Annotated in this window: 110 protein-coding genes (1 of these 110 cut by a window edge); 47 read left to right on the forward strand and 63 right to left on the reverse strand. The window is 56.7% G+C overall.

Annotated features, from left to right (window positions below; genetic code table 11):
* A partial coding sequence (locus tag AC2D8V_RS00005; RefSeq protein ID WP_484731452.1) for a calcium-binding protein occupies positions 1–1,531 on the forward strand: 1,531 nt, incomplete at its 5' end.
* Between the two features lie 5 nt (positions 1,532–1,536).
* Here AC2D8V_RS00005 and AC2D8V_RS00010 read toward each other — a convergent pair.
* From AC2D8V_RS00010 to AC2D8V_RS00020, 3 genes are read right to left on the reverse strand one after another with little or no spacing between them, the layout of a single operon-like run.
* Complete coding sequence (locus AC2D8V_RS00010; RefSeq protein ID WP_484731453.1) at positions 1,537–2,439, reverse strand: glycosyltransferase; 903 nt, start codon at positions 2,437–2,439, stop codon at positions 1,537–1,539.
* A 36-nt stretch (positions 2,440–2,475) separates the two neighbouring features.
* Positions 2,476–3,132, reverse strand: a complete 657-nt coding sequence (locus AC2D8V_RS00015; protein ID WP_484731454.1) for an ABC transporter ATP-binding protein — start codon at positions 3,130–3,132, stop codon at positions 2,476–2,478.
* 7 nt (positions 3,133–3,139) lie between these two features.
* Positions 3,140–4,312: a KpsE/RkpR family capsule polysaccharide export protein gene (locus AC2D8V_RS00020; RefSeq protein WP_484731455.1), complete on the reverse strand. Its 1,173-nt coding sequence runs from the start codon at positions 4,310–4,312 to the stop codon at positions 3,140–3,142.
* Positions 4,313–4,505: 193 nt separating this feature from the next.
* On the opposite strand from AC2D8V_RS00020, the gene AC2D8V_RS00025 reads away from it, so the two are divergent.
* On the forward strand, positions 4,506–5,267 hold the full coding sequence (locus tag AC2D8V_RS00025; protein ID WP_484731456.1) for an ABC transporter permease: 762 nt from the start codon (positions 4,506–4,508) through the stop codon (positions 5,265–5,267).
* 271 nt (positions 5,268–5,538) lie between these two features.
* Positions 5,539–6,441: a rhamnan synthesis F family protein gene (locus AC2D8V_RS00030; RefSeq protein ID WP_484731457.1), complete on the forward strand. Its 903-nt coding sequence runs from the start codon at positions 5,539–5,541 to the stop codon at positions 6,439–6,441.
* On the opposite strand, the gene AC2D8V_RS00035 is transcribed toward AC2D8V_RS00030, so the two are convergent.
* The 24 genes from AC2D8V_RS00035 to AC2D8V_RS00150 all read right to left on the reverse strand — a co-directional run bounded on the left by AC2D8V_RS00035 (position 6,442) and on the right by AC2D8V_RS00150 (position 31,598).
* Positions 6,442–8,904, reverse strand: coding sequence for a glycosyltransferase (locus AC2D8V_RS00035; RefSeq protein WP_484731458.1), 2,463 nt, complete (start codon positions 8,902–8,904; stop codon positions 6,442–6,444). It abuts the gene before it with no gap.
* 16 nt (positions 8,905–8,920) lie between these two features.
* Positions 8,921–9,787: an HAD family hydrolase gene (locus AC2D8V_RS00040; RefSeq protein WP_484731459.1), complete on the reverse strand. Its 867-nt coding sequence runs from the start codon at positions 9,785–9,787 to the stop codon at positions 8,921–8,923.
* Between the two features lie 99 nt (positions 9,788–9,886).
* A complete protein-coding gene (locus AC2D8V_RS00045; protein ID WP_484731460.1) occupies positions 9,887–10,663 on the reverse strand; it encodes a sulfotransferase family protein in 777 nt (258 codons plus the stop codon).
* The gene (locus AC2D8V_RS00050) at positions 10,660–11,520 is read right to left on the reverse strand and encodes a class I SAM-dependent methyltransferase (RefSeq protein ID WP_484731461.1); all 861 of its coding nucleotides are present in this window, start codon (positions 11,518–11,520) and stop codon (positions 10,660–10,662) included. Before AC2D8V_RS00050 ends, AC2D8V_RS00045 begins: the two co-directional genes overlap by 4 nt.
* Positions 11,521–11,602: 82 nt before the next feature.
* A complete protein-coding gene (locus tag AC2D8V_RS00055) occupies positions 11,603–12,463 on the reverse strand; it encodes an FkbM family methyltransferase (protein WP_484731462.1) in 861 nt (286 codons plus the stop codon).
* A gap of 130 nt (positions 12,464–12,593) precedes the next feature.
* The gene (locus tag AC2D8V_RS00060; RefSeq protein WP_484731463.1) at positions 12,594–13,469 is read right to left on the reverse strand and encodes an ABC transporter permease; all 876 of its coding nucleotides are present in this window, start codon (positions 13,467–13,469) and stop codon (positions 12,594–12,596) included.
* Positions 13,466–14,536, reverse strand: coding sequence for an ABC transporter permease (locus AC2D8V_RS00065; RefSeq protein WP_484731464.1), 1,071 nt, complete (start codon positions 14,534–14,536; stop codon positions 13,466–13,468). Before AC2D8V_RS00065 ends, AC2D8V_RS00060 begins: the two co-directional genes overlap by 4 nt.
* Positions 14,533–16,032, reverse strand: coding sequence for an ABC transporter ATP-binding protein (locus AC2D8V_RS00070; protein ID WP_484731465.1), 1,500 nt, complete (start codon positions 16,030–16,032; stop codon positions 14,533–14,535). Before AC2D8V_RS00070 ends, AC2D8V_RS00065 begins: the two co-directional genes overlap by 4 nt.
* Positions 16,029–17,123 carry a BMP family ABC transporter substrate-binding protein gene (locus AC2D8V_RS00075; RefSeq protein ID WP_484731466.1) on the reverse strand — a complete coding sequence of 365 codons (1,095 nt, stop codon included), beginning with the start codon at positions 17,121–17,123 and terminating at the stop codon, positions 16,029–16,031. Before AC2D8V_RS00075 ends, AC2D8V_RS00070 begins: the two co-directional genes overlap by 4 nt.
* Positions 17,124–18,509 (reverse strand): amidohydrolase, encoded by a 1,386-nt coding sequence (locus AC2D8V_RS00080; protein ID WP_484731467.1) that lies wholly within the window; start codon positions 18,507–18,509, stop codon positions 17,124–17,126.
* Complete coding sequence (locus AC2D8V_RS00085) at positions 18,506–19,123, reverse strand: glutathione S-transferase family protein (RefSeq protein ID WP_484731468.1); 618 nt, start codon at positions 19,121–19,123, stop codon at positions 18,506–18,508. Before AC2D8V_RS00085 ends, AC2D8V_RS00080 begins: the two co-directional genes overlap by 4 nt.
* A complete protein-coding gene (locus AC2D8V_RS00090) occupies positions 19,120–19,956 on the reverse strand; it encodes an aromatic ring-hydroxylating dioxygenase subunit alpha (RefSeq protein WP_484731469.1) in 837 nt (278 codons plus the stop codon). The genes AC2D8V_RS00085 and AC2D8V_RS00090 overlap by 4 nt, the downstream gene beginning before the upstream one ends.
* Positions 19,953–20,549 (reverse strand): Rieske 2Fe-2S domain-containing protein, encoded by a 597-nt coding sequence (locus tag AC2D8V_RS00095; protein ID WP_484731470.1) that lies wholly within the window; start codon positions 20,547–20,549, stop codon positions 19,953–19,955. Before AC2D8V_RS00095 ends, AC2D8V_RS00090 begins: the two co-directional genes overlap by 4 nt.
* A gap of 111 nt (positions 20,550–20,660) precedes the next feature.
* The gene (locus tag AC2D8V_RS00100; RefSeq protein ID WP_484731471.1) at positions 20,661–20,942 is read right to left on the reverse strand and encodes a hypothetical protein; all 282 of its coding nucleotides are present in this window, start codon (positions 20,940–20,942) and stop codon (positions 20,661–20,663) included.
* Between the two features lie 32 nt (positions 20,943–20,974).
* Positions 20,975–23,389 (reverse strand): DNA topoisomerase (ATP-hydrolyzing) subunit B, encoded by a 2,415-nt coding sequence (gene gyrB / locus AC2D8V_RS00105; RefSeq protein ID WP_484731472.1) that lies wholly within the window; start codon positions 23,387–23,389, stop codon positions 20,975–20,977.
* 78 nt (positions 23,390–23,467) lie between these two features.
* A complete protein-coding gene (locus AC2D8V_RS00110) occupies positions 23,468–24,088 on the reverse strand; it encodes a LysE family translocator (protein WP_484731473.1) in 621 nt (206 codons plus the stop codon).
* Positions 24,085–25,185, reverse strand: a complete 1,101-nt coding sequence (recF, locus tag AC2D8V_RS00115) for a DNA replication/repair protein RecF (protein ID WP_484731474.1) — start codon at positions 25,183–25,185, stop codon at positions 24,085–24,087. Before recF ends, AC2D8V_RS00110 begins: the two co-directional genes overlap by 4 nt.
* A gap of 48 nt (positions 25,186–25,233) precedes the next feature.
* A complete protein-coding gene (gene dnaN / locus AC2D8V_RS00120; RefSeq protein WP_484731475.1) occupies positions 25,234–26,352 on the reverse strand; it encodes a DNA polymerase III subunit beta in 1,119 nt (372 codons plus the stop codon).
* 140 nt (positions 26,353–26,492) lie between these two features.
* Positions 26,493–27,860, reverse strand: a complete 1,368-nt coding sequence (dnaA, locus tag AC2D8V_RS00125; protein ID WP_484731476.1) for a chromosomal replication initiator protein DnaA — start codon at positions 27,858–27,860, stop codon at positions 26,493–26,495.
* Positions 27,861–28,360: 500 nt separating this feature from the next.
* The gene (gene rpsT, locus AC2D8V_RS00130) at positions 28,361–28,624 is read right to left on the reverse strand and encodes a 30S ribosomal protein S20 (protein ID WP_484731477.1); all 264 of its coding nucleotides are present in this window, start codon (positions 28,622–28,624) and stop codon (positions 28,361–28,363) included.
* A 196-nt stretch (positions 28,625–28,820) separates the two neighbouring features.
* On the reverse strand, positions 28,821–29,225 hold the full coding sequence (locus tag AC2D8V_RS00135; protein ID WP_484731478.1) for an META domain-containing protein: 405 nt from the start codon (positions 29,223–29,225) through the stop codon (positions 28,821–28,823).
* 21 nt (positions 29,226–29,246) lie between these two features.
* Positions 29,247–30,023, reverse strand: coding sequence for an enoyl-CoA hydratase (locus AC2D8V_RS00140; RefSeq protein WP_484731479.1), 777 nt, complete (start codon positions 30,021–30,023; stop codon positions 29,247–29,249).
* A 65-nt stretch (positions 30,024–30,088) separates the two neighbouring features.
* The gene (gene mutM, locus AC2D8V_RS00145) at positions 30,089–30,967 is read right to left on the reverse strand and encodes a bifunctional DNA-formamidopyrimidine glycosylase/DNA-(apurinic or apyrimidinic site) lyase (RefSeq protein ID WP_484731480.1); all 879 of its coding nucleotides are present in this window, start codon (positions 30,965–30,967) and stop codon (positions 30,089–30,091) included.
* Positions 30,960–31,598, reverse strand: coding sequence for a hypothetical protein (locus tag AC2D8V_RS00150; RefSeq protein WP_484731481.1), 639 nt, complete (start codon positions 31,596–31,598; stop codon positions 30,960–30,962). Before AC2D8V_RS00150 ends, mutM begins: the two co-directional genes overlap by 8 nt.
* An 85-nt stretch (positions 31,599–31,683) precedes the next feature.
* Here AC2D8V_RS00150 and ubiE point away from each other — a divergent pair, with 85 nt between their 5' ends.
* Both ubiE and ubiB read left to right on the forward strand, forming a co-directional pair.
* Entirely contained in the window at positions 31,684–32,436 is a 753-nt protein-coding gene (ubiE, locus tag AC2D8V_RS00155; RefSeq protein ID WP_484731482.1) for a bifunctional demethylmenaquinone methyltransferase/2-methoxy-6-polyprenyl-1,4-benzoquinol methylase UbiE, read from the forward strand.
* Positions 32,437–32,477: 41 nt separating this feature from the next.
* Positions 32,478–34,025, forward strand: coding sequence for a 2-polyprenylphenol 6-hydroxylase (gene ubiB, locus AC2D8V_RS00160; RefSeq protein ID WP_484731483.1), 1,548 nt, complete (start codon positions 32,478–32,480; stop codon positions 34,023–34,025).
* A 6-nt stretch (positions 34,026–34,031) separates the two neighbouring features.
* On the opposite strand, the gene AC2D8V_RS00165 is transcribed toward ubiB, so the two are convergent.
* Positions 34,032–35,210 (reverse strand): acetyl-CoA C-acyltransferase family protein, encoded by a 1,179-nt coding sequence (locus tag AC2D8V_RS00165; RefSeq protein WP_484731484.1) that lies wholly within the window; start codon positions 35,208–35,210, stop codon positions 34,032–34,034.
* Positions 35,211–35,333: 123 nt separating this feature from the next.
* Here AC2D8V_RS00165 and AC2D8V_RS00170 point away from each other — a divergent pair, with 123 nt between their 5' ends.
* The 4 genes from AC2D8V_RS00170 to AC2D8V_RS00185 all read left to right on the forward strand — a co-directional run bounded on the left by AC2D8V_RS00170 (position 35,334) and on the right by AC2D8V_RS00185 (position 38,621).
* Positions 35,334–35,897, forward strand: coding sequence for a helix-turn-helix domain-containing protein (locus AC2D8V_RS00170; protein WP_484732636.1), 564 nt, complete (start codon positions 35,334–35,336; stop codon positions 35,895–35,897).
* A gap of 102 nt (positions 35,898–35,999) precedes the next feature.
* Positions 36,000–37,187, forward strand: a complete 1,188-nt coding sequence (locus AC2D8V_RS00175) for a glycine C-acetyltransferase (RefSeq protein ID WP_484731485.1) — start codon at positions 36,000–36,002, stop codon at positions 37,185–37,187.
* Positions 37,184–38,230, forward strand: a complete 1,047-nt coding sequence (gene tdh / locus AC2D8V_RS00180) for an L-threonine 3-dehydrogenase (RefSeq protein ID WP_484731486.1) — start codon at positions 37,184–37,186, stop codon at positions 38,228–38,230. Before AC2D8V_RS00175 ends, tdh begins: the two co-directional genes overlap by 4 nt.
* A 4-nt stretch (positions 38,231–38,234) precedes the next feature.
* Positions 38,235–38,621 carry a hypothetical protein gene (locus tag AC2D8V_RS00185; RefSeq protein WP_484731487.1) on the forward strand — a complete coding sequence of 129 codons (387 nt, stop codon included), beginning with the start codon at positions 38,235–38,237 and terminating at the stop codon, positions 38,619–38,621.
* On the opposite strand, the gene AC2D8V_RS00190 is transcribed toward AC2D8V_RS00185, so the two are convergent.
* The 3 genes from AC2D8V_RS00190 to AC2D8V_RS00200 all read right to left on the reverse strand — a co-directional run bounded on the left by AC2D8V_RS00190 (position 38,589) and on the right by AC2D8V_RS00200 (position 42,235).
* Positions 38,589–39,317, reverse strand: coding sequence for a metallophosphoesterase family protein (locus AC2D8V_RS00190; protein ID WP_484731488.1), 729 nt, complete (start codon positions 39,315–39,317; stop codon positions 38,589–38,591). The genes AC2D8V_RS00185 and AC2D8V_RS00190 overlap by 33 nt on opposite strands.
* Before the next feature lie 106 nt (positions 39,318–39,423).
* On the reverse strand, positions 39,424–41,019 hold the full coding sequence (gene serA, locus AC2D8V_RS00195; protein WP_484731489.1) for a phosphoglycerate dehydrogenase: 1,596 nt from the start codon (positions 41,017–41,019) through the stop codon (positions 39,424–39,426).
* Between the two features lie 61 nt (positions 41,020–41,080).
* Positions 41,081–42,235 carry a phosphoserine transaminase gene (locus tag AC2D8V_RS00200; RefSeq protein ID WP_484731490.1) on the reverse strand — a complete coding sequence of 385 codons (1,155 nt, stop codon included), beginning with the start codon at positions 42,233–42,235 and terminating at the stop codon, positions 41,081–41,083.
* Positions 42,236–42,389: 154 nt separating this feature from the next.
* Here AC2D8V_RS00200 and serB point away from each other — a divergent pair, with 154 nt between their 5' ends.
* Entirely contained in the window at positions 42,390–43,268 is an 879-nt protein-coding gene (gene serB / locus AC2D8V_RS00205) for a phosphoserine phosphatase SerB (RefSeq protein WP_484731491.1), read from the forward strand.
* A 53-nt stretch (positions 43,269–43,321) separates the two neighbouring features.
* Entirely contained in the window at positions 43,322–43,636 is a 315-nt protein-coding gene (locus tag AC2D8V_RS00210; protein WP_484731492.1) for a YciI family protein, read from the forward strand.
* A 3-nt stretch (positions 43,637–43,639) separates the two neighbouring features.
* Here AC2D8V_RS00210 and AC2D8V_RS00215 read toward each other — a convergent pair whose 3' ends face one another.
* Positions 43,640–44,620 carry an asparaginase gene (locus AC2D8V_RS00215; protein ID WP_484731493.1) on the reverse strand — a complete coding sequence of 327 codons (981 nt, stop codon included), beginning with the start codon at positions 44,618–44,620 and terminating at the stop codon, positions 43,640–43,642.
* A gap of 173 nt (positions 44,621–44,793) precedes the next feature.
* On the opposite strand from AC2D8V_RS00215, the gene AC2D8V_RS00220 reads away from it, so the two are divergent.
* The 3 genes from AC2D8V_RS00220 to AC2D8V_RS00230 all read left to right on the forward strand — a co-directional run bounded on the left by AC2D8V_RS00220 (position 44,794) and on the right by AC2D8V_RS00230 (position 47,360).
* Positions 44,794–45,324: an invasion associated locus B family protein gene (locus tag AC2D8V_RS00220; RefSeq protein ID WP_484731494.1), complete on the forward strand. Its 531-nt coding sequence runs from the start codon at positions 44,794–44,796 to the stop codon at positions 45,322–45,324.
* A 108-nt stretch (positions 45,325–45,432) separates the two neighbouring features.
* On the forward strand, positions 45,433–46,617 hold the full coding sequence (rlmN, locus tag AC2D8V_RS00225) for a dual-specificity RNA methyltransferase RlmN (protein WP_484731495.1): 1,185 nt from the start codon (positions 45,433–45,435) through the stop codon (positions 46,615–46,617).
* Positions 46,617–47,360 carry a DsbA family protein gene (locus AC2D8V_RS00230; RefSeq protein ID WP_484731496.1) on the forward strand — a complete coding sequence of 248 codons (744 nt, stop codon included), beginning with the start codon at positions 46,617–46,619 and terminating at the stop codon, positions 47,358–47,360. The genes rlmN and AC2D8V_RS00230 overlap by 1 nt, the downstream gene beginning before the upstream one ends.
* Here the strand turns inward: AC2D8V_RS00230 and AC2D8V_RS00235 are convergent, their stop codons facing one another.
* On the reverse strand, positions 47,361–48,197 hold the full coding sequence (locus AC2D8V_RS00235; RefSeq protein WP_484731497.1) for an LOG family protein: 837 nt from the start codon (positions 48,195–48,197) through the stop codon (positions 47,361–47,363). It lies immediately after the preceding gene.
* Between the two features lie 169 nt (positions 48,198–48,366).
* Here AC2D8V_RS00235 and dapD point away from each other — a divergent pair, with 169 nt between their 5' ends.
* The 3 genes from dapD to AC2D8V_RS00250 all read left to right on the forward strand — a co-directional run bounded on the left by dapD (position 48,367) and on the right by AC2D8V_RS00250 (position 50,572).
* Entirely contained in the window at positions 48,367–49,194 is an 828-nt protein-coding gene (gene dapD / locus AC2D8V_RS00240; protein WP_484731498.1) for a 2,3,4,5-tetrahydropyridine-2,6-dicarboxylate N-succinyltransferase, read from the forward strand.
* A gap of 104 nt (positions 49,195–49,298) precedes the next feature.
* Positions 49,299–50,210: a hypothetical protein gene (locus tag AC2D8V_RS00245; protein WP_484731499.1), complete on the forward strand. Its 912-nt coding sequence runs from the start codon at positions 49,299–49,301 to the stop codon at positions 50,208–50,210.
* Positions 50,211–50,218: 8 nt separating this feature from the next.
* Positions 50,219–50,572: a hypothetical protein gene (locus tag AC2D8V_RS00250; protein ID WP_484731500.1), complete on the forward strand. Its 354-nt coding sequence runs from the start codon at positions 50,219–50,221 to the stop codon at positions 50,570–50,572.
* Between the two features lie 7 nt (positions 50,573–50,579).
* Here the strand turns inward: AC2D8V_RS00250 and AC2D8V_RS00255 are convergent, their stop codons facing one another.
* Positions 50,580–51,674, reverse strand: a complete 1,095-nt coding sequence (locus AC2D8V_RS00255) for a Hint domain-containing protein (RefSeq protein WP_484731501.1) — start codon at positions 51,672–51,674, stop codon at positions 50,580–50,582.
* A 188-nt stretch (positions 51,675–51,862) separates the two neighbouring features.
* On the opposite strand from AC2D8V_RS00255, the gene dapE reads away from it, so the two are divergent.
* The 3 genes from dapE to rnr are packed head-to-tail and all read left to right on the forward strand — an operon-like array spanning position 51,863 to position 55,865.
* Entirely contained in the window at positions 51,863–53,008 is a 1,146-nt protein-coding gene (gene dapE / locus AC2D8V_RS00260) for a succinyl-diaminopimelate desuccinylase (protein ID WP_484731502.1), read from the forward strand.
* A complete protein-coding gene (locus AC2D8V_RS00265; protein ID WP_484731503.1) occupies positions 53,005–53,604 on the forward strand; it encodes a TIGR04282 family arsenosugar biosynthesis glycosyltransferase in 600 nt (199 codons plus the stop codon). Before dapE ends, AC2D8V_RS00265 begins: the two co-directional genes overlap by 4 nt.
* Before the next feature lie 5 nt (positions 53,605–53,609).
* Entirely contained in the window at positions 53,610–55,865 is a 2,256-nt protein-coding gene (gene rnr / locus AC2D8V_RS00270) for a ribonuclease R (protein WP_484731504.1), read from the forward strand.
* Here rnr and AC2D8V_RS00275 read toward each other — a convergent pair.
* Positions 55,862–56,566 (reverse strand): glutathione S-transferase family protein, encoded by a 705-nt coding sequence (locus AC2D8V_RS00275; protein WP_484731505.1) that lies wholly within the window; start codon positions 56,564–56,566, stop codon positions 55,862–55,864. The two genes, rnr and AC2D8V_RS00275, sit on opposite strands and share 4 nt — an antisense overlap.
* A gap of 83 nt (positions 56,567–56,649) precedes the next feature.
* Here AC2D8V_RS00275 and AC2D8V_RS00280 point away from each other — a divergent pair, with 83 nt between their 5' ends.
* Positions 56,650–57,369 (forward strand): helix-turn-helix transcriptional regulator, encoded by a 720-nt coding sequence (locus tag AC2D8V_RS00280; RefSeq protein ID WP_484731506.1) that lies wholly within the window; start codon positions 56,650–56,652, stop codon positions 57,367–57,369.
* Between the two features lie 77 nt (positions 57,370–57,446).
* Positions 57,447–58,793, forward strand: coding sequence for a lytic murein transglycosylase (locus tag AC2D8V_RS00285; protein ID WP_484731507.1), 1,347 nt, complete (start codon positions 57,447–57,449; stop codon positions 58,791–58,793).
* Positions 58,794–58,854: 61 nt separating this feature from the next.
* On the opposite strand, the gene AC2D8V_RS00290 is transcribed toward AC2D8V_RS00285, so the two are convergent.
* The 7 genes from AC2D8V_RS00290 to AC2D8V_RS00320 form a co-directional block, all read right to left on the reverse strand.
* Positions 58,855–60,033, reverse strand: coding sequence for an ABC transporter permease (locus AC2D8V_RS00290; protein ID WP_484731508.1), 1,179 nt, complete (start codon positions 60,031–60,033; stop codon positions 58,855–58,857).
* 4 nt (positions 60,034–60,037) lie between these two features.
* Positions 60,038–61,741 (reverse strand): ABC transporter permease, encoded by a 1,704-nt coding sequence (locus AC2D8V_RS00295; RefSeq protein WP_484731509.1) that lies wholly within the window; start codon positions 61,739–61,741, stop codon positions 60,038–60,040.
* Positions 61,742–62,029, reverse strand: coding sequence for a DUF1330 domain-containing protein (locus AC2D8V_RS00300; protein WP_484731510.1), 288 nt, complete (start codon positions 62,027–62,029; stop codon positions 61,742–61,744). It abuts the gene before it with no gap.
* A 72-nt stretch (positions 62,030–62,101) separates the two neighbouring features.
* Complete coding sequence (locus AC2D8V_RS00305; protein WP_484731511.1) at positions 62,102–63,208, reverse strand: extracellular solute-binding protein; 1,107 nt, start codon at positions 63,206–63,208, stop codon at positions 62,102–62,104.
* A 116-nt stretch (positions 63,209–63,324) separates the two neighbouring features.
* Positions 63,325–64,449, reverse strand: coding sequence for an ABC transporter ATP-binding protein (locus tag AC2D8V_RS00310; RefSeq protein ID WP_484731512.1), 1,125 nt, complete (start codon positions 64,447–64,449; stop codon positions 63,325–63,327).
* A 226-nt stretch (positions 64,450–64,675) separates the two neighbouring features.
* Positions 64,676–66,073 carry an aspartate aminotransferase family protein gene (locus AC2D8V_RS00315; RefSeq protein WP_484731513.1) on the reverse strand — a complete coding sequence of 466 codons (1,398 nt, stop codon included), beginning with the start codon at positions 66,071–66,073 and terminating at the stop codon, positions 64,676–64,678.
* Between the two features lie 70 nt (positions 66,074–66,143).
* On the reverse strand, positions 66,144–66,842 hold the full coding sequence (locus tag AC2D8V_RS00320) for a GntR family transcriptional regulator (protein WP_484731514.1): 699 nt from the start codon (positions 66,840–66,842) through the stop codon (positions 66,144–66,146).
* 155 nt (positions 66,843–66,997) lie between these two features.
* Here AC2D8V_RS00320 and AC2D8V_RS00325 point away from each other — a divergent pair, with 155 nt between their 5' ends.
* From AC2D8V_RS00325 to AC2D8V_RS00345, 5 genes are all read left to right on the forward strand, one after another.
* On the forward strand, positions 66,998–68,080 hold the full coding sequence (locus tag AC2D8V_RS00325; RefSeq protein ID WP_484731515.1) for a polyamine ABC transporter substrate-binding protein: 1,083 nt from the start codon (positions 66,998–67,000) through the stop codon (positions 68,078–68,080).
* 81 nt (positions 68,081–68,161) lie between these two features.
* Positions 68,162–69,289, forward strand: coding sequence for an ABC transporter ATP-binding protein (locus tag AC2D8V_RS00330; RefSeq protein WP_484731516.1), 1,128 nt, complete (start codon positions 68,162–68,164; stop codon positions 69,287–69,289).
* Positions 69,290–69,326: 37 nt separating this feature from the next.
* Positions 69,327–70,202: an ABC transporter permease subunit gene (locus AC2D8V_RS00335; RefSeq protein ID WP_484731517.1), complete on the forward strand. Its 876-nt coding sequence runs from the start codon at positions 69,327–69,329 to the stop codon at positions 70,200–70,202.
* Positions 70,199–71,014: an ABC transporter permease gene (locus tag AC2D8V_RS00340; protein ID WP_484731518.1), complete on the forward strand. Its 816-nt coding sequence runs from the start codon at positions 70,199–70,201 to the stop codon at positions 71,012–71,014. The genes AC2D8V_RS00335 and AC2D8V_RS00340 overlap by 4 nt, the downstream gene beginning before the upstream one ends.
* Positions 71,014–72,342 carry an NAD(P)/FAD-dependent oxidoreductase gene (locus AC2D8V_RS00345; RefSeq protein WP_484731519.1) on the forward strand — a complete coding sequence of 443 codons (1,329 nt, stop codon included), beginning with the start codon at positions 71,014–71,016 and terminating at the stop codon, positions 72,340–72,342. The genes AC2D8V_RS00340 and AC2D8V_RS00345 overlap by 1 nt, the downstream gene beginning before the upstream one ends.
* A 3-nt stretch (positions 72,343–72,345) precedes the next feature.
* On the opposite strand, the gene AC2D8V_RS00350 is transcribed toward AC2D8V_RS00345, so the two are convergent.
* Positions 72,346–73,023, reverse strand: coding sequence for a flagellar hook capping FlgD N-terminal domain-containing protein (locus AC2D8V_RS00350; RefSeq protein WP_484731520.1), 678 nt, complete (start codon positions 73,021–73,023; stop codon positions 72,346–72,348).
* A gap of 11 nt (positions 73,024–73,034) precedes the next feature.
* Positions 73,035–74,456 (reverse strand): flagellar hook-length control protein FliK, encoded by a 1,422-nt coding sequence (fliK, locus tag AC2D8V_RS00355; RefSeq protein WP_484731521.1) that lies wholly within the window; start codon positions 74,454–74,456, stop codon positions 73,035–73,037.
* Between the two features lie 116 nt (positions 74,457–74,572).
* Between fliK and AC2D8V_RS00360 the strand changes: the two genes are divergently transcribed.
* Both AC2D8V_RS00360 and AC2D8V_RS00365 read left to right on the forward strand, forming a co-directional pair.
* Positions 74,573–74,848, forward strand: a complete 276-nt coding sequence (locus AC2D8V_RS00360) for a rod-binding protein (RefSeq protein ID WP_484731522.1) — start codon at positions 74,573–74,575, stop codon at positions 74,846–74,848.
* Positions 74,841–75,200: a flagellar biosynthesis protein FlgN gene (locus AC2D8V_RS00365; RefSeq protein WP_484731523.1), complete on the forward strand. Its 360-nt coding sequence runs from the start codon at positions 74,841–74,843 to the stop codon at positions 75,198–75,200. The genes AC2D8V_RS00360 and AC2D8V_RS00365 overlap by 8 nt, the downstream gene beginning before the upstream one ends.
* Positions 75,201–75,328: 128 nt before the next feature.
* Here the strand turns inward: AC2D8V_RS00365 and AC2D8V_RS00370 are convergent, their stop codons facing one another.
* Both AC2D8V_RS00370 and AC2D8V_RS00375 read right to left on the reverse strand, forming a co-directional pair.
* Entirely contained in the window at positions 75,329–76,813 is a 1,485-nt protein-coding gene (locus AC2D8V_RS00370; RefSeq protein WP_484731524.1) for a flagellar hook protein FlgE, read from the reverse strand.
* Between the two features lie 99 nt (positions 76,814–76,912).
* Positions 76,913–77,752 (reverse strand): flagellar motor protein MotB, encoded by an 840-nt coding sequence (locus tag AC2D8V_RS00375; protein WP_484731525.1) that lies wholly within the window; start codon positions 77,750–77,752, stop codon positions 76,913–76,915.
* A 132-nt stretch (positions 77,753–77,884) separates the two neighbouring features.
* Between AC2D8V_RS00375 and AC2D8V_RS00380 the strand changes: the two genes are divergently transcribed.
* The gene (locus AC2D8V_RS00380; RefSeq protein WP_484731526.1) at positions 77,885–79,111 is read left to right on the forward strand and encodes an MFS transporter; all 1,227 of its coding nucleotides are present in this window, start codon (positions 77,885–77,887) and stop codon (positions 79,109–79,111) included.
* 4 nt (positions 79,112–79,115) lie between these two features.
* On the opposite strand, the gene trhO is transcribed toward AC2D8V_RS00380, so the two are convergent.
* Positions 79,116–80,006 carry an oxygen-dependent tRNA uridine(34) hydroxylase TrhO gene (gene trhO, locus AC2D8V_RS00385; RefSeq protein ID WP_484731527.1) on the reverse strand — a complete coding sequence of 297 codons (891 nt, stop codon included), beginning with the start codon at positions 80,004–80,006 and terminating at the stop codon, positions 79,116–79,118.
* A gap of 117 nt (positions 80,007–80,123) precedes the next feature.
* Between trhO and pncA the strand changes: the two genes are divergently transcribed.
* Positions 80,124–80,732, forward strand: a complete 609-nt coding sequence (gene pncA, locus AC2D8V_RS00390) for a bifunctional nicotinamidase/pyrazinamidase (RefSeq protein ID WP_484731528.1) — start codon at positions 80,124–80,126, stop codon at positions 80,730–80,732.
* On the forward strand, positions 80,725–82,017 hold the full coding sequence (pncB, locus tag AC2D8V_RS00395) for a nicotinate phosphoribosyltransferase (protein ID WP_484731529.1): 1,293 nt from the start codon (positions 80,725–80,727) through the stop codon (positions 82,015–82,017). The genes pncA and pncB overlap by 8 nt, the downstream gene beginning before the upstream one ends.
* A 113-nt stretch (positions 82,018–82,130) precedes the next feature.
* Here pncB and AC2D8V_RS00400 read toward each other — a convergent pair whose 3' ends face one another.
* The 4 genes from AC2D8V_RS00400 to AC2D8V_RS00415 all read right to left on the reverse strand — a co-directional run bounded on the left by AC2D8V_RS00400 (position 82,131) and on the right by AC2D8V_RS00415 (position 84,469).
* A complete protein-coding gene (locus AC2D8V_RS00400; protein WP_484731530.1) occupies positions 82,131–82,520 on the reverse strand; it encodes a hypothetical protein in 390 nt (129 codons plus the stop codon).
* A 75-nt stretch (positions 82,521–82,595) separates the two neighbouring features.
* Complete coding sequence (locus AC2D8V_RS00405; protein WP_484731531.1) at positions 82,596–82,931, reverse strand: hypothetical protein; 336 nt, start codon at positions 82,929–82,931, stop codon at positions 82,596–82,598.
* Positions 82,932–83,355: 424 nt separating this feature from the next.
* Positions 83,356–83,802, reverse strand: a complete 447-nt coding sequence (locus AC2D8V_RS00410; protein WP_484731532.1) for an RbsD/FucU family protein — start codon at positions 83,800–83,802, stop codon at positions 83,356–83,358.
* Entirely contained in the window at positions 83,786–84,469 is a 684-nt protein-coding gene (locus AC2D8V_RS00415) for an SGNH/GDSL hydrolase family protein (protein ID WP_484731533.1), read from the reverse strand. Before AC2D8V_RS00415 ends, AC2D8V_RS00410 begins: the two co-directional genes overlap by 17 nt.
* A gap of 220 nt (positions 84,470–84,689) precedes the next feature.
* Here AC2D8V_RS00415 and AC2D8V_RS00420 point away from each other — a divergent pair, with 220 nt between their 5' ends.
* The 3 genes from AC2D8V_RS00420 (at position 84,690) to AC2D8V_RS00430 (ending at position 89,033) form a co-directional block, all read left to right on the forward strand.
* Positions 84,690–85,721, forward strand: a complete 1,032-nt coding sequence (locus AC2D8V_RS00420) for an aldo/keto reductase (RefSeq protein ID WP_484731534.1) — start codon at positions 84,690–84,692, stop codon at positions 85,719–85,721.
* 4 nt (positions 85,722–85,725) lie between these two features.
* Complete coding sequence (locus tag AC2D8V_RS00425) at positions 85,726–86,565, forward strand: amidohydrolase family protein (protein ID WP_484731535.1); 840 nt, start codon at positions 85,726–85,728, stop codon at positions 86,563–86,565.
* 542 nt (positions 86,566–87,107) lie between these two features.
* Positions 87,108–89,033 (forward strand): DUF3604 domain-containing protein, encoded by a 1,926-nt coding sequence (locus tag AC2D8V_RS00430; protein WP_484731536.1) that lies wholly within the window; start codon positions 87,108–87,110, stop codon positions 89,031–89,033.
* 98 nt (positions 89,034–89,131) lie between these two features.
* Here AC2D8V_RS00430 and AC2D8V_RS00435 read toward each other — a convergent pair whose 3' ends face one another.
* From AC2D8V_RS00435 to AC2D8V_RS00465, 7 genes are all read right to left on the reverse strand, one after another.
* Positions 89,132–90,151 carry a HupE/UreJ family protein gene (locus AC2D8V_RS00435; RefSeq protein WP_484731537.1) on the reverse strand — a complete coding sequence of 340 codons (1,020 nt, stop codon included), beginning with the start codon at positions 90,149–90,151 and terminating at the stop codon, positions 89,132–89,134.
* A complete protein-coding gene (locus AC2D8V_RS00440) occupies positions 90,148–90,951 on the reverse strand; it encodes a peptidyl-prolyl cis-trans isomerase (protein ID WP_484731538.1) in 804 nt (267 codons plus the stop codon). The genes AC2D8V_RS00435 and AC2D8V_RS00440 overlap by 4 nt, the downstream gene beginning before the upstream one ends.
* A gap of 57 nt (positions 90,952–91,008) precedes the next feature.
* Positions 91,009–92,229 carry a hypothetical protein gene (locus AC2D8V_RS00445; protein ID WP_484731539.1) on the reverse strand — a complete coding sequence of 407 codons (1,221 nt, stop codon included), beginning with the start codon at positions 92,227–92,229 and terminating at the stop codon, positions 91,009–91,011.
* A 444-nt stretch (positions 92,230–92,673) separates the two neighbouring features.
* On the reverse strand, positions 92,674–93,195 hold the full coding sequence (locus AC2D8V_RS00450) for a hypothetical protein (protein WP_484731540.1): 522 nt from the start codon (positions 93,193–93,195) through the stop codon (positions 92,674–92,676).
* A 76-nt stretch (positions 93,196–93,271) separates the two neighbouring features.
* Complete coding sequence (locus AC2D8V_RS00455; protein ID WP_484731541.1) at positions 93,272–94,048, reverse strand: ion channel; 777 nt, start codon at positions 94,046–94,048, stop codon at positions 93,272–93,274.
* 305 nt (positions 94,049–94,353) lie between these two features.
* Positions 94,354–96,129 carry a GAF domain-containing protein gene (locus AC2D8V_RS00460; protein WP_484731542.1) on the reverse strand — a complete coding sequence of 592 codons (1,776 nt, stop codon included), beginning with the start codon at positions 96,127–96,129 and terminating at the stop codon, positions 94,354–94,356.
* A 358-nt stretch (positions 96,130–96,487) separates the two neighbouring features.
* On the reverse strand, positions 96,488–97,897 hold the full coding sequence (locus tag AC2D8V_RS00465) for a DUF1214 domain-containing protein (protein WP_484731543.1): 1,410 nt from the start codon (positions 97,895–97,897) through the stop codon (positions 96,488–96,490).
* Between the two features lie 170 nt (positions 97,898–98,067).
* Between AC2D8V_RS00465 and AC2D8V_RS00470 the strand changes: the two genes are divergently transcribed.
* Together AC2D8V_RS00470 and AC2D8V_RS00475 are read left to right on the forward strand one after the other, a co-directional pair.
* Positions 98,068–98,880 (forward strand): class I SAM-dependent methyltransferase, encoded by an 813-nt coding sequence (locus AC2D8V_RS00470; RefSeq protein ID WP_484731544.1) that lies wholly within the window; start codon positions 98,068–98,070, stop codon positions 98,878–98,880.
* 118 nt (positions 98,881–98,998) lie between these two features.
* Entirely contained in the window at positions 98,999–99,292 is a 294-nt protein-coding gene (locus tag AC2D8V_RS00475; RefSeq protein ID WP_484731545.1) for a putative quinol monooxygenase, read from the forward strand.
* Between the two features lie 185 nt (positions 99,293–99,477).
* On the opposite strand, the gene AC2D8V_RS00480 is transcribed toward AC2D8V_RS00475, so the two are convergent.
* The 4 genes from AC2D8V_RS00480 to AC2D8V_RS00495 all read right to left on the reverse strand — a co-directional run bounded on the left by AC2D8V_RS00480 (position 99,478) and on the right by AC2D8V_RS00495 (position 102,795).
* Complete coding sequence (locus AC2D8V_RS00480; RefSeq protein WP_484731546.1) at positions 99,478–100,251, reverse strand: TIM barrel protein; 774 nt, start codon at positions 100,249–100,251, stop codon at positions 99,478–99,480.
* A gap of 2 nt (positions 100,252–100,253) precedes the next feature.
* A complete protein-coding gene (locus AC2D8V_RS00485) occupies positions 100,254–100,409 on the reverse strand; it encodes a hypothetical protein (RefSeq protein ID WP_484731547.1) in 156 nt (51 codons plus the stop codon).
* 226 nt (positions 100,410–100,635) lie between these two features.
* On the reverse strand, positions 100,636–102,306 hold the full coding sequence (locus AC2D8V_RS00490) for a tetratricopeptide repeat protein (RefSeq protein ID WP_484731548.1): 1,671 nt from the start codon (positions 102,304–102,306) through the stop codon (positions 100,636–100,638).
* 231 nt (positions 102,307–102,537) lie between these two features.
* Positions 102,538–102,795 carry a hypothetical protein gene (locus AC2D8V_RS00495; protein WP_484731549.1) on the reverse strand — a complete coding sequence of 86 codons (258 nt, stop codon included), beginning with the start codon at positions 102,793–102,795 and terminating at the stop codon, positions 102,538–102,540.
* Positions 102,796–103,251: 456 nt separating this feature from the next.
* On the opposite strand from AC2D8V_RS00495, the gene AC2D8V_RS00500 reads away from it, so the two are divergent.
* The 8 genes from AC2D8V_RS00500 to AC2D8V_RS00535 all read left to right on the forward strand — a co-directional run bounded on the left by AC2D8V_RS00500 (position 103,252) and on the right by AC2D8V_RS00535 (position 109,373).
* Complete coding sequence (locus tag AC2D8V_RS00500; RefSeq protein WP_484731550.1) at positions 103,252–104,355, forward strand: glycosyltransferase family 4 protein; 1,104 nt, start codon at positions 103,252–103,254, stop codon at positions 104,353–104,355.
* A complete protein-coding gene (locus AC2D8V_RS00505) occupies positions 104,352–105,311 on the forward strand; it encodes a UDP-2,3-diacylglucosamine diphosphatase (protein WP_484731551.1) in 960 nt (319 codons plus the stop codon). Before AC2D8V_RS00500 ends, AC2D8V_RS00505 begins: the two co-directional genes overlap by 4 nt.
* An 18-nt stretch (positions 105,312–105,329) precedes the next feature.
* Entirely contained in the window at positions 105,330–105,704 is a 375-nt protein-coding gene (locus tag AC2D8V_RS00510) for a diacylglycerol kinase (protein ID WP_484731552.1), read from the forward strand.
* 693 nt (positions 105,705–106,397) lie between these two features.
* A complete protein-coding gene (locus AC2D8V_RS00515; protein WP_484731553.1) occupies positions 106,398–106,811 on the forward strand; it encodes a DUF7282 domain-containing protein in 414 nt (137 codons plus the stop codon).
* Between the two features lie 124 nt (positions 106,812–106,935).
* The gene (locus AC2D8V_RS00520) at positions 106,936–107,478 is read left to right on the forward strand and encodes a sigma-70 family RNA polymerase sigma factor (RefSeq protein WP_484731554.1); all 543 of its coding nucleotides are present in this window, start codon (positions 106,936–106,938) and stop codon (positions 107,476–107,478) included.
* Positions 107,475–108,164, forward strand: coding sequence for an anti-sigma factor (locus tag AC2D8V_RS00525; protein WP_484731555.1), 690 nt, complete (start codon positions 107,475–107,477; stop codon positions 108,162–108,164). The genes AC2D8V_RS00520 and AC2D8V_RS00525 overlap by 4 nt, the downstream gene beginning before the upstream one ends.
* A gap of 53 nt (positions 108,165–108,217) precedes the next feature.
* On the forward strand, positions 108,218–109,066 hold the full coding sequence (locus tag AC2D8V_RS00530) for a DUF4198 domain-containing protein (RefSeq protein WP_484731556.1): 849 nt from the start codon (positions 108,218–108,220) through the stop codon (positions 109,064–109,066).
* A 76-nt stretch (positions 109,067–109,142) separates the two neighbouring features.
* Positions 109,143–109,373 carry a hypothetical protein gene (locus tag AC2D8V_RS00535; protein WP_484731557.1) on the forward strand — a complete coding sequence of 77 codons (231 nt, stop codon included), beginning with the start codon at positions 109,143–109,145 and terminating at the stop codon, positions 109,371–109,373.
* A 365-nt stretch (positions 109,374–109,738) separates the two neighbouring features.
* Here the strand turns inward: AC2D8V_RS00535 and AC2D8V_RS00540 are convergent, their stop codons facing one another.
* Positions 109,739–110,758 carry a helix-turn-helix transcriptional regulator gene (locus AC2D8V_RS00540; RefSeq protein ID WP_484731558.1) on the reverse strand — a complete coding sequence of 340 codons (1,020 nt, stop codon included), beginning with the start codon at positions 110,756–110,758 and terminating at the stop codon, positions 109,739–109,741.
* Positions 110,759–110,939: 181 nt separating this feature from the next.
* Here AC2D8V_RS00540 and AC2D8V_RS00545 point away from each other — a divergent pair, with 181 nt between their 5' ends.
* Both AC2D8V_RS00545 and AC2D8V_RS00550 read left to right on the forward strand, forming a co-directional pair.
* Positions 110,940–111,695 (forward strand): porin family protein, encoded by a 756-nt coding sequence (locus AC2D8V_RS00545; RefSeq protein ID WP_484731559.1) that lies wholly within the window; start codon positions 110,940–110,942, stop codon positions 111,693–111,695.
* Positions 111,696–111,733: 38 nt separating this feature from the next.
* Positions 111,734–113,407 carry the 5' portion of an arylsulfatase gene (locus AC2D8V_RS00550; protein WP_484731560.1) on the forward strand. It continues 696 nt past the right edge of the window, so only the first 1,674 of its 2,370 coding nucleotides appear in the window; it begins with the start codon at positions 111,734–111,736; the stop codon falls past the right edge of the window.

The following is a 113,407-nucleotide window of genomic DNA, read 5'->3' on the forward strand; positions in this document are numbered from 1 at the left end:
CGCTGACGTCATGAACGGCGGAAGCGGGTCTGACTGGGCTGTTTACGGGTCTTCTGCGCAGGATATCCGAGTGGACATGCTTTACGGCGGCACGAACACGGGTGAGGCGGCAGGCGATATTCTTGTGCGCATCGAGAACCTTCTCGGCGGAGCGCAGCGCGACTTTTTCTACGGCGATGACACGGCCAATGTGCTCGACACGCGCGAAGGCGACGACCTGCTGATGGGCCGTGGTGGCAATGACACGCTCTTGGGTGGCAGCGGCGACGACTTTCTCAACGGAGGCTTGGGTGCGGACGATCTGCGCGGCGGCGATCACGGCGCTTTTGGCGACTGGGTGCAGTACAATCTTGCCGCCAGCGGTGTGCTGGTCGACCTTGTAAACGCAGCCAGCAACCAGGGCGAGGCGGCGGGCGATACCTTTGACAGCATCGAGAACCTCTTCGGCTCTCAATTTGCGGACACGCTGCGCGGTGACGACGGGTTCAACTACGTGCTGGGTCTGGGCGGTGCCGACCTGATCGAGACGCGCGGCGGCACGGATTACGTGATCGCAGGGGCGGGCAATGACACGCTGGATGGCGGCGATCAGGACGACATCCTGCTGGGCGGGCTGGGCGCGGATCACCTGATCGGTGGCGCGGGCACGGACCGGGCACAATACAGCCAGTCGGACAGCGGGTTGGTGATCGACCTTGAAACGGCCGCGAACAACACCGGTGAGGCTGCGGGCGACAGCTATGACAGCATCGAGAACGTCTACGGCTCGTTCTTTGCCGACAGCATCACGGGCAATACGCAGGCGAATGTTCTGCAAGGCGTGGGCGGTGCCGACCTGCTGCGCGGGCTGGACGGCGATGATGCGCTGCTGGGCGGCAACGGGTTTGACACGCTCGAAGGCGGCGCGGGGGCGGATACGCTTTCTGGCGGCGAGGGCAGCGACACGGCGAGCTATGCGACCGCATCTGCGGGCGTGCGCGCGGATCTCAGCGCGGCGGGCACGAATACAGGGTCTGCCGCGGGGGATGTCTATGCCAGTATCGAGAACCTGACCGGCTCGGCATTCGACGATGCGCTTTACGGTGACGGCACGGGCAACGTGCTGGAAGGTGCCACAGGCGCAGACACGCTGGTGGGCCGCGACGGTGCCGATCATCTGCAAGGCGGCGCGGGCGAAGATATCCTGAACGGCGGTGCCGGGGCGGACACGCTTTCAGGTGGCAGCGGGTTTGACCTGATCCTCGGCGGAGCGGGCGATGACCTGCTCACCGGTGGCAGCGACAGCGCCGACCGCTTTGTGTTTCAAGACGGGTTCGGCAACGACACGCTCAGCGACTTTGACGCCGGCGACGCGATGGAGCAACTGGTGCTGAGCAGCCTCTCGGCGGTCAGCTTCACCACCTACGCAAACTTTGAAGCCGACCACCTGAGCACCGATGGCGCCGACGTCATCCTCACCGCCGGCAGCGACACCCTGCGCCTGCAAAACACTTCAATCTCTGACCTCGACGCCGCCGACTTCGTCTTTTGAGATCTTCAAAAGCGGTTGAGCAGGACTGATAGCCAAAGGCCGATCGTACCCTTTAGCCCTTGCCGGTACAGCCCAAGCCGCCGCAAGGTTCCAAGGCGTGCACCCCAGCATTGCTCGCGCATCTCCAGTAACATGCGCACTAGAGCTATCGCCTCGGCCGTCAGGTGATCTTTAACCGAAAGCAGCCCTTGCATGTTCTGCGTTGTCCACCGCTTGTATGTCCCTCGCAACATTGCGCGAAAGCGGCTTGTGCTCGCCCGAAAGCCCAAGTTTGAGCCAATCAAATTTTGTGCATGTTGTCGGTAATACAGGCAAGGGTTCCGGTCATACACCGCATCGCCACCCGCTGCCGTGACAAGCTGGTATATCCACCAGTCATGGACTTCCACGCCGCTTATCCTCGGTGCAAGATCACGTAGCAACCGAGTGGCATAGGAATTCAGCACCATCGTGTTCCCACCAGCATAATTCTGCACCAATGCGTGCCTCAGGGACGGTGGCACGGTTGTGATGCGCGAGGGGCCGATTGGCACCATCTCTGGATCGCACAGAATGCTGGCGGCACCATAGACAACGGGTCTGTCTTGCGCTTCTTGAGACAAACGCATCAAGGCACGCTCCAACTTATCATCGAACCATATATCGTCCTGATCGCTGAGCGCGATGAAACGTGCAGCATCGGGAACATACGATATCGCATTGAAAAAATTCGCCGCATACCCTTGGCATGGCCCGTTTACCAGCAGCAGTTTGCACTCTGCCCAGTTTGCGAAAAACGTCTTGATGATCTCTAAGGATGCGTCCGAAGACCCGTCATCACTAATGACAACCCACGCAGGCGCCACTGTTTGGCGTTTCAAGCTTTCAAGTTGATCACCGAGAAAAGCCGCGCCGTTGTAGGTGGCCATGACGACGCATATACGCGGATGATCGGCGACTTGCACTTATTGCCCCATATTGCGGTTATGCAGGGCAATGGCCTCTTCCAGATCGTCGAACTGGTGCAGCTTACCGTTTTCCAGCACCATACCAGCGGTGCACAGGTTTCTCAGAACGTTCAACGAGTGCGACACGACAATGGCGCCACGCGTCGACATCCGGTCGCGAAAGACGGCTGAGCTTTTCTGCCGGAATGCGGCATCCCCCACCGAGGTCACTTCGTCGACAAGGTAGGTGTCAAAATCGATTCCCATCGACACACCAAAGGCAAGTCGGGATCGCATTCCTGAAGAGTAACTGCTGAAGGGCAGATCAAAGTGATCACCCAATTCAGAAAAATCTTTGACGTAGTGGATCAATTCATCTGTATCGACACCGTAGACTCGCGCAATGAACCGAGTGTTTTGTGCGCCAGACAGGTCCGGATGGAAGTTGCCCGCAAAGCCGACGGGCCAAGATACGGTTCCAGTGGAGACCACGCGCCCTTCGGTTGGGTCCATGGTACCGGATATCATGCGCAACAGACTGGACTTGCCCGCGCCGTTTCGTCCCAGCAAGGCAACGCTCGTTTTGCTGGGCACGGTGAGCGATATGTTATCTGCCACAACGGTGCTATGCCCATTGAGGTGGTAGACCTTCGTGAGGTTTTCGAAACGTATCACGGCGCGCCTATTTGCGGTCTTTCAGGCTGTAGTAGATCAACACAACAATCGACCACGTCAGAAAAAGGAACAGCGCGGACAGGGCCGTTATCGTCGCGCGTTTTGGGTATTCGGCGCGTTCGGCCAGCGTTGGTTCTATGTATGCCGCGAGATAACGGCTCTGCCTGCGCGATTGCGCCAGCGCCGTATTGTACGCGGCCCTTGCCAGCAAATAGCTTTCTTGCGCAAATTCCAGATCGATCGAAATCTCTTCGTAGCGTGTCAGCAAATCGGAGAAGGCTGATTGATCGCTCCCCCCTGTCGAGAGGCCAAATTTCTTGCGTTCCTCTTCAATGCGGCGCTCGATCACAGCGATCTTTCGATTTACTTCGGTGATGCGCGGATCGTTGGCGCTGGACAGATCTTGTAGCAAATCAGACTCAATCAGTGCTTCGGAAAGCTGTGTCTGCAGACTGGTCAAAAGACCCATCTGGCCCTCAACGTCGGCGTTGGGGTCTACGATCTGCGTCTCGTTTCGAAACTGCGCCATGGTCTGGCGGGCCGACTTCAGCAGATCCAGCGAATTGTTCAACTCTTCCTTAGCATAGCGGGTGATGTCATCTCTGGCGACAGCCGACAGCCGGTTGATTGTACCGGAGCTTGCCTCGTAGACTGCTGCCGCAATCAACTGGGCTTCTGTCGCGGTGAACGCATTGGCACGTATCTCGATAAGTCCTGTGCCTGAATCGTAGTCGATCTTGACCATACGCTCCCAGTATTTGACGAGATCCTCGATTGTTCCGCTGGGGTCAAAGGCAAAAACAGGATCAAAATCGGGCCTGCTGTAAATCTTGTACAAATCCAATTTTGCGTTCACTTGTTCGATGATGTTCTGGCTACCGATAAATTCGAAAAGAACGTCCGCGTCTTTTGAGGCCCCAGAAGACAAAGCGGTCAGGCCGCCCAGCAATTCACTGGCTGAAGAGACTTCTTCACTGCGAACCGAGAACCCGACACGTGAAGCAAACTGATCGGCAGCAACCAGATACAAATATCCAGCCACCAGACAAAGCGGCACGATTACCATGAGAACAAAACTGCTGACGATGCCGATGTGCCGCCTGCGGGTTCTGGCGGGTGCTGCTGGTGCCATTGTCACCGGGCGTGGTGCGGATTGCGTCGTGTCGGGTTGATGAGCCATGCTGCGCGTCTGCCTGTCGTCGTCCCGCGAGTTGGGTTGCCCGAAATCGGGTCATTTTCAGTGTTGTGCAAACCCTACGAGCATATGATGTTGTATAAAAGAGGTAATCCAAGCGACAAACGCGCGGGTAAATCACATTCGCAGGAGAGGCACGATCGATACGCGGTTTCAGCAAGGCTCTGTCAGGGGTGCCGTGCGGCAGCTGTTTCGAAGCGTATCCGCGCTGATCCTGCGCGAGATGTCGACAACTTACGGACGGTCTCCGGGAGGTTATGCTTGGGCCGTGCTAGAGCCTGTCGCCGGCACGGCGCTGCTTGCTTTCGTATTTTCGCTGGCCTTTCATAATCCACCGCTTGGATCCAACTTCCCACTGTTCTACGCCACCGGGCTTTTGCCGTTTATGATGTACACAGACCTTGTGACAAAGGTCTCGCAGTCGATCAGTTTTTCACGGCAACTGCTTTTCTACCCCAAGGTGACATTTCTCGATGCGGTCATCGCGCGCTTTACGCTCAATCTGATGACGCAGCTGATGGTATGCGCGATAGTTTTCGTGGGCATCGTTCGAATGTTTGATCTAAACCCGATCATCAACATGTCTGCGATCGTCTCTGGTCTTTCCATGACAGCAGCAGTTGGCCTCGGGATCGGTATGCTCAACTGTTATCTCGTCTCGGCCTCTATGACGTGGCTGCGGGTATGGGCCATTCTGAACCGCCCCATGTTCATCATCTCTTGTATCTTTTTTATTCCGGAAAGCCTGCCAGAACCATACCAGACCATCCTTACCTACAACCCACTTGTCCATGTGATTGGCGAGGTGCGGCGCGGGTTTTATCCAAGCTATGAAGGTGCCTATATTTCGCACAGCTACGTCTACGGGTTTTCAGCGATTTGCTTTACTTTCGGGCTCGTCTTTCTGTTACGCTACAGCCGCGAGATACTGAACCGATGACCAGTGGATGCATGCAACCGTTGTTCGACGTGACGCGCATGTTGGCGGTGTAATGCTCGAAACCCTCAAGAAGATAGGAAAGGTTGGTGCCAGCTTTGCAATCCGTGCCTATGGCAACCTTGTCCATGTAAAATGGGATGTGTCTCGGCAAAAGCGCAAATTGGTCGGGTACGAAAGCGATATTCAATCCGTCACACAACGTCTTGAGGCATCGGACGGGCCGTTTGCCATATTCGTATTTTACGGGCCCGACGGAAAGGTCCCTGCCGATGTGACGAATGCGCTGAACGCTCTTTCCAGTGCATCAGTTCATGTGCTGCTGGTCAGCAACCACAAACTGAGTTCAGCACAAACCAAGGCGTTTGCGCCAATGTGCCATTCCATGATTGAACGCGGCAATCAGGGCTTTGACATGGGGGCTTACCGCGATGCGCTGCAGTGGATAACAGCTAAGGGCCTTAACCCCGATAGGCTCATTTTTCTCAATAATAGTGTCTATTATTCGCACCGGGGATTAAGTGACTTTTTCGTAAACCTGCTAGGTCCAGAAGATGCCGTAGCCGCGTTTGAAAACTGGGGCGAAGGGCATCATTTGCAGTCGTTTGCGCTGAGTGTTTCAAATCGTGTGTTGCGCTCTGCACCGTTTCAAGAGTTTTGGCAGCGCTATTTGCCGGTCAATAACCGCGTATATGCAATCGAAGCAGGCGAGCGCGCGCTTTCCCACACTGTATTGGCAGCGGCCCAAAGCAGTCGCGTCATCTATTCAATTGCTTCTCTTCGAGACGCCTTGCAAAAGAGTGGGCCCGCTTTCGCTAGCGCCGGTCCTTACTTGCCAATGCCGACCAGTTCCGAAGCCTTGGCCAGACGAGAGGACCTCGCCAGACGACTATTGACGCCCCAAGATGCGGCGCAGCACATCTGCGATATCATCAATCAAACATCACCAATCCACTCCGGGGCCTACTTCTTTGCCCGCTATCTCGGTTGCCCGATCTTCAAGAAAGACATTGTTTATCGACAAAGATTTGACTTCTGGCAGATAGAGCACTGGCTTGCCGAAGTTTTACCAGATGCCGCGGAACGCGCCGAATACTTGCACCTGTTGCGCAAACGCGGTGATGCCAAGTCGTTGCGGGGATCAGACCGGACAAAATTCTACGTTGGTGTGAAGTAGTTATTGTGCTAAGGGTCGCCGCCTCCCTTCTGGCCTACCATGCAGCAGGTAATGGCGATAGCCAGACATTTGTTTGCCCGCGTTCACGACACCGCCCACATCGACATTGCTTCGCAGGTAAGCGGCCTCGTCAAAGCCTGGTTGCACCGGGATATTGGCGCGTGTCCGAATGATGATCCGACGCAGTTCATCCATGGATCTGTTGACATCGCCCCGACTTAACCCCGCGCCGCGGATCAGCCGCCAGACAGTATTTACGCGGGCCAGATGAGCAACCACCCACAATCTGTCAATTTCGTCCCACAAATGACTTCCCCCGTCAGAGGGCCTGGCACCTGCCAATGGGTTTAATCTGTTGCGCACATCGCTTGCGAAATAGGCCTGAATTGCCCCACCAGCGATGGTGCTGCCGTCATATTTGCGCATGAACATGTTGCGCGCCACGGACGCGAATTCTTCATGCTTGGATTGTCCCCCGATCACGGAGTTCGAATATACGCCGCTTTTGGACGAATCTCCACGGTCCCGATGGTGGTAGTAGGCCAATGGCTCTGGGATGACCTTGATGTCTGCCCGCATCAGAAACTCGAGATTGAAGAACCAGTCGCCAAGTACCGGCAAGTCTTCGTTATACCCGCCGATGTCATTATAGACCGATCGCCGGAACACAAAGGCAATGGGCGGAAACAGGTTCTGAGCGAGCATCTCGGAGATTTGCACGTTCTGCACCCAGTTCATGAACGGTTGGCGCCCGTGTTCGATTACAGCATCACCGCTGATCTCCTCCGAGACGTAGTCGCTATGAGTGACAACCCCGCCATAGCGGTCGCCCGCGCCTGATTCCAAATACCGCACGGTGCGTTTCAAGAAATCAGGATGCAGACTGTCGTCGTCGTCATGGATAAGCACATAATCGCCGCTGGCCCTTTCAATGCCTGCATTCGAGGCGGCCTCCATACCTAGGCTTTTCGGGTGCGACACCAATTGGATCTTGCTTCGTTCAACCGCACAATTCTCGATGACATCGCGCACGACTGCTTCATCCCCGCCGTCGTTCACGACAATCCATTCCAGTTCGGGATAGGTTTGTGCCGCAACGCTGAGAGCAGCACGTTTGAGCAGAAGTGGCCGGTTCTTGGTCCTCGTAATCACCGAGACTTTTGCCAAATCAGTCTCTGTACTGGCCGGATCAGCGCCGTGAGGATCAAAATAGTCATGATCGCCAGTCAGACCGGTGACGCGGTTCTGCAGCTCGCGGGCCAGTTCGCCTTCATATTCCAGAGCGATTTGTCCTTGCGTCCAAAGCGCCTGCTGTACCCTTTGGTCCGCATCCAAATCAGCGGTCTCTGCCGTGTCTTCCTCCGTTGAATTGAGAACGGGTACCACGATGTCGCGTCCAAAATCAGCAGAACGCGGCTTGCACAAGATGGCCTTGGCTTCGCTTTGCGTGGGCTGGACCAGAATGCGTGCAAGCGCAGGCATGGCCTTTTGGTGCCGGGCCAAGATTTCCGCAAAACTGCTGTCAGCGTGAGCCGTGAGGTAGTCGCGCACGAAGAGGAACAACTCGTCGTTGCTCTTCGATGGGGTGTCGCGCTGGTTTTGTTCGATTTGGGTCTTGGCAATGTCGGACCGGGGGCCGCCGACAATTTCCTCAATAGAAGGGCCATTGGACTCTAACAGAGTTTCAAAAAGATGCCTGTGGGCGGTGATGGCAGTCTCGGGAATTTCTGGGTCATAGCTTTCGCCCTGAAACAGCAAACCGATCACCTGATCAACGATATGCGTATCGTGGTGTGAGGTCAGAATACGCCCGATGTAGAGACCCTTCCACGTGATATCGCTGTACGCGCGCGTCAGCAGGCTTTGCGAAGTGCCCTGCCAGCCGCTGTCAATCAATACCGCGCGATCAGCCCCGTCCATGCATTCCTGCAGATAGCTGTCAAATGCTGTGCTCGATGCCTTGAGATACGTGCGGGTGGTCTTTGCCGCAGGGCTGCCAGAGTCGATCCAAGTGCCAAAATCGTAACCGGGCGCCTTAAGGTCGGCACCAGACAACAAACGATCAAGCTCGTCCTGATCAGCATTTCGCATCAAACCTGCAACTGCATGACGGACGGTCTGGTGGTAGTATTCCGATGCGATGACCTGACTGGCACGGGTCGGGTTTTGGTCAAATGTACCCTTGCACAGTGCCATGCGCGAGACCCAGAACATCTGGTGCGACGCCCCGCGTGTGCGCCCTTGACCTTCAAGATAGATGTCGTAAAGCGCTGCGATGCGCCCGCCTGCGCGCGAGCAATACAAAAACCGCGTATCGCCATCATCGAAATACGAAACGTACTGGTCCAATGCCATCAACCAGCGGTGCACCACAGGCCCGAGGAGGGAATACCCGATCTTGCGTCGCAGGTCCTGTTCTGCAGTGGCTTCGCCGGGGGCCAACATATCGCTGTGCTTTGTCATTTTTTGGCGCAGTGCCTTAGTCCAGTGAGAGATTAAAATCTGATGCCAGCATCACGGCAAACTCTTTTTCGGCTTGTTTACGGAGCGCAATGTCCCGATCGCTGATTGGCAGGTGCAGCGCAGACCATCCGTGCTGGATGGGCCGCAAGACATCGCCGGTCCGACTATCGCCAATATGAACAACGTCGTTTGCCTTTACGCGAAGCTCCTGCTCAACGACAGAAAAGATGCCGCCAGACGCCTTTGAGACTTTGGTGTCTGCGCTGGATAACAGCGCGTCATACGCATCAGGGTCAATGCCCAGGCGAGACAGCAGGTCTTCGATATGGGAGGCGTGCATATACATGTCCGACAGCAGCAAGACAGTGACGCCGCGCGCGCGCGCCTCTTCAATATAGCTACTGAAAAACGGGTTTGGCACGATGCGGTGCGTTTCATTTTGCAATTCGGTATCTATGAAGTCGGCGCAAAGATCGTCTTTTCCGGTAAGCAGACGGGCTGCAGTTGCATGAATTTCCGAAAAGCTGCCTTCACGGCATCCTTTTTTGCGCGTCGAGGCGCGATAGGTCGCCTGCGTTCCCATCTGCCGCGCGAGAAAGGCGTCGATCTGTGTGACTTTGCGGCCCGTCTCGGCGCTCGCGAGTTCTGCCATTTTTCCGGCAACTTCGAAAAAGCGGGCCACTTCGGCGGTATTGTCACGTAAGATCAGAGTATCAAAAACATCCAGCGACAGGACTTTGCGCCCCTTGAGCATTCCATCGATGCGATCGGCAAGCTTTTCTTGGAAATCAGGCTCCGCATATAGCTTGGCACGGTCCGAGGCGCGTGCGACATCGACTTCCAGGGCATCCAATGGCTTTGTGAGTGTTTCCAGCGCGGTCATCTTAACGGCAGCCCCGTGTGTGTGTTCAAAAACGATAGTAGATGCAGAGGTACGATGGAACCGCCCCTGCGTAGAACGATGCGAACTTTTTACACGCTATCAATACTTGTCAAACCAGTCAGAAGCCGAAGGGATCAGCCGCGCATTGCGTGTTTTCAATAGTTGATGCAGCTTTCCCCGATTTTCGAAGAAATAGTCGGTCAGAATAGATTTTATTTCTTGTTGTTCCGGTGAGCGTTCTTTTCGGGTGGCAGCACCTACATAACCTGTTTCGATGGCAACGGGGTCCAGATTTAGAAACGCGAACACCTCGTTCATTACGGCTTGCGGATCAGATGCCATCTCTTCGAAAGAAACGACAGCTACGTTTTCAGGGGGGAACACGTCGAGAAACTTTTGAACCCGATTAAAATAGATGCTGTCCAGAACCACATCGACCTTTGACAGGTCTGCTGCAGACTTCATATGCGCCAGATAACCGCCTTCTTTCAGGCGGAAGGATTTTTCTTCGTATTGGCGGATTTGCGACAGGGCCCGGGTCACCGGGTCGCGCAGCATGATGATAATCTTGACGTCGGGATTGAAATCATAAAGACGCTGCGGCACCACAATATAGCTGGGCGAGGCCTCGCCATACATCATGCCGTCATTCGGATCACCCTGCCAGCCGAGCAGTTCGTGGTATTCCTTACTCCAGCTGCCAAGAGGCACACGTCCGGCAAAGTCGCGCGTGAAGTAGTGAAGTTCCTTTGTGAAAGCGCGAACGACGCGCGGGTGCGTACAAATATGTTCGTGCACAGTGGATGTGCCGCACTTCATCACCCCCACAACAAGAAAGTGCGGATAGCTGTGAGCCGCCGAAGCTGGAGACGTCATGGCTTTTCTTTCATTACCACGAATACATCCTGATACCCGCTCGCGCCGGGTTTCTCGGCCCATTTCCCCAACTCGTACGAAATGATCCTAAGGCCTGCTTGCGCGCACATTTGGGTCCAGAGGCGGCGCGTAAATCCGGCAAAGAAATCCTGCCCCTGATACGCATGATAGCAACCTTCCGAAAATTCCTTTACCGCGCGGTGGCGCCCCGTACGTGCCCGATATGCAAAAAAGAAATCATCAATGATGAACGTTGTGAGAAACGCGGCCCCGTCAGGTTTGAGCGTGCGTGACAGCTCCATGAGGTATGCCAAGCTGTCGTTTGCAGACAGATGCGTAAACACGGATATCGCATAGGCAAAATCGAGCGAGGCGTCATCGACAGCCTCCAGCTGGAAATCGTTTTCGACGGTTGGATCGAAATCTTCGAAATAGTAGTTGTTGCGTGCTTCAAGGTGAGTGAAAGCAAAACCGGGATGCGCCGACGCGATATTATCGTTGCACCAATCAATTCCATCTTTCCACACATCGACACCGTGAAAGCGTCCTGTCGTCAGGAATTTTGAGAAAGGTATGGCCAGCCGACCGCACCCACAGCCTATATCGAGTACCACACTGTCCGGATTCAGGCTGAAGCGGTCAACAAACTCACGAAATGATGTAATCATCGCGGTTTTGAAATGATCGTGCGTATCGCTGCCGATGATGTTGATGTAGGGCACCGGGGGCAGGTCATTCGACGTGAGCGCTTGGCACGAAGTTACAGCTTCCGCGAGCAGTTTGCGACGACCTTCACCGCGTTTCTGTTCCTCTGCGATCTGGGCGACAAACCCTGATTTTGCTGATGCTTCTGTCATGGTTCTTCCTGTCGAATAGGCGCGTAACTGTCCTGCCGATGTCCGTAGCGAGGCACCCGGTATGATGCAACGGCAAAAGTCTTCATGTGCCAAACCCCGGTCCGGTGTACCAGTCCTCCCAGCGGGTCAGTTGTGGCATCCAGTTATTATATCCTTGCGCTTCAAGGAGGGTGCGAATGGCCTCACGTTTATGCGTTTCACCGGCGTGCTCGACAGTGATCAGCCGAAAGCGATAGCGCGAGAAGTCAAAGGCTTCGAGGATCGCAAGCTCAGAACCTTCCGTATCCACCGAGAGGTAATCAATTTCTTCGGGCGCGCCATGAGTGTCTAACAGATCCTGCAGCGAGACAGTAGGTACTGTGACCATGGGCTGATTGTCTCGCGCGCCTTCGCGCTCATGGACATCGTCCGGAACATGCGCCGCCATGCGCGACAGTTCAGGCATGTCCGCTACGTGGATGAATTCGACTTCTTGTCCGCTGGTCGGGGCGACACACATTTGTGAAATCGAGCAATTTCGGTTTTCGACGAGCGCGTCATGCCAGAACGGGTTCGGCTCGGCCAGAATACCTGTCCAGCCATAGGCCTGTTCCAACAGAAGAGTGTTGCTAAGACTTTTGCCATCGCAGGCACCGAACTCTACGAAAAAGCCCTCGCGCTTTTCCCCAGTCATGTATAGCACCCAGAGGTCTTGTAGAATTTGCGCGTGACTCTCGTGAATATTGCGCTGGCAGAAGGCGAAAAACGACGCTGCCGGTACATGTGCCGCATCGGGGTTTGCGCGCTCTACATCAAGCAGATGCAAGAAAAGGGCGTTAAGCAAAAACCGTTCGTGGTTTTCTTCGGCCTGCGGGCGGCCTTGAAGCGCTGCTTGTACGCCTGCGAAAACGGTGCCAGAGAACCACGGCTGCTGAAACAGCGTTTTGTCTTCTCTGTCTGCCATTATTTTCTTTCTTGTTCAGGTGCTTTGTTGCTTTGGTGCGCGCACGGGATCACCTAGGCTTATGCGCGGAAACACGGTAAACATGCGCTCAGGCGAGGGCAACTCGGTTTTGCCGCTTGTTTGGCGAACATCAGCCCAGACGTGCCTTTCTGCTCGAGATCACGACGAGCATCAGGATCGTTACGATGTACGGCAGACTGGAAAGAAGCTGTGACGGCAAAGCGACACCCAATGCCTGTGCGGTTAGCTCTCCTAGTGACAACACACCAAATAGCAGGGCGCCAAATGCCACCCTCCCGGTTTGCCACGTTCCAAAGACCACAAGGGCAAGGGCGATCCATCCACGACCGGCGATCATCCCGTCCGCCCAAAGCGGAGTGTAAACCGTGGAGGCATATGCGCCAGCAAGACCACACATCGCACCGCCGAAAGCGACGGCGGCCATACGGATTTTTTGTACCGGATATCCAATGGCGCGGGCGGCTTCCGGATTTTCGCCCACAGCAGCAATCACCAGCCCAAGTTTGGTGTGATTGAGCACGAACCACAGACCGAAGGTGCCGAGAATAGATATCCAGACGACCACGTCTTGGGTGAATAGTGAGGGTCCGACGAGCGGTATGTCTGATAGCAGCGGTATTTCCAGCTTTGGCAGGCCGGATATCGTAAGGCTCTCATAGCTTTTGCCGAATAGCGCTGACATGCCCAGACCCAAAACACCAATGGCAAGACCGGCTGCAACCTCATTGGCACCGACCCCGACAACCAAACCAGCAAAGACCATAGCAAGAGCAGCACTGACCAGTGCGGCGGTCAGAAAACCCAAGCTGTGAGTGCCCGTATGATAGACACTAATAAATGCAATTGCGGCGCCAAGAGCCATCATGCCCTCTAGTCCAAGGTTCAGAAGTCCGGTCTTTTCGACGACCATTTCCCCCAGAGCCGCCAGCAGCATGGGCAGGGCCGCAGCCAGTGTGCCTGCCAGCAGAAATTCCAACGCGCTCATGTCGCCACCCTTCGCTCAAATACGATCCGGTAGCGGATCAGCGTGAAGGTCAGCAGGTAAAATACCAGCAGCATCCCTTGAAAAACCTCGACTGCGGCAACGGGCAGCCCGGCGGATACAGTCGCGCTGTCGCCGCCAATATAGAGAACCGAGATCAGAAAGCTTGAAGCAATGATCCCGATTGGATTGAGTCTGCCGACATATGCCACGATAATCGCCGCGTATCCGTATCCAGACGCGACAGAGCGTTGAAGCTGTCCCAAAGGCCCTGCAACTTCGCTGGCACCCGCGATACCGGCGGCAAGCCCGCCCAAGCCAAGGCTCAACCAAACCATGCGGGATGTATTGAACCCAGCATAAAGCGCCGCCTTTGGCGCCAGCCCGGCAGTGCGCAGTTGGTATCCGCGAAAATGGTGCTGCATCATCAAATACGCGATGAGGCTTGCGACCAGCGCAAAAATTAATGACAGGTTCGTGCGCGTGTTTTCAAATAGGATGGGCAATAACGCGTTGCTGGGAAACATTACTGTCTGCGGAAAATTGAACCCGCGCGGATCTTTCCAAGGCCCAAGCAGAAGGTAATTCAGTATCTGCACAGCAATCAGACTGAGCATCAAGGTCACCAGAATTTCCGATGCGCCATAGCGCGTGCGCAGGGCCGCGGCAATCAGAGCATAGGCCATCCCACCAATCGCGCCGAACAGGATCATCGCGGGCAGCATCATCGGGAAATTGCCGTCCGGAAAGTATACAGGAAGTGCTGATGCGCAGGCTGCGCCAACGATGAATTGCCCCTCGGCACCGATGTTGAAGATATTTGCCCGGAATCCAATCGCCAGACCCTGTGCGATCAGTAGCAAAGGCGCCATTTTCAACAAGACTTCGCTGAAGCTGTACCAGCTTAGAAACGGCTTGAGCAAAAGCGCGTGAAGCGCTGTGCCCGCCGGTTTGCCCAATGCCGCAAAGAGCACAAGGCTCGCCAGACAAGTCAGCACAAGCGCGCCTAAGGGCGCACCAATCATAGCCAGTCGCGAGGCGCTGTCCCGCCGCACAAGCAGCACCCTCATGGTGCGCCTCCGATCATATAGCTGCCGACTTCATCCGTTGTCGTCTGCGCTGCGTTAAGCGCGCGGCTCAAACGACCGTGGTGCAGGACATGTAAAACATCGCAAATCTCGAAGAGTTCTTCGAGCTCTTCGGAAATGACAAGTATCGCCGCACCTGCTTCGCGCATGTCCAAAAGCTTTTTCCGGATCGCGGATGCAGCGCCGACATCGACACCCCAGGTCGGTTGCGACACCAGCATCACATCTGGTTCGAGCATGATCTCGCGCCCGATAATAAATTTTTGCAAATTACCTCCCGAAAGCGCGCCCGCTTCGACTTCTGGCCCAGGGGTGCGCACATCAAAGGTGTCGATACAGTCTCGCGTAAAGGCTTTTTCGATACGACGGCGGATAAATCCGCGGTTAAGCATCCGCCGCCGGTGAGCAGTCAGCAAGCTGTTGTCTGCCAAGGTCATCTCTGGCACAGAGCCGCGTCCCAAACGTTCTTCGGGGACAAAGGAAAACCCAAGTGCGCGTCGCTGCAGCGGCCCGGCGCGGCCAACGTGTTTGCCCATTATTTCCACCATGCCCGCAGAGGCTGAAGTCACCTCGCCGGAAACGAGTGCCGCAAGCTCTTGTTGTCCGTTGCCCGAGATACCTGCTATGCCGACGATCTGGCCCGCGCGGACATCCAGATCAATACCTTCAAGGCTCGTGCCAAAACGGGTTGTTCGGGGGTGGCTCAGCTTGTTCAGTTTCAACCTGATTTCGCCTGCTGTGCCGTGTGTATCGCGCGTAACCCTCGGCATCTCGCGTCCGATCATCATCTGTGCCAATGCGCGCGCATCATGGTCGCGCGGGTCCACACGCCCTGTCACAACACCGCCGCGCAGAATTGTGGCCTCGTCACATAGCTCGCGGATCTCGTCGAGTTTGTGAGAAATGAACATGATCGCCATGCCGTCTGCCTGCAAACGTCGCAGCGTATCGAAAAGCATTTGTACGTTCTGTGGTGGCAGTACAGACGTCGGCTCATCAAGGATAAGCAGCTTTGGTTCCAACAGCAGGCAGCGGATGATCTCGACCCTCTGCCGTTCGCCAACGGACAGCGTGTGCACCATTGCGTCAGGGTCAACGTTGAGACCAAACTGAGCCCCGAGTTTTTTGATGTCGCGGGCCAGCGCCTGTGGCTTTCCGGGTATCATAAGCGAAACGTTCTGAACGACGCTGAGTGTCTCAAAAAGCGAAAAATGCTGGAAAACCATACCGATACCCAACGCTTGAGCTTCAGCAGGTTTGGACAGATCGATAAGTTCGCCGTTCCAGCGCATTTCGCCTTCGTCGGGTCTTTCAACACCGTAAATCAGTTTCATCAGGGTCGATTTGCCGGCGCCGTTTTCGCCAAGAATGGCGTGGATCGACCCGGGCTTTACGCTCAGGTCGATCGCACTGTTGGCCTGCACCTTCCCGTAACGCTTTGACACGCCCGACAAGGTGAGAAGGTCTTGTGTTGTCATGAAGGCAAAGGCGTGGTCACACCGGCCACGTGCCAATCCATGCCGATGATTTCGCCATCGGTCATCGACACACCGCCAGCGACACGCTCTGTTCCGGTCTGATCGGTCAATGGTCCTTCGAAAACGGTGAACTTGCCTTCAAGGATTTCGATTTCTCGCGCCTTGATCATATTCAGGGTTTCTTCGGGGATGTCCGGGTTCCAGTCAGCGGTAAAGACGATGTCGTCTTCCATACCCAGCCAGTAGTTTGCACCGGGGAAGTCGCCTGCTTCATGCGCTTGCACCAATCTTGTGAAGTGTGGCCCCCAATCGGTACCAACGACGCCAAGGTATTTGGTGGGCGCGTATTTCTTCATCGAAGAATTGAGGTTGTAGGCGTACACACCTTCTTCTTCAGCCACCGCGATGACTGATGGGGTGTCTTGCGCGTTGGAGAAGATAACATCGACATCCTGGCTGATCAGGGCGCGCGCTGCTTCTTGCTCGGATGCCGGGTCAAACCAGCTGTTCACCCAAACGACGCTCATGGTGATTTCAGGATCAACCGCCTGCGCGCCAAGCATGAAGGCATTGATCGACGTGATCAGTTCGGGAATAGCGAACGCGCCGACGCAACCGAGTTTCTTGGACTTTGTCAGCGATGCTGCTGCCATGCCCATCAGGTAGGTCCCTTGCCAGTATTTGGCGGTGAATGGCGCGAAATTTGGCTCTACCATAAAGCCTGAAGCGTGAATGATCGAAACATCACGACGACGCTTTGCGATCTGGATACCACCGTTCTGGTATCCGAATGAACCTAGCAGCAGCACTTCGTTTCCATCCGCGACCAGCCCGTTTGCAATGCGGTCCGCATCAGGGCCTTCGGCGATGTTTTCCAATACGGTCACTTCGAGACGGTCGCCATAAGCCTCTTTCACGGAACGGACACCGTCCATCAGTGTGTGAGACCAGCCCACGTCGGCTTCGGGTGATGGCAGAACCACGCCCATTTTGATTGTATCGGCAGCGACAGCGCGCATCGGCAAAGCCATTGCTGTGCTCGCCGCCAACGAGCCTTTGAGGAAACTGCGGCGTTTGAAACTATGAGGCATTTATAAACTCCCGGTTTGTGTTTCTGGTAAAATGGTGTGAAGGGTCTCTTCTGCGGCTGCAAAAAGCGCAGCCTCGTCGAGATTTGGAAAAGCGCCGTCGCGCCAGACGACTTTCCCGTTGATTACGGTCAGGTCTACAGGCGCACCTATGCCGACCTTTGGGATCAGGCTGACGGGATCATGTCGCGTCCCTACGTAATCAAGTTTTCGGGTATCAATGGCAAAGAAATCTGCCGCCATGCCAGGCTTTAGTGTCCCCAGATCATCACGACCCAAAAGTGATGCGCCACCTTCGGTTGCCTGAGCAAGAAATTCAGCAGGTACAGGGACTTGATGGTCGCGGCGCGACGCCGCGAGACACTGAAGCATGTAGGCCGAATGGATACAGTGCATCAGGTTTGAATTATCGTTTGACGCCGCGCCGTCAGCCCCCAGACCAACACGGACGCCAGAGGCAACCATGGCAGGGATATCCGTTACTTCGGCGCCGACGAGGTACACCGGTTCTGGGCAATGCGACACGCCTGTGCCTGAAGCCGCAAGGCGCATGATTTCGTCATGGGTTAACTCCCAGCAGTGCGCATAAAAAACGTCTGGCCCGGCAAAACCGATCTCTTCACAATAGGCGACAGTGCGCATGCCATGCACCTGTTCTATTACCGGGCTTTCTCCTTCGCCGACGTGGCTATGCAGGATCACACCCTTGTCTCGCGCCAGTGCAACGGACTGCTCGAATGTTTCGCGATAACAATTCACCGGCTGGCATGGCGCGACCGCAACCTGTTTCATCGACAGGGGTGCAGGGTCATGAAAGGCATCAATTACACGTTCGCAGTCACTGATAAACGCATCAGTCGTTTCCAGCATTTCGTCAGGGATCGTACTTCCCTCTGACTTTGGCAGTGTGTTTCCGCCGCGTCCGGCATGAAAACGGATGCCCATGAGCTCCGCCGCTTCGAACTGCCTGTCGATGATGCGGCTGCCTGCGTGTTGTGGAAAGCAATACTGGTGATCAAAGGCTGTGGTGCATCCATGCTTGATCAACTCAGCCATCGCAACAACCGAGCTATGGTAAAAGCAGTCTTCGGTCAGGCGCGAGAAAATCGGGTAAATTCTGTCCAGCCATTCGATGACGGAATACCGCGTCCAGTCCAACTCGGCCCTGTTACGGACAAAGCACTGAAAGAAATGGTGATGTGTATTGATCAACCCCGGATACAGGAACAACCCGCGCCCATCGATAATCTGTGCACCGGCGGGTGCCGCCAGATCAGGGCCGATATCGGTAATCGCACCCCCGTCGCAGAGAATATCCTGCCCCCTGAGCACGGGCGCGTGCGCTGAGGTGATGATGGCCTCGCAATTCTTGACGATGAGTGCGGTCACGTCTCGGCCTCCGCTAACTCGTGCATCCGGTGAATGCCGGGCATTTCAATAAAGCCGGGAAGCGACCGGATTGATCGTAGCCACAGCCGGATGGACGGGTAGAAATCGATACTTACACCGCCGTCGGGTGCGAGTGCCGTATTCGGGAAACAGGCGATGTCTGCGATTGTCGGCCTTGCACCGGTCAGAAAGCTGTTTCCGTCAAATCGCTGATCTGTCAGGTGCGCCTCTAGCTGGCGCAGCGCTTGGATGCCTTGGGAACGTACCGCCTGAATGTCTGCCTCGTAGCCGATGACGTCATGCAATCGCGCGATACCGAGGCTGCTGTTCAGAGTGTCCGCAAACGCGAGCCACGGATCATCGTTTTCGCTGCGCCAGACGTCGTGCTTGGCTGTAAGGTGTTTGAGAATGTCTGCAGTCTCGCTCAGGACAGTTTGCCCGTCCACAAGAACGGGCAGCGTACCAGCAGGGTTCAGGGCGAGCATTTCCGGATTTTTGTGCGCGCGTTCAGGGTGGAAGTTCACCGCTTGCGTTTCCAGCGGGACGCCGAGCAGCGCCGCCATCAGGCGTACCTTGTAGCAACTGGCGCTGAGCACATAGTCATATAAAATCATGCAGCCACCAATTGCGCACCGTAGGTGTATCCGATCTTTTTGAGCCACCGCCGATACGCGACGGATGTCATGTCCGCTTGCGTAGGCACCTCCATACCCGGATCAAGCGGGAGCTTGCGCGGGATCTGGTTTTCCAGAATGGATCTGTCCTGCATAAAGATAAGCTGCTGGAAGCTGACCATCTCTGACATTGTGGATACGTCATCATAAAGCGCCATCCACGGCCAAACCTCGCACCACTCTTCGGTGAGGGGCTGAACGAACAGAGTGATGATATCCCATTCTCCCGGACGAGGCGGGCACGTCTTGTACAGAACGGAACACGTCGGTGCGGGTACACGGTACATGTATTCGGTCGTGATGCCGCCTTCGGCGGACTTTGCGGCCTGAGGCTGATAGAATTTGACCTTGGTTGCCCAGACCTCATCGACATCTTCGCGGATCTGCACGTCGTAGCGGTCAACTTCGGTATGTGGCTCTGCGCCTAGAATATCCGTGTGCACGAACGGGAAGTGCGCGATGTCCAGAAAGTTTTCAACTGCCCGCAGGGGAGAGCACTTTACCTTGACGGACCCGACATCAACCAGCTGGCGGTCCGGCGTATCAGCCTCTGGAATGGTAAATAGGTCGCGGTTGGGCTGGCCCGGACTGGTCCAAAGATGGCCAAATCGCTCGACAACGGGCAGGCTCTTGCCGTTTTCATCGCGTACCCAGCATGCGCCGTTCTTTTTGCCCAGCGAAATGTCGCCCCCCAAAAGCAACGTGTCGCGTGGTGCGTCGATGCCAGAGATCATTGCGACCGGGTACCAGTGGTTTTTATTATCAGCCGTCATGCTACCGACCTTTCAAGAGAGTTGCGCAGCGTTTCGGTGGCAATGGACATGGCTTTGCGATCTTCGGCCGGGTCCGTCAGTACATGCATCATGCAGGCGCTGTCATCTTGGGGTTGGATGGCGATGACGAGCGCATCTTTGATGCCCAAAGGTGCGTCGCCCACACTGAGTTGTCGCTCAACATGCGCAGCAGAACACGACACTGGCACTGAGCGCAGCGGCTGAAATGCGTCTGTGTCGGGCGGCATGGTATCGCCCGGATCTTTGATCGCGGCCCAGATTACTCCACCACTTTCAAGACAGTGGTAGGTTTGCGCACAGATGCTTTTTGGTGGTGTCATGGACGGGTGCGCCGGGATGTGGGAGCAGATGCCTGCGTCATCATACTGCCAGCCGTGGTAGATGCAGGCCAAACTGTTGCCGCGAACAAATCCGCGCGACAGGCGCATCCCGCGATGGGGGCACCGATCAACCCAAGCGTGACATCTGCCGGAGCTGTCTCTCCAGATTGCTAAATCGACATCATGTACACGTGCCGGCATGACCAGTTTTCGCGGAACATCCATGCTCAGCGCAACAGCGATCCAGTTCATCGACATCCCCAAGCCCCAAACGCATGATGAGTGCGTCGGACCCAGCCTAGCAGGAATGCTTCAAATCTCGACTAAAACTTGCCTGTATTTTTGGCAGATTGGGATGGTTGATTAATTTCCGCGCATTTCCTGCGGTTTGAAAGCAATCTGAACCTCCATCTCGTCGATCAGAACGCTTTTGGGGCCGAGGCTGCATGCAAGCGCCAATGCGTGAATCATCTCTTGCGCGCCCGTGACCCTTAAAACAATCCACTGTGACGTGCGCTGCGTCGACATAAGCTCGACACCCAGTTTGGCGGCGTGGCGCGATATCCACGCAGGGAAATCAGGCGTATCGACCCGGCCACAAAGCCGTATGGTGCCATCGACCGGCGCGTTTGAAGGGCCAGCCACTACCTGCATTATTCCGCGCGTCGGTTCATGGATCAGAAATCGAGGTTTTCGACACTAAGGGCATTTTGCTGGATGAACTCGCGGCGTGGTTCAACCACATCACCCATCAGTTTGGTGAAGAGGTCGTCTGCCTCGGCGATATCATCCACCTTTACCTGCAATAGCGTACGCGCATCCGGGTCGAGCGTCGTTTCCCAAAGCTGATCCGGATTCATCTCGCCCAAGCCTTTGTAGCGCTGCAACGAGAGCCCTTTTTCACCTTCTTCGAGGATGGCATTCAACAGGTCAATCGGGCCGTTAATCAGCTGGCTCCGGTCTTTGCGGACCAGCGTTGCCGGCATTTTGTAGACTTCTTGCAGATGCTGCGTGAACGTGCCGCTTTTGTTGGCTTCCCCGCCTCGCAGAATGCGCCCATCGAGGGTGCGGACCTCTTCGACACCGCGCAGGATACGCGCGAGACGAATGCCGTGATCCTGCGTGATCCGGCCTTGCCAGCCACGTTCGTATTCCAGCGCTATCAGATTAAGCCGCGCTGCAACCGCATCAGCCACCCCCTGCAAATCATTGTCGACCGCACCCGGCGTAAACGCGCCGGCAATTGCAGCCTGTTCCAAGATGTGGCGCGGGTAGTGCGTCGGAAATGCTTCAAGAACCCGGCGCAGTTGTCGTGCCAGATCAACAACTCGGGCAAGGTCAGCGCCGGCGATTTCATCGCCATTGCCCTGACGGAGTACCGCGCCATCAATACCCTGCTGGATCAGGTATTCCTCCATCGCGGCCTCGTCTTTGAGATACACTTCGGATTTGCCACGCGATACTTTGTAAAGCGGCGGCTGCGCGATATAGAGATGCCCTTTCTCGATCAATTCAGGCATCTGGCGGTAAAAGAACGTAAGCAGCAGCGTGCGGATGTGCGCACCGTCCACGTCCGCGTCGGTCATGATAACGATCTTGTGGTATCTCAGCTTGTCGATGTTGAATTCGTCGCGCCCGATGCCGGTGCCCAGAGCCATGACAAGATTGCCGATCTCCTGACTGCCGAGCATGCGGTCAAACCGGGCCCGTTCCACGTTGAGGATTTTACCCTTGAGCGGCAGGATTGCTTGCGTCTGACGATCACGGCCGGTCTGCGCCGAGCCTCCGGCGCTGTCACCCTCTACAAGAAATACTTCGGTCTTCGTCGGGTCTTTTTCCGAGCAGTCTTTCAGCTTGCCTGCCAGAAAGTTGACGTCCATCGCAGTTTTCCGACGCGTCAGCTCACGTGCCTTGCGGGCAGCTTCGCGTGCTTGCGCAGCTTCGATGATCTTGCCGACGACAATCTTTGCCTCGTTCGGATTTTCCTCGAACCACTCCGCCAGCTTTTCGTTCATCAGACTCTCGACCGCGGGCCTGACTTCGGAAGACACAAGCTTGTCTTTGGTTTGGGATGAGAACTTGGGGTCAGGTACTTTGACCGAAAGCACACAGGTCAGGCCTTCGCGCGCGTCGTCTCCCGTAAAGCTGACCTTTTCGCGCCGAGCGATACCCGATGTCTGGGCGTAGCTGTTGATGGTGCGCGTAAGCGCACCGCGAAAGCCGGCAAGGTGGGTGCCGCCATCGCGCTGCGGAATGTTGTTGGTAAAGGGCAGGACATTCTCATGATAGCTGTCGTTCCACCACATCGCGACCTCAATGCCGATGTCATCACGCTCGCCCGTGATGAAAATCGGATCGATCATGACGGATGACTTGTGGCGGTCCAGATACTTGACGAATTCCTTGACGCCGCCTTCGTAGTATAGCTCCGAACGCAGATGCTCTGGCGGGCGCTCATCAATCAGGATGATCCGAACCCCTGAATTCAGGAAGGCCAGTTCGCGTAGTCGCTTTTCCAGAGTTTCGAACGAGTAGTTAACGTCTGAAAAGGTATTCGTAGAAGCCATGAAACGCACTTCGGTGCCCGTGCGGTCTGTTTCGCCAACAACTTCGAGGTGCTGCGTGGTAAAGCCACCTTCAAAACGTGCAACATGTTCCTTGCCTTCGCGCCAGATGCGCAGTTCGAGCCAGTCGGACAAAGCGTTTACGACTGAGACGCCTACCCCGTGAAGGCCACCAGACACCTTGTAAGAGTTGCTGTCGAACTTACCGCCAGCGTGCAACTGGGTCATGATGACTTCGGCTGCTGATACCCCTTCTTCTTCGTGGATACCGACCGGAATACCGCGCCCGTTGTCGCTTACCGACACCGAGCTGTCAGCGTGAATTGTGACCGTTACCGCGTCCGCGTGACCGGCTAAAGCCTCGTCAATTCCGTTGTCCACCACCTCATAGACCATGTGGTGCAGGCCCGACCCGTCATCGGTGTCCCCGATATACATGCCCGGCCGCTTGCGGACAGCCTCTAAGCCTTTGAGAACTTTAATGGAATTCGCGCCATACTCGTCTGGCATCTGCTCGTTTTCGGACATGTGATCACACCTTCGTATTTTCACGAATTTATACGCTTTTTCAGGGGGTTTGTCACGCTCGCGGCACAAGATTTTGTGTCAGCTCACCAAGATCAACACAGCAACCAGAATGAGCAGCCAACCGCAAAGGATATTGATCCGGGCAAGCGTCTGTGGACGTGTGGCAAACACCCTGACGCGATCGACAAATGCAGCCATCGCCAGATTGCCAGCAAGCGGCACGATAACCGATGCTGCAATGATCGCGAAAACATCCCACGAGGTGACGGCGCGCAAATCAAAAAAGCCCGGCAGTACGCCGAGATAGAACAACACCGCTTTTGGATTGCCCAATATGGCAACCAGTCCGGCAAGAAAACCGGCCCAGATGCCGGGGCGGGTCAACCGGCTGTCCGCACTGATTTCTTTGCGGGCATGCCGCAAGAGCATGACCCCCATGCCGATAAACACGGCTGCCGCCACCCAGCGCAGCACGTCCATGAAAACATCGAAAACTGAAAGGATCCAAGAGATGCCCATCACGGCGACAAGGGGCCACAGGATGTCGCCGACGGCCACGCCAAAGGCGAGCGGCCAAGCCGCTGCAAACCCGCCCGACAGAGCGCGCGCCATCAAAGCAAGCCATACAGGGCCGGGGGTGAGGAACAAGATGACGAGCGCCCCTGCGTAAAGCAGCAGATCGTACCAGCCGATCGTCACACCGGGGCCACGGCAGATGCGCCATGCTCTTCAGAGACTTCGAAATACTGTGATCGCTCGCCCAGCGAAGAAAAAAGCTCGGGCCCGGTGCCCGTCATCCACGCCTGCGCCCCCAGCGCGACGATCTCGTCGTAAAGCGCGGCGCGCCTGTCTGCGTCAAGGTGTGCGGCGACTTCATCAAGCAGCAACAATGGGGCAGAGCCAAAATCCTGCGCGAGTGCACGGGCGTTTGCCAGGATCAAAGAGACCAACAAGGCCTTCTGCTCGCCTGTCGAGCAGTCACGAGCGGCCACCTGCTTGGCGGCATAGGTTCCTTCAAGGTCCGCTCTGTGCGGACCTATCAGTGTACGCCCCGCCGCAAGATCACGTGTGCGGCTGTCCGCCAGAGTAGCGCGAAACGCTTCGGCAGAGACGGGCATATCGCTGTCGTTGTGTACCAGGTGCAGTTCGGCGGCAGGAAAAGCGGTGGCTGCGCCTTGTTGCGCCTGCCTGATCCGGTCAAGTGCTGCGCGGCGATTTGCATCGATTGCGCAGCCCGCATCGGCCATCTGGGATTCGAGCGCAACGTACCATGCAGAATCTCGTACCATGTCCTTTAGCAACCGGTTGCGTTCGCGCATCGCCTTTTCATAGGTCAGGGCGGCTTCGGCGTGGCCGGGCTCAAAGCTGAGAGCCATGCGGTCAAGAAACCGCCGCCGCCCTTCTGCACCCTCGATCCAGAGCCGGTCCATCGCTGGGATCAACCAAAGAACGCGCGCCACGCGGCCCAGCGCAACCTGCGGCGCGGCCTTACTGTCAATTTTGACATGGCGCGCGGCACCCCCTTCTGACCAGGTTTCCACCTCATAGGGCTGCTGAGCAGCTTCAACTGTGGCCCTCACCTTCCAGCCCAAGGCTTCGGGCCTCCGGGTCATGTCATGGGCGCTGGAGCGCCGCAAGCCACGCCCGGGTGACAAAAGAGATACTGCTTCGAGAATGTTGGTCTTGCCCGCACCATTGGCCCCGAACAACGCCACCGGACGCGCGTCAAGGTCCAATCGGGCCAATTTGTGTGACCTGAAGTGCGACAAGGTGAGTGACGTAACCCTTAAAGCCACGTCTCATTCGTCCAATCGTTGGGAATGACGGCTGTCAGGGGCACCCGATCAAACGCGCATTGGCATGACGACATAAACTGCCGACAGATCGTTGCCTTCGCGCATGAGTGTCGGATCACCGGAAGAGTTGAACAAGAATACCGCGTTTTCACGATCCACCTGGCTGGCAATTTCCAGCAGGTATTTGGCGTTGAACCCGATCTCCAGACGTTCGTCCCCGTAGGCGACTGCCAGTTCTTCTTCCGCGGCACCGGAATCCGGCGCGTTGACGGAAAGTATCAACCTGTCTTCATCCAGTTGAAGTTTGACCGCACGTGATCGTTCGGAGCTGACAGTGGCAACCCTGTCCACGGCCCGCGCAAAATCGGCAGCATCCACTTCGAGCTTGCGCGTATTGCCCTGTGGAATGACACGGGTGTAATCGGGAAACGTTCCATCAATGACCTTGGACGTCAGCGTGATATCCGGTGTGGCAAAGCGGATTTTGGTCTCTGACACGGAAACGGCGATTTTCATTTCGTCGTAATCCAGCAGTTTGCGCAACTCGCCCACGGTTTTGCGTGGCACAATTACACCGGGCATGTCGGATGCACCCTCGGGCAGATCCGCATCAATCCGCGCCAGGCGGTGGCCGTCTGTTGCGACACACCGCAGTACCTTGCCGCCTTCGGCATCAGATACATGCATGTAAACGCCGTTGAGGTAATACCGCGTTTCTTCGGTAGAAATCGCAAATTTTGACTTGTCAAACAGCCGTCGCAATACGGGTGCTTTGGCAGAGAAGTTCGACGCATATTCCGAGGACGCCATCACCGGGAAGTCTTCTTTCGGCAACGTCGCAAGCGAAAAGTTCGACCGCCCCGCTTCGACCGTCAGACGGCCCGTGGCGCTGTCAGCGGTCAAGGTGACCAAAGCACCATCTGGCAACTTGCGCACAATCTCGTGCAGTGTGGTTGCTGCAACAGTCGTTGCGCCAGCCCGTTCGACCTGCGCAGGCGCGCGATCGACGACTTCGATATCGAGGTCCGTTGCCCTGAAGGTAACGTCACTGCCCTCGGCTTCGATTAACACGTTCGCAAGAATAGGGATCGTATTGCGACGCTCGACGACCGATTGGGCCTGAGACACTGCCTTGAGCAAAGCTGCGCGTTCGATGCTGATTTTCATTGTGCCACTTCCTAATCGCAGTCGGGACAGGCAAATTACCCGCTTTGGCCGACTTCACAAGACTTTTCCTGATTTGTCGTGTGGAAAGCGAAGGGCGTCAAGGTCTGCGCCATCTGTGACGGCGCAGACCGACGTTTTTGTCACGCCTCGAGTGCGCGGCGCAGCAATTCGAGGTCTTCGGCGATCTGGCCGTCCTGAACTTTGAGTTCTTCAATGCGCTTAACGCCATGCATGACGGTGGTATGGTCGCGTCCGCCAAAGCGGCGCCCGATCTCGGGAAGAGACCGTGAAGTCATCTTTTTGCACAGGTACATCGCAACCTGACGCGGACGGGCATAGGAGCGCAGCCGTTTCGGGCCAATCATGTCACTGAGCCGGATATTATAATGATCAGATACTTTACGCTGAATTTCTTCGACCGTGATCTTGCGTTCAGATGCGCGCAGCACGTCTGACAGGCAGTCCTGCGTCAACTCCATGTTGATCTCGCGACCCACGAGCGAAGCGAAGGCAAACAGGCGGGTCAAAGCACCCTCCAACACGCGAACGTTTGTTGAAATGCGATGCGCGAGGAACTCCAGCACGCCGTCCTCGACTTCAAGGCCCGGATAGTTCTTGCGCTGAAGGTCGGTTTTGCTTTGCAGGATGCCCAGACGCAATTCGTAGTCCGTCGGGTGCAGGTCCACGACCAGTCCGCTTTGCAAGCGCGACTTTACGCGATCCTCCATATCCTTGATTTCACCCGGTGCCCGGTCGCCTGAGATGATGATCTGCTTGTTCTGATCCACCAACGCGTTGAACGTATGAAAGAATTCTTCCTGCGTGCTGTCTTTGCCTGCGATGAACTGCACATCATCGACCATCAAGACGTCAACCGACCGGAAGATCTCTTTGAAGTCCATCATTTTACGGTCACGCAAAGCTTGTACAAAGCGATACATGAACTGCTCTGCAGACAGGTACAGGACGTTCAGGTCGGGGCGACGTTCGCGCAATTCGTGAGCAATAGCATGCATGAGGTGGGTTTTGCCGAGCCCGACGCCGCCATAAAGAAACAGAGGGTTAAACGTGACAGGGCCACCTTCCGCGACGCGTTTCGCGGCGGCATGCGCCAGTTCGTTTGGCTTTCCGACGACGAATTTGTCGAAAGTGAACCGCGCATCCAGCGGCGCAGTTGTAAGCCCGTTGCGTCCTTCCCGTTGCGTGGTGGTAACGGCTGCGGTCGCGGTCGCGGCCACGGCACTTGGCCTTGTCGTCGCATTGACGTGCGCCGGAACGGCAAAACGCAAACGCCGGATATTTGCATCTTCTGCACGAAGTTCGTGCAGGATCACATCCGCAAAATTCTGATTGACGTAGTTGCCCAAGAAGTTTGTCGGCACATCAAAAGTCGCCACGCCGTTTTCCGTACCGTGATACTCGATTGGCTCGATCCAGTTCTTATAGTTGTTCTGCCCAACTGTTTTGATTAGCCGCTGCCTTAGCTGCCCCCACTTTTCGTTCGTCATCATTGCCCCGTGTTCCAAATTTCCCAATCATGAACGTCCCCCAATTGCGGGTTGGTCCGTCCCCATACTTTGCGACCGACAAAAACCAACCGTTCCCGACCAACAGGTCGAGCTACAGTCCGCCGGACATTTCACAGATGAACACTGCTCCAACGCTTGCCTAAAAGGCCCGCCAGCGCTGTTTGCACCGTCCGTACCGTACATTGTTTGACAGGGCAAAACACCGGAACCCGGTGAATGCAGACAGGTGGTCACTTGATAACCACCCAGCCCTCTCTTTCTGATTGCGACCGTTGCAAACCGGTCCAGAAAAGAGGCCTGTCCCCCCAGCGAAATGAATCGCTTTATCTAGGTAGCAACTTACAAACGGACGGGGCAACTGAACTTCAATCTTGACTCTGACTTTTCGAAAAAGAATCTCTGAAGCTGCTAAAAGAGTCTCAAAAACACAAAAAAGCACGGCTTTTTGCCGTGCTTTTTTTACTGACTTTAGGCTTTCGTTAACCTAGCGACTTCACCCGCGCGGCGAGTCGCGAGATTTTGCGCGAAGCTGTATTCTTGTGAAAGACACCTTTTGTCACGCCGCGCATCAGTTCGGGTTGAGCTGCGCGCAATGCTGCGGTTGCCGCTTCTTTGTCGCCGGAAGCAATTGCTTCTTCTACGTGACGCAGGAAGGTGCGGATGCGCGAACGGCGCGCTTTGTTGATTTGAAAACGGGCTTCGTTCTGACGGGCGCGTTTCTTGGCTTGGGGCGAATTTGCCATGCTGGAAAACCTTTCTAGGGTTCAGTTACTCTTTGTTCAAAGCGCAATGCCAAACCCAACAATGGACCAAATCCGTCCAAAAGGTGATTCTAGCCTGAGCGGGCTGCACGCGCATGTCTGGCGGGGTCTATAGGCGAAAGAATTTGCGATTGCAAACACCAAAACGCAAACCGGGATGGCGCTTTGGTTGCTCTGGTTATTCGGTGTCGCGTGGTGCAAGCCGGACGAGGGTATTTGCCTCCGCGTCCAGCAAAACCAGTTCTTCTCCGCGAATCTCGTAATTGCGGGCCGCCATAAGTGCGTTGGTGACAGCTTGTGCCTGTTCCATGATTTCTTGGGGGCACGCCATCATTGTCGCGGCAGCCGGCCCAAGCAGCACCGCATCACCGTTTGTGACATAGCGACCGCGAATACGGTTGCATCCGTCTTTGCCAAAGTAGCTGCCGTCCGGATTGAACTGCACAAACGTCTCGCCCGCAGGTTCAAACGGTGTGTCGTTCAGTGCCACAGGCGTCCACGCGGTATCGGCGATTGTTTCAGCCATTGTGGCCTGCGCGGTCATTAAGGCAGCGGCAAGAAAGAGCGGCGTGATACGCTTCATTTGTAAACACCTCTGTAACGATCAGCGATCGCGAAACTGCGCCTCGCGCTTTTCAAGAAACGCGCTCATGCCTTCGGCTTGATCTTCGGTCGCAAAGAGCGCGTGGAACATGCGCCGTTCAAACAAAAGGCCCTCGCTCAATGGTACCTCATAGGCGCGATTGACCGCTTCTTTTACCACCATAACGGTGATCATCGATTTCTCTGCAATCTTCTGCGCCGCGGAATGGGTCTCTTCCAACAGCTTTTTATTCGGCACCACGCGCGAGACGAGGCCTGAACGCTCAGCCTCCTGTGCATCCATGAATCGCCCTGTCAGGTGCATGTCCATTGCTTTGGATTTGCCGACGATCCGCGTAAGGCGCTGGGTGCCACCGATACCCGCAACGACGCCCAGATTAATCTCGGGCTGCCCAAATTTTGCAGTCTCAGAACAGATAATGAAGTCGCACATCATGGCCAACTCGCACCCGCCGCCCAGCGCATAACCGCTAACTGCCGCGATGATCGGCTTGCGTACCCGCATGATCTGATCCGTTTCAGGCGCGAACAGATCACCGCTGAAGGCTTCGACAAAGCTCTTGTCTCTCATCATGGCGATGTCGGCTCCGGCGGCGAAAGCCTTTTCAGATCCGGTTATCACGATGCAGCGCACTTTATCATTCGCTTGGGCAGCCGTCAGCGCATCCGCCAGTTCAGTCATCAACGCGTCGTTCAGAGCGTTTAGCGCGTCCGGTCTGTTTAGTGTGACCGTTGCGATGTGGTTCTCAATCTCGACGATGATGGTTTCATAAGCCATAAGGCGCGCTCGTGCGTTGTTGTCATGAATTTGCAGTGAATATCACCTGAAATTGGGTGTTCAAGCTATCTTTGGCATTGCGCACAATAGAAAGATGAGCGACCGGACTGTACGATTCGGCGTATGGGTTGCGCACATCCGGGCGTTTTGCACGGCTCACCTTCGCGCCCGTACACGTCAAAACTGTGCTGGAAATATCCAAGTTCGCCATCGGCTTGGCGAAAATCCCGCAGCGATGATCCACCGGCGTCTATTGCTTCCGAGAGGACATCCCGAATGATCGGAACCAGCGCCGCAACACGCCCGGCAGAAATGCGCCCAGCTTTGCGGGCGGGATGAATTTTTGCGCGATACAGCGACTCGCACACATATATATTACCCAAACCCGCCACACAGGACTGATCCAGCAGCACCGATTTGACCGGGCTCATCCGCCCTTTGAAGGCACTTACAAGGTGATCTTGGTGAAAGTCATTGCCCAGTGGTTCTGGGCCCAGCACGGCCAACAATTTGTGTGCCTCGGCCGTGGCTGTATCCAGAAGGTCCATCGCGCCGAAGCGACGCGGATCGTTAAAGGTGACGCGTGTGCCATTGGCCATGTGAAAGACGACGTGATCGTGTTTTTCCGGCGCGGGATGACTGTGAACGAACTGACCGGGCATATGCCGGGCGAGACCATCCGCACCCGGATCGCCCGAAACCACCATGCGACCCGACATGCCCAGATGGACCAGCAGCGTTTCGCCACTATCTAGATCTGCCAGAATGTATTTTGAACGCCGCCGTAACCGCTCGATGCGTCTTCCGGTCAACCGATCTGCCATGTTGGCGGGAAACGGCCAGCGCAGATCAGGGCGGTTTACATCAGCCCGATCTATCACGACCCCTTCCATCGCCGGCGCCAGCCCGCGGCGAACGGTCTCCACTTCGGGAAGTTCAGGCATCTTGCTTCGGGGGACGCGAAAGCGTCGGCTCGATCCGCGCAGCCTTGGAGGTATCTGTGTCCGGCGCAACTTCGGCACCGCTGGTCTCTTCGCCAGTCTCTGAACTGGTCTCAGCGGTCAGTGGAGTATTCTCGGCCGCCTTTGGGTCTGCTTTGGTTGGTTTGGATTTGGACTTGCGCCAACCGCGCGCGGCCTTGTTCTCTTTCAGCTTTTGCTTGGCCAGTGCTGCCAGTTCGCGGTGTGCACGGTATGCCCAAAAGATCTTGATCTTCCAGACACCCTTGAACGTCAGCACGGTCGCCCGGCTGTTCATCGACTTTTCGATATACGTCAGGTCCTGCCACAGGTGAAGCCGCCCCTGGCGCAACAAACCTTTGCGGCGAATGCCGGTGTCATTCCAGTAAACCCGCGACCGCAGAACGCTCAGGATGTCGTAAATGCCGGCGGCGATCAGGGCAACAATCAGCAACACGACCCAGACGGAGCTGCGTAACGACGGATCGATGACAAAAAACAATACTACCGAAGCCAAGACCATAAGGCCCGACATGACCAGTCGCAAAACGCGCGCGACGCCGGTATGGCGCGCCTCGTTCCAGCTTTCCGTCTCGGTATCTGTTGTGTCTGTCATTTCCAACCTGTGACCAAACGACCGCATTGTGCCTGCTTCCCTGCGCTCTATAACAACAAAAGAACTGCAAGGACCACAGCAAGACATGATGGATCAGGACGATAAAACAACCCACTTCGGTTTTGAGACCGTCGCAGAGGGCGACAAGGCTGGGCGTGTGCAGGGTGTTTTTTCATCCGTGGCGAGCAAATACGACATCATGAATGACGTCATGTCGGGTGGTATTCACCGGCTGTGGAAAGACGCGATGATGGATTGGCTCGCGCCGCGGCCGGGTCAAAAACTACTTGATGTGGCCGGCGGTACAGGCGACATTTCGTTCCGCTTTCTCAAACGCGCAGGACAGGGCCACGCCACGGTTTTGGATCTGACCGAACCAATGCTGGTCGAGGGCCGCAAGCGCGCCGAAGCAGAGGCAATGTCAGATCAGCTTGACTGGGTCACCGGTGACGCCATGGCTTTGCCGTTTGCGGACAACAGCTTTGATGTCTACACAATTTCCTTTGGCATCCGTAACGTCACTCGCCCGCAAGAGGCCCTGAACGAAGCGTTCCGGGTGCTCAGACCCGGCGGCCGTCTCATGGTGCTTGAATTCAGCCAGTTGCCGAACCCCGGCTTGCAGAAAGCCTATGACCTTTACAGCTTTAACGTAATACCGCGCATGGGGCAGATGATCGCAAATGACAGGGACAGCTACCAGTATCTGGTGGAATCGATCCGTCGTTTTCCGGATCAGGCAACCTTTCTGGGTATGATCCGCCAAGCCGGGTTTGAAAATGCGAAATACCGCAATTTGACGATGGGCGTTGCGTGCCTGCATTCGGGGTGGAAGTTGTGAGCACTCTCGCAGGCTCAAAACCCGCATGGGCGCAGAGCTAGATGCGCGGGCCGCATAATATCTGGCGTCTGGTCGTCACAGGGGCCACCTTCGAGCGGACCGGCGCGATGCGCGTCGTGCTCGATGCGATGGAAGCGCCTACGTCGATCCGCATTGTGGCCCGTGTATTAGCGGTGCCGTTTAAATGGCTGGGCTACAAGGGTGACCCCAAGATGCCGCCTGTAACCCGGGCACTGACAGCACTAGGGCCTGCTTACATCAAGTTCGGGCAGATCTTGTCGACGCGTCCGGATGTCGTTGGTGATGAATTGGCGCTGCAACTGCGTGTCCTGCAGGATAAACTGCCCCCGTTCTCTGTCGCTGTAGCCAAGGCTGAAGTTGAAAAAGAACTGGGCTTGCCCGTCAATCAGATGTTCACCGACTTCAGCGAACCGGTCGCTGCTGCATCAATTGCGCAGGTGCACAAGGCAACGCTTGCCACCACGGGCGAGGCGGTGGCCGTCAAGGTTCTGCGCCCCGGGATCGAGCGTGCCTTTGCCAAGGACGTGGACGCTTTTTACCTTGCCGCAAGTCTGGTTGAGGTTTTTTCGCCGGGGTCGCGGCGGCTGCGCCCGATGGATGTGATCAAGCACTTTGACGGAGTGGTGCAGGGCGAACTGGATTTACGGCTCGAATCCGCCGCTGCCAGCGAGTTCGCGGCGAACACGGAGAACGACGAAGGTTTCCAACTGCCGCGCATCATGTGGAACCTGTCAGCACGGCGTGTCATGACTTTGGGATGGGCCGAGGGCGTCCCGCTGGGGGATAATGATGCGTTGGACGCTGCGGGTCACGATCGTATTGCACTGGGCGATCGGGTGCTGCAGTTGTTCCTCAATCAGGCGCTGCGCGATGGTTTTTTTCACGGTGACATGCATCAGGGAAATCTGAAAGTGGCACCTAATGGCGATATTGTTGCCTTTGACTTTGGCATCATGGGGCATATCGACGAATACACACGTCGCGTCTACGCCGAGATACTCTACGGTTTCATCCGGCGTGACTACAAACGCGTAGCCGAAGTGCACTTTGAAGCAGGCTACGTTCCGGCGGACCGCGATGTTGACGAGTTTGCGCGTGCGTTGCGGGCTGTTGGCGAACCCATCTTCGGCATGGATGCAACCAAGATTTCCATGGGCAGGCTGTTGAGCTACCTGTTCGAAGTGACCGAACGATTTGGCATGGAAACGCGAACAGAGCTAATCCTGCTGCAACGTACGATGGTTGTCGTTGAGGGCGTGGCACGCTCTCTCAACCCACAGATCAACATTTGGCAAGTGGCAAGCCCGATTGTCTCAAGCTACATATCCAAGTCTATTGGTCCGCTGGCCACGTTGAACGATTTTGCGAAAACCGCTCGGGTTATTTCCCGTTTCGGTCCGCGCCTGCCACGTCTTGTAGAGACAGCACTCATCCAGCAAAGCAATCCGGAACCACCGCGCCGTGACCGCAGCTTGTTACGCTGGGCCTTTGGCGCGGCAATCCTTGGCATTTCTATCGGGGTTTCAGGGTCTCTGACTTTGATCCTGATCGATACGCTGTTTTTCTAGGCTTCGTTACAGGCGCTCGATCGCCAGAGCGATCCCCTGACCCCCGCCGATGCACATCGTGATGAGACCACGCTTGCCACCAATCCGCTCCAACTCGTAAAGCGCCTTGATCGTGATGATGGCCCCTGTCGCCCCGACGGGGTGACCCAAGGCGATGGCACCGCCGTTCGGGTTCACCTTTGCAGGGTCAAATCCCAGTTCGTTGCTGACCGCCAGCGCCTGCGCTGCAAACGCCTCGTTGCTTTCGACAACGTCGAAATCTTCTGCTGACAGGCCGGTGCGCTCGAACAGGTTGCGTACGGCGGGAATAGGGCCGATCCCCATGACCTCTGGCCGGACGCCCGCATGCGCATAGCCCAGCACCCGTGCCTTGGGGGTCAGCCCTGCCTTTTCAGCGGCTTCTGCCGTACCGAGAACAAGAGCCGCCGCGCCGTCATTAATACCACTGGCGTTGCCAGCCGTTACTGATCCCTCTTTTTGAAAAACGGGCCGCAAACCGGCGAGCGCTTCTGCGGTTGTGGCTTTGGGGTGCTCGTCGCGCGTGAAGGCGACCATGTCCCGCTTCACGCGTACTTCTACCGGCGTAATCTGACTGTCAAAATATCCTGCCTCAAGCGCATGGGCTGCACGCTCTTGGCTTTGCAGGGCAAAGGCATCCTGATCCTCACGGCTGATCCCGTGTTCTGCGGCAACATTCTCAGCAGTCACGCCCATGTGCCCCGTTCCGAAAGGGCAGTTCAGCGCGCCAAGCATCATATCGAGCGATTTTACATCGCCCATCTTCGCGCCCCATCTTTGCTGTGGCATGATGAAAGGAGACCGCGACATGTTTTCGGCTCCCCCGGCGAGGCCAAAGTCTGCATCACCCAGCATTAAGGACTGGATTACCGACACGATCGCCTGCGCACCGGAACCGCACAGACGGTTCACATTCATTGCAGGTACCGTTTCTGGAACACCGGCCTCCATCGCGGCCACACGGCTGAGATACATGTCGCGCGGCTCTGTATTGATCACATGGCCGAAGGTCACATGCCCGATCTGTGCACCGTCCACGCCCGAACGCTCAAGCGCGGCTTTACTCGCCGTCGCCGCAAGATCAATAGGGGGGGTCGCCGCAAGCGCTCCGCCAAAGGTACCGATAGCGGTGCGTGCGCCGTCGAGGATTACGATGTCATTGGTCATTGCTGGCTCCTTGATCAGTTCGTGCATACTATGCGGTCGAACGCGGGAAATGTCAGCCAAGACGTTTCGTCACAAGGTCGCATGATCGTTGACTTTGTCCCTGATGTCGGCCAATCCTCCGGTATGACGGAAAACACGGATACGATCCTGACCCAACTGCCCGCCCGCCTCAAGGAAGCGCGACGCGATCAGGGCCTTTCGCTTGAAGCGGTGGCAAAACTGTCGGGTGTTTCGCGGTCAATGGTCAGTCAGATAGAGCGGGGCGAGAGCAGCCCGACCATATCAACGCTTTGGAACCTTACGCGCGCTCTGGGTGTCGATTTCGCAGGGCTGCTTGATCTTTCGACAGGCCCCGCAAAAATCGAGACTCTACGCTCAGATGACGTGCCAACCATCAATAACTTGGGGAAAAACGTTAAGATTCGAATTCTTTCTCCACCGGAAGAAGCGGGCAAACACGAAGTGTACGAACTGGTTTTCGGCCTTGATGGCGTGCTGGACAGCAAGCCGCATGCCCGCGGGGCCCGCGAACATCTCACGGTAATCGAAGGCGTTCTGGACGTTCACAGCGGCGATAACCACAGCCGCCTTCAGGCTGGCGACACGGCCCGTTACGCAGCCGATGTCGCGCATCGGATCGTAGCAATCGGGGCAGCGCGGGCATTTCTGGTCGTGCAGGATGCTTAGGCAAAAATTCCTGTATACAGGAAAAATTCCAAAATAACGTAAATCCAGTATTTCGGAATCAGTTCCGTCATGTTATAAGCCGAGGGTAAAGGAGAATGATCCATGACCTCAGCTTATCTCGCTCACATCCAATCGACACTCGATCAGATCGAGGCGGATGGTATGATGAAACGCGAGCGGGAGATTACATCACCGCAGTCGGGTCAGATCAATGTCGGCGCGCGCTCTGTTATCAACTTGTGTGCAAACAATTACCTTGGATTAGCCGACCACCCTGCGCTCATTGAAGCCGCAAAAGATGCGATGGTGCCCAGGGGGTTCGGAATGGCTTCTGTGCGGTTCATCTGCGGCACACAAGACCTGCATCGCCAGTTGGAAAGGCGATTGGCAACCTTTCTTGGCATGGACGATTCCATCCTGTTCGCCGCCTGTTTTGACGCCAACGGTGGCCTGTTCGAGCCGCTTCTCGGCCCCGAGGATGCCGTGATTTCTGATGCGCTAAATCACGCGTCGATCATCGACGGGATCAGGCTCTGCAAAGCGAAAAGATACCGTTACGCCAATTCGGATATGGCCGATCTTGAAGGGCAACTGAAGCTGGCCCGAGAGGAGGGCGCCCGCTTTATCATGATCGCGACTGATGGCGTTTTCAGCATGGATGGCTACCTCGCCAAACTGCCCGAGATTAAGGCACTCGCAGATCAGTACGATGCAATGGTCATGGTCGATGACTGCCACGCGACTGGATTCGTTGGCCCAAAGGGTCGCGGAACTCCGGCAGCGGCGGGCGTGGACGTTGATGTGCTGACCGGCACCCTTGGAAAGGCGCTGGGCGGCGCAATCGGTGGGTATATTGCAGGGCCGCAGCCGGTGATCGACCTGCTGCGCCAACGTGCGCGCCCTTACCTCTTTTCTAATTCGCTTCCGCCATCAATCGTGTCAGCAGGTATTGCGGCGCTGGATCTGGTCGAATCCGGGGATGATCTGCGCGCGCAGTTGGCAGAAAATACCGTGTACTGGCGTAACGGGCTTTCCGATCTGGGGTTTGATCTATTGCCCGGAGAGCACCCGATTGTTCCTGTGATGCTGGGCGAGGCGCAATTGGCGCAGGATATGGCCGCCAAACTGTTTGAAGAGGGCGTCTTCGTCTCCGGTTTCTTTTTTCCGGTGGTCCCGCGAGGGCAGGCGCGCATCCGTACACAAATGAGTGCTGCGCTCAGCCGTGATGATCTCGACCGCGCTTTGGCGGCTTTTGAAAAAGCAGGCAAGGCCTGCGGGGTAATAGAATGACACACAGCAACGAAATGAAAGCTCTGTGCAAAGCCTATCCACGCGAGGGTCTTTGGATGACCCATGCCCCCGTTCCGGAGATCGGGTCGGACGATGTTCTGATCAAGATTCGCAAAACAGGTATCTGTGGCACCGACATCCACATCTGGAACTGGGACGATTGGGCGGCAAACACCGTTCCGGTCCCGCTGATTACCGGCCACGAGTTTGCCGGCGAAATCGTCGACGTCGGGCGCAACGTGACGGATTTGAACATCGGGCAGCGATGTTCCGGCGAAGGCCACCTCATCGGAAAAACGTCTCGGCAAAGCAGGGCCGGAAAATTTCACCTCGATCCGGCAACGCGCGGCATCGGTGTGAACGAACAGGGCGCTTTTGCGCAATATCTGCGATTGCCCGCCTTCAATGTGGTCCCTTTGCCGGATGACATCTCTGATGACATCGGCGCGATTCTCGACCCGCTGGGTAACGCGGTCCATACCGCGCTCAGCTTTGACCTGATTGGCGAGGACGTTCTGATAACAGGCGCAGGCCCCATCGGCATCATGGCCGCTGCGGTGGCGCGTCACGCGGGTGCGCGCCATGTCGTCATCACAGACATAAACGCGGACCGTCTCGCACTTGCCGGACAGGTGGCAGATGTTGTTCCCGTCAACGTGGCAGAACAGGATTTGGCCGAATTAGTCTCTGATCTGAAGATGAAGCAGGGGTTTGATGTCGGTTTGGAAATGTCGGGCAATCAACGCGCGCTTGATCAGATGGTTGACGCAATGACCATGGGGGGCAGGATCGCCATGCTCGGCATTCCTCCGGGCAAGTCCCCTGTGGATTGGAGCCGCATCGTCTTTAAGGCCATTACCATCAAGGGGGTCTATGGGCGCGAAATTTTTGAAACCTGGTACAAGATGATTGCGATGCTGCAAAACGGTCTCGATGTCAGTGGCGTTATTACGCATCGGTTTCCCGTCGATGATTTTGTTCAGGGTTTTGACGTTATGCGGTCGGGAAAAAGTGGCAAGGTCGTGCTGGATTGGTCACAATGATCGCATGTACGCCGAGGACAGTTTTTTCAGCCTGACGCAGTTCGGACGCATTGGTCTGCTTGCCGTTTCGGGCATTTTGTTCGTTGTGATGATATACCTGACCCGCCTGTTCGTGACCGGTTGGGCGTGGCCGGTGCGCCTGATGCTGGCCTTGATCCTGTTATGGCTATTCATGTGGCTGTCGCCTCAGTTTTACTATTTTTACTATGGGTTCCTGTTTGAGGATTTGCCACGACAGTGGGTGATCGGTGCCCCGCCACCGCTGGGCAAAACCATCCGCGTGATCACGTTCACCGGACCCGCAGACCTGAGCCACCACGGGCAGGGTGCACTGGGATTGCTGATGGTCATCGCCGCTTTAGGGCGTAAGCGCGATACGACCGGATTCTGACAGGAGCCAACAGGAACCTGCCTCGAAAACAGCAGCGTGCAATGGCCGGAAATACCCCGCACCACCATCGAGATTGACACGGTTCCCGGCATGTTCGGGGTAATCAAGAGCAGTATGTCCATGTACGACCAACCAGTCGAAGGGTTCCGCATAATCAAGAAACCCTTGGCGAATCCAGACGAGGTCATCTTCCGCTTGCCGCGAAAGCGGGATGCCGGGGCGAAGTCCTGCATGCACGAACAGCAGATCAGCCTCTTGGTGCACCAATGGCAGGTGACGCAGAAAATCAAGATGATATTGCGGCACCACTGCACGTGCGGCCGCGTGGATTGGGCCAACGGGCGCGCCGTCTTCGGCCTCGACGCCGTATGAGCCCATGGTTTTGTCGCCACCCAGTCGTGGATTGAACCAGAAAAGATCCGGCGACGTGGCAGGATCGTAGATTGTCTGATCCGTCATGAATCTGGTGAAATAGCGATCATGGTTTCCCTTGATCGGATGCCAGTTTCGTCCCGCTTCGACACCTTCTATCAAAGCCTGCACGACGGCGCGGCTATCTGGTCCGCGATCAACATAATCACCCAGAAAAACAATTTTTGCGTCCGGTCCGCCATCGGCGGCAATGAGACCCAGCACCCGCTGCAATTCCTCGTATTGCCCGTGAATGTCGCCTATGGCGTAAACTGGATCAGGCATCATGGTCTCCGCTTTGATTGCGCCACAGATGTGGCTCCGGAAAATAGCGTCAAATAGAAAAGCGCCCAAAGGGCGCCTTTCACGATTTAGGGCCTGCTATTGGCGATCAGGCAACGTCAAACATCAATGGCTTGACCTGCGTAAAGAGCCCGGTTTTTTCAAGCTCGTGGATCACAGGGTTCGGCACTTCTTCATCGACGTAAAGCAGGGCGATGGCCTCGCCCTTTGCTGCTGCACGGCCCAACGTAAAGTTGGCGATGTTGACGCCGTTTGCGCCCATCGTCTGACCCAGCGTGCCGATAATGCCCGGCACATCCTCGTTGGTGGTGTAGAGCATATGTGCGCCCACCTCGGCGTCGATGTTGATGCCCTTGATCTGGATGAAACGCGGCTTGCCATCCGAGAAGACCGTACCAGCAATAGAACGCTCACGCTTGTTGGTGACGACCGTCACCTTGATGTACCCGTCAAAAGCGCCGGATTTGCTTTGGTTGGTGGTCGAGATGGTAATGCCACGTTCCTGTGCAATCACCGGTGCCGAAACCATGTTAACGTCCGGATTGGCCTTTTTCATGATACCGGCAACCACGCTACAGTTGAGCGCCGACAGGTTCATGTTTCCAACAGACCCGTCATACAGAATGTTGATTGCCTTGATCGGTTCGTCGGTCATCTGCCCGATGAAGGCACCCAGATGACTGGCCAGCTTGACCCATGGGCCCATGACCTTGGCTTCTTCGGCTGTGACAGAAGGCATGTTGAGCGCGTTGGTCACAGCGCCCGTCAGCAGGTAATCCGACATCTGTTCGGCCACTTGCAGCGCCACGTTTTCTTGCGCCTCGGTAGTCGCGGCACCAAGGTGAGGCGTACAAACCACATTTGGCAGGTTAAACAGCGGGTTATCAGTCGCCGGTTCTTTCGAGAACACGTCAAAGGCAGCCCCCGCGACATGCCCGGACTGCAACGCCTCTGCCAATGCCTCTTCATCGACCAGTCCGCCGCGCGCACAGTTGATGATCCGCACGCCTTTCTTGGTTTTTGCGATGGCTTCGGCGCTGAGGATATTCGCGGTTTGATCGGTGAAAGGAACGTGCAGCGTGATAAAGTCGGCGCGCTGTAAAAGGTCGTCCAATTCGACTTTTTCGACCCCCATTTTCTGTGCCTTTTCTTCGCCGAGGAAGGGGTCGTAGGCGACGACTTTCATCTTCAAGCCAAGCGCACGGTCGCAGACGATGCCACCGATGTTACCTGCCCCGATCACGCCAAGGGTCTTGCCCGTCAACTCGACACCCATGAACTTGGACTTTTCCCATTTGCCCGCGTGTGTCGAGGCGGAGGCTTCGGGGATTTGACGCGCAACAGCGAACATCATCGCAATCGCGTGTTCCGCCGTCGTGATCATGTTCCCGTATGGTGTGTTCATAACAATAATGCCCTTTTTAGAGGCTGCATTCTTGTCAATGTTGTCAGTGCCGATACCTGCACGCCCGATGACTTTGAGGTTGTCAGCGGCGGCGATGATCTTCTCCGTTACCTTGGTTGCGGAACGGATCGCGAGGCCATCGTAGTTGCCAATGATTTCGGCCAGTTTTTCCTTGTCCTTGCCCACGTCGGGCTGGAAATCCACGTCGATGCCACGGTCTTTGAAGATTTGAACGGCGGCTGGTGAAAGCTTGTCAGAGATGAGTACTTTGGGGGCCATTTTGGGCTCCATTTCTAGTGTCGGTATAACGTCGGTATTTTGTCGGTATCGCGTCGGTGGATTACGCCGACACGGAAAGCGCTTCGATTTCCGCTTCGAAAGCCCAGGCGAGCCATGGCAGCATCGCCTCGATATCGGAGGTTTCCACCGTGCCGCCGCACCAGATCCGCAGACCGGCAGGTGCATCGCGGTAGGCGCCGATGTCGAGCGCCACGCCCTCATCCGCCAGCCGCTTTGCCACGGCCTTGGCAAAAGTGGCCCCGTCGGTGATCCGGTCGTCTGCAAACTTCAGACATACAGACGTATTGGAACGTGTTGCCGGATCAACGGCCAGAAACTCCAGCCAGCTATGCGTCTCTACAAAGGCGGTTATAGCCGCAGTATTCGCATCCGCGCGCGCGATCAGCCCGTGCAAACCACCCACGGATTTGGCCCATGCCAATGCTTGGAGGTAGTCTTCGACACAGAGCATGGAGGGGGTGTTGATCGTCGCCCCGGTAAAGATTCCGTCGATCAGCTTGCCGCCTTTTGTCAGCCGGAAAATCTTGGGCAAGGGCCAAGGCGGTGTGTAGCTTTCCAGACGCTCGACAGCGCGCGGGCTGAGGATCAGCATGCCATGCGCCGCTTCACCGCCCAGTACTTTCTGCCACGAGAATGTCGTCACATCGAGCTTGTCCCACGGCAGGTCCATGGCGAAGGCCGCTGATGTCGCATCGCAAAGCGTCAGGCCCGCGCGGTCGGCCGGGATCACGTCGCCGGAGGCCACGCGCACGCCCGACGTCGTGCCGTTCCATGTAAAGCAGACGTCATTATCGTAGTTCAGCGCGGCCATATCGACGATCTCGCCGTATTCTGCGGTGTGAACCGTGTGCTCGATCTTTAGCTGTTTGGCGACGTCGGTCACCCAACCGGCGCCAAAGCTTTCCCATGCAACCATCTCTGCCGGACGTTCGCCCAGCAAAGACCACATGGCCATTTCGAATGCGCCGGTGTCTGAGGCGGGCACGATGCCGATCTTGTAGTTGGCGGGCACGCCCAGTATTTCACGGGTCGTTTCGATTGCCTCAAGCAGTTTCGCCTTGCCCTCGGCCGCGCGGTGGCTGCGGCCCAGTGGAGCGTCTGCGAGCTTTGTCAGATCGAATGTGGGGGGTTTGGCACAGGGGCCAGAGGAAAAACGCGGATTCGCCGGCCGCGTGACCGGTTGTTGAGTAGCCATTACTGCTATCCTTCCAGATAAGCGCCCTTCGTTGGGGAAGGGTGTCCCACGGGTGGGTTTATGGGGTGGCGCGCTCTGGTGCAATCGACAAAATGTCGCTAGAGGGCAGCGGAACGACTTTTTCTGAACATCGATGACGCGGATCGGAAACTTTATGTACACAGTTACGCTGCTGAGCGGGTCTGAAGCACGCGGGTTGGATGCGGCACTTGTGGAATCACTGCGCAATGCGTGGGGCGGCGGCGGCGCTGTCTGGCTGAACCCTGATATAGCAGCGGAATTTCAACTGGATCAGGTGCCGGACAACCGCTGGGACGTATGGGCGGACGTTCAGAATATGGGCGTGGATCTGGTGCTGCAGCCGACCGAAGGGCGGCGCAAAAGAATGCTGCTGGCGGATATGGACAGCACCATGATCCGTCAGGAATGTATTGACGAGCTGGCCGATGAAGCAGGCGTTGGGGACCGCGTCAAAGACATCACCGCGCGTGCCATGAACGGCGAGCTGGATTTCGAAGCGGCGCTGAAGGAACGTGTCGGCCTGTTGAAAGGCCTGCCGGTGTCGATCATCGACAAAGTGTTGGCCGAGCGGATCGAGTTGATGCCGGGTGGCCCTGTGCTGCTGGCAACGATGAAGGCCCATGGTGCCCATGCTGCGCTGGTGTCGGGTGGTTTTACCGCCTTTACGCGGGCTGTCGGCGGCACGTTGGGGTTTGATGAAAACCGCGCAAACACTTTGTTGACGAAAGACGGTTTTCTTACCGGCGCGGTTGGTATGCCGATCCTTGGCAAGCAGGCCAAGGTGGATGCGCTGGAAGAGATCACCGCGCGGCTTGGGCTTGCCGAGCAGGATGTTCTTGCGGTTGGAGACGGCGCGAATGATCTGGGCATGCTGGGGCGTGCGGGAACCGGTGTTGCGCTACATGCCAAGCCGATGGTTGCGGCGCAATGTGATGTACGGATCAATCACGGTGATCTTACGGCGCTGTTGTACCTTCAGGGGTATAGCGCTGCGGATTTCGTGCGCCACTGAGGGCGAATCGCGTCCTGTGTTAAGCTTCCCTTTGTGCAAACAGGGAGGGACCCATGCCAAATTTCATCTTTGCCTATCACGGAGGCACCACGCCGACGGACCCGGCGGATATCGAACGGGTCATGGCCGAGTGGGGCGCCTGGTTTGAAAACCTGGGGGCATCGGTCGTGAACCCCGGCAATCCGGTGGGCCAGTCAAACACCGTTTTCAAAGATCGGGTCACTGACGATGGCGGTGCCAACCCGATCTCGGGCTACACCGTCGTTAGTGCCGATGACATGACAGCCGCGACGCGTATGGCACAGGGGTGTCCGATGGTGAAGGATGGTTCAGGCTCTGTCGAGGTGGCCGAAATCCACGAGATGTGATGGCTACAAAAGCGCGGGCGCTGGGCGGATATAACCTGTCAGCGTCTCGCGAAAATTGCGGACGGGTGCATTCATCACGGCGGTAACTGCCGGATGATCAGGCTCTAACGCGCCGTATTTGACCAGCAAAGCGGCAATGGCGCATTCCGATGCGCGCGTTGCGCCGTCGCTGATCTTGAGCGCGATGCCGAGCTTTTGTTCGGTCAGGATCGCAGTATAGAAGCCTTCGGCACCGGTTTTGATCGCGACCTTGCCACCGGCGGCACGCATCAGTTCCGTGCAGGGGCGCCCGTCGCCTGCGACGTATTCGGGGTGCGCGCGCATTGCACTGTGCAGCCGCGCCTCGGCACTGTCCGGAGCGCTGGCTGCGAAATGGGCCATGGCGCGTGCCATTCCATGCAGGCTGCAGGCAAAATTCGGCGCCGAGCATCCATCTATTGCATGGCCCGGTGAGGTCTCGCCTGTCACGCGCTCGAATTGCTCCAGCACTGCCTGTTGGACGGGGTGGTCGACCTCGAGGTATTCCGCGCCGCTGCCCAGATGCCTGTTGAGTGTCAGGAAACCGGTATGTTTGCCCGAGCAGTTGTTGTGCAACTGGCTTGCAGGTTCGCCCGCGCGGATCATCGCGTGGCGCGTATCATCATCGAAGGGCATGTGTTGTCCGCAGCGCAGATCACCTTCGCCCAGACCGAGATCGGCCAGCCAGGCAGAGACCGTGCCGGTGTGCAGCGGCATGGCGCGATGTGATGCGCAGGCGAGTGCCAGATGGTGCGGGGCAAGCCCGGCCGCATCCGCCGCGCCCGACATAATCAGGGGCAGCGCCTGAATCATCTTGGAGGCGCTGCGGGAGAGCACCGCGCGGTCCGGGTCGCCCCATGCCTCGACGATCTGCCCGCTGTCATCGCACACGACCGCGTGGCCGCTGTGCACGCTTTCCAGAAAGGGTCCGCGCCAAATTTCGGTCATTGCCACTGGGTCAGTCATTTTTTCCTCAAGATTTCGCGAAAAGCCGCTGATCGGGCTTTCGTCTGTGGTGCAATCTGCGTTATTGTGTTGGTTGTCGAGATATACTGCCGGTCATGCAAAAGAGCGACACTGAATTGCCGCCGATGATGTCAGGCTTGGATTGAGGTTTACACAGCTGGAGGCTGTAGATCATGCAACTATTGAAATGGGTATCGGGGATCGTGGCGTTGTCGTGCGTCGCAGCGCAGGCTGTGTCGGCGCAAGAGCAGAGCACGAACAGCGTGGCGACGATCACGGATTGGACGGTATTTGTCGAGGATAACCCCAAGGAGTGTTGGGGCGTCTCTATCCCGACGGAGACCGTGAACACGCGCGACGGTCGCGTGGTGGCCGCCAACCGCGGGGATATTCTGCTGATGGTTTACTACCGCCCGGGCGCAAGTGTTTCGGGTCAGGTGGCTTTTACGGGGGGGTACCCGTTTCGTGACGGCAGCCAGGTGAGTGTCAACATCAGCGGTACAGAATACACTCTGTTTACCGAGGGTGAGTGGGCGTGGCCTGCCAGTAATGCCGATGACGCCAAATTGGTTGCCGCGATGAAGCGCGGGTCCGATGCGATCGTGACAGGCGTTTCGACGCGCGGCACCACCACCAAGGACACTTTCTCTCTGCTGGGCTTTACCGCTGCCATTGAGGACGCGGAAAAACGCTGCCAGAGCTGATCTGCCGCTTTTATCGGAATGAAAGCCCCGCTGCGTCGGGGCTTTTTCTTTTGATCTGGCCGTGAACCCCTATATAGAGCGGCATCTACCCAATGAGGATTCTTTGTCATGTCCGCCTCTGCGCCGATTACGCAAGACGTACACACCATACCGCGTAAATTACCCGAAGGTCCGGTAAACCTTGTGGGGTTGACCCGTGACGCCATGCGCGCGGCGCTGATCGAGGCAGGTACGCCGGAAAAGCAGGCGCGGATGCGGACCGGGCAGATCTGGCAGTGGATCTATCAGTGGGGCGTGCGCGACTTTGATGTGATGACCAATCTGGCAAAGACCTACCGCGCGCAACTGAAAGAGCATTTCGTTATCGACGTGCCGGAGGTCGTCACCCGACAGGTCAGCGACGACGGTACCCGCAAATATCTGGTGCGGATTGCCGGCGGCCACGAGGTCGAGGTTGTCTACATCCCCGAAGAAGGCCGCGGCACGCTGTGCGTGTCCAGTCAGGTGGGTTGCACGCTGACCTGCTCTTTCTGTCACACGGGTACGCAGAAGCTGGTCCGTAATCTCACCGCGGGCGAGATTATCGGTCAGGTGATGGTGGCGCGCGACGATCTGGGCGAATGGCCCGAACCGGGAGCGCCAAAGGACGAAACCCGCCTTTTGTCGAACATTGTGCTCATGGGTATGGGCGAGCCGCTGTATAATTTCGAAAACGTACGCGACGCGATGAAGATCGCGATGGACGAACAGGGCATCCAGTTGTCTCGCCGTCGCATCACGCTGTCCACCTCTGGTGTGGTGCCCGAAATCGAGCGCACCGCCGAAGAAATCGGCTGTCAGCTTGCGGTATCCTTCCATGCCACCACGGATGAGGTGCGCGACAAGCTGGTGCCGATCAACAAGCGCTGGAACATTGATGCGCTGTTGGCTGCGTTGCGGGCTTATCCGCGCGGGCGCAATTCAGAGCGGATCACTTTTGAGTACGTGATGCTCGACGGGATCAATGACAGCGACGAGGACGCGCACCGGCTGATCAAGCTGATCGAGGGCATCCCGGCCAAGATCAATCTGATCCCCTTCAACGAATGGCCCGGCGCGCCCTACAAGCGGTCGTCAAACAACCGCATCCGTGCTTTTGCCAATATCATCTATCAGGCTGGCTATGCGTCGCCCATCCGCACACCGCGGGGCGAAGACATCATGGCGGCCTGCGGGCAGCTTAAATCCGCCACCGAACGCGCGCGCAAGTCGCGCCGGCAGATCGAAGCCGAAGCAGGCGTTTCAGGGCGCTGATGCGTCGCCGCGACTTACTTGTCATTGGCGGCGCGGTTGGTGTGGCGCTGGCTGTTCCACCCATTTTGAGGCGTTTGCCGTCCGAGTTCGAATTCGCGCCGCTCGACGGGTTTGCGGGGTTCCGACGCTTGGATATGGGGGGCGTAACGGGCGGCGGCGACCCTTTCGCCGGCCTTCGACTGCCAGATCAGGCACCGCTTGAAGAAACCCCTATCAGCAACCTGTGCAGCGCCCTATTCGGCCCTGATGCATGGGCACAGGGTGACGTGCCGATTGCGATCTTTAACGACTTTTACTGCCCCTTTTGCCGAACGTTAGAGACTGATTTGCTGGCGCGCGCGGATGCGGACGCATCACTGAGACTAAGCTGGCGTGATATGCCGCTGCTGGGCGAAAGATCGCGGCAAGCGGCGCGGGCGGCACTGGCCGCGCGCTTTGCCGGCAAAGAGCGCGCCGCCCGCGCGTATCTGTGGGACAACGGGTTGAGGCCCGGTCCGTCAGCGGTGGAGCAAATGGCGCAAGTGCTCGCCTTGGATGCGGGCTGGCTGAAACGCGAGATGACCACGCGTCGGGTGTCAGAGGCATTGGCGGGCAGTGTGAACTTGGGGCGGCGGCTGGGCATACCCGGTACACCGGGCACGTTCATTGGTCGCACACTGGTCATCGGCGCCATGCGCGCCGCAGATCTCGACAAGCTGATCGAACTGGAACGTGCAGAAGGGCCTTTGGACTGCGCCGCCTGATCAACGCCCCGGAATCTTGCCGCGGCGCGGCCCGTAGTGCCAGCCTTGGATGATGTCCACGGCCTCTTGGGCGGTATCGACGAACTTGAACAGATTGAGGTCTTCGTCAGAGATCGTGCCGGCATCGGCCAGCACATCCCAGTTCAGAATGCCGTCCCAGAAGGATTTGCCAAAAAGCAGAACCGGTACCGGTTCCATCCGGCCGGTCTGGATCAGCGTGAGCGTCTCGAAAAGCTCGTCCAAGGTGCCAAACCCACCCGGAAAGACGCAGATCGCCTTGGCGCGCATCAGAAAATGCATCTTGCGGATCGCGAAGTAGTGGAAGTTGAAACACAATTCGGGCGTGACGAATTCGTTTGGTGCCTGTTCGTGCGGCAAAACGATGTTCAGGCCGATGGATTTGCCGCCAGCGTCAATGGCCCCGCGGTTGCCCGCCTCCATCACACCGGGGCCGCCGCCGGTGACGATCACATTCTCTGTGCCGCCTTTTTCCATGCTTTTTTCGGTCATCAGGCGCGAGAAGCTGCGCGCCTCTTCGTAAAAGCGCGACAGTTCGGCCAGTGTTTTGGTGCGTGCGGTGTCCTTGTCGGCCGGCCGCGGGATACGCGCACCGCCGAACAGCACAATCGTGCTGTTGATCCCCTGTGCGTCCAGTTCCATTTCCGGCTTTAGCAGTTCCAGTTGCAGCCGGACGGGGCGCAGTTCTTCGCGGCACAGAAAATCAGGATCGGCAAAAGCGAGGCGATACGCGGGCGCACGGGTTTGCGGTGTATCTGGTACTTCGTTGGTGGCTACGCGGTCGTCGTGGGCGCGGCGCAGGGGGTGGCGGCGATTCATACCTGGTCTCCGGGTTACGGGTCTTTGACGGTAGGGGGGCATGTCGCGCGCAAAGATGCAATGGTGCGCTGTCATTTATGCGCGCGCGTTTTACATCTTGTGAACGCATTGCACGGTCCGCGCGGGGCTAGTATAGGCGACCAAACTGTCCAACTTCCGGAGAACCTCTATGTCTAATGCTCAGCTCGAAACCGCGATCGAAGCCGCCTGGGACGCGCGCGACAGCATCACCCCTGCCACCACCGGGGAAACACGCGACGCCATTGAAGAGACACTGGCGGCACTGGATGGCGGCGGGTTGCGCGTTGCAGAGCGTCAGGCAGACGGGCAGTGGCATGTCAACCAGTGGGCCAAGAAAGCAGTCTTGCTTGGGTTCCGGATCAAGGACATGGAAATGCAGTCTGGCGGGCCGCAGGGTTCTGGATGGTGGGACAAGGTAGACAGCAAGTTTTACGGCTGGGATGACGCGGCGTGGAAAGATGCGGGGTTCCGTGCGGTGCCAAACTGCGTTGTGCGCAAATCGGCCTATATCGCACCTGGCGTTGTCTTGATGCCGTCCTTCGTGAATTTGGGTGCCTACGTCGATGAAGGCACGATGGTCGATACATGGGCCACTGTCGGGTCATGCGCACAGATCGGCAAAAACGTGCACCTTTCGGGCGGAGTGGGCATCGGCGGGGTGCTGGAGCCGATGCAGGCAGGCCCCACGATCATCGAGGACAACTGCTTTATCGGAGCGCGGTCCGAGGTCGTTGAAGGGTGTATCGTGCGCGAAGGTTCCGTTTTGGGGATGGGCGTGTTTATCGGCAAGTCCACCAAGATCGTCGACCGCGAAACCGGTGAGGTGATGTACGGCGAAGTTCCGGCAGGATCGGTGGTTGTGGCAGGTTCGATGCCGTCCAAGAACAACGTGAGCCTTTATTGTGCGGTCATCGTCAAGAAGGTCGATGCGCAAACACGCTCTAAAACGTCGATCAACGAGTTGTTGCGCGACTAAATTAACCCGGTGGTAATCTCTGGGGCAGAGATGCCCCAGTATTTCCCGGCTTTGGCCCGAAGCGCGATGAAATACTGCCCCGATGGGCCGGTACTGCGCTGGGTATGCAACATTTCACGGCTCCTTTGTCTTTCAAGATCATGCAGGTTCTGTCCGATCTGCAAAGTGCTGCCGCGACGGGGTTTTCCGGTCTGGCGGCGCGGATCAGCCCAAAACTCAAGTCCAACCTGCGGCGCGTTATCTTTGAGCAGGAGTGCAAGATGACACCCGCCGACGTCAAAGCCCTGCATGCAGAGCTTATGATGGTCGCGTCGATGCCGGATCAGGATCATCCCAGTTTTATGACGGCTACGGTGATCCTTCTGGCGGATCGGCTGCAGTACGGTGCGGGGGAGGATGATCTTTATTGGAACTGGGATGCGTTTCAGGACCGGTACCGCGAAGCGCCATCACCGGTGCGCGCGGCACTGATGAACGGGTTTCGCTGTGCGCATGCGATGCGCCGGGTCAAGCTGGACACGCCGCCGAGCGGGACCGACCTGCGCACCTATGATGAAGAAGACCTCGTGCGTCTGCTCAGGATCATTGCCCGGTCGATGACCGATGAAATGCGCAGCGATGTCTGTGCGCTGGCACCGGAGGAAATTCAGAGCGTGCACAGGGTCGCGCTGGAAAACTGCCTGAAAAGCTCGTGCATCCTGTCTGATTTCGGCGGCTGGTTTCCCAGCGAGGTGGTCGAAAAGGTCTCGCTCGACAGTGAGCACCCCGCCTATGCCGCTTGCACGGCACTGGTGTTGCTGGACGCGATCGCCACAGGCGACAGCAGGGGGCGCATGGCGTTCCGCTACGAAGAACTGGCCAGCGAATATTTTGCCCTGAGCCCCGAGGTGCGGATGCCCACAGTTGCAGGGCTGCGCCATCTGCATGAGATGGAGGGTGAGTGGGAGCCTTACGCGGGCTGGTCGCCGGAGGCCCGGTTTGAAAAAGCGATTGTGATGCCTTTCGCCAAGCCCTAATCAGGGGCATGGCAAAGGAAAAGAAACCATCACGTCAGCAGGTCTACACCCTTGTCGTCCAGATCGGGCGCAAGCAGGGCGACGGGCTGCCCGACAAGGCCACAGGTGCGGGTCTGGTCATCTATGCCAGCGGCGTGGACGAGGCAGAAGCGGTGCGTGAAACGGTTGCCATTCTCAAGCAAGCGGACACCGCGCCGCTGGATGTGACCGGGTATGGCACCCTGCAAGAGCGGCTGGATCAGGGTCACGATATCTCTGACGAAGAGCGCGCATTGATGGATAGGGCGCTTGCGGAAAACGCGGTGATCGTCGCGCAGATGGAGCCGTTTTACGGCACACATTCGCAGGCAGATGCCGACTGATCCGCGCTCAGGCCACCCGCTGCCGCGCCAAATGGATTGCATCAAACCACTTTAACTCTTTGAAAGCCGCGCGACCGTGTTCGGGTAGGGTGTTCCGGTCGATGCCGCGCAAAAGTGTCTGCGCTAGCATGTCGGGTTTGCGTCGTAAACGCCCGATATAGAGACTTTCAACCGCGCATCCGGCGACGATAAGCGCCTCGTGCGCGGGCAGGATCAGCTGGCAATAGTCTGCCGTTGGGCCGCTTGGTTCTTTCAGGCCCGCAAACCCGTTGATCAGGTGGCGTGCAGGAACCAGAACTGCCTCTTCATTGAACAGATACTCGACTTCGGAGCCGTCAATTACCAGCCGTTGTTCCGGTGCCACGATGACATCCGCGCGCAGCCCGAAATAGGGTGCCCGCAACCGCACCGGCGCGAAACTGCCACGCGCAGGGACAATGCGCGACACGCGGTGAAGGACAGGCACCACGTCGCCGCCGCGTGCAATCACCGTGTCGCCGCGTGTCAGGCTGCTGGCGGATTTGAAACCGTCCGGCGTGGCGACCATGGCTTCGGGTGACAGGCTGGGTGCGGGACCAATCGGTTCTACCGTGTCAGACAGGGCCGCAAACACGATGTCGCCGTCGAAACTACTGCCGCTTTTGCCCAGAAGCAGGCTGCGCAACGCTGCAAGTGGCACGGGGCGCACATCGCGGACAGGTCGTGTGCTGATCTGGTGTTCTTCGGGCCGTTCCACCGTGAGCTGCGCCCAGTTTCGCGATGCATCCCATGAGAATGTGATACGCAGCACGTCGGTGCGGGCCGAGACGGCGTGCTGAACCGCAGCATGCGCGATGTGTTCACCGGTGACCTGCACCATGGAAATGCCGCCGCCGGGGATCGCCTGAAACGTCAGGCTGCACTGATCCGGCCAGCCTTGATCAAAGCCCAGCAAGACCTGCGGTCGCCTGTCGGGGGACATGCGCGTTTCGAACATGAGGCTGCCGCGCGTCAGCAAATAGCCGTCGGTGTCGGGATGGCGTCGCGTCTCTTGCCGGTCATGGCCGACGCCACGCAAGGAAAACCGCCGCTCGGACGTGTCTGCCACACCGAGCCAGCTCATACCGCCCTCGCGGTGCCGGAACCTGTCTGCTTGCCTGTCTTCAAGGGCTTTTCGCCTCGTTTTGGTCATTCCAGACTACACGTAAGGGGCATCGGTGTTAAGAGCGCTGGCTGAATTTTGCATGCTCTCTTGCAGCTTTGGCTCAAGCCGGTAGGAATGAGGCGGTATTATGCAAGAAAGAGAACGGTATGACTGGTGAAAACCCTGTGACCCTGACGGCTGATCTTGTGCGTTGCGCGTCGGTAACGCCAGCGGATGAGGGGGCGCTTGATGTGATTGATGCGCGTCTGTCTGCAGCCGGGTTTGCCACAACACGCGTCGATCGCGGTGGCATTTGCAACCTGATTGCGCGTTGGGGCGACAAGGGGCATCCGCGTACGTTCGGATTCAACGGCCATACGGACGTGGTGCCGATCGGTGTCGAAAGCGACTGGTCCATGCCGCCCTTTGGTGCCGAGATCAAAGACGGGGTCATGTACGGGCGGGGCTCCACGGATATGAAATCGGGGGTCGCGGCTTTTGTCGCGGCGGCCATCGATTTTGTCACGCAGACGCCGCCGGATGGTGCGGTTTTGCTGGCCATTACCGGTGATGAAGAGGGCGATGCGCAGGACGGCACGCGCGCCTTGCTGGATTACATGCAGGAAACCGGCGAACGGATGGATGTCTGTCTGGTCGGAGAGCCGACCTGCCCCGACCGCATGGGCGACATGATCAAGATCGGGCGCCGCGGTTCGATGACGGCGTGGTTTACCGTGACGGGTAAGCAGGGGCATTCCGCCTATCCGCACCGCGCGCTCAACCCGCTGCCGGCGCTGGTCCGGCTATTGGACCGGTTGGCAGGTCACGAACTGGATCAGGGCACCGATTACTTCGACCCTTCGACGTTGGCGATTGTGACCATAGACACAGGCAATCCGGCCACGAATGTTATCCCCGCCACAGCGCGGGCCACGGTCAATATCCGGTTCAATGACCAGCATAGCGGCGCCTCTCTTTCAGCGTGGATCAGGGAGGAATTAGCCCGTATAGAGAATGATTTTGGTGTAAAAACCGATGTGAGTATCAAGATATCCGGCGAGAGCTTTCTGACGCCGCCCGGCCCGTTGTCCGAGCTTGTGTCGAAGGCTGTCGAAGCGGAAACCGGCGTGACGCCGGAGCTGAGCACCACTGGCGGTACATCGGATGCGCGGTTCGTAAAGGATCACTGCCCGGTGGTGGAGTTCGGGCTGGTGGGGCAGTCGATGCATCAGGTAGACGAGCATGTGGTGGTCGATCACATCCAGCAGTTAAAGACGATTTACGGGCGTATCCTGAAAGATTATTTCGGGTGAGGCGCACCCTGATTGTCATGGTGAAGGAGCCGCGACCGGGCAGGGTAAAAACGCGGCTTGGCCGGGACATCGGCATGACCACTGCGGCTTGGTGGTTTCGTCACCAGACACGCCGACTGATCGGTCGGCTTGCAGATCCGCGCTGGTGCCTTGTTCTGGCGGTATCGCCCGATCGCGAAGGCATGCTGAGCCGGGTCTGGCCGCGCCCGTTTGCGCGGGTGGCGCAGGGCAAGGGGACTTTGGGTGACCGAATGGCGCGTTTGCTGAAGGCGCAGGTGCCAGGGCCCGTTTGTCTGATTGGTGCGGATATTCCGGGCATTACGCGCGGCCACGTCGCCTCTGGCTTTGCCGCGCTGGGCCGGGCGGATGCGGTGTTTGGTCCTGCGCCCGACGGTGGATACTGGCTGATCGGGGTGGCGCACCCGTCTCGGTTGCCGCCCACGCTTTTTACCGAGGTGCGCTGGTCGACCGAGCACGCGCTGGCCGATACGCGGGCGACGATGCGCGATCTGCGGGTGGCGCTTGTCGAGCCATTACAGGATGTGGACACGGTGGACGATTTGGCGATGACGCGTGCGGGCGCGCGTGATACCTGACGGTCATGACAGGGATACCCACCAAAGAACAGGTGCTCGAGTGGATCGAGCAAAACCCGACGCTGACGGCCAAGCGGGACATTGCCAAGGCCTTTGGCATAAAGGGTGCGGCGCGCATTGATCTCAAACGCTTGCTCAAGGAGCTGGAGGCGGAAGGGCATCTGGAAAAGCGCAAGCGCAGCTATCAGGATCCGGACCGCCTGCCGCCTGTGAGCGTCTTGCAGATCACCGGACCGGACAGTGATGGCGACCTTTTTGCCAAGCCGATGGAATGGCGGGGAACAGGGCAGGAGCCGGTGGTGCTGGTTGTGCCGCGCGCGTCCGATCCGGCATTGGCGGCGGGCGATCGCATTCTGGCACGGTTGACGCTGGTCAAGGGTGAGGCGCACCACTACGAGGCAAGGCTGATCCGGCGGATCGGCACAAATCCGCGTCGGGTTGTGGGCATCTTTCGCAAAACGGATGAGGGCGGGCGAATCCTGCCGATCGATAAAGGCTCTGACAAGGAGTGGCGTGTCGATGCCGGCGCCAGCCATGGCGCGAAAGATGGTGAACTGGTCGAAGCGGAACAGGCCGGTCCGAAGGCGCGTATGGGGCTGCCGCGTGCGCGCATTGTCGATCGTTTGGGCGACCCGTCGGCGCCGCGCGCCGTATCGCTGATCGCTGTGCATCAACATGGGATCCCGGACAGCTTTCCCGATGATGTGATTGCACAGGCCGATGCGGCAAAGCCCGAGGGCCTGAAAGGGCGCGAGGACTTGCGCGATCTGCCGCTTGTGACCATCGACCCGTCTGATGCGCGTGATCACGACGATGCCTGCTATGCGCAGGCTGATGAAGACCCGAAAAACAAAGGGGGCCATGTGCTTTGGGTCGCGATCGCTGACGTCGCGGCCTACGTGACGCCGGGAACGCCGCTTGACCGCGAAGCCCGCAAGCGCGGCAACTCCACTTATTTTCCGGACCGTGTCGTCCCGATGCTGCCGGACCGGTTGTCGGGGGATTTGTGTTCGCTGCACGAAGGGGTGCCGAGGGCCTGTATCGCTGTGCGTATGGTACTGGATGCAGACGGTAACAAGATCGACCACAGCTTTCACCGTGGATTGATGCGGTCGCCTGCTTCGCTGCACTATGAAGAAGTGCAACAGGCCATAGATGGCACACCCAATGATCGCACAGGCCCCTTGTTAGAGCCTGTTTTACGCCCGCTTTACGCTGCCTACGAGGCTTTGAAAGCCGCGCGCGCACGGCGCGAACCGCTCGACCTTGACCTGCCCGAAAGACAGATCGTGCTGGATGAAGACGGCACCGTGACCTCGGTGCAATTCAAAGAGCGGCTTGATGCGCACAGGCTTATCGAAGAGTTTATGGTGCTGGCAAATGTGGCGGCTGCCGAGACCCTGATCGCGAAGCGCTTGCCGCTGTTGTTTCGCAATCATGAAGAGCCAAGCCCCGAAAAGCTGGACGCGCTGCGCGAAACCGTGCGGGCCAGCGGTTTCAACCTTGCCAAGGGGCAGGTGCTGAAAACAGCCCATCTGAACCGCTTGCTCGACGCCGCTGCCGGCACTGACGAGGCAGAACTTATCAATATGTCGACCTTGCGGTCGATGACACAGGCCTACTATGGGCCGATCAACCTTGGCCATTTCGGTCTGGCGCTGGGCAAATACGCGCATTTCACCTCGCCGATCCGCCGGTACGCCGATTTGATTGTGCATCGGGCGCTCATCGCGGCGCACGGGTGGGGGCAGGACGGTTTGCGGCCAGAGGACTACGACGCACTGGATGAGATTGGCACGCATATTTCGGAAACCGAACGGCGCTCTATGATTGCCGAGCGCGACACGAATGACCGTTACCTTGCTGCCTATCTGAGTGAGCGGGTGGGCTCTGAGTTTGAAGGGCATATCAGCGGGATCGCGCGCTTTGGTATCTTTGTGCGTCTGGACGACTCCGGTGCCGACGGGCTGGTGCCGATGTCTGCAGTTGGCAACGAGTATTTCCATTTCGATGCAGAGGCGAACACGCTCATGGGCGCCGACAGCGGGCGTATCATCAGCCTGGGTCAGCGTGCGACGGTTCGTCTGGCCGAAGCGTCGCCGGTTACCGGCGGTATCGCGCTGGAGTTGCTGGCTTTGGACGGCAAGGCCGTTGCGCAGGGGCGCCGCTCGCCCGCGGGGCGCACGCCCCGCAAGCGCGGGGTCAAGGCGAAACGCAAGGCCGACAAGGCGAAACGCAAAGTGCGCCGCGCCCGCCGTTAACTGCTGCCGGACAGGGATGCATCGACGCGCGCCACGTAGGCGGTCAACACGTCATTCTCGCGCACAAGGTCTTGCAGCGGCGTTTTTCCCGGTGTGGCAAGTATTGCCGCAAGCATTGGCGCCACAGATGTGTCGGCAGCCGTTGGTTGGGCCCCGAAAAGGAATGGGCCCTGCCAAAGCCGCGTCGTGATGGCTTCCAAATCAGGCTCTATACGGGCTAAACGGTCGTGTTTTGTCAGCCGCCCAATGCCTTGTGTCTTGAGGCCGGACAGAACCTGTTGCCGCAGGCGGCCAGCGATCAAACCGCGCAGGGGTTTTGGGATTGTGCTGAAATAGGTCTCTCTGATCTCGGGCCAGATGGTGTTGTCTTCCCAGCGGTCCAGCACGATATGAAAGTAGAGATGCTCTTCGGCCATTCTGATAAATGCCCGCCCGTTGGCGCGATCGAGATCGGACAGCCCTTTTTCAAAGCACGCGCCTGCCTGTTCGAGATATGCGCGGATCGCGTCGCTGTCCGCGATGATCTGGCCAGTTTCTGTCCGGATGGCAGGCAGTTTGCCAAAGGGCATCTTGCGCGGATCAACCATGTCTTCGCGTTGCCAGTCGATGCCCGACATTCGCAAAAGATAGGCGGCCTTGACGCAGAAGGGACTGGAGGAGAACAGGCCAAAGGCCTGCGGGTAAGTCAGTAGCGTGATCATCGGGCTTTCCTTGGCACAATCTGACGGAAGGGCTATCATCCCCTACTGACAATTTCTGGCAAGAGGTGTGCTAGACTGGACGCATGACAAGAACCCAACGCCTGTTTCAAATGATGCAAACCTTGCGACGCATGTCACCACCGGTGACGGCGCAATCGATTGCGGAAGAAATGGAAATTTCGGCGCGCACGGTCTACCGGGATATTGACACCCTGCGCAGCCTTGGCGCGGTTATCGATGGTGAGGCGGGGTTTGGCTACACACTGATCGAAGATGCGTCTCTGCCGCCCCTCGGATTTGAGGACGATGAACTCGAAGCCTTGGTTCTGGGTCTGCGGGATGTCATGCAGATCGGTGATCCGGCGCTGGTCAAAGCGGCAGGAGCGGCACTGGCCAAGATCAAGGCGCGGGTGCCGCCAACACAGGCCCACCGGTTGCAGCATGCTGTGTTGGATGTGCGCCGTTTCGGAAGCTTGCCGGAGATTACCGTAGATGTGGCTAGGTTGCGGGCGGCGACTTGGGATGAGGTGAGCGTGGCCTTTGACTACTGCGACGCTACGGGCGCAATGACGTCCCGACAGGTGGATCCGCTGGGGCTGGTGTATATGGACCGAAGCAACGTTCTGCTGGCCCGGTGCCACCTGCGAGAGGACTATCGCATCTTTCGGCTCGACCGGATGTCAAACCTTGAAACAACGGGGCAGAGCTTTCGACCGCGTCGCGTGGCAATGCTGCGCGAACACATCGAGCGCATACGCGCTGAAATTCGCCTACACACGAGCGAAAGTGATCGAAATGGCTAGAGAGATTTCTTTCGTGCAGGCGGCAGACGCGCTACACTGGGGCCAATAAATAAAAAATAAAGCAGCAGGAACTCAACATGAAACACGCGATCATTGGCGCAAGCCTTTTGACCGTGGCCCTCAGTGCGCAGGGGGCCGCATCACAAAGTATCAATACCTCGCCCCGACCGGTCAGCAGGCCGGATATTCCCGTTGTTGTACCTGTAGCGGCTCAGGTGGCGGCGGTCGACTCGGCCGTGCGCCCCAAGCTTCGGTCTTCGACCATCACCGGGCAGGCACAGCCGGTTGTGCAGCCAGCTGCCGCCAACCCCGGTTTTGACCGCTGGATTGACGGTTTCAAGCGCCGCGCGCGTGCGCAGGGCATCAGCGACCGCACGCTGAACGCGGCTTTCCGCAATGTCAGCTTTGATCCCGATGTCATCAAACGGGACCGGAACCAGTCTGAGTTTACCAAGACGATCTGGCAGTACCTCGACAGTGCCGCCTCGGACACGCGTATTGCGAACGGCAAGGCTGCGCTGCGAGAGCATAGCCGCACATTGGAAGCGATCGAAAAGCGTTACGGTGTTGAAAAAGAGGTGGTTGTGGCCGTCTGGGGGCTGGAAAGCGCATACGGGCAGTATCGCGGCTCTAATGACATTGTCCGGTCACTGGCAACGCTTGCTTACGACGGGCGACGCGGCGCCTTTTTCGAAGAGCAGTTGATCGCCGCGCTCAAGATTGTGCAAAACGGCGACACCAGCCCGCGGAACATGACGGGTAGCTGGGCAGGTGCCATGGGGCATACCCAGTTTATCCCCACATCCTATCTCGCCTTTGCGGTCGATTTCGACGGAGACGGGCGGCGCGATATCTGGGCCGAGGATCCTACGGATGCTCTGGCGTCGACGGCGGCGTATCTCAAGCGGTCTGGCTGGAAAAAGGGCCAACCTTGGGGGGTAGAGGTCAAACTGCCGCGTGGCTTTGATTACACGCAGGCGAATCGCAAGATCAAAAAATCACCGGGTGCCTGGGCCAACGCGGGTGTTGTCGGCACAAACGGGCGCGCCGTGCCAAACTATGGCCGTGCGTCCATCCTGTTGCCGGCGGGCGCACAGGGTGCTGCGTTTATGATCTTTGACAACTTTCGCGCCATTGAGCGGTACAACGCTGCGGATGCTTATGTGATTGGCGTCGGCCACCTGAGTGACCGGATCAAAGGCGGGTCTGCCATTCAGGCCAGTTGGCCCGAAGGCGACAGGGCGCTGAAGTTTGCGGAGCGCAAGGAATTGCAGCAAAGGCTGACCAACGCCGGGTTCAGCACCAAGGGTGTGGATGGGCGCATCGGGCCCAACACGATCAACGCGGTAAGGCGGTACCAGCGTTCGCAGGGTCTGATACCCGACGGGTATGCGTCCCTCGCGCTATTGCAGCGGCTGAGATAAAAGAAAAAAGCCCCGGCGCATCGCTCCGGGGCTTTTTTGTGGCTTTGTCAAAAACAGCAGGTCAGCCCGGTGACATGCCGCGCAACCTTTCTGACCGGCGGCGCAACAGTTCCACGACCGTGAGCAGCGCAATCGAAATAATGACGAGGATCGTGGCCACCGCCAGAATGGTCGGGCTGATCTGTTCGCGCAGGCCGGTGAACATCTGCCAGGGCAGGGTTTTTTGACCCGCCGAGCCAACGAAGAGCACAACGACCACTTCATCGAACGAGGTAATAAAGGCAAAGAGCCCGCCGGAAATCACCCCGGGCAGGATCAGCGGCATTTGCACCCGAAAGAACGTGGTGACGGGGTTTGCCCCCATATTGGCCGCGGCACGGGTCAGCGAATTGTCGAAGCCCACCAGTGTCGCCGTCACGGTGATGATGACGAAGGGAATACCAAGTGCGGCGTGGGCCAGCACAACCCCCCAGTACGTGCCCTGTAGCCCGATACGGCTATAGAAGAAATACATGCCCGCCGCCGAAATGATCAGTGGTACAATCATCGGTGAGATCAGGATCGCCATGATCGCGCGGCGCGCCGGCACGTGCGGCTGGCTCAGACCGATGGCCGCCAGTGTCCCGAAGCCCACCGATAGCAGCGTGGCAATCGGCGCGATCTTGACCGAGTTTGCCAGTGCGCCCTGCCAATCGGAATTGGTAAAGAAGTCTTCGTAGTGTTTGAGCGAATACCCCTCAGGGTCAAACCGCAGCATCTCGGGCGTGAAGGTAAAGAAGTCTTCCGCGTTGAAGCTCAATGGCATGACGACAATGATCGGGGTGATGAGAAACACCAAAATAGCACCGCAGATCACGCGGAAGGTGTAGTGCCACAGCACCTGCCCCGGGGTCAGGTAAGGCACAAGGTGCTCTCGATAGCGCGATTCGTAGAGCCAAAAGCTGAGCCAGCCGAAAAACCAGCCAAAGAGTGCGCCAATGATGCCTGCAGGCAGGCCACCCATTGCGAAGCCGACGATGCCCAATACGGCAACGAGCCCCCAGCGCCCGGCGTTCTCCTGCTTGATCACTTTGGTCAGCAGGAAAGCCGCTGCGGCCATGAGGACAGCCCCCAGAACGACGCCGAGAAAGGCGCTGCCCTGAGCGGTGCCGACAAACAGCCCCGCGAGGGCACCGAATGCTGCAACAACTGCGACGTAAAAGGATGGTTCAGTACGTTCTACCGGTGTCAGTGCTGCCATGATCTCACCCTCCCAGTTTCACGTTGTCGATGCCGACGATCTTGTCGTAGGCCCAGTAGAGGCCAAGAACAACCGCGAGCAATATGGTACCCAGTGCCGCCGCAAGCCCCCAGTTGAGAGAGCTGGAAATGTGATAGGCGATCCGGTTGGAGATGAAGGTACCGGTGGTACCGCCCACGATTTCCGGCGTGATGTAGTAGCCAATCGCGAGGATGAACACGAGGATCGACCCCGCACCGATGCCAGGCACAGACTGCGGAAAGTAGACCCGCCAGAAGGCTGTCCAGTTCGTTGCCCCCAGTGACTTTGCCGCGCGCAGATAGCTGGGCGGTATCGTCTTCATCACCGAATAAAGCGGCAGGATCATGAACGGCAGCAGAATATGTGTCATCGCAATGATCGTGCCTGTCTGGTTGTTGATCAGCGCCAATCGACTATCGTCAGCCACGATCCCAAGCCAGACAAGCGTGTCGTTCACCACGCCTTGTTGCTGCAACATTACCTTCCATGCGGATGTCCGAACGAGCAGGGACGTCCAGAAGGGTAAAAGCACGAGGATCATCAGCAGGTTTGCCGTACGTGCCGGCAGGTTGGCCAGTATCCACGCAACCGGGTAGCCAAGCAGAATACAGCTGCAAGTAATGACCATCGACATGAACATCGTCCGGATAAAGAGCTTGATGTAAATCTGCTCGTTCTCGGGGCGCATCTCGGCGCCGTCGCTGCCCTTTTTCATATCGACAGCATTGAGGAAGTATCCCGACGTGAATTCAGGGCTGTAAATCTGGATCGTGCGCCAGACATCATTGTCGAGCCAGTCTTCGTCGATATCCTCAAAGGCGGCTATGAAGTCCACGACCTCGAAATCAGCAACGGCGGTTGCGGCTTGCTGCAACTCGGCGGAACCCGGACCGGAGTAAGCAGCGACATCGGCGCTGTTCGTCAGGTCTTCGTACAGGGCGGAGTAGACAATCGCCCATGGGTCTTCGCCGTAAAGGGCGTCCTCTTCATCGATTTGCGTGAAGTCGGCAAAGGCCTGATAGGTGGCGGCCGTTTCAGGCAGCAAATCTTCAATCCCGTCGCGAAGCTCAAAAGCGGGCTGCGGTGTGTCGGATTTGTCGTCCCATCCGCTTGCGGCTGTGAGCCACGCGTCAGAGCCCATCAACTGGTTCCAGTTTTCGCCCTCTTTCCAATACGCGTTCAGATCTTCGAATTGGTCCTGATACTCTTCGCCCATGTCTTCGACCTTGCGGCCGGATTTGCGGAAAAGAGAGGATACGCCCGTCAACTCGTAATTCAGCCGCGACCCAAGACGCGTGTGCAACTTGCGTTCAGTTGCGAAAAACACGTCCTTGTATAGCGCCTCGAAAACCGGAGCGGGAGGAATATCGCTACTGTCAGCATCCCAAGAAGCCAGTTCCGTTGTCGTCCGTGGCAACGTATCGGACACGATCTGGTTTTCGATCGAGCGGAACAACATGTCCGCGATCGGGGCAATAAAGGTAACCAGCACAAAGATCAGCAAAGGCGCGATCAGCATGAGTGCGCGCAGCTTTTGGCGGCGCAGGGCGCGGTTCAGGCTGCGTTTCAGCGGTGTGCCATCCGCTGCGAGCATGGGGCCGTCTTTCGCCCGGTCTGCGTCGCGCAAAGTATTGTCGGCGGTGGCACCTGTGACCTGATCTGGTCCGGTGGCGGTTTGATCGGCCATCTATGCGCCCTCCACAACGATAATCGTACTGTCTGCGTTCCGGCGCCTGATTTCGGCTACCTCTTGATATTCGGGATCATCATAGGCGGCCAGTGCCGCATCATACGAGGGGAATTCGATGACGACATGACGCTCAAAGCTGTCGCCTTCCATCAACTGGCTTTGTCCGCCACGGATGATGAATTTGGCGCCCATCGCCTGCAGGATTGGTGTGTCACGCTCGACGTATTCCTTGTAGGCGTCCGGGTTTTTCACCGTTACGTGCGCGATGATGTAGCCTTTTGGCATCTGTGGTCCCCCTGTCTTTTTGGTGGGAAGGGGCAGCGCGCTGCCCCTTCCTGTATCAGTCCCTAAGCGGGCTTATTGTGCCAGCCACGCCTGGAATTTGGCGTCGATGTCATCGCGATAGTCCGCCCAGAACTCGTAGTTGTAGAGGAACGTGTTTTTCGCGTTGTCAGGATCGGTTGGCATGTGTGGCGCCATGTCGATACCCAGTTCAGCGTGAGTGGATACCAATGGTGCCGAAGATGCACGTGCTGGGCCGTAGCTGATGTACTTGGCCTGATCCGCGAGACGTTGTGTGTCTGTCGCGAAGTAGATGTAGTCTAGCGCGCGGGCTTTACGCTCGTCGCTCAGACCTGATGGGATGATCCAGCCGTCAAGGTCGAACACCTGCGCGTCCCACAGCATGGCAACGGGCTGGTTCTGCTCTTCGATGACAGAGAACAGGCGGCCGTTATAGGTGGAACCCATGACGATTTCGCCGTCCGCCAGCAACTGTGGTGTGTCCGCACCGGCAGACCACCAGATCACGTCGTCCTTGATGGTTTCCAGTTTGTCCAGCGCCTGCTGCTGACCTTCTTCTGTTTCCAGAACGTCATACACGTCGTCTTTGGCAACGCCGTCGCACAGCAGTGCCCATTCCATGTTGTTGATCGGACGCTTTTCCAGCGCGCGCTTGCCTGGATATGCATCTGTGTCGAACACGGCGCAAACAGAAGTCGGCGGGGTGTCACCGACCATGTCGGTGCGATAGCCGAATGTTGTGGAGTAGACGATCTGCGGGATGAAGCAGTCGGAGACCAGCAGATCACCGAAGTCGTCTTCGGCAGATGTGCCGTCAGGTGCTGCTGCCAGATGCTCGTCCGGATCGATTTCCATGGCAAGACCTTCGTCGCACAGACGGATCGCGTCCGCGGCAACGACGTCAACCACGTCCCATGTCACGTTGCCCGCTTCGTTCATGGCGCGCAATTTTGCCACGGCTTCGGCGGAGCTTTCATCGTTGATGATGTTGACGCCTGTCTTTTCCATATATGGATTGTGATAGGCCTGCTGCTGCGAATTGGAGTAGGCACCGCCCCAGCTTACGATCGTCATCTCGCTTGCCATGTGGCCGTCAGCATATGCCACCCCGGCTGCAACTGTCAGTGCAGTTGATGCCAAAAGCGTTTTGGTCAGTTTCATTGTAGTCTCCCAATTATACACCCGTTTTGCTGTCACAGAAGGTCGGCAACGGGCTTGACCAACCATCTTGCATGTACGCCTCCCTCGAGAGGAAACGACAATCTCGTACGGACTGCCTACGCGTCGAGTGCGCGGCAATCCTCCGGCAACCAGCCGATTTCGATGGTTTGCCCGGGTTGCAGGCGCTCCACGTCCGGTGCGTTGCGCGTTTTGATGACGAATTCATTGGTGCCTGCCACTTTCAGCCGTGTGCGGAAAATGTCGCCCATGTAGATGAATTCGAGTACCTCGGCCTTGAGCGTATGCGCGTCCGGGCTGAGGCGATCCTTGTTGTATTCGACCCTTTCCGGGCGGATCGACACGCGTGTGCGATCCCCGACCGCGCTCACGTTGACCGGCTTGGCGTCGATGATTTCGCCGCCGTCAATCTCGATTGTGCAGCGACCACCGCTGATCTCTTTCACCACCCCTTCGAGGGTGTTGTTCTCGCCAATGAACTGCGCAACGAAGCTGTTTTCCGGCTCTTCGTACAGTTTGTCGGGCGGCGCGAGCTGCTGGATGCGGCCGTCGTCGAAAACCGCCACACGGTCGGACATTGTTAGCGCCTCTGTCTGATCGTGGGTCACGTATACGGTCGTGATCCCCAGATCATGTGCCAGATTGGTGATTTCGAATTGCAGCGTCTCGCGCAATTGTTTGTCCAGCGCGCCCAATGGCTCGTCCATCAGCACCAGTTCGGGTTCGAACACGAGTGCGCGAGCCAAGGCGATCCGCTGTTGTTGCCCGCCAGACATCTGCGCCGGCCGGCGTCCACCGAATGCGCCCATCTGGACCATATCGAGCGCGCGTTTCACTTTTTCCTCGCGCGCCGACTTGCCCATCTTGCGTACCTCCAGAGGGAACGAAAGATTTTCCGCGACTGTCATATGCGGGAACAGGGCGTAGTTCTGGAACACCATGCCAATGCCGCGTTTGTGCGGCGGGATGTTGTTGATCGATTGCCCGTCCAGACGGATATCGCCGTGAGTCGCCGTCTCGAAGCCGGCAAGCATCATCAGGCAGGTCGTCTTTCCGGAGCCTGAAGGGCCAAGCATCGTCAGAAACTCGCCTTTTGGCATGAAAAGGTTCAAGTCCTTCACGACGAGATTTTCACCGTCGTAACTTTTCTGAACCCGGTCGAACTCTACAAACGCGTCGGCGTTGTTCTCTTCGGCCACGTATCGCTCCCCAGTATTGTGCATGCACATTCGTGCTTATTTCGGCGTCAACTAAACCAGACAGGTAGGCAGATAGGCAAGCAGTTAACGCATCTGTACCGCGCAATGGGCCTGATTTGGGCAAAATGACTGAAATGAGCGCAAACACCGCAAAAAAATGCGGTGATACCAATTGGATTAGGTCAAATTGCCGACAAGTCTTGTCACCAAAACCGAAATAATTTCGCAGATTTGGGCATTTAGCGAATCCTCACGAGGCCGCTTTGAGGAGTCCTTGCTCTTTTGCCTGAGTGTAAGTTTCGTCCAACGCTTTACGGGCACGGGCCGCAAAAACATCAAGCTCGTCCTTCGAGATGATCAAGGGCGGCGAGATGATCATGCGGTCACCGACGTGCCGCATCACAAGGTTATTGGCAAAGCAGCGTTCCCGACACATGAAGCCGATAGTGCCGCCCTCAGCGGCAAATTTCGCGCGGCTTTCTTTGTGCGGCGTCAGCGGAAGAGACGCCATCATGCCTTTGATGTTCACGTCCCCCACAAGCGGATGGTCGCGTAAATCTTCGAGCACGGCGTTAAGCGCCGGTGCCGCCGTCGTGCGGACATGCTCCAGTATGTTTTCTTCCTGAAGTATCCGAAGATTTTCCATCGCCACGGCGGCAGCCACCGGATGGCCGGAGTAGGTATAGCCGTGGTTGAACTCTGTCGCGCCGATCACTTGTGCAACCTCGTCACAAACGATCGATCCGCCGATCGGCTGATATCCGGACGACAGGCCCTTGGCGATCGTCATGATGTGCGGGCGGATCTGCAACGTCTGGCTGCCGAACCAGTTGCCGGTACGACCAAAGCCGCAGATAACCTCGTCTGCGATCAGCAGGATTTCATACGCATCGCAGATACGTTGAATTTCTGGCCAGTAGCTGTCGGGCGCCACTACGACACCACCCGCACCCTGCACCGGTTCTGCTATGAAAGCGGCGACGTTTTCCTCGCCGAGCTCGAGGATTTTAGCCTCAAGCTCGCGTGCGCGGGCGAGGCCGAATTCTTCGGGGGTCATTTCACCACCTTCGGACCACCAGTCGGGCTGGCCGATATGATGGATTCCGGGGATCGGCATGCCGCCTTGCTCGTGCATATAGGTCATGCCACCCAAGCTGCCCGAACCGACGGAAGATCCGTGATAGGCGTTTTTGCGGCTGATGATATGCGACTTTGTGGGCTTACCCTTTTCCGCCCAGTAGGTGCGGACCATCCGAATGTTCGTATCATTTGCCTCAGAGCCGGAGCCGGCGAAGAAGACATGATTGAGATCACCGGGTGCGAGCTTGGCGATTTCTTGGGCCAGTGCGATCGCCGGAACATGCGTCGTCATGAAGAATGTGTTGTAATAGGGCAGTTCCTGCATCTGGCGTGCGGCGACTTCGGCCATCTCGGAACGGCCATAGCCGATATTCACGCACCACAGCCCGGCCATAGCGTCGAGGATTTCGTTGCCTTCGCTGTCGGTCAGATACACCCCTTTTGCACGGGTAATGACACGGGCGCCCTTGGCCTCCAGCGCGTCATTCGTTGTAAAGGGATGCATGTGGTGGGCGGCATCCAGTGCTTGCAATTCGGACGTTGGCATGTGGTTCGTAATCGCGGTCATCGGACACCTGATCATTTAGAGTGAATCGCTGGGCTGCAGCTGTCTCAGAATATGATCAAAAAATGGGGTGTCAATCGAATCGCTGGCGCGCACCGGTTGCGGTCAGCGCCTCTTTGATCTGCATCATGCCCTGATGAACATCCTCTGCCATGGCCTGCGCCGCATCTTCTGCGTTGCCCGCAGCCAACGCATTGAGCAGATCGTGGTGTTTGTCCGGAAGGTTCATCGTGCCATACCGCCCGCAGACGACGCGAAGTGCCGGCCCGAATCGCAGCCAAAGCCGATCTACGGTCGCTTTCAGGATCGGGGCGCGGGCCGCATCATACAGCCGCGTATGAAAGCTGTGATTGAACATCAGGTAGTCGTGGATATTGCCGTCGGCTATCGCTTGGTTTAGCTGGTCATCCAACGTGTTCAGCGTCTCTAACAGCGCTTTGTCGACATGTGGAGATGCCCGGCGCGTCAACTCAGGCTCGATGGATTTTCTCATGAAATCAAGTTGTTCTATGTCTTCGAGCGTCATGTTCGGCACAATGACGCGACGGTTTCCCATCATGCTGAGTGCACCGCTTGAGATCAGCCGTCGGATCGCTTCACGCACGGGCGTGATGCCAGCGTCAAGTTCCTCGGTCAGCCCTTGAATCGTAACGGCCTGACCGGGCGCAAGCTCTCCGAACAGCACCTTGTCGCGCAAGGTTTCATAAACCGACTGGTGCGCGGGGCGTTTTGGTGACCCGGCAGCATCGCGGTTTGATGTTTTTTTGAGCACTTCAGTCAATGTATTTTCCCATTAAATCAAACGCTGAGCACCTTACTTGCACAGCGTCGTGATGCGTGGAAGCATAAATCATCTTGCCAAGAAGGGCAAAAATTGATCAAATTCATCCAAACCGGGACAAACCCGGCTCACCAAGGGAGAACACCATGAACAAGCTCATGATGAGCACAGCCGTCGCCGGTCTTGCTGCCAGTGCGGCCTTCGCTGACGAAGTGCGCGTCTACAACTGGTCGGACTACATCGACGAAGCACTGCTTGAGAAGTTCGAAGCCGATACAGGCCTGGAACTGATCTATGACGTATTTGACAGCAACGAGGTTTTGGAAACCAAGATGCTGGCCGGTGGATCAGGGTATGACGTCGTCGTCCCGTCCGGCACTTTCCTTCAGCGCCAGATTGCGGCGGGTGCGTTCCAGCAACTGGACAAGTCGAAACTGCCGAACCTTGAAAACATGTGGGACGTGGTTGAAGCGCGGACGGAACAATACGATCCCGACAACTCGTATTCGATCAACTACATGTGGGGCACCACCGGCATTGGTGCGAACGTTGGAAAGGTGCAGGAGATTCTGGGCTCGGATGCGCCTGTTGCTTCGCTCAGCCTGATTTTTGACCCTGCGAACATGGAAAAGCTGCAAGAGTGCGGTGTGCATTTCCTTGATGCGCCAACAGAGATGATACCGGCCGCCCTGCAGTACATCGGCGAAGACCCCGACAGCAAAGACCCCGAAGTATTGGCCAAGGCCGAAGGGGTTCTGGCGGGCGTGCGGCCTTACGTGCAGAAATTCCACAGCTCGGAATACATCAATGCGCTGGCGAATGGTGACATCTGCGTAGCCTTTGGCTGGTCTGGCGACATTCTGCAGGCCCGTGATCGCGCATACGAGGCGGAAAACGGTGTCGAAGTCGTCTACAACGCACCCAATGAAGGTGCGTTGATGTGGTTTGACCAGATGGCTATCCCCACGGACGCACCTAATCCAGAAGGCGCGCATGTGTTCCTGAACTGGATCATGGATCCGCAGAACATGGCTCAGGCGTCGAATTACGTTTACTACGCAAACGGCAACGAAGCCTCGAAAGAGTTTCTCATTGAAGACGTGATCGGCGACACAGCGATCTACCCTGATGAGGCGACGCTGGAAAATCTTTACACCACGACGCCCTATCCGGCCAAGGTGCAGCGTACCGTGACGCGTATGTGGACCAAGATCAAATCCGGAACCTGATCCACTTTACGACATTGGGCAGCGCGACGCAGCGCTGCCCTTTCCATTTTGGCCTGCGTGCGGGCACACAAAGGACCTGACGTGACCCAAACCGTCTTTGCCCCTTGGGATGATCCAGCTGAAAAACCCCTGATCCGCTTCAAATCTGTCACCAAACGGTTCGGCGATTTTACGGCGATTGATGATCTGACGCTGGACATCTTTGAACAGGAATTTTTCGCATTGCTGGGGCCTTCCGGGTGCGGAAAAACGACGATGATGCGCATGTTGGCGGGGTTTGAAACACCCACCGAGGGCGTTATCGAACTGGCCGGACAAGACATCGCGCCGATCCCGCCGAACAAGCGGGCGGTCAATATGATGTTTCAGTCATATGCGTTGTTCCCGCATCTGAGCGTGTACGAAAACATCGCGTTCGGGCTGCGGCGCGGCAACATGCCCAAGGCCGACATTGATGACCGTGTGGGCGAAATGCTCAAACTGACGCGGCTTGAAAAATTTGCCCGCCGCAAACCGCACCAGATATCTGGCGGGCAAAGGCAGCGTGTGGCCCTCGCCCGTAGTCTGGCAAAAGCGCCAAAGCTCTTGCTGCTTGACGAACCATTGGGCGCTCTGGACGCAAAGTTGCGGCAGGCCACCCAATTTGAGCTGATGGACATTCAGGAAAAGACAGGCACCACGTTTGTAATCGTCACCCACGATCAGGAAGAGGCGATGACGGTGGCCAGCCGTGTTGCGGTCATGGACGAAGGCCGCGTGATGCAGGTGGCGACACCACAAAAAATCTACGAGATGCCGGAAAGCGTGTATGTCGCCGACTTCATCGGGGATGTGAATATCATAACAGGTACGGCAAAGCCCGTTGGCGAAGACCGCTTTGCGATCACGTGGCAAGAGGGGCAACCCCCCGTCTTTGTCAAATCAGAGCGTGCGGTATCGGATGGACAGCAAGGGCACATTGCGCTGCGCCCAGAGAAGGTTTCCATCAGCGCTGAGAAACCGGTGGATGCTGCCAACGCTCTTGAGGGCAAAATCCTCGACATTGCCTATTTGGGGAACCTGTCGACCTATCACGTCGAATTGCCCGGCGGTCAGATCATCAAGGCCCAGACCGCGAACACCCGGCGGATTTCGCGACGCAGCTTTACTTGGGAAGATCCTGTTTGGCTGAGCTGGACAGAGACTGCCGGAGTGCTTTTGGATCAATGAGAGCCGCGCGCGCATATCAATCGAAGGGCACTGGCTGATGCAGAGGTTTGTGCTGATCGCAGTTCCCTACGCGTGGCTTTTGGCGCTGTTTCTTGTGCCGTTTCTCATCGTTTTCAAGATTTCGCTGTCAGACATCGAGCTTGCCATTCCCCCCTATACGCCAACGCTGGATGACGGGTTGCGCGAATTCTTTGCCGCGCTTGATTTTGAGAATTTTGTCTTTCTGACAACGGACGATCTCTACTGGAAAGCCTATTTGAGCTCTTTGCAGATTGCAGTCATTTCGACGGCGATGACCCTGCTTGTGGGGTATCCGATCGCCTATGCAATGGCCCGTGCGCCCGAAGAGTGGCGCGCCACGCTGATGATGTTGGTAATCCTGCCCTTCTGGACGTCTTTTCTGATCCGCGTTTACGCATGGATGGGCATCCTCAGCCAGGAAGGGTTTCTCAACCAGTTCCTGTTGTGGACGGGCCTCATTTCCGCGCCGCTGACCATCCTGAACACAAATACCGCGGTCTATATCGGTATCGTCTACACATATTTGCCGTTCATGATCCTGCCAATCTTTGCAGCACTCGACCGGCTCGATGGCTCTTTGATCGAGGCGGCGGAGGATTTGGGATGCTCTCGGCTGCAGGCCTTTTGGCTGGTTACGATACCGCTGTCGAAAAATGGCATTATCGCCGGTAGTTTTCTGGTGTTCATCCCGGCGTTGGGTGAGTTTGTGATCCCTTCTTTGTTGGGCGGGTCCGGCACGCTGATGATCGGCAAGGTGCTTTGGGAAGAATTCTTTAACAACCGCGACTGGCCCGTCGCCAGTGCTGTGGCGGTTGTTTTGTTGCTGATACTCGTCATCCCGATTGTTCTGTTCCAGCGCAATCAGCAAAAGCAGGCGGAGGCCGGGCAATGAACAAGCTGAGCTGGTTCAATGTCACCTCTTTGACGCTCGGTTTCGCGTTTTTGTATCTGCCAATGGTCATTCTGGTCATCTACTCTTTCAATGAGAGCAAGCTGGTAACGGTTTGGGCCGGGTTCTCGACCAAATGGTATGGCGAGTTGTTGCAAAACGAGGCCTTTCTGGATGCCGCTTGGGTCACGCTGAAGGTCGCGGTCATCTCGTCGACCTTTGCCACGATGTTGGGCACCATGGCTGCATATGTTCTGGTACGCGGTGGCCGGTTCATGGGGAGAACCCTTTTTTCCGGTATGATCTATGCACCGCTGGTGATGCCAGAGGTGATCACCGGGCTGTCGCTTTTGCTGCTGTTCATTGGCATAGGTCTTGATCGCGGTGTGCTGACCATTGTTCTTGCGCATACCACTTTTTCGATGTGCTATGTGTCGGTTGTGGTGTCGTCTCGGTTGCTGACATTCGACCAATCCCTCGAAGAAGCGGCGCTCGATCTGGGATGCTCTGGTTTTGAGGCATTCAGGCTTGTGACACTGCCGATCATTGCGCCTGCTGTGATCTCCGGCTGGCTTCTGGCGTTTACGCTTAGCCTTGATGACCTTGTCATCGCATCGTTCACAGCCGGGCCCTCGGCGACCACGCTGCCCATCAAGATTTTCTCGGCTGTGCGTTTGGGTGTCTCGCCAGAGATTAATGCGCTGTCCACCATCATGATTGCCATTGTCACCCTGGGGGTTTTGACCGCGTCGATCATGAACAAGCGCAGCCTTGTGCGTCAGCGGCAGGAAGAACGCAACGCAGAGCGCGCCTGATGCAGAGAATTTTTAGTGATTTTGCCTACGGACCGGGCCCGCGCTCCGGCTGCTGGTGGGACGCAACGGTCGAGCTTTCCAAACGATTGGCGCTCGAGGGCTCGATTGACGTTGATGTCGCTATCATCGGGGCAGGCTTTACGGGCCTGTCCGCAGCGTTGACCTTGGCTGAGGGCGGCGCACGTGTGGCGGTGCTTGAAGCTCAGCATGTCGGATGGGGCGCTTCGGGGCGCAACGGCGGTTTTTGCTGTCTCGGCGGCGCGAAGGCTGATGACGCAGAGCTCGACAAGAAATTCGGCAAGGACGCGCGGTTGGATTTTCGACGTGCCGAGGTGCAGGCTGTGCACCACGTAGAAGCCACGCTTGCGCGGTTCGAGATTGATGTAGACCGCCATTCGGACGGCGAGACCGCGTTGGCGCATCGGGCCAGCGACATTAGGGCGATGCAGCAATCGGCTGCGGACATACGCGAAAATTATGATGTAGAGCCGCGGTTCCATGCGCCTGGCGATCTTGCGGCTGCGGGTATGAACGCTGAAGGTTTCTTTGGCGCGATGACCGTACCGATCGGATTTGGCCTGAACCCGCGGAAATATGTGGACGGGTTGGCACGGGCTGCGGAAAGCGCGGGCGCCGAGATATTTGAAGCAACCCTGGTACACCAGATTGCGCGGCGAGATGGCAAATGGGTTGTTCAAGCGGCGCAGTCCGAAGTGCGTGCTGAACAGGTTATTGTGGCGACCAACGGATATTCGTCGGAAGACCTGCCGGATTGGCTCAAGGCGCGCTACCTGCCGACACAGTCCAACGTGCTGGTAACGCGCCCGATGACGGAAACCGAACTATCCGAACAAGGCTGGTTCACCGATCAGATGTCCTTTGATACCCGGAATATGGTGCATTACTTTCGCCTGATGCCGGACAGGCGGTTTCTGTTCGGGATGCGCGGCACAATTAAGTCATCGCCGCAGGCGGAGCGTCGGGCACGCGCGAATACGCGGCGCCATTTTGAGCGGATGTTTCCGCGCTGGTCCCATGTCGAGACGACGCACGCGTGGTCTGGTATGGTGTCGCTTGCCTTTAACAAGGTGCCTTACGTTGGCGCTGTTCCTGAGAGTCAGGGGTTGTGGGCGGCCATGTGCTATCATGGAAACGGTGTGGCAATGGGAAGTTATAGCGGACGTCTCATCGCCGAACTGGCATTGGGCGGGCAGGCACAGGACAGACCGTCGGTAATGGCGCACCCGATGCGCCGGTTTCCTTTGGGGTCCTTGCGTCGTGCGCTTGTGCCGCCACTTTACGCCAGCCTCATGTGGCAGGACCGCTGATCTTCAGGGAAGGGTGGCTGCTGGTTCGCGCAATGCCGCAACCTGATCGGCACCAACGACCGAACCGCCCTGCAAAACATACACTGTGTCTGATCCGCGGCGCTGTGCTTCTGTGATCCTTGCATATGTCTCGGCGTTTGAGGTGCCGATGACCTGCCCGGCGGTACGACTTTCGACAACAAAGCTGTAAACCCCCGGCGCAAGTACTGATCCGTCATCGCCGCGCCCGTCCCATTTCACGGGATCAGTCCCAGTACCAATCTGCGTGCGTTGAACTTCTTTACCATCACTGTCTTTGACGACGAGAATTACCTCTTCGGCTGTGCTGTCCGGCAGGGGCAGCACGGTCAGCGGGGTGCCATCGAATTCGACGGGAGCGGATGTGCGCGCCTCCATCCCGATCCAAGATGCCGCCTGACCGATGGTATCGGCGTTCAGGGCCTCGGTAAGGGCGGTTAGCAGGTCATTGGAAAGAACCTGCTGTTCAACCATCGAAAACTGCGCGAGTTGCGCGGCATATTCCGAACTGTCAATCGGTTCCAGCGGGTCTTGATAGCGGGCTTGAGCCGTGAGCATTTGCAAGAAGGTTTCAAAGTCTGATGACAGAACCGCCGCTGCCTGATCCTGTCCCGAACTGCTGTTGCTGGCAGTGGTTGCAGCTTGCGTGTTTGTAATTTCCAAATGAACTCTCCTTACAATCGCAGATCGACACCTGACGATACGGTCTGCGCTGGGCGGCCGCCGTCTGCGGTTTCGATCTCTTCGATGGTTATAGTTGGCGGAACGGGTGTTGGTGCCTCAGAGTCTGGGCTGCCTTGGTGCTGCCGGGTGTTCCCTTCTGCAAAAGCGAAGTTGATGCTTTCATACCCAATGTTCTGGAATTCGCGCGCAAGCTCGTCAATATTACGGCGCATCAGGTCCAGAGTTTCCGGTCGTTCGGCTAATACAGTGACGGTTATCCCGGCTTCGGCCGCGGAGATGCTCATGCGAACGCGCCCCAGTTCGCGCGGGTTCAGCGCCACATCAACCGATTGCCCTGCCCTGTTCTGTATTGCCTCTGCCAGTTGGCGGGCGATTTGAGTGGGTGTATCTGCACGGGCAAAGACCTGTCCCGACGGCGTGGCCTGAGAAACTGTACCAGACCGCGTGTCGGACCCGATCGATTGTTCAGGCTCGAAGCTAACAGCCGACAGAACCTCAAGCTTGTCGTTTTTGGCCATCAGAGTCATCTTCGCCGAGCCTGCCTGCATCACGTGCGCCGCTGTCATCGTTTTTGCAGGTTGTATGGCGGATGGAGCCGCTTGTGTCGGTGCGGCTTCTATCGACGGTCGCGGTATGTCTTTTGATTTCGGGTCGTTCTTTGGTGTGAGGAGAGGTGCAGCCTGTTCTGCCCGCGACGTGGCGGGTGTTGTTGATGGCAGAGCAGTGCCAGAGATAGGTTGCCCCAGTGCCGGTTGTACCGCGTCCTTTGGTAAGGGCGGCGCGCTTTCCTTGCTTTGACTCGTGACCACATTTTCCGCAGTGGTCGTTAGCACCTGTGGACGTGTTTTGTTCGGGCTGGCTTGATCGGCATCTGTGGAGAGGAGTGCCTTTTGCGCATGCGGTGCGGTTTGATCTTTGGCCGTTTGAGTTGATTGAGGCGCCGCGCGCTCAGATGCGGCGGTGTCTGCTTGGCGATCAACAGATGATTTGTCAGGCGAGGATCCCTGCGGCGGCAGGCTTTCTGACGGCTCTCGCGCGGTGGTGACCGTGACAGTCTTGCGATCAGTTGTACCGTCCGCCGATGCGGGCGCATCAGGCTTTTTGGCAGTTTCGGCTATCTCTGGTTGGGCAACTTCATCGCCGGGTGGCGTATCGGAAGAGACCTTCTCTGTCGCATCTGACGGTTTGGCGTCCGCTTCAGGGCTGTTCTTCGCATCAGGGTTCACAGGCGCATCGCCTGTTTCGGAGTCTTCAGCGCGAGGTGTGGCCGCGTCTGTGTCTTCCTGCGCGACATATTCAGACTGAAAATCCGATGCATTATTGGATGCCTGACGATTGCTGTCGCGCTCAGGCGCGGCAACAGACCCTGTTCCATTGGCAGGTTTTACTTGTGCAATGGGTAGTTCCAGCATGTGCTACTCCGGGATTTCTTCCTCGACAGGTGATGTTTTGCACAGGGCTGGTTACCGCTTCTTTACCGGTAGGTGTCATCTTGCGGAAAAATATCTGCAATTGGAGATACCTGCTCATGGAGATTTCACCATCTGTGCACAGCCCCTTGGCGCCAGAGGCGCGAGACAAGGCATTACGCGATGCGGCGGAGAAACTAGAAGCCGGATTCCTTGCAGAAATGTTGAAAGCTGCGGGACTTGGCAAGACCAGAGGGCATTTCGGTGGCGGGGCTGGTGAAGACCAGTTTTCCTCCTTCCTCGTGCAGGAGCAGGCGCTGCAGATGGTCCGCACCGGGGGGATTGGCTTGGCAGAAGCGCTTTATGAATCACTAAAGGAGAAGCAGAATGGATGATCACGGATTTTCCGAAGTGATCGACGCCCTTGATGACGTACTGGAAACCGAACGCAGCGCTCTTTTGAGCGGTGATTTGGACGCGATTGGCCGCCTTTTGGAGCGTAAAGAGTCGCTTATCGAAAAACTCGCGCTTCTCGAGGCGACAGAGACTGCGTCTTTGGAAAAGTTGACGGATAAGATCAAACGCAACCAGGCGCTTCTTGATCAGGCGCTTGATGGTATTCGTACCGTGGCTAACCGCTTGGCCGAGTTGCGGCGGGTGAAAAGCTCGCTCGACACCTATGATGCCAGCGGCGCAAAACGCCGTATCGACATGGATGCCGAAGCGTCTGTCGAAAAGCGGGCATGACCAGTTTTGTTTAAAATGCGGTGGACTGTGCGGGACGTCATTAGGGTTGCATTAGGGATTTGACTTGCATGTTGGCCGCGCATCCGAGGTCGGATGGCGCATCGTTTATTCAAGAGCGATTGCATTGGTCAGAAAGACTGTTCTCGTCCGGAAGCAAAGCCTTTTGGACATAATCCACGCAAAGCGTGAACGATCAAAGGAACATGCTTTATGTCAAGCATTCTTACCAACAACAGCGCAATGGTCGCGCTGCAAACCCTGAAATCAATCAACATGAATCTCGGAAAAGTCCAAAGCGAGATCTCAACCGGTAAAACGGTAGAGAGCGCCAAAGACAATGCCACGGTTTGGATTACCTTGGCGTTGGACGAATATGCGCGCTGTGTTTTGATCATGTCCGTCAGTTCCGCAGCCACGTCGGTGGTGGATTCTTCACGGGCAAAAGACACGATATCACCCGTAGGCCCGTCGCCCGCATCCCAGAGAAAGAAGCTGCCACTCTCCCGCGATGGCAGGTACGTCTGGCTGTCAAAAGCCTGCAAGCCATTGGTATTTGGCACATTAACCAGAGGTATCTGGTAGATTGTCCTGATTTCACCCGTGTCGAATGTGGCGCGGACAAATCCGTTCGCATCGACGTCGACGCCGACGAAGTTACCGATGGCAGAGCCATCCTTGCGCACTGAAACCGGCGCAAAATTGTATGACAGCTGAGAGAGCCCCTCGGTGTCGCCAAGGGCACCAATGTCCACCTCAATAGGTCCGGCAGCGACGTTAACCGTCAAAAGGCCAGTGGCATCGTCATAAGCCGGACTGCCTGCGATAGGTGTTACATCGGCCAGCGACCCGCCACCGGTGCGGGTATCGTTGAATTCCAGCGTGTATGACCCGATGGAAACGCCCGGATTGGTGGAATCGAACATTTCCATGGTCCATGTATTCGTGGCAGGAGCCCCCGGCGCCGGTACGGTTGGTGTGAACTCGATGCTGATGCTTTGCGATGTGCCCAAATTGTCGAAGTACTCTACCGATAGCTGTTCAACCAAACCGGCGGAGCCGTCTTCGGTCGAGGTGGCTGGCAGATTGATGCCCAACGACATCGAAGTCGTCGGGTTGCCAGCGAGTTGACCGGTATTGATGCGCACCGGTTCCAAGCCGTCGGCTGTATCACGTGGATAGGGCGGAATTGTCCCGTCTGCTGCGGCGGGCCAGCCCATCAGCACGAGCCCTGACTGCGATGTCAGATATCCTTCTGCGTCGGTTCTGAATGACGCCGTTGTGGTCAGAAACATTGGCGCGTCGGTTCCTGCGGTCTGCACCTGCGCCGCTTGCGCGACCGGTAGCATGCCACCACCACGCACGGCAAGGTCAGTCGCATTCGATGTAGAAATCAGTGTGCCGCGTTCATCGATAAGGCGCTGTGTATTGGCGCGGACGCCGCCCGCTGCGTATGATCCGCCCCCCGAAGACAGCACCATTGATTCAAAATCTGTCTCCACCCGTTTGTAGCCGAAAGTCGAAGAGTTTGCGATATTGTCCGAGATGGATGCCAACCGCTGAGAGTTGGTCTGCAACCCCGCAACGCCTGCGTTGAGAGAAGAAGAAATCGACATGGGCACGCCTTTCTGATGTGTTGGTCCACGATGAGACCATCAGTAGGGTGCGTGCCCTTAACACCGCGCTAACAGATAAAATCCGCCATACTTTTGCCACTATTCCCGCAGCAACACGATTTCGACACGGTCGTTTCGTTCGGCCATCGGGTTAGGATGTATTGTCTCGCGATCGGCATGCCCGGTAACGCGCATCATACGCGTCGCGTCAACGCCGTTTTCTTCAAGCATCAGGCGGGTGCGGGTGCCGCGTTGCGCAGAGATGTCCCACACAGGGTTTCGTGCCAGCACGATGGGTTGAGACCGGACATGTCCGCCAATCGCTACGTCATTTTTAGCGGTTGCGATGACGCTGCCCACCAATTCAGTGAGGTCCGTCATCAGCAAGGTAGGCTGGTCAGAACCTGCATCAAACAGGGGCGCACCTTCCAATGCAAAAAGCTCGATCACAAGACCTTCGTCGGTAATGCGGGTGTTGATGTGCTCCAGCAGATTATCCATGACCGTGGATTCGCCCCCGCGCCCCATCAGTTCTGCCACCAGTGCATCAAGCTCTGCGTCGGCGCTGTCGCGTTCGCCACCGTCGGCGTCCGACCCGCTTTCGCCGCTTGCAGCCTGTTTGCGCGTCGCATGTTCATTCGTGGCGCCAAGACCGTTTTGCGGCAGTGTTTCTTCAGAGAAAATACTATCCCCGCCGAATGAACCATCGCCACCGCCCGACACGCGGTTGATCGGCACTGTTGGCGAAAAATAGTCCGCCAGACCCTGCCGTTGCTGTTCTGTTGTCGCATTCAACAGCCACATCATCATGAAAAAGGCCATCATGGCGGTCACGAAATCCGCATAAGCGACTTTCCAGGCACCACCGTGGTGCCCACCGCCGATAACTTTCTTTTTCTTTTTGATGATAACTGGTGCCAGATTGCTCTGCGCAGCCATGTTTCCACCACTCTAAAATTTACCCACTGACGGGTTTAGCCGAGAGGTGTTGCGGCAAGGTTAATGAAAGCTCAGTTAATTCGCCTTGCGTCACCGTTGCATATCGTTCCAGATGCATCGGGCGGTTTAATGATGACAACAACACCCTCGATCACTGACAGCACCTATTCATGGTTTAGATTGCTGCTGACACTTCTGGCGGCGATTATTGCCAACGTCGGTATGTGGGCGATAATTGTAATCATGCCGGCAGTAGAGGCCGAATTCGGTGCAGGCAGGGCCGAGGCGTCGATGCCCTATACCCTGACAATGATCGGCTTTGCTTTTGGAAATTTTGCCATTGGCCGTGCTGTCGACCGTTTTGGCGTGACGATCTCTCTCATAGCTGCTGCCGCTGGGATCGCCGCAGGTTTCGGCGCTGCTACGCTGAGCAGTTCCATCGTGATGATGTCTGCTGCCCAGTTGCTTGTCGGTTTCGCATCGGCGGTTGGTTTCGGGCCATTGATCGCGGATATATCCCACTGGTTTGTCCGCAGACGCGGAATTGCTGTCGCTTTGGTGGCAAGCGGAAACTACCTGTCCGGAGCGTTTTGGCCGATTGTCTTGTCTGGCCTGCTTCAGACCCACGGGTGGCGTACCGTTTACCTCTTTCTCGCCCTGATAACGCTAGTTGGCGTGGTCCCTCTGGCACTTGCCTTGCGGCGTAGCTTGCCCGATGAGGTCAAGGTCAGAGCCCAAGCCGCGTCGATTGCCAATGCGCTGTCATCCGGAATGTCACCACGTGCCTTACAGTACCTGCTGGGTCTAGCAGGAATTGGCTGCTGCGTGGCGATGTCGATGCCGCAGGTCCATATCGTCTCTTACTGCGTCGATTTGGGATATGGCCCTGCCGTCGGTGCAGAGATGCTGGCGCTCATGCTCATGGGTGGCGTAGTTTCGCGTATCCTTTCCGGTCTGATCGCGGATCAACTTGGCGGTGTCAGAACGCTCCTTGTAGGGTCAGCATTGCAGTGCCTTGCGCTATTTCTGTATCTGCCGGCGGGGGGGCTGGTTTCCCTGTACCTCGTTAGCCTTGTATTCGGCCTCAGTCAGGGTGGGATCGTTCCAAGCTATGCGCTGATCGTGCGGGAGTATATGCCCGCAAGAGAAGCCGGCGCGCGCGTCGGATTCGTACTTATGGCAACCATTATGGGGATGGCGCTAGGTGGCTGGATGTCCGGGTGGATCTACGATGTTACCGGATCGTACCAATTGGCATTCGTCAATGGCATCCTCTGGAACGGTCTGAACATCGCCATTATGCTCTGGCTCTTGCACCGCAGCCGCCCCCGCAAGCCGGAACGCGCAGCGCTCGCCTGACGGATCAGCCAAACGGACGCTTGCGCGCAAGTTCCATCTGCTTTTGCCGCTCGCGGAAACGCGCCTTGTCCGCGTCCGATGTCTTGTCAAAGCAGTTGTGGCAGCTCACGCCTGCTTCGTATTCCGGCCGCTTGATGTCTTCTGGGAGGATCGGTTGGCGGCATCCGTGGCAGAGCAAATGAGGGCCTTCACGCAATCCGTGGCCCACACTGACCCGGTTGTCGAAAACAAAGCAATCGCCGTGCCAGGTGCTGTCATTTTCAGGCGTTTCCTCAAGGTATTTCAATATGCCTCCCTTAAGGTGGTAAACCTCGTCCACTCCCTGACTCAGCAGGTAGTTCGTGGATTTTTCGCATCTGATACCGCCTGTGCAAAACATCGCGATCTTCTTGTTGTGAAAGCGATGCTTGTTCTTTTCCCACCAAGCGGGAAACTCGCCAAAGCTTTGAGTTTTGGGGTCAATGGCGCCGTCAAATGTCCCGATTGCCACTTCGTAATCGTTACGCGTGTCAATCACGGCAACATCAGGCTGGGCGATCAGGTCGTTCCAGTCAGCGGGGTCCACATAATGACCGACGCGCGCGCGGGGATCGACATCCGGCTGACCCATCGTGACGATCTCGCGTTTGATCCTCACTTTCATCTTTCCAAATGGGGCACGACTGCTTGTCGCCTCTTTCCATTCGAGGTCTGCGCACCCAGGCAGCGCTCTCAAATGGCCCAAGACCGCGTCGATGCCGGCGCGGGGCCCCGCGATGGTGCCATTCACACCCTCGGGTGCCAGCAACAGGGTTCCCTTGACGCCCTGATCCAGACACAAGGCCAACAGATCGGGTTTAAGAGCAGCGGGTTCGTCGAACCGTGTAAAGTGATATAAAGCAGCGATTATGAACATGGCCGACCCAATACGCCGGAGCACGCGGTCAGGCAAGTGTACATTGGCGGGCAACCGCTTGTGCCATTGACGATTGCACCTCTGGCCCTTAGCCATTGACGCTAAAGGAGAGTTTTGATGTCCCATGCCCTGATCGTCATCGATGTGCAAAAAGATTTCTGCCCCGGTGGCGCACTGGCCGTGCCCGGAGGCGATGATATCGTGGATGGGATCAACGCGCTTATGGCCGACTTCGATGCTGTGATTGCGACACAGGACTGGCATCCGGCGGGGCATTCGTCTTTTGCGTCGTCTCATAGTGGCAAGGCACCGTATGACCTGGTTGAAATGCCTTACGGGCCACAAGTGCTCTGGCCTGATCACTGCATTCAAGGCAGTGTCGGTGCCCAGTTTCACCCGAAATTACACATTGACCGCGCTGACCTGATCATCCGGAAAGGATATAATCCTGCGATCGACAGCTACTCGGCTTTCTTTGAAAACGACCACACAACCGCAACCGGGTTGGAGGGGTACCTTCACACCCGAGGCATCACCGACCTCACAATGGTTGGTCTGGCCACTGATTTCTGTGTCAATTTCTCGGCCGTTGATGCCGCCAAGTTAGGGTTCTCAGTGCAAGTTCGCGAATACCTGTGTCGCGCTATTGATCTGGATGGGTCCTTGGCTGCGGCGCGCGACGGTATGCGCTCTGCTGGTGTGCAACTGGAGTCCGGCAATGGTTGATATCGCTACCCGCGTCTGGAACCACAAATGGAAGATCGATCCGATTGTCCGGTCACTGATCGACACCGATTTCTACAAGCTGCTGATGTGCCAGTCCGTCTTTCGGAACAAACCGGACACAGTGGTAACTTTCAGCCTTATCAATCGCTCCAAACACGTCCCGCTGGCCGACCTGATCGATGAGGGGGAACTGCGCGAGCAGCTTGACCACATTCGGTCTTTGTCCCTGTCACGCGGCGAGAGCACTTGGCTGCGCGGTAATACCTTTTATGGCAAACGCCAGATGTTCCGCCCGGATTTTATGGAGTGGTTCGAAGGGTTGCGCCTGCCGCCCTACCATCTGGAGCGCAAAGGGGATCAATACGAACTGACCTTTGAAGGCGCGTGGCCCGAGGTCATGCTGTGGGAAATTCCTGCGCTGGCGGTGCTCATGGAACTGCGCGGGCGCGCTGTGCTCGATCAGATGCGCAAATTCGAATTACAGGTACTGTACGCGCGCGCCATGACCCGCGTGTGGGAAAAGATCGAAGCAATGCGGGACATCCCCGACCTGTCCATCGCCGATTTCGGGACGCGGCGGCGCCATAGCTACCTATGGCAGGACTGGTGCGTTCAGGCGATGCAGGAAGGTTTGGGAGATGCATTTACAGGCACATCGAACTGCCGGATCGCGATGCAACGCGAGCTGGAAGCAATCGGTACGAATGCACATGAACTACCCATGGTTTACGCGGCACTTGCCGAGACGGATGAAGAACTCGCCAAAGCGCCCTATGAGGTTTTGTCCGACTGGCATGAAGAGCATGAAGGAAACCTGCGCATCATTCTGCCCGACACCTTCGGCACCAGCGGGTTTCTAGAGAATGCTCCGGACTGGCTGGCCGGTTGGACGGGTATCCGTGTCGATAGCGGCGACCCTGCCGTCGCAGCAGAGAAGGCGATTGCATGGTGGCACGCGCGCGGCGAAAACCCACAGGACAAGCGTGTTATCTTCAGTGACGGGCTCGACGTCGAAAAAATTCGCGCCCTACACCAGCAATTCTCTGGTCGGGTAAATGTCTCATTTGGTTGGGGTACTTTGCTTACCAATGATTTCCGTGGGTTGGTGCCCGACGACCGGCTGGCACCCTTCTCGCTGGTCTGTAAGGCCGTCAAAGCCAACGGCCGCCCGACCGTCAAACTGTCGGACAATCCCAATAAAGCCATGGGGCCAGAAGCAGAGATTGCGCGCTACAAACGCGTGTTCCGTGTCGGCGAGCAAACAGCGCAACGCGTCGAGGTTTGAAAAGCCAGAGGGCGCGAACATGAAAATGGCCAGAGAGCAACGTACCCTCTGGCCATTTCAGTGCAGGCCGAACCAATTGCGCACACACACACGCTACAGCCTGCATAAAACCGTTATGCTACAAGCGTTCCTTCGATCACTACGTAGTCTTCTTCGTCCCTTGTTGCGTCTTCCGTCTTGACCACCTTGGGGCCGCGGACGGTATCGTCTGCACCCTCTGGAACCACCAGATGCAACGTTGCATCGCTGCGACGGATACCCATGCCCGTACGCTTGGCGACTTTGTAGAGGTTCGACATGACAATGGCTTTGGACCAGCCAGTTTCGACCTCAAGTTGTTCGGGCTGACACCCTTGTTCAAGAGCATCGAGCAGATACTCTGCAACGGTGCCTTCCTTAGGCATGCAGACCTGCGAGTGATGACCCGGCTTGACCAAAATACGGTCGCCGCAACGGCTGTTTAGGGCTTCGAGACGTCTGCTTTTTGCCAATTCCAAGGTCATCACTCTGTCCTTACTTTTTAAATGCGGTTACCCGCAGTGAACTCTTAAAAACGGTGGGCATAACAGCCCGTACTCTTACTCGCTTGTGTCCGCATCAAGTTGCGGTGGGAGGGCACCACGGGCCGGAGCCCGTGGTGGTTCTTGCAATTGGGCTTCGTCACTAGCGGGAGAACTGGGTGTGACATCAGCCCGGGTGGTGTAAACAACGTTTTCCGGCTGTCTCAGCACGACAAGATCAATAGCGCCGCAGTCGGCATCATGTTCTGAACAGACGGTGATATTCTTCGTAGAAAAAAGAGGTCCCAAGTGTTCGTCCTTGGTCACCACAGATGCGTCTTTCGTGGCGCATCCTGTCAACGCGGCGATTGCCAGCATCGACGTGGTTACCTTGAACCCAAACTTGTGGCCCATGAACAAACTCCCAAGTTAGCCCCACCCAGGTTTTGTAAATGAACACTTTGTCCCGACCGTCGTGGCCGCTGACGAGCACAGTTATGCCACATTTTCGGCTCATTTCAATTTTCGGGGAGATTCGTTTACCGAGCCGAAACATTCGGTGCCGTTGCGAAGGGATTGGTTGCGCCGAACATCTGTTCAGCAGGTCTGAATGGCGTAAAATGAACAGATAACCATTCAAAAATTAACGGGAATTTTACTAAACCAGAATTGTGGCAGAATTTTTCCCGCATAGCGAGAATTTCGTCAGAATTTCCCCGAATCAAACTTCGGAAATGGGATGAATAAGGCGAAAACCGGATAACTATGTAATGCGCGCGCGCTGAAATATGGCGTACCTTGCAGGAATGTGGCGCAAATAGGGCGCGTGCCTTGGGCGCTAATTGTTTTCGGGGGGTACGACGCCTTTGCGCAAGACGAAACATCCGTAAAACCGACGTTCGTCCGTTTGAATGACAGCATAGGCGTTTTTGGCCCTCTCGTAGAAAGCAAAGCGCTCAATACCGCGAAGTTGCGGGCCGCCAGCCGCCGTAATTTCTGCCTGCGCCTCTGCCATTACCGGTTCTAGGGCATCCGGCGCGCCGACGACCTCCATACGGCCTGCGGCACCGTCAACAAAGGTGTCGACCGGATACACAGACAGAACAGCGCGCAAGACGTCCGCTGCAGAACGGTCAATACGCAAAACCCGCCCCAGCGATGTCTGCCGTGCGATACTGTCGGCGGGAAAGTTTGTGTCCGAGATGACAAGATCATCCCCGTGCCCCATAGCCCGCAGCGCAAACAGCACATCGGCGTTCAGCAACGGATCAATTCCCTTGAGCATGCTCTGTCCCCTCTTTTTTCAAATGATCCAACACCGCGCCGGTGATGAGCTGACCGATAGACAGATGTGCGCGTGCATCAAGATGTACGCCGTCATTTGGATCAACACGCGCGACCTCGTTGCAGTCCACAAATCCCACGCCATGCCGCTCGGCCAGATGTCGAAGATGGCCCGGCAAGGCGTCTGCCTTTTCCTGAGCACCGGCGAAGATCTCGGTAAACACGCCCGTCTCTGTGACCCGCACCGGTGCCGCGATCAAAATATCGGGGGTCGCGCCCCCCGGTCCACAGGCCGCCGTTGACACTTCAACCATCAACCTTTGCACACCCAAGGCGACATCTGCAGCGGCCATGCCAAAGCGCGCCTTAAGGTCGTTGGTGCCCAGCATGATGATAACCAGATCAATCGGACGATGGCTTTCCAACAGTGCGCGCAACACCCGCACGCCGTTTCGGTGATTTCCTTCTATGGGGTCGTCTAACACTGTCGTCCGGCCCGGATGGCCCTCTGCGATGACGTCCCAACCTGACCCCAACATTTCGGCCATAACGTCGGGCCAGCGCGCACCCTTGGGGTGTCTGCGCTGATCTCCAAGAAAGCGCAATGCGCGCGTGCCATGCGTGTTGCTGTCCCCGAAACAGAGCACGGTCCGCTGCTCGTCGGTCATGCGCGCGGCCTCTCGCACCACCGGGCAGGCATACCGCCGGTGGAAATCCTAAGCTCGTGATCGGCTCGCAGGTCCAACATTTTTCTAAAACCCCCCGTTTTCCGAGACGTTAGTCAATGGTGCGCCACCTGTCCACGACCTCACATGTCTGCGCGGGGTAACGTGCGTTGCACCGGGCTGGAAACTGTCTATCCTCGAACCAGCGGAGGAGGCGCGTGGCATGGCACTAAAAAAGCGGCACTGGGACCGGCTTGGGAATGGCGGGGTCACCTTTACCGAACTGGGATTTGGCAGCGCGCCCCTTGGAAATCTCTACCGCGCAATTTCTGATGCAGACGCACGTGCAACGCTGGATGCCGCTTGGGAAGGCGGGGTGCGTTATTTTGATACCGCGCCGCTTTACGGCCTTGGGCTCGCTGAAACGCGGCTGAATTCGTTTTTGCGCGACAAGCCAAGAGACGAATACGTTCTTTCGTCCAAGATCGGTCGCCTGATCCTACCCTGCGCCCCTGAGCACCGCAGCGGTGTCGGTAAGTGGTTTGAAGTGCCACAGCGTCGCGAGCATTTCGATTACACCTATGATGGTGTGATGCGTTCCTTTGAACACTCCTTTGCGCGATTGGGCGTCGAACGGATCGATATTCTTTACGTTCATGATCTATGTGTCTTCAGCCACGGTTCGAAAGAAATATCTGACATGCGCATCGAAGAGTTCTTTGGTGGCAGGGGATATGACGCCATGATTTCGCTGCGGGATCAGGGCCTGATCAAGGCCATAGGCGGCGGCGTCAATGAATGGCAGGTTTGCCAGACACTGGCAGAGCGGGGCGATTTTGACCTTTTCCTGCTGGCAGGCCGCTACACGTTGCTTGAGCAGGACGCGCTCGACAGTTTCCTACCACTATGTGACTCCCGTGGCATCGGCATTGTGACGGGTGGGCCCTACAACTCAGGTATCCTTGCCACTGGGGCAAAACCGGGCGCGTATTACAACTATGACCCGGCGCCACAGCACATCATGGACCGTGTGGATGCCATTGAAGCCGTCTGCCGTGACCACGATGTGCGACTGGTCGATGCTGCCTTCCATTTCCCCCTGCTGCACCCCGCGCATGTCACGGTCATTCCGGGCGGGCAGAGCGTGGAAGAAACCCAAGGCAACCTTCAGGCGGCACATGCAGAAATTCCGACCGCGTTGTGGGACGATCTGAAATCAAAGGGTTTACTGCGCCAAGACGCACCAACTGGGTGACACAATGAGGATTGATGCTCATCACCACCTTTGGCATCCCGCGCGCAGCGACTATGACTGGATGCCCGACAACGATGTCTTGCAGCAGCCGTACCTGCCGGCTGATCTGGCGCCTCAACTGTCCGCCGCCGGAATAGACGGCACGGTGCTGCTACAAGCCGCCGCCAGTCTCGAGGAAACAGAATACATGCTGGGCCTCGCAGACGCGACACCTTGGATCAAAGGTGTTGTCGGGTGGATCGATTTTGACGACCGCATTCATCTTGCCCACTTGCGCCGGTTGGCGCGTCATCCTCAGTTTATCGGGGTGCGGCCGATGATTCAGGAGATTGACGATAAGGAATGGATGCTGGGCCATGGTGTGCAGTGGGCCTACAAAGCCCTTGTCGACCTTGATCTCAGCTTTGATGTATTGGGTCTGCCCGAACATATCGCCCCAACTATCGAATTGGCGCAGAAACACCCCGATCTGAGAATAGTTTGCGATCACCTGATGAGGCCGCGTATCGCCGCCCACCAGTCCGGAGAGGATGTATTCTCTGATTGGGCGCATGGCATTTCAGCGCTCGCGGAAGAGGCACATGTTTTTATGAAACTGTCGTCTCTTGTAACCGAAGCGTCAGACGGGTGGAGTCTGGATACTGTGCGACCCTTTACCGATCACGCGATCACCGCTTTCGGCCCAGAGCGCGTAATGTGGGGTTCGGACTGGCCGGTAAGTCGACTGACAGCAGAATACGCGCAGTCACACGCGTTGGCTTGTGACCTCATTGCGCATCTGTCGGAACCCGATCAATCAGCGATCCTTGGCGAAACTGCCGCGCGCTTTTACAAGCTAACGTGATCTGCGGAAGCAAAACCGCGCCGGCCTGCAGCCAGGTGCGGTCATCCAGTCGATAGCGTTTTCTTCTGCGACCTATTCTTGTGAACTGCCTCCTGAACTGCCTCCGACGTGCCCATCCGTTTCGTGCCGTCAGCTTTTCGCGGCACGTGCGGAGCGGTCGCACAACTGGCCTGCGGAGCACGGATCATCTGACATGGATTATACCATTGAACGACCAAGGGGATTGCACGCGCCTCGAGGCGTAGTCTGTGGGTGATTCTCGGAGTGTTCAGGGTCAGGTCCTGTAAAATCAATGTTTTCTCTCGTGCAGCACAACAACCGCGTGCGCAAAACGCGGTGAGCATCCTTTTGGCCCTGAAAAGGGGAATAAACGTTGACGGCACCATCTATCGTACCGTTATGGTTGATCATCTGCTCGGGCTGGAAATACCAAAAATTAGTTTGGGGACCCCGCTGAAGGCCCGGCGTCGACGCCTAGCTTCGACTTTTCAATGCGGAAACTGCTTCCGCCCAACCAAGCTGGGGTCAAATGGGGGACTGACATGAAAAACTACCTTCTTTCCGCTGCAATTGCGGTTTTGACGACCGGATCGGCATTTGCGAACGATGGCGTGCCGAGCGAGGAGGCTGCCGAAGGCACTTTCCAAGCGCCGCCCTTTTCGCCTTATGCAAATCGGTCAATACCCGAAAGGCCACTGTGGGGGGATACGCACCTGCATACCGGTCTCTCGTTGGATGCGGGGGCCTTTGGCAACACGTTGCTGCCGGACACCGCGTGGCGTTTCGCCAAGGGCGAACAGGTTATTTCCTCGACAGGGCAGCCTCTGCGTCTAGCGCGCCCTCTCGACTGGATGGTTCTCACTGACCACACCGACCTCATGGGCTTTGCACCGGATTTACAAGCTGGCAAGCCTGGAGTGTTGGCTGACCCTAAAGGGCTGGAATGGTATGAAGGCTATTCCAAAGGCGGGGAAGCAGCCGGCAAGAGCGCATTCGATCTCATTACCAATTTTTCGCAAGGGACACTGCCCGAGTTACTTCTGGAATCCTACAGCCCCGGCGCTGACGCATTCGCCTTTACTTGGGAACACATCGTCGATGCGGCGGAAACACACAACGACCCGGGTACGTTCACGGCCTTTATCGGCTTTGAATGGACCTCTGTTCCGAAAGGCTTCAACCTGCACCGAAACGTAATGCTTCGAGACGGTGGCGTTCGTGCCAAGCAGGTTGTGCCGCCCGTCACGCAAAAACCTTACGGTGATACCGATCCACTGACCCTCTATGACTGGTTAGACATGTATGAGGAAAAAACCGGCGGGCGCGCTGTCGCATTCTCTCACAATGGCAACCTGTCGAATGGCTGGATGTTCCCGACCGATGACACCTACCACGGTGGCAAGGTCGATCAGGAATATGTGGAACGGCGCGCCAAGTGGGAACCCCACTACGAAGTCACGCAAATCAAGGGCGATGGCGAAACGCACCCGTCGCTCAGCCCTGAGGATGAGTTTGCAGATTACGAAAACTGGGACGTGGGCAACCTTGACCTGACAGAACTCAAAACCGAAGACATGCTGGCCGGAGAATATGCCCGCGAAGCCCTGAAACGCGGCCTGATGTTGGAAGAGAAGTTTGGCGTTAACCCCTATAAATTCGGCTTAGGGGGCGCAACTGACAGTCACACCTCACTGACCACGGCTGAGGAGGAAAACTTCTTCAGCAAGTCCGTCAGCGTGGAGCCGTCTCCGACGCGGATTGAGCATCCGTTTGTAAAAAGCGAGCTTGGCGAAATTCCGGGCCATTTGATGGTCGCGTCCGGCTATACTGCGGTCTGGGCCACGGAGAATACGCGTTCCGCGATTTTTGACGCGTTCAAACGCCGTGAAACATATGCCACCACCGGCCCGCGTATCGGGTTGCGCTTTTTTGGCGGCTGGGAGTTCACTGAGGCCGATCTGCGCTCGAGAATGCCCGCTGAGACAGGGTACTCTAAGGGTGTGCCAATGGGATCCGACCTGCGCCCGCGCGAAGGCGATGCTGCACCGTCGTTCATGATCTATGCGTTGAAAGACCCAATTGGTGCAAACCTTGATCGCATGCAGGTTGTCAAAGGCTGGCTTGATGCCGAGGGAGCACTTCAGGAAAAGGTCTATGATGTTGTGTGGTCAGGTGACCGCGAAGTTGACGCCAACGGGAAGGTTCCGCCTGTCGGCAACACGGTCGATCTTGAAACAGCAAGTTGGTCCAATACAATCGGATCTTCTGAATTGATGACGATTTGGACTGATCCGGACTTTGACCCTGCCGAGCGTGCTTTCTACTACGTAAGGGCGCTGGAAATCCCAACGCCGCGCTGGGTGGTATATGACAAGGTTCGGTACGGTATCGAACTGCCTGAGGAAGCGAAACTGACGCATCAGGAACGCGCCTATTCATCACCGATCTGGTACACACCGGACTCCTGAGCAAACCTACAAAACGAAGCCGGCATTCTTGTCGGCTTCGCCCCCAATTTCTCGAAACGGAGTTGACGCTTTTTAGCCACGGGCCCTTGCCGCGCGCGTCATACCAAGAAAGAGACCACTCTCTCTATTGTCCAGAACGCGGCGACCCCACCGATTGCGTAGGCCGAGACTGTCATCGCAGGTGATCCTGCTGCCATTTGACGGGACAAGAACTTTGGCGCCATGATCCGCACCATCGCCGCCAGAGCAACCGCCGCAGCCACGAACAACAACTGCCCCGCTTCAACGCCGAGATTAAAGGCGAGAAGCGCCGTCCAAATGTCATCCTCGGGCAACCCAATTTCCCGCAAAGCACTGGCAAAGCCAAATCCGTGAAGAAGCCCGAAGGTAAATGCGACTATCCAAGGGGACCGCTGCAACAAAGACTGGTCACTTTCATCCCTGGAAAGAATTTCCGTTGCGAGAAAAACAATAGACAGCGCGATAACCGCTTCGACGGGTGGCATGGGCAGTGAAACCCACCCAAGCGATGACGCCGTAAGCGTGATGCTGTGGGCCACCGTAAACGCCGTAATCGCAAGAACCAGTTTTCGGAGGTTCGAGATCAGCAAGAGCAGCGCAAATACGAAAAGCAGATGGTCAATCCCGCCAAGAATGTGATCCAGCCCCAGCATAAAATAGCTGGACAACACACCAAGGAAGGTTGGCTTCGCGGGCAAAACCACACTGTCGTTGCCCGGCGTCAGTCGTAGCGTCTGCGCGGAACTACCGGCCTCGGGAACATAGCGGACGAGAACATCCGTCGCGGTTTGTGCCAGCCCTTCGATAAACAATTCGCCTTCCGAGATCGGAGTCTCGCATTTGGCGATCCACCCCGTGACGAAGGCACGCCCGTCAAACCGCGGATCCGGTCCGCGACGCGGGGAGCATCCCTCTGGTAGCACCGCGTCGATCTGCATCGGCTGCCCGCCGACTTGCGGCTTGCGCCAGGTCACGCGCCATTCGCCCTCACCCAGCGGTTCGATCTCAAGATAGCCCGGTTCCAGCGCGTGGGCATGCGCCGGACTGCCGGGCAATGACGACACCAAGAGTGCCAGCAATACAACGAGCACTTTCATTGTGACAGCACCGCGTTGGGGTCGGGCCGGACGATACTGTACTGGCCCTTGAGCGTTTCAAAGCGTTCGGCGCGCAACTCTGCAGCCTTATCCGCGCGCCATGCAACCTCAATACGATCCTTCACCGTTTCGAATGGCAAAGCCGCACTGGGTTCAAGAGCGTCCAGTCGAATAATATGCGCGCCATACCCAGATATGACAGGGCCAGACCACACTCCGGCTTCAAGTGCTGAGGCTCCTTCATAAAACCCGCTTCCGAAGGTTCCATCGACGACTTTTTGAGTGCTCAGGGAAACCTGTGCGGGGAGCAGCGTCCGCACGCCAAGGTTTTCATAAGGCGCGCCGGATGCCAGATCGGCAAGGATAGCATCCACGGTATCGGCGTCACCGTCCGGTAGCATGATTTGCGTGAAGGCAATCCGGGGAGCTGTTGAAAACTCGCCAGCGTTCTCTGTGTAATACGCGCGCAGCACAGACTCTTCCAACGTTGCGGCTTCGGCACCCGCCTCGGTCAGAAACTCCATCTTCTGGCGCAATCTGCGTCGAACAATGGCGTCCCCCTGATCCAATCCCAAAGCGAGCGCTTCGCGGACGTAAATCTCTTCCCGCACAAAATCATCAATCAGGGCGGAGAGTTCATCCTGAGTGGGGGAGCGGTTCCAGACCGCTTTGAACTGCTCTGACAACCATCTCGCATCTTGCTCAGATACCACAATTTCAGGTTTGTCTGGTGCTGGTGTGCTGTCATCAACCAGTGCGAAGAGGCCAAAGAACGCCGCACCAATCAAAAGAAAATGCATGAACGGTTGTCGGTAGAACTTTTTCAAACCCTGTTCCTTCATTGTGGTTGCAGGCGTTTAGTCACCTGTTGTTGAGGGGGCACATGCGGAATTCGATCCTTGCGCGCAAGGATCGTCAAGCCTTTGAAATGATTTGGGCTGTTTGGAAAATCCCAGTGGCTTAGCCTGTTCCGGCTCAAATCTCGAAACCCTCTGTGCCTGCGCGACATATCCCGAAACGGCTATCAATTGTCCGACGTTTGTAACTTTTCCGGTGCTCATAAGATCAAGGAGATTGTCAGCTTGAGACCAGTCTGAAAGCGTCCCGAACTGACGAGCCACAGTGGCCCCCGCCTCTGGTCGATGTTCCAAATACAATGAAATCGCGCGTTCGATAGCGTTGCGCAATTCAGGCCCAGCGGACGCGTTATGCGTTGCCAGCGCCAAGGTGATCTGATCCAGTTTGCCCTGTGGTTGGGATTTGTCCGTGAAAAAGCGGTTGGCAAGGTGTTGAACTGCTTGAGCACCGTCAATCTCTATGAATGCGGCGGCATAAGCTCCCAAAATGCTTTCAGCTGACCAAGTCGGAGCATCGTCGAAATAAGAGGTGATTTTGGTACGCGCGGCCGAGCTTCCGTTTAGTCCAAGCAATAACACCCGCGTCGCACGAAAAGGATATCCGCGCATGGAAGCAAGCTCTGCGAGCAGTCTGTCAGCCGAAATTCGCAAGTCCATCTTTTGCAGTTTGTCATAGGGTACCTTGTCCAGCTCGGCGATGACGAGTGACGCCAAGCGCGGGTCTTGATCGCGCTGCAATTCTTCGATCAGGGCAAGTCGGGCATCGTCCTGACCCATGCTCCAGTCTTCGCGATGCGCAAGCGTTTTCTCAAGCACGGGACGGAAGGCATCATCGACGAAGCCTACGCGCGTCCAGCCAGTGCCAGAAGTTTTGACGAACAAAACACTGGCGTCTTCCGAAGCCTCCAGCCTTCGGCGTGTGAAGCTATCAACAAGGAACGGGATTTTCGCACCGCTGGCATCTCCGACGAGAGTTTGCACGACTTCAAATTCGAACGGGTTCCCAACCGTTGGACGGGCTTGCACCACGACCTCGGCCTCGACGATCCAGTCGATTGCTGTGCGCTCCGGTTTGACAAGATCGAAGGCACAGGCAAAAGCCGGCCCGCCGATGGAAAAAATCGCTATCGCAGCAGCTGCACCCAGTGAAAACAAAGCGCGCGAATTCGGTGTGCGATCCGCACGCAGGACGTCGTTACCCTTGAATACGCTTACGTTCACAACCGGTCCTTCTGGAGAGTACAAAATAGAGGTTTGTCCAGTTCTCTTATTGCTGATCCTAGGCGCATTCACGAGGCAGTCGCAACATTGTAAATTAAACCATCGCGCGAGCGTTTCGGTTGAATTCAAACCAGCCTCGGTTTGCGGCAGAATGCGTGCACAAATGTCGAAAAAGGCTGGCATTACTCAGTAAAAGCAGCGACTTGGTTGAGCTTAAAAAGCCGCCAGACCAAATATTTGGTTTTGGCAGACATGTAGTGCACGGAAAAATGATGGGTAGCAAATTTCTTCAGAGATCGCATATGTCGAAAGCGGAAAGTGTCCGTTTTCCTCCATCAACACATGATCCCTGACACACCTGTGTTCACCGTAAGGCCACCGCTTGCCACTTAATCGATTATGGCAGCAAAGCTCTGCGCTGACCCTCAAGCGGACATCTAATGGCTAGTCTGAGCCATAGGTGGCGAGCAATTGGCTGAATAACCTCAAAGCTTCCTTGGCCTGCGCGTCCTTAAGACCCACTGATATTGGCAAGTGCCTTTCGCCTACCTTGATGTAAATGTGCTGCCCGATTGTGATGTTACGCGGTACGCCAATTGACACGGTATCAACAACATCGCCACCGTACCTGTCCAACCCGTAGGACTGGATATCAGCGTAAGCATATCTGTGCGGGCCAGCTTGCAAAAACTTTGTTGAAAACGAGATTGGAAACGGCCTTGGACGCCACCCAATGTGGTAGGTCAGCCAGAATATTGCCGCAGTCAGACCGGACATGGCGAACGCCGTTCCGTAGTTCGAGACTGATACGCTGTAAGCCACAAGCGTGGCGGGCCAAAGAGACAGAAATGCTCCGAGCGTCAGGGCTATCCACGATACAATCGGGTTGCGCGCGAACAGGGTAAGCGTTGTTGCGCCCTCCTGTTCTTGTACTACTATGTCTGACCGGGTTGATGTTGCGACCATTAATGCGTCCTCTCGGCGCTCAGACCGGATGCCACTTTTTGCGTTTGGTAACCGAAACCAAATTTCGGACCGAAGTTCAGCTTATACCGCCAGTTTTGATACGCAGCATCCCACCACAGTGCTTGCAATGCACTGCGTCCACGTCATGCAGATGTAACCCGCAGGCGGGGCAGTCATGTGGCACTTTCTTGGGTCGGAACACCGCCCGCGCAAGATTGACGAACAGCGTGACGCCTACCACCATCACGACCACAGATGTCAGTTTTGCACCATTCGAGTTCGGTACAATATCGCCATACCCGGTGGTCGTAAGCGTCGTCACCGTGAAATAGACTGCGTTGACCAAGCCGTCCGCGCCACGACCAATCGCCGGGAAGAATGAATAAACGGCGGCTACAGTTATACCGAGAAACACCGCAAAGTTGACGCTTGCAACAAAGACGTACTCGTTTTCCTTAAAAACTGAAAAATCGCGGCGCAGGTCGCGGAGGAGATACTCTGAATGCGCAAAGCGCAGGCCTCTGAGAATACGCAGGAAGGTCAGATCAAAGGCAAAATACGGATTGAAAACGAGCGAGATAAGAACAAGAAGATCGGAAATCACGTAAACCTGAAAGAAATATCGCCAACGTTCGCCACTGATCCATAGCCGGGCTGAAAAGTCGAACAGGATGACCAAGGCGATGGCCAGATTTATCAATCGCAGGACTGGCGTCACTTCCAATGGCAGCGTGGCCATCACATAGGCCACTGTGGCCAGATCGAACGCGATAAGGGTGTAACGAAAGCGCACTGAACCCGCTGAAGTTCCAGTGTAAAGCCTGTTCAGGAGGTTCTTGTAGCTGGCAAGCATTCCTGTTCTCTCCAATCCCGCCGTCGTGCCCGAGCCCGGTCTGCGCCATTGGCTTCTTGGAAATCATGCTCAAACCGGCAACATCACTTAATTGCAAAAATGATGAACTTTCTACTTTCAAATACTACCATTCGCGGTCTTGCGCGTGCCAGTTCGGTGGTTACGGAAAATTCCAGGTTTGGCTTTTATAGCCGCTTTGTGGCTAATGACCGCCAGGTGCGCACGACAGACGTTCACGCAAAACTGTGGCGAAGGTCTGATCAGAGCCCAAGGCGGAGCCGCAAGAAAAGCCATTAGGTACCTTCTTAGGCGCTGTCTAACCTGAAGACCTCGACTGGTTCGCGGATACCCTTTAGTGATATCTCTCCGACCGAAATAGAAGAGAAAACGTCTTCCACTGCGATAGCGGCGCGTGTGCTGAGAAGGATCTGACCATCTTCAGCTTCGTCACATAGCCGCGAAGCGAGATTAACTGCGGTGCCTGAGGCCGTGTAATCGGATCGCCCTTCGAACCCGACCATGCCAACTGTCGCATATCCAAGTGAAATGCCCACGCCAAAGCCAAGGCGGTACCCCATACGTTTCCAGGCGCGACATAATTCCGACATTCGTGCGCGCATTGCGACGGCCAGTTTCACGGCGTCCCCTGCTGGGTCTTCGCATGGCAATGGATCATTGAAGAGAACCATTATGCCGTCGCCCATCCGGTGATCGACGCCGGCAGCATGGTCGTTGATTAACTTACCCATCTCTTCATGATAGGTCTGCAGCACCTCGATGGTCTCTTCTGGCTCAGCGGTTTCGCAGAACGCTGTGAAGCCGCGGATGTCGCAGAACAGAACACCCAAGAGCGCCCGGTGGCTCGACAACATCTTTTCCGATCCCGAGGATACGACAGCATCCGCGACTGCCGAGGGCAGAAAGCGTTTGAGTTTTCCCATCCGCTCGATCTCGCCCACCTGTTCCTTTACGCGTTCGCCCAGCTCTGCATTCAGAGTTTCGAGGGCCTTAAACTGTTGAACGTTTTCGATGGCGATTACAGCTTGCGCCGCGAATGTCTTCAGAAGCGCAATTTCATTTTCGTTATAGGCGTGCACCTCAGTGCGGTAGATTGACAGCAAACCGATCGGTTGGTTCTGCTGCATTAGGGGAACCTGCAGAATCGTGCGGATACCCATCTTCTCAACGGCCAATTGCCGCTGACTAGGTCCACCCGTCGCACGCGGTGTGTCTGCGGCGTCGAGGATCTGGACAGGTTTGCGCTGTTCGAACGCTTGGACGAACGAACTGCTCTTGTCATCCAGCCGCGGCGGGTTCTCCAGGGTGAACCGTTGAATCTCTTCCGGCACATGCCCGCGGGCTGCTGCTTCATATAGAGTTTCCTGGTCGCGATTGACGAGGAAAAGCGTTGCCGTTGTAGACCCGCACAGCCGCAACGCGTTGTCGAGGATCGCATCGAACACGGGAAGTTCATCATCGCGGCTTTGGCTGATGATCGAGAGCACCTCGCTGGTGGCCGCCTCGCGCTCCAGCCGGGTCTGCACTTCGCGGAACTGCCGCACGTTCTCGATGGCAATGACCGCTTGTGCGGCGAAGGTTTCCACAAGTGCGATTTCGCTTGGCTGAAATGGCTTGACCTCGCGCCGCCACACGCCGATCGCTCCGATGGACTGGTCTTCCCAAATGAGAGGGACAAAAAGTGCCGTTCTGATACCTTCGGTCTGGGTAGCAACGACCCTGTGACTTGCCTGCGAGCCATAGAGCGCCTGAGATGCAAGATCTTCCACGTGAATAGCCCGTTTTTCGACCATCGCACGCGCAGCGACAAACCGCTCCGGATCAAAGTCTGGCGGGTTCTTTCTCATCTCGTCGACAAAGGCAGCAGCCGTTCCTCGGGACGCTGCGAGTTGGTATTTCTTTCTGTCTTTGTCGACCAAAATCAATCCGGCTATGGGTGCGTTGCACAGCCGCGTTGCATTCTCGCAAATTGCGTCAAAGACTGGTGTCCGATCTTCACGACTGCGAGCCAGCAGATCTAGAATTTTACGGGTTGCCTCTTCGCGGGCCTGGGAATGTTCCAATTCATCCCGAAGGCTTTTTTCATAATTTATTTCTGGTGGCGTTCGCAACTTTGCGCCTCAAGCTCTGCATTTTTTTGAACGATCTCATCATGGTGAAATTCGCGCAGCATGCAAACTTTGTTTGAGAACGTCATCGTCTCTATCTTACAGCAATTTGCGGAATATGTACTTTCCTACGCCCGCCGCGTTGCCGTGTCCGTGGTCGCATTGCGCCAACGGTCACTAAGTCTCCTAAATTTGCGCTGCACCGAATGGCAACTCGGTCCTCCAAGCGGACGGCCGGACAATCGCACCTTAGGTCCGCTTTGAGCGCGAAGCGGTCATTTAATTGCTGGCCAATTGTTGGGCAGTTTTGCCGCTATTGGCTATCGCCCAGCCGTTCAAAGTCAGGCAGCTTCCACCCGCTGTCGTACCAGCCTTCGCTGGGTCCATACAGCCGGAACAGGATGAACCAGTCTTCCCCGGTCGGAATCCAGTTTGTCTCAAGGCCTTCCGGAGCTTGCGGTGCAAAGTAAACATCCACCGATCCGTCATCGTTTTTGACCATGCTGTCGATGTTTGTGGAGGCGAGGCCAACTCTATCGGCGTCCTTGATAAAGCCTTTGGTTTCCATGCTGTAGACGATCACCGACCAGAAGTCCTCGGCTGGCGTATCGGCGGGGACATTCAAACGATAGCTGTCTTCACCATTAAGCAATTCACCATCGGAGTCTCGAAGACCGGAGATGTAATACGTGCCGCCCCCCAGAGTCTTTGGCAGGTAGGTGACGTAGAAGTACATATACGCTCGTTTGTCGATCATGAGACCGGTCTGGTCGACAAATGGCAACCCGAGTTTGGCTTGCTCCAGCGGGAAATTGAAAGTGCCATGCTGCCGGTCTTCCCAAAGACGCGTCAGGCTTCCTCCGTCAGTGACGAACCAGTGCTGCATGTAGTTGTAGGCGCATTCAAGGCCTTCAAGCATGGCCTCCTTGGCTTCATCGCTGGGATCGAACGGTTGGCCGGGAACAATTCCGATAGATGCCAGCAACCCTGTCATTGCGAAATCCCGTTCTAGGGGCATTTCGCGCTGCATTGCGGTGTTGAGGTCTGTAAAAAAGGTCCAGTCGTAAACAGGGAGCGTATTCAGCGGGTTCTCGTAAACGTCGATGAAAGGCCACGATGCATCAGGGTTGGAAAATGGGTAGACCTTGACGGTTTGGGCATATGCCGACTGGTCATCCATCTGGCCACCATTGATCGAAACCGGGCGGAACGAGAAGTGCGTAGCCGCCGTGTCGGACTGAACGACGATATAGCCGTCTGAGGGGAGTTCACCTTCGTAATCCGGTGGTACGACAAGGTAGCGCCCTCCTTCCCCGCCGTCTTCACCGGACGGCCCGACATCGGCAAGAGGCCGCTGCCAGGCGTTGATGATTGAGCCGAAGAGTTGCGCCTTTTCACCGACCGCCGGCACCTCGATAACATGGGGTTCTCCGTTAAGAGGTAAGCCGGCGAAGGCATAGGGTGTGACGTCGTTTGCAGTCAGGAAACCGTGACGGGAATCCATCGGTGCGCTCATGTATGCTATGGTTCCGGGCTCTGCACCGGAATCCCGTTTGATCGCGAGTTCGATATCATAGGCCGCAACCGCAGGAAGCCCCCAGATCGCCAACTCACATGATCTGCGTACCAGAGCGTCGCGTTCGACATCTGCCATTTGAGCGAAAGCAGGTAGCGACAAAATGGAGCCAACCATGGCGGCGGCGAGCGATTTTTTGATGAGCATTTTGTTTCTCCCGGATAGACCACTACCTTAGCCGACACATCTGCACCTGAATAGTCAGGCCCTCTCGGCGGGAAAGAAACATGGTTTCAGAGGCAGCATCCCGTCCGAAGAGACACTCGAACTCGAATGTGCTAAGCTTCCCAATACAGATGAAATGTGGGGGGCGACGGATGTCTGAGGCGGACAAAGTCTTTGAGGGCACAATCCCCGATGTCTATGATGACTATCTGGTACCTCTGATCTTTGAAACTTACGCAGTCGATCTGGCAAGGCGCGTTGCGTCTCTTGAACCAAAGACGGTTCTGGAAACTGCTGCCGGAAGTGGCGTCGTTACGCGGGCGTTGGCGCCGCTTCTGTTTGACGATGCGCGTTACGCTGTCACCGATCTCAACCAGCCCATGCTTGACCGGGCATCAAGGCGGCAACCTGCGGACCCGCGCATCGAGTGGCGGCAGGCGGATGCACTGGACCTGCCGTTTCAGGCAGAGACGTTTGATGTGATCTGCTGCCAGTTTGGCGTCATGTTCTTCCCTGACAAAGTAGCCGGCTATCGCTCTGCCATTCAGGCACTGCGCGACGGGGGCAAGTTTATCTTTAATGTCTGGGATCGCATTGAAGAGAATGCGTTCGCTGACAGTGTCACCAGAACCGCGACATCGGTTTTCCCAGACGACCCGCCGCTTTTCCTTGCGCGCACGCCACACGGATATCACGACGTTGCCCTGATCGAAGCCGAACTGGATGCTGCCGGATTTAAGCACTGTGAGGTCCATACACTTGCCAGTGAAAGTCGCGCTGAAAACCCGCGCGTTCCGGCGGTGGCCTACTGTCAGGGCACGCCGCTTCGGAACGAACTCGAAGCGCGCGACCCGGCAAAGATCGATGATGTCGCAAATCTTGCGGCAGCGGATTTGGAACAACGGTTTGGATCGGGGCCGCTATCAGGCAAAATACAAGGGCACGTGATCATCGCGACCAAGTAACGCCCAAAGCAAATCGATCCGTGTCACGCAGTGCGGCCATTTACGCCAAGACATGCTATGGTCGCAAAACAAGAGGCAATCATACATCCAAGAGCCGAACTTTAAGGAGGATGGATGAATGATTATGCGCATATTTCAGGTGGTCACGCGGCCCGGAAAAGAAGAAGAGTTCAGCAAGTTCTTTCACGAAACGGCGATCCCTTTGATGAGAGGCACAAAGGGGATCGTGCAAGTACTTCCCGGTGCCCCACGCGACGACACACCACGAGAGTTCAGCTTTGTTATGGTGTGGGAAAGCCTTGAGGCCCTGAAGGCGTTTGTCGGCGAAGACTACCAGAGCCCGCACATCGATCTGGCGGAGGCCGAGTTGGTCGAGTCGCGTTCGATCAGGCATTATGAACTTGTCGATTAACGGGATGGAATGACTTTTGAGTTTCCACACCGGTGAAAGCGTGATCGAAGGACAATGCGGGTGCGGCGCGGTCACATGTTGAATGATACCACCACCTATCGGCGTTTACTGCTGTCACGGTAGCAAACAGAGACGAACCAGCGCCTTGGGGCCGGTCGTCATGCAGCCACCAAGTGGCCGGTCAATTAGACCGAAAACGCCCCGCGAAACGCCTCGAGTGCGGTCTCCGGGTCTTGCGATGCAAATGCTTCCATTCCGACAGGGCCGTCATATCCCATCGCATTGAGTGCTTTTGCAATCCCATGGAAATTGATCTCGCCGGTTCCGGGTTCGCAGCGCCCAGGCACATCAGCGACCTGAATTTCACCGATCCATGGCAAACAAGCCTGGCACAGTGCGATCAGGTTCCCCTCGCCGATCTGCGCGTGATACAGATCGAGGTTCAGCCGCAACTGCGGTCTGTTGACCGCCGAGACAAGCGCGAGGGTGTCTTCGGCACGGGCAAAGGGGACGCCGGCGTGATCCACAGGAAGGTTCAGGTTTTCCAGCGTAAAAACACATTCCATTTCTTCTGCCAAATCGCAGATACGGTTAAGCGTATCGATGGCCTTTACCCATTTCTGCGGCGTCGCCACTTCGGCGATTTTGGGCCTGCCGCCATCACCGAGGCCTGTGCCATGCAGGTTGAGACGGGCGACCCCCAGCTTTTTACCGACCTCGGCGGTCTGACGCGCCGAGGCAAGCAAGGTGTCGGATCCTTCATCGTCCGAAAGGCGGCCTTCGAGATAGCCGTTCATGATCGAGAAGGTAGCACCTGATGCCTCAAGTTTGCTCAGATCGTGGTCGGGCCAGTTCCACAAGCCAACCTGAAAGCCCATCTGATCAAGCTTCTTGCAGCGCCAATCTATCGGTTGGTCTTGCCACAGCATTTCGGCGCAAGCCGCAAGGGTAAATCCCATCCTCAGTCTCCAGTCAGTTCGGGGGTTTTGGCCGCCAAAGCGTCTTGGTTTTCTTGAACCACCTCTGCCACAGTATCCGGAGTTGCGCAGCGGCGTGTCATTGTGCAGGTGTCGCGGGCCGTTCTGATGCGTCCTGTGGCGTAGAGTGAAATTTTCATGGGGCGGGCCTCGTAAACAAAGCGGATGGTCGTACATGACCCCATTTTGCAACCGGTTGCAATACTCTGCCATCCCAAGCATTTAAGATGGCGGAACGTAAATAGCGGAGAGGCAAGCAAGGACACAGCCACAACTGCGTCTTTGTCAGCGTCTCCGCCGGACGACCTGTCGGGTCCCCATTTTCGAGGCTACTGGTTTACGTCGCCCTGACCATTCTGATCTGGACTATTCCGCCGCCACAGCCTCCATTGCGGCTTGAGCACAATGGCAAGACGCCCCAACCGGCAGATCAGATCGTGCTGCTGCCAACTCCAGTCGCTGACGGACCTGAATTGCTTCTGGGGTGTCAGCAGCATTCCGAAGTCGCAGGCACTCGTTGAGGCCCTTCAAGCTCCATATGTTGTCAGGGTGGATACACGCGCGAGGCAGGTTTCCGGCAAGGCCCAAGTCTTCGCGGTAGGCGCGTTCCGCTTCTTCGACCCGACCCTGCTCGAGTGCCAAGGCGCCGAGCGCGTGACGCACAGGTTGGATCCAACCCCAAGGCTCGTCGTAAGGTAACCCATCTTCCAGCTCTATCGCTTTGCGAAGATGGGAAAACGCCGCGTCGTAATTTCCTTTTCGATACTGGAGTTCGCCATCAAGCATCTGCTCGGCAACGTCCAAAAGATCTATGCACCGACAGTTGTGCAAATAGCGGCTGTCGGGAACTTTGGCGCGTGTCTCCATGAATTTCGCGCGTTCGGCTTCGGAGTTTTCGACATCACCCAGTGCGGCATGCGCAACTGATTTTGCATAGTGCAGGGAGGCGATTGTATAACAATAAAGTTCGGCGTCTTCCGGCACAGGCTCGGCGATTATTTCCTTCCATTTACCAAAGCGGATCTGAACATGGGTCTTCATGGAAATGTAGCTTTCAAGGAAGTCGGCCATCGGCGGGCTTTCCAGCTTTAGCAACTCGACCGGTATTTCCTCGATCATTTCTTCGGCGGCAGCCATTGCGGGTTCGTACTGACCGAGAAACATAGCGCCATAAATCGCGAAGTGGTAATTGTGTACCCGGTAAGCGGTATAGAAATTCATTCGTCCTTGTCGTTCGGCGATCTTGAGATCAGCCTCTATGCCTTTCTGGTTCCAGTGCAGGGCATCACGATACTCTCCGCACTGAATGTCGATGTGGGTCGGCATGTGGATAAGGTGCCCCGCGTCTGGCACCAGTTCGCGCAAGTGATCACCCGCCATCAGCGCTTTCTCAGGAGTTGGCGACATCTCCATCAGGTGGACATAGAGGTGCAGTATCCCGGGGTGGACTCGTCCTTGTGGCGTATCAACGAACTTTTCGAGGACATTTTGCGCTTCGACTGTATTGGCGCCCTCGGCGACCGTGTTTGTGGTTATGTCCCACATCTTCCACGGTGTCTGGTTCAATATTGCTTCGACATAGACTGTGGCAATTTCAATATCTTCCGGATGCGCTTCGAATGCCTTTTTCATCGCAGCAGCGAAGTTGTCGTTCCAAGGTCTTTGCTCTTCGATTGGATCGCGTTGCGGGTATCGCGCGGGTAACGCCTCTATCAGAGCCCGCTCGGGTGCCGTCACATTGCTGACCAGCGAAAGCGCGGCCTGTGTATTGTCATAGGCTGTTGCCAAAGCGTTTGACTTGGTTTCCGGGTCCATCATCCACCACTCGAAATTGTAATTAGGACCAACGGCATAAGCGACGCCCCAATGCGCCATGGCGCAGGCGGGGTCGTGTTCCAGTGCCTTGTGAAAGCACTCGATTGCCTGTTCGTGATTGTACGAATAAGTCCAAACCAAGCCTCTGTCGAACCAGATCTGTGCTTCGGCGGATGAAGTGGTAATTTTACGAGAATAGACGTCAACGTTGAAATCGTACATTTACAATCCTCCCTGTTGAAACGCGTTAATCATAACGCAATGCGGCAAATTTTTCGAGGTAAACGTTCGACAGACGCGCCGATGGGCGGGTCAACGTCCACCAAACGGTTGTCGATGACCGGCGCGGCAAAAATCGGATATGAGCCTAGAGTACGCATTCGACACTTTGCCCGCCAAAAAAGCGAAATAACACTGGCGCGGCGGTCCGCAAAACTGTGGCCCTCACTTCGTTCAAGAGTGTCTGGTTTCCGAGTTTGACGAGATGTCTGCCAGCTTGGTGATCGTCGTTTGGGGCAGCTTAAAGTAGTTGGCAATTTCATGTTGCGTCATACCAAGGTCGGTTAAGGTCGCGACGGCCTCAGGTGTCACGTGACAGTCACTACGAACTTTGACGTTAGTCGCGTGTACTTCCGGGCACGGCACGTGGCTGGGCACGCCTGAGGACGATTGCTGAAGCCACGAAATGATAGATTTTACTGGGGCACTCACAAAAGGCACTCCTACGCGCAGGTGTGAACTCGCACAGTAAGAGTAGGTGATTCATGTGTCAGTAAATTGAAACAGCAGCAAATGCCGCGGCGCGATAACCGATTGTCTGCATTGTCCTGCCGGTTCAGATGATAGACGCAACACACTCTTCGAAATGCTCTTCGGGCAGCAAGTAATTCAAGGTCTTTCTGCGGCTCTCGTTGCGTTTGCGGGAGACGGTATTGAGACGCTCCAGGGTTTACATCGACAGGTCATAACTAAAACCTGACATTTCCTGTCGCATACGGCTGCTCGGCGCGTCAAAGATGCCGTATGAGAAAATCGCTCCCATGTCTGCATCGAGCCCGAAGTAAACAATGCATAGCGGCCTCATGCGACACACGGTCGTTACATTTACGCATCAGAATGGCGGCAACAAATCGAGCACAAAAAAATGCCTTTAAGGGCGAACATAACATGATGTGGGCAGATCAAAATCATCACCCTCTCAGCGGCGTTGGTCTTACATCTGACCAGCCAGCCCCGCAGCGTATTCTCATCGTTTCCGATGCATGGCTGCCGCAGATTAACGGTGTTGTTCGGACGTACCAAAACATTCTTAAGCATCTGAAGGAACAAGGCTGCGAATTGCGCGTCATCGGGCCTGCAGATTTTCCGAATATGGCAATGCCGTCGTATCCAGAAATCCGCCTCGCGCTACCGCTCTCGGGCCGGCTGCGTCAGATGATCGAGGACTTCGACCCTTGTGCCATTCACATTCCGGTTGAAGGTCCGCTGGGGTGGATGGCGCGCCGCTGGTGCCTCAAGAACGGGCGCGCATTTTCCACTGCATTCCATACAAACTTCCCTGCCTACGTTGCCGTGAGGACACCGGGCCCGCTCAGATCGCAATCGGAGGCAGTTGCGATTTCGACTCTGAGACGTTTTCACAGACCTTCTAGCTTTATATACACGGCGACTCCTGCGCTCGACACAATGCTCAGGAACTGGAAAATTGATAACACGCTGGAGCGGCTGTCGCGTGGGATAGACGCCGCGCAATTCTATCCCTCGCCGAGCCGAAGCAGCACACCATCAGCTTCACCGGTTCTGCTATACGTCGGCCGTGTCGCTCCGGAAAAGAACATCGAGGCGTTTCTCGCTTTGGATTCGCCGGGAACAAAAGTCGTTGTCGGAGATGGCCCGCAACTCCAGCAGCTACGCCAGAAACACAGAAATGTCACCTTCCGAGGAATGCTGACGGGAGAACCTTTGGCCTCTGCTTATCGCGAAGCTGATGTTTTTGTGTTCCCGTCAAAAACAGATACCTTCGGCAACGTGGTTCTTGAAGCGATGGCCTCCGGACTGCCGTGTGCTGCATACGACGTCACCGGCCCGCGAGACATAATTTCCGCAAATCCAATACTCGGCGCAGTCGACGACGATCTTTCAAAGGCTGTCGTACGGGCCTTGGACGCACCGGGTACGCGTGCGGAACGACACTCTTTCGCAGTATCCAAATACAGCTGGGAAAGGGTTGCTTCGGATTTCAGGCACTTTTCTGCGAGGCTGATGCCATGATCGATGAAACAAAGTTACGCAGCGTTTTCGTCTCGGATTTGCATTTAGGCTACAAAGGTGCGGATATTGGTTCGCTGAATGCCTTCTTGCGCACGCATCAGTTCCGCTACCTGTATCTCGTTGGGGATATTCTGGACGGTTGGAAACTGGAGAAACGCTGGTATTGGAACCAGGAATACAGCGACTTTTTGGATATTTTGCTAGAGCTCAAGAACAACGGCGTGCAGATCATCCTTCTGTCGGGCAATCACGACGAAAAACTGCGCCAGCCATTTGCGCGATTGTTCCGACCGCTTTTGTTGGAGCGTTTTGGCATCCGGCTAGAAGAAGAGGTCATTCACCACACACAAGACGGCCGAAAGCTCCTTGTTATTCATGGAGATCAATTTGACGGGCCACTGCTGCGCGGAACATCCAAACATGCAGACGAGGTCTGGTCTCGTGTGGATGACCTTGCGTGGTCACGCTCGAAGGAAGAAGCCCCTGCCTTGGACGCCAGACGCAGGCGCTGGTCTCTGGGCAAGGCCATTGCCACTTACTCCAAATTTTTGATCGGGGGCTATGCCGAGGCGGGATTGCGCCGTGCAGCGCAGGACGAGGTGGATGGAATAATTTGCGGCCACAGCCACGTGCCATCCCTGATGACCAGAGGCCGGCTTGTTTTTGCGAATTGCGGATCATGGACCGGTGCCAGAGAAACTGGCGGCTGTCACACGGCCATTGCCGAACACAATGACGGCTCGCTCGCGCTCGTGAAATGGCCGTCCATGCGGGCTTCATATCAGGATCAAAGATACAGCAACCTCGAACCGGATAATCTGAATACCAAAACCGACGAAGCGGCTAAGCTCGCGCGTCTTGCCTACAGGTTCTGGACGCCGCCGCGGACGGGTGCGCCATTGAGTGCGCGCCTGTACTGGCTGTCTCAATCCGGACGTTCAGTTGCATACCGCTGATTCAGAGAGAAATCACCCATGAACAAACCACCTTTAAATGGCCTCCCGCGTCTTAAGGCCGCCTGGTACAATTCCTTGAACGGTCTGAAAGATGTCTGGAAGAGCGAGGAAGCCTTCCGCATCGAAGCCGTCGCATTCTTATTCAGTATCCCGCTCGCGTTCTGGCTCGGTGATACGCCTTTCAAGACCAGCATCCTTTGCGCAGTTGTTTTGCTGATCCTAATTGTGGAAGTGCTCAACACTGCGATCGAGGCCGTTGTCGACCGTATTGGTCCAGAGCGTCACGAATTATCGCGGATCGCCAAGGATCTTGGATCTCTCGCAGTTCTTCAGATTTCGTTGCTCGCTGGTTTGGTTTGGTTTGCGGCACTTTGGGAACGCTTCGCAGGTTAAAGACGCAGGGCGAGACAAAATAGTATCTGACACCATCCGGGTCAGCCTGCCTCGATTTAAACCGGTAATGGTATTCTTGGCGGCGGGTCTGCTTTGACCGCTGACTGTCAGTTCGAAACAGCCCACATTGCGCGACTGCAACAAATAGTCGGAAAGCGGGCTGCGACGGCAGCATTGCAACTCTGGGCCGAAAGTCGGCCGTGGGCCGTCCAAGACACAGAGGCGCGGCTACCTTTGCCGACACGCTGCGCTGCATTCGATGAGGGCAGTGAGCCCGACGTCAACCTGGAAGGCTCGGAAAGTGTCCTCAGGACGCTTTTGCCCACCAGCGTGATGCGGTTTGGATGAGCAGGCAGCCTTGCTGAAATCACCCGCCGTGATGAACGATTTGATCTGGTTGCTGACGTTTTTGGTGTTCCCTGATGCTTTCATCTCCAGCCATCCAGTCAAACGGAATTCTGATCCAAGCCGTTGTGAAAGAATACAAATTTTCTTCCAAGACTGCCCATCGCGGCCCTGGAATAATCCCGACGAACACTTTCAACCATATGACAACAACCATTGAATCTCGTGGATTCAGAAGCGCGGGACGTATTTTGCGGCCTGTCTGCCCGACAAAAATAATTTTCGTTTTGCGAAACTTTTCGTCCTCCGGCTCGTGTCTCGAACACACCCAAGATGGAGGACCACCACATGAATCGCTTTTCACTCTCAATCATTGCAGCCCTGACGGCTTCCACGGCTTTTGCCGATGGCCACGCGATGGAGCCGAAGGTCATGGCAGACGATCAATCCGTCGCGAACGGTGTCGTCAGTGCCCAAAAGGTTGCCGCCGCTCAAAACGGCTGGCTGGTTGTCCACCGCACCAGTGCGGATATGAAGCCTGGCCCGGTCGTCGGACATGCACCATTGCGCAAAGGTGAGAACGCCGACGTTGCGGCGATACTGACCGAAGAGGTCAAGCCGGGCGAAATGCTGATGTTGATGGTGCACAGCGAAGACGGCGGGATGAGTACGGGCATCTTTGAGTACACTCTGGGGGCTAAGGAAGATGGGCCGGTCAAGGTAGATGGTAATCTGGTAATGCAAGTGATCACCGCGCAATAGCGCGCGTCAGTGCCCGACCCAGAGTGGCCGCGTCCCGGGTACAAGCCCGGGGCGTGGCGTTTACCGGTTTGACTTCCCCCCGACATCGGCACAGCTTCCTTGTGAAAGGTTGATTGCAGGCATCATGACCACCAAGGCCGACATCGAAGACATGATCGCGCGCATCAAGCTGCGCGACACGGATGCGCTCGCGTCGCTCTATGACTGCACAAATGCCAAACTCTTCGGCGTGTGTCTGCACCTTTTGAAAGACCGCGGCGAGGCCGAAGACGTGCTGCACGACGTTTATCTGAGGGTCTGGAACAAGGCCGACACCTACGCGGTGACCGGACACAGCCCGATGACCTGGCTCATCACAGTGGCGCGGAACATGTCGATCGATCGTCTGAGGAAAAGGCGAACCAGCACCGAGAGCGATTACGCATTGGATCTGGTTGCCGATGACAGACCCGGTCCGGAGGCTGCTGCGATCGCAAGTTCGGAACGCGCGCGCATCTACGCGTGCCTGAGTGAGCTTGACGCGGAAAAAGCCGACGCTGTCCGATCTGTTTACCTGGAGGGGCACACCTATAAATCGTTGGCCGAACGTCATGACGTGGCGCTCAACACGATGAGAACGTGGCTGCGCCGCAGCCTGATGAAACTTAGAGAGTGTCTGGCGCGATGAGCGAGTTTGAAGACACATACGACGCAGACGACGCCCTCGTGGCGGAATACGTACTGCATCTGCTCGATGACCGCGAGCGACGTGATTTTGAATCGCGTCTTGCCAGCGATCGGGCGTTGCAGTCGCGGGTCCACGCGTGGGAAGCACGCCTCGCACCCATGGCCGAGGACATTGCGGATGTCGAACCGCCAGCCTCGATAAAGGCGCGCATACTGCAATCCGTTGAAACAAGATCCACACGTCGCGGAAGTTCAAAGCTTTGGGCTTGGGGTGTCGTCGGGTTGGCTGCTGCAAGCCTGCTTGCCGCGGTATTGTTCGCGAACCTTTTCGGACCCGCCCGAGAGTTGACGGTCGAATTCCAGGCAGAACTCGCCTCTCCGGATCGTTCGATCGTGATGGTCGCCGGCGTGATTCCCGAGACGCATGAAATCGTGATCGAACGGTTTGCAGGCGCACCGCCGGTCGGGTCGGTACACGAATTGTGGCTGATCGCTGATGGTGCCGATGCGCCAGTGTCCCTGGGTTTGCTGGAAAACGAAGGGGTCACGCGTATCCGTGTGCCAGACGCCATCGCACCGGGCGTGAGAACCGGTACAATCGCAATTTCCGAAGAGCCTCCCGGAGGCTCGCCGACCGGCGCACCGACGGGACCGGTCATCGCAACGGCACAATTCAGCGACATCTGAAACTTTTCCATCTGCTAGTTCGTGAATTCCACCGAGAAACCCGGAGGAATAACATGAAACTTAAGAAGCAAACGGCCGGATGCGTGGCCGCGCTTGGGGCCATCGTTTTATCGTCGCCGCTTCCCGCTCATGAATTCTGGATTGACACCCATGTCTCTCGCGCGAAAGAGGACGCGTCCGTGTCTGCCGATATTCGCGTGGGACAGGACCTGTCCGGTGTGGCGCTGGCCTACCTTGATGACACCATCAAGTCGATGACGCATCACGCGCCTGAAGCGTCCATACCGCTAGCAGCGCGGTTAGGCGACCAACCTGTCATCAAGGCCTTCGTGCCGGAGGCCGATGGCCTCCACACCATCACGGTCGAAACCCATCCGGCCTATGTCAGCTTCGACACCATGGACGAATTTGAAGAATACCTTGGCTATGAGGGGCTTTTCGACATTGCCGCCGGACACATTCAACGCAGGCTGCCAATGGTCAATATTACAGAAGAATACATCCGGAACGCCCGAGCACTGGTTCAGGTCGGCGCGCCGGACGCGGGCGACATCGATCGCGCGACGGGCATGCCTTTTGAAATAATTATTCAGGGCACGCCGTTTTCGTCAGAGAAGCGAATACTGGGCGTGCGGCTGGAATGGCGTGGTGCACCTCTGTCGAACGCGCAGATCTGGCTTTTCCATCTGCCAATGGGTGGTTCAGCCCCGGATGACACCACCAGAACGCTGTTGCGAACGGACAGCGCGGGCCGGGCTGCCTTTCCGATGTTCGGCGCGGGCAAGTACCTTCTGAACGCGGTGCGCATGGACCCCGCAGAAGGGCCCGACGCGGCGTTTTGGCGAAGTCACTGGGCGTCCCTTGCATTTGACATTCCACCGACGCATCAGCGCGCAGATTAGAAAAAAAGTTGAAAATTGAAACTTTCTGCGGCTGCCGTTCGTGGCTTGGGCACGAAACATCAAACGGAGATTTCGAATGACACTTACAACGAAGCTGACTGTTCTGACCCTTGCTGCCGCGCTTTCCGCAAGTTCTGCATTCGCTAAGGGCCACGACCAAGGTGCCGGTCCCAATGGCTCGCCCGCAACAACCTCAGGCCAGAACGCTGGCTTGGAGACTGCCAGCGCTGCACAAGGCATCGGCAAGGGCAAAGGCAACACAGGCGGGCCACGGGGCAAATCCGGCGACGCCAACAAGCAGGACTGAGATCTGCCGATCGCAAGATCATTCAAGGCCCGACAGATACGCTCGGGCCTTGTCTTTTCCAGGCCTCTGCAAGGCTGATCCTGCTTTCCGACGGCTCAGTCGACTTTGTTTGCGTGGGCGACGTGCAGAGTCACGGATGTACCCCCCGGTTTCTTTGACCTTTTAAACAACTCGGGTCTGAAAACAAAAGCACCGGAAGTTGGCGGTACCGCTGCCGCATACAGAATTACTACCCCGTTGGAGGCCACATTCGTTTTCATTAGAGCCTATGACTGAATTGAGCTGTGCCGCTCTATAATGTGGCTACAAGTATTCAATGCGAGGCAGGATGGAAAGGCAGCAGGTGCCCACCCTGTGAGACAAATCTATACCTGTTCAGACTCCAAACCCTTACGAACCGTCAGCGCGGTGGTTCCCTCCCAGCGTTGGAAAGCGCGCGAAAAAGCGGACTGATTTTTGTAAGCAAGTGCAGCGGCAATGTTCGCGATCGACTGGTGTTTATCACGCATCATATCTCTCGCCATCATGTGACGTGTTTCGTCCAGAACTCTGGAAAATGATGTTGCTTCGGATGACAGACCGCGCTGCAAGCTGCGCCGTGTCATGCCGACGGCCGCACAGATCCGGTCAATATCGACGGCGCCATCCCTCAGCATACCTCTTATCAGCAGGGAAACAGAATAAGCGACCGAGTTTCCGGCCCTGAGTGGCACGAAGTCTGCAACGGCCGGTAATGCGTGAGCTTTACTGCTATCAAGTGTGATCTGGCTGTCGGCAACTTCTTGTGGAACAACGATTTGAAGGATGTTCGTCGGGCTATCAGATACACGATTACCAAGAACGCGACGCAGATGTTCCAAACCGTTTCGCGGGTGCGGTACCATATTGACATGGCGAAATACGGGCGTTGGGCACGCGGTCAAATTGCAGATCATATGGACCATTGCCGTGCAATACTGTTGAACAATATGCAGAGTTTCGGCGTCGTTAAATTGCGTCATCCACCCGTCTTCGATGACGAGATCGCCATTGTCCGTTTTACTGATATTGAAGGTTTCATGCGTACAATGGGCAGACATTCCCGACTGTACCAAAGCCATTATCTGACGCGGGGTGGATGCCTGCAAACCGATTGTCGCAAGCAGCCGCAATTCATAAAAGCCGCTGTCGCCGACCACTCTCCAGGGGAGGTCAGGCCCTTCCTGCTTGGTCACCAAGCAAATAGCGCGACAGGCCTGTCGCAGGGGTATGGGGTCAAGCAAGTTATCCTCTGAGACCCATCCCAGATCAGTTTTCTGCAAGAGCTCTTCGGCGTCACGCCCGTGTTGGCGCATCCATCTAAGGACGGGAGCCAATGCTCCTGCTCGGATCAGCGGAATGCTCATTTCTGTCCTGTCAATTCGCTGTTGTGCCAATCACAACCCGGTCTTTGGCACGAGATGGTAAAAACAGGCTCATCGCATTGATCTATATCAAGGTTGGCAGACGTGCGCTCTCCCCCAATAGACATCCGTTCCGGTGACTTGGTTGTTGCCGGACGGAAATTCAGAAATGGGGGGGCACTTCTTGGACAATATCTTCAAACATTATACTTCGCTTTTTTCGGTTGTCGGTGTCGCTTTACTGTCCGGCACTCCGCTTGCCGCGCAATCCACCGATTGGGATTATGCGGTTTCGATTTATCTTTTCGCTGCGGAAACGGATATCGAAGCCGGAACACCGTTTGGGCCGGTAGAGGCCAACTTGAGCTTCAGCGATGCTCTCGACAATCTTGACTTTGCTTTCATGGGCGCATTCGAGGCCAGCAATGGATTGTTGAGCTTTGGCGTCGACTATATGGTCAACGATCTGTCTTTTGAGAACTCTACACCGGGCCCTGCTTTCTCGGGACTGGATACTGATTTCAAGACGCGGATATTATCGGCCTATGCTGCCTATCGCGTGTATGACACATCGACGTCGCAGATCGATCTGGCGGCAGGCTTTCGCTGGTTTGATACCCAGTCCACTTTCACGCTCACACCAGGCAACCAGCCGGGCGGGTCCAGTAAAATTGAAGACGACTGGGTCGACCCCATTGTGGGTGCAAGAGCCCGCTTCCAGCTTTCGGATCGATGGGCCGGGACCGTCTTCGCCGACTACGGCGGTTTCAGCAGCGACAGCGAAACCTGGCAAGTTCTGCTGACTGCTGACTACGCACTTAACGAAGATTGGCAACTGCGGTTCGGCTACCGGTACCTCTCCGTTGATCACGACATCAATGGAAATGATTTTTCCTTTGAACAATCCGGGCCCATTTTCGGCGCAACTTACCGTTTCTGAACCCCTATCCAAGCCCTTTCCAGAGGAGGATATCCCCTATGACCACGAAAACCCGACCCACGAGGAGTGCTGCAGAGTTCAAGAAACTCTTTCTTGGTGCATTGTTCATCCTACCCACCACGGTGATGGCTCAGCAAACTCTTGATCGTACGGTTTTGCCAATTTCACCGCCTAGTGAGCCGCAATTCTCACAGCAGGATGTGCGGGACACAACCCCGCCACCTCTGTTCGAAGTTGTCGCACCACAGGGTGCGCCGAATGTTCTGCTTGTCCTTGTTGACGATCTTGGGTTTGCGGGGACCAGCGCATTTGGTGGGCCTGTCTCGACCTCCACGTTTGATCAGTTGGCAGCGGCTGGGCTGCAGTTTGTAGACTTTCACACGACTTCGGTGTGTTCGCCAACGCGGGCGGCACTCAAGAGTGGTCGTAACCATCACGTCAACAACATGGGCGGGATCATTGAAACCGGAACAACCTATCCCGGTAATACGGGGCAGATCACCGCAGACGTAGCGCCTTTGGCCGAAATTCTCCGCTTGAACGGGTATAGTACCGCAGCATTCGGGAAATGGCATGAAACAGCAGCGTGGGAGGCAAGTGTTTCAGGCCCGTTCGACCGCTGGCCCACGCGTCAGGGGTTCGACAAGTTTTATGGTTTTCTGGGGGGAGAAACGAACCAATGGGCGCCGTTCATCTACGACGGGATACATCCTGTCGAATTACCGGATGATCCCGACTATCACTTTCTGGAGGACATGACCGAACAGTCCGTGGCGTGGATTAAATACCAAAAAGCGCTGACGCCGGACCGTCCGTTCTTTGTTTACTATGCACCGGGTGCGACCCATGCACCGCACCATGTGCCACAGAAATGGATTGACCGCTGGGAAGGCAAATTTGACCAAGGCTGGGACGTGTTGCGCGATGAGATCATCGCACGCCAAATAGAAAACAGCATTATTCCCGAAGGAACCGGACTTGCGCCCAAGCCCTCTGCGATCCCGGATTGGGATAGCCTGAGTGAAGATGAAAAGACACTCTTCAAAAAGCAAGTTGAGGTCTTTGCCGGCTATATCGAAATGACGGACCATGAGATCGGGCGCGTCATTCAGGCTGTCGATGAAATCGGAGAACTCGATAATACGCTTGTTGTGCTTGTCTACGGCGACAACGGAACAAGTTCCGAAGGCGGACGGAACGGGATGTTCAGTGAGATGACATATTTCAATGGCGTTCAGGAACAGGTTTCCGACATGCTGCAGAAAATTGATAAATGGGGGGGACCCGAGACTTATCCGCATATGGCTGCCGGATGGGCCGTTGCATTTGACACACCTTACAAGTGGACGAAACAGGTCGCTTCCGACCATGGCGGCACGAAGGTCGGTATGGTGATCCACTGGCCCCAAGGGTTTGAGGCCAAAGACGAACAACGCGCGCAGTTTCACCATGTCATCGACGTTGCGCCAACCATTCTGGAAGCGGCTGGCCTGCCTGAGCCGACGGTTGTGAATGGTGTGCCACAGCGGCCCATGGACGGAGTAAGTATGGCGTATCTGTTCAACGATGCCGATGCGGAAGAAAGGCGCACGACCCAGTACTTTGAGATGTTCGGCAACCGCGCCATTTACCACGAAGGATGGTTTGCACGCACGATCCACAAGGCCCCGTGGGAGCAGAAACCGCGTCGTGCGCTTGATGAAGACATTTGG

The organism is Roseobacter sp. YIN89 (assembly GCF_057219365.1).

Bases quoted from the DNA above. Each gene is read 5' to 3' on its own strand.
- AC2D8V_RS00485 (WP_484731547.1), bottom strand. From the start codon at position 100,409: ATGAAAATTTCACTCTACGCCACAGGACGCATCAGAACGGCCCGCGAC.
- AC2D8V_RS00140 (WP_484731479.1), bottom strand. From the start codon at position 30,023: ATGGCTTATGAAACCATCATCGTCGAGATTGAGAACCACATCGCAACG.
- AC2D8V_RS00010 (WP_484731453.1), bottom strand. From the start codon at position 2,439: ATGGCCACCTACAACGGCGCGGCTTTTCTCGGTGATCAACTTGAAAGC.
- AC2D8V_RS00345 (WP_484731519.1), top strand. From the start codon at position 71,014: ATGCAGAGAATTTTTAGTGATTTTGCCTACGGACCGGGCCCGCGCTCC.
- dnaN (WP_484731475.1), bottom strand. From the start codon at position 26,352: ATGAAAATCAGCATCGAACGCGCAGCTTTGCTCAAGGCAGTGTCTCAG.
- AC2D8V_RS00170 (WP_484732636.1), top strand. From the start codon at position 35,334: ATGACGGAAAACACGGATACGATCCTGACCCAACTGCCCGCCCGCCTC.
- pncB (WP_484731529.1), top strand. From the start codon at position 80,725: ATGGTTGATATCGCTACCCGCGTCTGGAACCACAAATGGAAGATCGAT.
- AC2D8V_RS00325 (WP_484731515.1), top strand. From the start codon at position 66,998: ATGAACAAGCTCATGATGAGCACAGCCGTCGCCGGTCTTGCTGCCAGT.
- AC2D8V_RS00075 (WP_484731466.1), bottom strand. From the start codon at position 17,123: ATGCCTCATAGTTTCAAACGCCGCAGTTTCCTCAAAGGCTCGTTGGCG.
- trhO (WP_484731527.1), bottom strand. From the start codon at position 80,006: ATGTTCATAATCGCTGCTTTATATCACTTTACACGGTTCGACGAACCC.
- AC2D8V_RS00065 (WP_484731464.1), bottom strand. From the start codon at position 14,536: ATGAGGGTGCTGCTTGTGCGGCGGGACAGCGCCTCGCGACTGGCTATG.
- AC2D8V_RS00085 (WP_484731468.1), bottom strand. From the start codon at position 19,123: ATGATTTTATATGACTATGTGCTCAGCGCCAGTTGCTACAAGGTACGC.
- AC2D8V_RS00175 (WP_484731485.1), top strand. From the start codon at position 36,000: ATGACCTCAGCTTATCTCGCTCACATCCAATCGACACTCGATCAGATC.
- dnaA (WP_484731476.1), bottom strand. From the start codon at position 27,860: ATGACGAACGAAAAGTGGGGGCAGCTAAGGCAGCGGCTAATCAAAACA.
- AC2D8V_RS00230 (WP_484731496.1), top strand. From the start codon at position 46,617: ATGCGTCGCCGCGACTTACTTGTCATTGGCGGCGCGGTTGGTGTGGCG.
- AC2D8V_RS00525 (WP_484731555.1), top strand. From the start codon at position 107,475: ATGAGCGAGTTTGAAGACACATACGACGCAGACGACGCCCTCGTGGCG.
- AC2D8V_RS00280 (WP_484731506.1), top strand. From the start codon at position 56,650: ATGACAAGAACCCAACGCCTGTTTCAAATGATGCAAACCTTGCGACGC.
- AC2D8V_RS00135 (WP_484731478.1), bottom strand. From the start codon at position 29,225: ATGAAGCGTATCACGCCGCTCTTTCTTGCCGCTGCCTTAATGACCGCG.
- AC2D8V_RS00255 (WP_484731501.1), bottom strand. From the start codon at position 51,674: ATGAGCTGGCTCGGTGTGGCAGACACGTCCGAGCGGCGGTTTTCCTTG.
- AC2D8V_RS00285 (WP_484731507.1), top strand. From the start codon at position 57,447: ATGAAACACGCGATCATTGGCGCAAGCCTTTTGACCGTGGCCCTCAGT.
- AC2D8V_RS00165 (WP_484731484.1), bottom strand. From the start codon at position 35,210: ATGACCAATGACATCGTAATCCTCGACGGCGCACGCACCGCTATCGGT.
- AC2D8V_RS00490 (WP_484731548.1), bottom strand. From the start codon at position 102,306: ATGTACGATTTCAACGTTGACGTCTATTCTCGTAAAATTACCACTTCA.
- AC2D8V_RS00090 (WP_484731469.1), bottom strand. From the start codon at position 19,956: ATGACGGCTGATAATAAAAACCACTGGTACCCGGTCGCAATGATCTCT.
- AC2D8V_RS00415 (WP_484731533.1), bottom strand. From the start codon at position 84,469: ATGACCGACGAGCAGCGGACCGTGCTCTGTTTCGGGGACAGCAACACG.
- AC2D8V_RS00505 (WP_484731551.1), top strand. From the start codon at position 104,352: ATGATCGATGAAACAAAGTTACGCAGCGTTTTCGTCTCGGATTTGCAT.
- fliK (WP_484731521.1), bottom strand. From the start codon at position 74,456: ATGCTGGAACTACCCATTGCACAAGTAAAACCTGCCAATGGAACAGGG.
- tdh (WP_484731486.1), top strand. From the start codon at position 37,184: ATGACACACAGCAACGAAATGAAAGCTCTGTGCAAAGCCTATCCACGC.
- AC2D8V_RS00410 (WP_484731532.1), bottom strand. From the start codon at position 83,802: ATGCTCAAGGGAATTGATCCGTTGCTGAACGCCGATGTGCTGTTTGCG.
- rlmN (WP_484731495.1), top strand. From the start codon at position 45,433: ATGTCCGCCTCTGCGCCGATTACGCAAGACGTACACACCATACCGCGT.
- mutM (WP_484731480.1), bottom strand. From the start codon at position 30,967: ATGCCTGAACTTCCCGAAGTGGAGACCGTTCGCCGCGGGCTGGCGCCG.
- AC2D8V_RS00070 (WP_484731465.1), bottom strand. From the start codon at position 16,032: ATGACAACACAAGACCTTCTCACCTTGTCGGGCGTGTCAAAGCGTTAC.
- AC2D8V_RS00035 (WP_484731458.1), bottom strand. From the start codon at position 8,904: ATGACAAAGCACAGCGATATGTTGGCCCCCGGCGAAGCCACTGCAGAA.
- AC2D8V_RS00480 (WP_484731546.1), bottom strand. From the start codon at position 100,251: ATGGGATTTACCCTTGCGGCTTGCGCCGAAATGCTGTGGCAAGACCAA.
- AC2D8V_RS00540 (WP_484731558.1), bottom strand. From the start codon at position 110,758: ATGAGCATTCCGCTGATCCGAGCAGGAGCATTGGCTCCCGTCCTTAGA.
- AC2D8V_RS00275 (WP_484731505.1), bottom strand. From the start codon at position 56,566: ATGATCACGCTACTGACTTACCCGCAGGCCTTTGGCCTGTTCTCCTCC.
- AC2D8V_RS00190 (WP_484731488.1), bottom strand. From the start codon at position 39,317: ATGCCTGATCCAGTTTACGCCATAGGCGACATTCACGGGCAATACGAG.
- AC2D8V_RS00050 (WP_484731461.1), bottom strand. From the start codon at position 11,520: ATGACAGAAGCATCAGCAAAATCAGGGTTTGTCGCCCAGATCGCAGAG.
- AC2D8V_RS00435 (WP_484731537.1), bottom strand. From the start codon at position 90,151: ATGAAAGTGCTCGTTGTATTGCTGGCACTCTTGGTGTCGTCATTGCCC.
- AC2D8V_RS00040 (WP_484731459.1), bottom strand. From the start codon at position 9,787: ATGACCGCGCTGGAAACACTCACAAAGCCATTGGATGCCCTGGAAGTC.
- gyrB (WP_484731472.1), bottom strand. From the start codon at position 23,389: ATGTCCGAAAACGAGCAGATGCCAGACGAGTATGGCGCGAATTCCATT.
- AC2D8V_RS00510 (WP_484731552.1), top strand. From the start codon at position 105,330: ATGAACAAACCACCTTTAAATGGCCTCCCGCGTCTTAAGGCCGCCTGG.
- AC2D8V_RS00020 (WP_484731455.1), bottom strand. From the start codon at position 4,312: ATGGCTCATCAACCCGACACGACGCAATCCGCACCACGCCCGGTGACA.
- AC2D8V_RS00530 (WP_484731556.1), top strand. From the start codon at position 108,218: ATGAAACTTAAGAAGCAAACGGCCGGATGCGTGGCCGCGCTTGGGGCC.
- AC2D8V_RS00535 (WP_484731557.1), top strand. From the start codon at position 109,143: ATGACACTTACAACGAAGCTGACTGTTCTGACCCTTGCTGCCGCGCTT.
- AC2D8V_RS00360 (WP_484731522.1), top strand. From the start codon at position 74,573: ATGGAGATTTCACCATCTGTGCACAGCCCCTTGGCGCCAGAGGCGCGA.
- AC2D8V_RS00250 (WP_484731500.1), top strand. From the start codon at position 50,219: ATGGCAAAGGAAAAGAAACCATCACGTCAGCAGGTCTACACCCTTGTC.
- AC2D8V_RS00375 (WP_484731525.1), bottom strand. From the start codon at position 77,752: ATGGCTGCGCAGAGCAATCTGGCACCAGTTATCATCAAAAAGAAAAAG.
- ubiE (WP_484731482.1), top strand. From the start codon at position 31,684: ATGATGGATCAGGACGATAAAACAACCCACTTCGGTTTTGAGACCGTC.
- AC2D8V_RS00150 (WP_484731481.1), bottom strand. From the start codon at position 31,598: ATGACAGACACAACAGATACCGAGACGGAAAGCTGGAACGAGGCGCGC.
- AC2D8V_RS00305 (WP_484731511.1), bottom strand. From the start codon at position 63,208: ATGAAACTGACCAAAACGCTTTTGGCATCAACTGCACTGACAGTTGCA.
- AC2D8V_RS00515 (WP_484731553.1), top strand. From the start codon at position 106,398: ATGAATCGCTTTTCACTCTCAATCATTGCAGCCCTGACGGCTTCCACG.
- AC2D8V_RS00335 (WP_484731517.1), top strand. From the start codon at position 69,327: ATGCAGAGGTTTGTGCTGATCGCAGTTCCCTACGCGTGGCTTTTGGCG.
- AC2D8V_RS00290 (WP_484731508.1), bottom strand. From the start codon at position 60,033: ATGGCAGCACTGACACCGGTAGAACGTACTGAACCATCCTTTTACGTC.
- AC2D8V_RS00500 (WP_484731550.1), top strand. From the start codon at position 103,252: ATGATGTGGGCAGATCAAAATCATCACCCTCTCAGCGGCGTTGGTCTT.
- rpsT (WP_484731477.1), bottom strand. From the start codon at position 28,624: ATGGCAAATTCGCCCCAAGCCAAGAAACGCGCCCGTCAGAACGAAGCC.
- AC2D8V_RS00365 (WP_484731523.1), top strand. From the start codon at position 74,841: ATGGATGATCACGGATTTTCCGAAGTGATCGACGCCCTTGATGACGTA.
- AC2D8V_RS00210 (WP_484731492.1), top strand. From the start codon at position 43,322: ATGCCAAATTTCATCTTTGCCTATCACGGAGGCACCACGCCGACGGAC.
- AC2D8V_RS00060 (WP_484731463.1), bottom strand. From the start codon at position 13,469: ATGAGCGCGTTGGAATTTCTGCTGGCAGGCACACTGGCTGCGGCCCTG.
- AC2D8V_RS00455 (WP_484731541.1), bottom strand. From the start codon at position 94,048: ATGCTTGCCAGCTACAAGAACCTCCTGAACAGGCTTTACACTGGAACT.
- AC2D8V_RS00430 (WP_484731536.1), top strand. From the start codon at position 87,108: ATGAAAAACTACCTTCTTTCCGCTGCAATTGCGGTTTTGACGACCGGA.
- AC2D8V_RS00245 (WP_484731499.1), top strand. From the start codon at position 49,299: ATGCAACATTTCACGGCTCCTTTGTCTTTCAAGATCATGCAGGTTCTG.
- AC2D8V_RS00295 (WP_484731509.1), bottom strand. From the start codon at position 61,741: ATGGCCGATCAAACCGCCACCGGACCAGATCAGGTCACAGGTGCCACC.
- AC2D8V_RS00220 (WP_484731494.1), top strand. From the start codon at position 44,794: ATGCAACTATTGAAATGGGTATCGGGGATCGTGGCGTTGTCGTGCGTC.
- AC2D8V_RS00520 (WP_484731554.1), top strand. From the start codon at position 106,936: ATGACCACCAAGGCCGACATCGAAGACATGATCGCGCGCATCAAGCTG.
- AC2D8V_RS00095 (WP_484731470.1), bottom strand. From the start codon at position 20,549: ATGAACTGGATCGCTGTTGCGCTGAGCATGGATGTTCCGCGAAAACTG.
- AC2D8V_RS00300 (WP_484731510.1), bottom strand. From the start codon at position 62,029: ATGCCAAAAGGCTACATCATCGCGCACGTAACGGTGAAAAACCCGGAC.
- AC2D8V_RS00200 (WP_484731490.1), bottom strand. From the start codon at position 42,235: ATGGCTACTCAACAACCGGTCACGCGGCCGGCGAATCCGCGTTTTTCC.
- serB (WP_484731491.1), top strand. From the start codon at position 42,390: ATGTACACAGTTACGCTGCTGAGCGGGTCTGAAGCACGCGGGTTGGAT.
- AC2D8V_RS00450 (WP_484731540.1), bottom strand. From the start codon at position 93,195: ATGGTCGCAACATCAACCCGGTCAGACATAGTAGTACAAGAACAGGAG.
- pncA (WP_484731528.1), top strand. From the start codon at position 80,124: ATGTCCCATGCCCTGATCGTCATCGATGTGCAAAAAGATTTCTGCCCC.
- AC2D8V_RS00315 (WP_484731513.1), bottom strand. From the start codon at position 66,073: ATGACCGCGATTACGAACCACATGCCAACGTCCGAATTGCAAGCACTG.
- dapE (WP_484731502.1), top strand. From the start codon at position 51,863: ATGACTGGTGAAAACCCTGTGACCCTGACGGCTGATCTTGTGCGTTGC.
- AC2D8V_RS00405 (WP_484731531.1), bottom strand. From the start codon at position 82,931: ATGGGCCACAAGTTTGGGTTCAAGGTAACCACGTCGATGCTGGCAATC.
- serA (WP_484731489.1), bottom strand. From the start codon at position 41,019: ATGGCCCCCAAAGTACTCATCTCTGACAAGCTTTCACCAGCCGCCGTT.
- dapD (WP_484731498.1), top strand. From the start codon at position 48,367: ATGTCTAATGCTCAGCTCGAAACCGCGATCGAAGCCGCCTGGGACGCG.
- AC2D8V_RS00310 (WP_484731512.1), bottom strand. From the start codon at position 64,449: ATGCACAATACTGGGGAGCGATACGTGGCCGAAGAGAACAACGCCGAC.
- AC2D8V_RS00370 (WP_484731524.1), bottom strand. From the start codon at position 76,813: ATGTCGATTTCTTCTTCTCTCAACGCAGGCGTTGCGGGGTTGCAGACC.
- AC2D8V_RS00045 (WP_484731460.1), bottom strand. From the start codon at position 10,663: ATGACGTCTCCAGCTTCGGCGGCTCACAGCTATCCGCACTTTCTTGTT.
- AC2D8V_RS00340 (WP_484731518.1), top strand. From the start codon at position 70,199: ATGAACAAGCTGAGCTGGTTCAATGTCACCTCTTTGACGCTCGGTTTC.
- AC2D8V_RS00425 (WP_484731535.1), top strand. From the start codon at position 85,726: ATGAGGATTGATGCTCATCACCACCTTTGGCATCCCGCGCGCAGCGAC.
- AC2D8V_RS00400 (WP_484731530.1), bottom strand. From the start codon at position 82,520: ATGACCTTGGAATTGGCAAAAAGCAGACGTCTCGAAGCCCTAAACAGC.
- AC2D8V_RS00215 (WP_484731493.1), bottom strand. From the start codon at position 44,620: ATGACTGACCCAGTGGCAATGACCGAAATTTGGCGCGGACCCTTTCTG.
- ubiB (WP_484731483.1), top strand. From the start codon at position 32,478: ATGCGCGGGCCGCATAATATCTGGCGTCTGGTCGTCACAGGGGCCACC.
- rnr (WP_484731504.1), top strand. From the start codon at position 53,610: ATGACAGGGATACCCACCAAAGAACAGGTGCTCGAGTGGATCGAGCAA.
- AC2D8V_RS00440 (WP_484731538.1), bottom strand. From the start codon at position 90,951: ATGCATTTTCTTTTGATTGGTGCGGCGTTCTTTGGCCTCTTCGCACTG.
- AC2D8V_RS00475 (WP_484731545.1), top strand. From the start codon at position 98,999: ATGATTATGCGCATATTTCAGGTGGTCACGCGGCCCGGAAAAGAAGAA.
- AC2D8V_RS00420 (WP_484731534.1), top strand. From the start codon at position 84,690: ATGGCACTAAAAAAGCGGCACTGGGACCGGCTTGGGAATGGCGGGGTC.
- AC2D8V_RS00055 (WP_484731462.1), bottom strand. From the start codon at position 12,463: ATGGCAGACAGAGAAGACAAAACGCTGTTTCAGCAGCCGTGGTTCTCT.
- AC2D8V_RS00470 (WP_484731544.1), top strand. From the start codon at position 98,068: ATGTCTGAGGCGGACAAAGTCTTTGAGGGCACAATCCCCGATGTCTAT.
- AC2D8V_RS00380 (WP_484731526.1), top strand. From the start codon at position 77,885: ATGACAACAACACCCTCGATCACTGACAGCACCTATTCATGGTTTAGA.
- AC2D8V_RS00185 (WP_484731487.1), top strand. From the start codon at position 38,235: ATGTACGCCGAGGACAGTTTTTTCAGCCTGACGCAGTTCGGACGCATT.
- AC2D8V_RS00465 (WP_484731543.1), bottom strand. From the start codon at position 97,897: ATGCTCATCAAAAAATCGCTCGCCGCCGCCATGGTTGGCTCCATTTTG.
- AC2D8V_RS00235 (WP_484731497.1), bottom strand. From the start codon at position 48,197: ATGAATCGCCGCCACCCCCTGCGCCGCGCCCACGACGACCGCGTAGCC.